Annotated in this window: 107 protein-coding genes, 1 tRNA gene and 2 pseudogenes (2 of these 110 cut by a window edge); 62 read left to right on the forward strand and 48 right to left on the reverse strand. The window is 62.1% G+C overall.

Annotated features, from left to right (window positions below; genetic code table 11):
• Positions 1-908 carry the 5' portion of a LysR family transcriptional regulator ArgP gene (locus tag QZ648_RS06130; protein ID WP_291996423.1) on the reverse strand. It extends 7 nt beyond the left edge of the window, so only the first 908 of its 915 coding nucleotides appear in the window; its start codon is at positions 906-908; its stop codon lies off the left edge, out of view.
• A gap of 95 nt (positions 909-1,003) precedes the next feature.
• Here QZ648_RS06130 and QZ648_RS06135 point away from each other — a divergent pair, with 95 nt between their 5' ends.
• The 10 genes from QZ648_RS06135 to QZ648_RS06180 all read left to right on the forward strand — a co-directional run bounded on the left by QZ648_RS06135 (position 1,004) and on the right by QZ648_RS06180 (position 12,899).
• A complete protein-coding gene (locus tag QZ648_RS06135; protein ID WP_291996424.1) occupies positions 1,004-1,603 on the forward strand; it encodes a LysE/ArgO family amino acid transporter in 600 nt (199 codons plus the stop codon).
• A 159-nt stretch (positions 1,604-1,762) separates the two neighbouring features.
• Positions 1,763-2,380 (forward strand): transcriptional repressor LexA, encoded by a 618-nt coding sequence (gene lexA, locus QZ648_RS06140; protein ID WP_291996425.1) that lies wholly within the window; start codon positions 1,763-1,765, stop codon positions 2,378-2,380.
• A gap of 45 nt (positions 2,381-2,425) precedes the next feature.
• The gene (gene imuA, locus QZ648_RS06145; RefSeq protein ID WP_291996426.1) at positions 2,426-3,133 is read left to right on the forward strand and encodes a translesion DNA synthesis-associated protein ImuA; all 708 of its coding nucleotides are present in this window, start codon (positions 2,426-2,428) and stop codon (positions 3,131-3,133) included.
• Complete coding sequence (locus QZ648_RS06150; RefSeq protein ID WP_291996427.1) at positions 3,066-4,550, forward strand: DNA polymerase Y family protein; 1,485 nt, start codon at positions 3,066-3,068, stop codon at positions 4,548-4,550. The genes imuA and QZ648_RS06150 overlap by 68 nt, the downstream gene beginning before the upstream one ends.
• 88 nt (positions 4,551-4,638) lie before the next feature.
• Positions 4,639-5,040: a hemerythrin family protein gene (locus QZ648_RS06155; protein ID WP_291996428.1), complete on the forward strand. Its 402-nt coding sequence runs from the start codon at positions 4,639-4,641 to the stop codon at positions 5,038-5,040.
• A gap of 274 nt (positions 5,041-5,314) precedes the next feature.
• Positions 5,315-6,949, forward strand: coding sequence for a glucose-6-phosphate isomerase (gene pgi, locus QZ648_RS06160; RefSeq protein WP_291996429.1), 1,635 nt, complete (start codon positions 5,315-5,317; stop codon positions 6,947-6,949).
• A gap of 54 nt (positions 6,950-7,003) precedes the next feature.
• Complete coding sequence (locus QZ648_RS06165; RefSeq protein WP_169067217.1) at positions 7,004-8,647, forward strand: alpha-D-glucose phosphate-specific phosphoglucomutase; 1,644 nt, start codon at positions 7,004-7,006, stop codon at positions 8,645-8,647.
• A gap of 61 nt (positions 8,648-8,708) precedes the next feature.
• The gene (glgC, locus tag QZ648_RS06170; protein ID WP_169067218.1) at positions 8,709-9,977 is read left to right on the forward strand and encodes a glucose-1-phosphate adenylyltransferase; all 1,269 of its coding nucleotides are present in this window, start codon (positions 8,709-8,711) and stop codon (positions 9,975-9,977) included.
• A 20-nt stretch (positions 9,978-9,997) separates the two neighbouring features.
• Complete coding sequence (gene glgA / locus QZ648_RS06175) at positions 9,998-11,440, forward strand: glycogen synthase GlgA (protein ID WP_291996430.1); 1,443 nt, start codon at positions 9,998-10,000, stop codon at positions 11,438-11,440.
• Between the two features lie 214 nt (positions 11,441-11,654).
• Positions 11,655-12,899 carry a DUF1015 family protein gene (locus tag QZ648_RS06180; RefSeq protein ID WP_291996431.1) on the forward strand — a complete coding sequence of 415 codons (1,245 nt, stop codon included), beginning with the start codon at positions 11,655-11,657 and terminating at the stop codon, positions 12,897-12,899.
• Positions 12,900-12,964: 65 nt separating this feature from the next.
• Here the strand turns inward: QZ648_RS06180 and selD are convergent, their stop codons facing one another.
• From selD to hemN, 5 genes are all read right to left on the reverse strand, one after another.
• Positions 12,965-14,086, reverse strand: a complete 1,122-nt coding sequence (gene selD, locus QZ648_RS06185) for a selenide, water dikinase SelD (RefSeq protein WP_291996432.1) — start codon at positions 14,084-14,086, stop codon at positions 12,965-12,967.
• 68 nt (positions 14,087-14,154) lie between these two features.
• A complete protein-coding gene (locus tag QZ648_RS06190) occupies positions 14,155-14,361 on the reverse strand; it encodes a heavy-metal-associated domain-containing protein (RefSeq protein ID WP_169067220.1) in 207 nt (68 codons plus the stop codon).
• 86 nt (positions 14,362-14,447) lie between these two features.
• Complete coding sequence (locus QZ648_RS06195; RefSeq protein WP_291996433.1) at positions 14,448-16,886, reverse strand: heavy metal translocating P-type ATPase; 2,439 nt, start codon at positions 16,884-16,886, stop codon at positions 14,448-14,450.
• A 20-nt stretch (positions 16,887-16,906) separates the two neighbouring features.
• Entirely contained in the window at positions 16,907-17,593 is a 687-nt protein-coding gene (locus QZ648_RS06200) for a sulfite exporter TauE/SafE family protein (RefSeq protein ID WP_169067274.1), read from the reverse strand.
• A 199-nt stretch (positions 17,594-17,792) separates the two neighbouring features.
• Positions 17,793-19,190: an oxygen-independent coproporphyrinogen III oxidase gene (gene hemN, locus QZ648_RS06205; protein ID WP_291996434.1), complete on the reverse strand. Its 1,398-nt coding sequence runs from the start codon at positions 19,188-19,190 to the stop codon at positions 17,793-17,795.
• A 96-nt stretch (positions 19,191-19,286) separates the two neighbouring features.
• Here hemN and fnr point away from each other — a divergent pair, with 96 nt between their 5' ends.
• On the forward strand, positions 19,287-20,030 hold the full coding sequence (fnr, locus tag QZ648_RS06210) for a fumarate/nitrate reduction transcriptional regulator Fnr (protein ID WP_169067223.1): 744 nt from the start codon (positions 19,287-19,289) through the stop codon (positions 20,028-20,030).
• 35 nt (positions 20,031-20,065) lie between these two features.
• On the opposite strand, the gene QZ648_RS06215 is transcribed toward fnr, so the two are convergent.
• The 4 genes from QZ648_RS06215 to QZ648_RS06230 are packed head-to-tail and all read right to left on the reverse strand — an operon-like array spanning position 20,066 to position 22,490.
• Positions 20,066-20,458 (reverse strand): SirB2 family protein, encoded by a 393-nt coding sequence (locus tag QZ648_RS06215; RefSeq protein WP_291996435.1) that lies wholly within the window; start codon positions 20,456-20,458, stop codon positions 20,066-20,068.
• Positions 20,458-21,780: a hypothetical protein gene (locus QZ648_RS06220; protein WP_291996436.1), complete on the reverse strand. Its 1,323-nt coding sequence runs from the start codon at positions 21,778-21,780 to the stop codon at positions 20,458-20,460. Before QZ648_RS06220 ends, QZ648_RS06215 begins: the two co-directional genes overlap by 1 nt.
• Positions 21,780-22,007 carry a DUF2249 domain-containing protein gene (locus QZ648_RS06225; protein ID WP_169067225.1) on the reverse strand — a complete coding sequence of 76 codons (228 nt, stop codon included), beginning with the start codon at positions 22,005-22,007 and terminating at the stop codon, positions 21,780-21,782. The genes QZ648_RS06220 and QZ648_RS06225 overlap by 1 nt, the downstream gene beginning before the upstream one ends.
• A 21-nt stretch (positions 22,008-22,028) precedes the next feature.
• Complete coding sequence (locus tag QZ648_RS06230; RefSeq protein ID WP_291996437.1) at positions 22,029-22,490, reverse strand: hemerythrin domain-containing protein; 462 nt, start codon at positions 22,488-22,490, stop codon at positions 22,029-22,031.
• Positions 22,491-22,881: 391 nt separating this feature from the next.
• Between QZ648_RS06230 and QZ648_RS06235 the strand changes: the two genes are divergently transcribed.
• The 4 genes from QZ648_RS06235 to QZ648_RS06250 all read left to right on the forward strand — a co-directional run bounded on the left by QZ648_RS06235 (position 22,882) and on the right by QZ648_RS06250 (position 25,087).
• Positions 22,882-23,325, forward strand: a complete 444-nt coding sequence (locus tag QZ648_RS06235; RefSeq protein ID WP_169067227.1) for a universal stress protein — start codon at positions 22,882-22,884, stop codon at positions 23,323-23,325.
• Positions 23,326-23,481: 156 nt separating this feature from the next.
• On the forward strand, positions 23,482-24,156 hold the full coding sequence (locus tag QZ648_RS06240) for a TIGR02281 family clan AA aspartic protease (RefSeq protein ID WP_291996438.1): 675 nt from the start codon (positions 23,482-23,484) through the stop codon (positions 24,154-24,156).
• A gap of 12 nt (positions 24,157-24,168) precedes the next feature.
• Positions 24,169-24,459, forward strand: a complete 291-nt coding sequence (locus QZ648_RS06245; RefSeq protein WP_169067229.1) for a hypothetical protein — start codon at positions 24,169-24,171, stop codon at positions 24,457-24,459.
• Positions 24,443-25,087: a CoA pyrophosphatase gene (locus QZ648_RS06250; protein ID WP_291996439.1), complete on the forward strand. Its 645-nt coding sequence runs from the start codon at positions 24,443-24,445 to the stop codon at positions 25,085-25,087. The genes QZ648_RS06245 and QZ648_RS06250 overlap by 17 nt, the downstream gene beginning before the upstream one ends.
• Here QZ648_RS06250 and QZ648_RS06255 read toward each other — a convergent pair.
• Positions 25,084-25,458 carry a hypothetical protein gene (locus QZ648_RS06255; RefSeq protein WP_169067230.1) on the reverse strand — a complete coding sequence of 125 codons (375 nt, stop codon included), beginning with the start codon at positions 25,456-25,458 and terminating at the stop codon, positions 25,084-25,086. The two genes, QZ648_RS06250 and QZ648_RS06255, sit on opposite strands and share 4 nt — an antisense overlap.
• Before the next feature lie 333 nt (positions 25,459-25,791).
• On the opposite strand from QZ648_RS06255, the gene QZ648_RS06260 reads away from it, so the two are divergent.
• From QZ648_RS06260 to QZ648_RS06270, 3 genes are all read left to right on the forward strand, one after another.
• A complete protein-coding gene (locus QZ648_RS06260) occupies positions 25,792-26,028 on the forward strand; it encodes a hypothetical protein (RefSeq protein ID WP_291996440.1) in 237 nt (78 codons plus the stop codon).
• Positions 26,029-26,204: 176 nt separating this feature from the next.
• On the forward strand, positions 26,205-26,402 hold the full coding sequence (locus tag QZ648_RS06265) for a hypothetical protein (RefSeq protein WP_169067231.1): 198 nt from the start codon (positions 26,205-26,207) through the stop codon (positions 26,400-26,402).
• A 24-nt stretch (positions 26,403-26,426) separates the two neighbouring features.
• The gene (locus QZ648_RS06270) at positions 26,427-27,608 is read left to right on the forward strand and encodes an acetyl-CoA C-acyltransferase family protein (protein ID WP_169067232.1); all 1,182 of its coding nucleotides are present in this window, start codon (positions 26,427-26,429) and stop codon (positions 27,606-27,608) included.
• A 91-nt stretch (positions 27,609-27,699) separates the two neighbouring features.
• Here QZ648_RS06270 and bioD read toward each other — a convergent pair whose 3' ends face one another.
• The 10 genes from bioD to queA all read right to left on the reverse strand — a co-directional run bounded on the left by bioD (position 27,700) and on the right by queA (position 40,267).
• The gene (bioD, locus tag QZ648_RS06275; RefSeq protein ID WP_291996441.1) at positions 27,700-28,386 is read right to left on the reverse strand and encodes a dethiobiotin synthase; all 687 of its coding nucleotides are present in this window, start codon (positions 28,384-28,386) and stop codon (positions 27,700-27,702) included.
• An 8-nt stretch (positions 28,387-28,394) separates the two neighbouring features.
• The gene (gene bioC, locus QZ648_RS06280) at positions 28,395-29,168 is read right to left on the reverse strand and encodes a malonyl-ACP O-methyltransferase BioC (RefSeq protein ID WP_169067234.1); all 774 of its coding nucleotides are present in this window, start codon (positions 29,166-29,168) and stop codon (positions 28,395-28,397) included.
• Positions 29,146-29,931: an alpha/beta fold hydrolase gene (locus tag QZ648_RS06285; protein WP_291996442.1), complete on the reverse strand. Its 786-nt coding sequence runs from the start codon at positions 29,929-29,931 to the stop codon at positions 29,146-29,148. Before QZ648_RS06285 ends, bioC begins: the two co-directional genes overlap by 23 nt.
• A complete protein-coding gene (gene bioF / locus QZ648_RS06290; RefSeq protein ID WP_291996443.1) occupies positions 29,928-31,082 on the reverse strand; it encodes an 8-amino-7-oxononanoate synthase in 1,155 nt (384 codons plus the stop codon). Before bioF ends, QZ648_RS06285 begins: the two co-directional genes overlap by 4 nt.
• Positions 31,079-32,410, reverse strand: coding sequence for an adenosylmethionine--8-amino-7-oxononanoate transaminase (locus tag QZ648_RS06295; RefSeq protein ID WP_291996444.1), 1,332 nt, complete (start codon positions 32,408-32,410; stop codon positions 31,079-31,081). Before QZ648_RS06295 ends, bioF begins: the two co-directional genes overlap by 4 nt.
• Before the next feature lie 20 nt (positions 32,411-32,430).
• Positions 32,431-33,606, reverse strand: coding sequence for a DUF2863 family protein (locus tag QZ648_RS06300; RefSeq protein WP_169067238.1), 1,176 nt, complete (start codon positions 33,604-33,606; stop codon positions 32,431-32,433).
• A gap of 155 nt (positions 33,607-33,761) precedes the next feature.
• Entirely contained in the window at positions 33,762-34,235 is a 474-nt protein-coding gene (locus QZ648_RS06305) for a carbohydrate-binding protein (protein ID WP_291996445.1), read from the reverse strand.
• A 78-nt stretch (positions 34,236-34,313) separates the two neighbouring features.
• Complete coding sequence (locus QZ648_RS06310; RefSeq protein ID WP_169067240.1) at positions 34,314-34,718, reverse strand: DUF2934 domain-containing protein; 405 nt, start codon at positions 34,716-34,718, stop codon at positions 34,314-34,316.
• A 199-nt stretch (positions 34,719-34,917) separates the two neighbouring features.
• Entirely contained in the window at positions 34,918-39,126 is a 4,209-nt protein-coding gene (locus QZ648_RS06315) for an SNF2-related protein (RefSeq protein ID WP_291996446.1), read from the reverse strand.
• Positions 39,127-39,208: 82 nt separating this feature from the next.
• Positions 39,209-40,267 (reverse strand): tRNA preQ1(34) S-adenosylmethionine ribosyltransferase-isomerase QueA, encoded by a 1,059-nt coding sequence (gene queA, locus QZ648_RS06320; RefSeq protein ID WP_169067241.1) that lies wholly within the window; start codon positions 40,265-40,267, stop codon positions 39,209-39,211.
• A gap of 182 nt (positions 40,268-40,449) precedes the next feature.
• Here queA and QZ648_RS06325 point away from each other — a divergent pair.
• A tRNA-Leu gene (locus QZ648_RS06325) sits at positions 40,450-40,536 on the forward strand.
• 206 nt (positions 40,537-40,742) lie between these two features.
• Positions 40,743-41,648 carry a 1,4-dihydroxy-2-naphthoate polyprenyltransferase gene (locus tag QZ648_RS06330; RefSeq protein ID WP_169067242.1) on the forward strand — a complete coding sequence of 302 codons (906 nt, stop codon included), beginning with the start codon at positions 40,743-40,745 and terminating at the stop codon, positions 41,646-41,648.
• 41 nt (positions 41,649-41,689) lie between these two features.
• On the opposite strand, the gene cobA is transcribed toward QZ648_RS06330, so the two are convergent.
• A complete protein-coding gene (gene cobA / locus QZ648_RS06335) occupies positions 41,690-42,472 on the reverse strand; it encodes a uroporphyrinogen-III C-methyltransferase (RefSeq protein ID WP_169067243.1) in 783 nt (260 codons plus the stop codon).
• 260 nt (positions 42,473-42,732) lie between these two features.
• Between cobA and QZ648_RS06340 the strand changes: the two genes are divergently transcribed.
• Together QZ648_RS06340 and QZ648_RS06345 are read left to right on the forward strand one after the other, a co-directional pair.
• Positions 42,733-44,346, forward strand: a complete 1,614-nt coding sequence (locus QZ648_RS06340) for a nitrite reductase (protein ID WP_248595458.1) — start codon at positions 42,733-42,735, stop codon at positions 44,344-44,346.
• A gap of 109 nt (positions 44,347-44,455) precedes the next feature.
• Positions 44,456-44,788 carry a c-type cytochrome gene (locus QZ648_RS06345; protein ID WP_169067245.1) on the forward strand — a complete coding sequence of 111 codons (333 nt, stop codon included), beginning with the start codon at positions 44,456-44,458 and terminating at the stop codon, positions 44,786-44,788.
• A 94-nt stretch (positions 44,789-44,882) separates the two neighbouring features.
• Here QZ648_RS06345 and QZ648_RS06350 read toward each other — a convergent pair whose 3' ends face one another.
• Both QZ648_RS06350 and QZ648_RS06355 read right to left on the reverse strand, forming a co-directional pair.
• Entirely contained in the window at positions 44,883-45,704 is an 822-nt protein-coding gene (locus tag QZ648_RS06350; protein WP_169067246.1) for a pyruvate, water dikinase regulatory protein, read from the reverse strand.
• A gap of 71 nt (positions 45,705-45,775) precedes the next feature.
• Positions 45,776-46,528 carry an SDR family NAD(P)-dependent oxidoreductase gene (locus tag QZ648_RS06355; protein WP_169067247.1) on the reverse strand — a complete coding sequence of 251 codons (753 nt, stop codon included), beginning with the start codon at positions 46,526-46,528 and terminating at the stop codon, positions 45,776-45,778.
• Between the two features lie 265 nt (positions 46,529-46,793).
• On the opposite strand from QZ648_RS06355, the gene QZ648_RS06360 reads away from it, so the two are divergent.
• From QZ648_RS06360 to QZ648_RS06370, 4 genes and pseudogenes are all read left to right on the forward strand, one after another.
• The gene (locus QZ648_RS06360; protein WP_169067248.1) at positions 46,794-47,129 is read left to right on the forward strand and encodes a cytochrome c; all 336 of its coding nucleotides are present in this window, start codon (positions 46,794-46,796) and stop codon (positions 47,127-47,129) included.
• A gap of 204 nt (positions 47,130-47,333) precedes the next feature.
• Positions 47,334-47,879 (forward strand): hypothetical protein, encoded by a 546-nt coding sequence (locus QZ648_RS06365; RefSeq protein WP_169067249.1) that lies wholly within the window; start codon positions 47,334-47,336, stop codon positions 47,877-47,879.
• A gap of 135 nt (positions 47,880-48,014) precedes the next feature.
• Positions 48,015-48,269: pseudogene (locus tag QZ648_RS24835) on the forward strand (cadherin-like domain-containing protein); the annotation flags it as partial.
• Positions 48,270-48,313: 44 nt separating this feature from the next.
• A complete protein-coding gene (locus QZ648_RS06370) occupies positions 48,314-48,469 on the forward strand; it encodes a hypothetical protein (protein WP_248595451.1) in 156 nt (51 codons plus the stop codon).
• 293 nt (positions 48,470-48,762) lie between these two features.
• Here the strand turns inward: QZ648_RS06370 and QZ648_RS06375 are convergent, their stop codons facing one another.
• On the reverse strand, positions 48,763-48,987 hold the full coding sequence (locus QZ648_RS06375; RefSeq protein WP_169067251.1) for a hypothetical protein: 225 nt from the start codon (positions 48,985-48,987) through the stop codon (positions 48,763-48,765).
• Positions 48,980-49,156, reverse strand: a complete 177-nt coding sequence (locus QZ648_RS06380; protein WP_169067252.1) for a hypothetical protein — start codon at positions 49,154-49,156, stop codon at positions 48,980-48,982. The genes QZ648_RS06375 and QZ648_RS06380 overlap by 8 nt, the downstream gene beginning before the upstream one ends.
• Positions 49,157-49,181: 25 nt before the next feature.
• Here QZ648_RS06380 and QZ648_RS06385 point away from each other — a divergent pair, with 25 nt between their 5' ends.
• Complete coding sequence (locus QZ648_RS06385; protein WP_366144077.1) at positions 49,182-49,568, forward strand: SUMF1/EgtB/PvdO family nonheme iron enzyme; 387 nt, start codon at positions 49,182-49,184, stop codon at positions 49,566-49,568.
• Here the strand turns inward: QZ648_RS06385 and QZ648_RS24840 are convergent.
• The 5 genes and pseudogenes from QZ648_RS24840 to QZ648_RS06405 all read right to left on the reverse strand — a co-directional run.
• Positions 49,517-49,840, reverse strand: a pseudogene (locus tag QZ648_RS24840) (SUMF1/EgtB/PvdO family nonheme iron enzyme); the annotation flags it as partial. The gene QZ648_RS06385 and the pseudogene QZ648_RS24840 sit on opposite strands and share 52 nt — an antisense overlap.
• 98 nt (positions 49,841-49,938) lie before the next feature.
• Positions 49,939-52,146 (reverse strand): SulP family inorganic anion transporter, encoded by a 2,208-nt coding sequence (locus QZ648_RS06390; RefSeq protein ID WP_291996447.1) that lies wholly within the window; start codon positions 52,144-52,146, stop codon positions 49,939-49,941.
• A 519-nt stretch (positions 52,147-52,665) separates the two neighbouring features.
• Positions 52,666-53,322, reverse strand: coding sequence for a DUF47 family protein (locus QZ648_RS06395; RefSeq protein WP_169067254.1), 657 nt, complete (start codon positions 53,320-53,322; stop codon positions 52,666-52,668).
• Between the two features lie 343 nt (positions 53,323-53,665).
• Positions 53,666-55,096 (reverse strand): sigma-54 dependent transcriptional regulator, encoded by a 1,431-nt coding sequence (locus tag QZ648_RS06400; protein ID WP_291996448.1) that lies wholly within the window; start codon positions 55,094-55,096, stop codon positions 53,666-53,668.
• Complete coding sequence (locus tag QZ648_RS06405) at positions 55,097-57,700, reverse strand: ATP-binding protein (protein WP_291996449.1); 2,604 nt, start codon at positions 57,698-57,700, stop codon at positions 55,097-55,099.
• 782 nt (positions 57,701-58,482) lie between these two features.
• On the opposite strand from QZ648_RS06405, the gene QZ648_RS06410 reads away from it, so the two are divergent.
• The 3 genes from QZ648_RS06410 (at position 58,483) to QZ648_RS06420 (ending at position 61,606) form a co-directional block, all read left to right on the forward strand.
• On the forward strand, positions 58,483-59,142 hold the full coding sequence (locus QZ648_RS06410; RefSeq protein WP_291996450.1) for a DUF47 family protein: 660 nt from the start codon (positions 58,483-58,485) through the stop codon (positions 59,140-59,142).
• Positions 59,143-59,285: 143 nt separating this feature from the next.
• Positions 59,286-60,773, forward strand: a complete 1,488-nt coding sequence (locus tag QZ648_RS06415; protein ID WP_291996451.1) for an inorganic phosphate transporter — start codon at positions 59,286-59,288, stop codon at positions 60,771-60,773.
• A 23-nt stretch (positions 60,774-60,796) separates the two neighbouring features.
• Positions 60,797-61,606 (forward strand): transposase, encoded by an 810-nt coding sequence (locus tag QZ648_RS06420; protein WP_291996452.1) that lies wholly within the window; start codon positions 60,797-60,799, stop codon positions 61,604-61,606.
• 180 nt (positions 61,607-61,786) lie between these two features.
• Here the strand turns inward: QZ648_RS06420 and QZ648_RS06425 are convergent, their stop codons facing one another.
• Together QZ648_RS06425 and QZ648_RS06430 are read right to left on the reverse strand one after the other, a co-directional pair.
• Complete coding sequence (locus QZ648_RS06425; protein WP_291996453.1) at positions 61,787-62,335, reverse strand: hemerythrin domain-containing protein; 549 nt, start codon at positions 62,333-62,335, stop codon at positions 61,787-61,789.
• 235 nt (positions 62,336-62,570) lie between these two features.
• Complete coding sequence (locus QZ648_RS06430; protein WP_169067259.1) at positions 62,571-62,867, reverse strand: hypothetical protein; 297 nt, start codon at positions 62,865-62,867, stop codon at positions 62,571-62,573.
• 476 nt (positions 62,868-63,343) lie between these two features.
• Between QZ648_RS06430 and QZ648_RS06435 the strand changes: the two genes are divergently transcribed.
• The 4 genes from QZ648_RS06435 (at position 63,344) to gabT (ending at position 68,277) form a co-directional block, all read left to right on the forward strand.
• Entirely contained in the window at positions 63,344-64,372 is a 1,029-nt protein-coding gene (locus QZ648_RS06435; protein ID WP_169067260.1) for a hypothetical protein, read from the forward strand.
• 302 nt (positions 64,373-64,674) lie between these two features.
• Entirely contained in the window at positions 64,675-65,118 is a 444-nt protein-coding gene (locus QZ648_RS06440; protein ID WP_169067261.1) for a universal stress protein, read from the forward strand.
• Positions 65,119-65,482: 364 nt separating this feature from the next.
• Positions 65,483-66,937: an NAD-dependent succinate-semialdehyde dehydrogenase gene (locus tag QZ648_RS06445; RefSeq protein ID WP_169067262.1), complete on the forward strand. Its 1,455-nt coding sequence runs from the start codon at positions 65,483-65,485 to the stop codon at positions 66,935-66,937.
• Positions 66,938-66,969: 32 nt separating this feature from the next.
• The gene (gene gabT, locus QZ648_RS06450) at positions 66,970-68,277 is read left to right on the forward strand and encodes a 4-aminobutyrate--2-oxoglutarate transaminase (RefSeq protein WP_291996454.1); all 1,308 of its coding nucleotides are present in this window, start codon (positions 66,970-66,972) and stop codon (positions 68,275-68,277) included.
• A 234-nt stretch (positions 68,278-68,511) separates the two neighbouring features.
• Here gabT and QZ648_RS06455 read toward each other — a convergent pair whose 3' ends face one another.
• From QZ648_RS06455 to QZ648_RS06480, 6 genes are all read right to left on the reverse strand, one after another.
• Entirely contained in the window at positions 68,512-69,420 is a 909-nt protein-coding gene (locus QZ648_RS06455) for a glutamate/aspartate ABC transporter substrate-binding protein (RefSeq protein WP_291996455.1), read from the reverse strand.
• Positions 69,421-69,465: 45 nt separating this feature from the next.
• A complete protein-coding gene (locus QZ648_RS06460) occupies positions 69,466-70,476 on the reverse strand; it encodes a C45 family peptidase (protein WP_291996456.1) in 1,011 nt (336 codons plus the stop codon).
• Positions 70,477-70,481: 5 nt separating this feature from the next.
• Positions 70,482-71,939 carry a biotin carboxylase gene (locus QZ648_RS06465; protein ID WP_291996457.1) on the reverse strand — a complete coding sequence of 486 codons (1,458 nt, stop codon included), beginning with the start codon at positions 71,937-71,939 and terminating at the stop codon, positions 70,482-70,484.
• Between the two features lie 63 nt (positions 71,940-72,002).
• Positions 72,003-74,822, reverse strand: a complete 2,820-nt coding sequence (locus QZ648_RS06470) for an aminotransferase class I/II-fold pyridoxal phosphate-dependent enzyme (protein WP_291996458.1) — start codon at positions 74,820-74,822, stop codon at positions 72,003-72,005.
• Between the two features lie 106 nt (positions 74,823-74,928).
• Entirely contained in the window at positions 74,929-76,341 is a 1,413-nt protein-coding gene (locus QZ648_RS06475; RefSeq protein ID WP_169067267.1) for a DASS family sodium-coupled anion symporter, read from the reverse strand.
• Positions 76,338-76,943 (reverse strand): hypothetical protein, encoded by a 606-nt coding sequence (locus tag QZ648_RS06480; protein WP_291996459.1) that lies wholly within the window; start codon positions 76,941-76,943, stop codon positions 76,338-76,340. The genes QZ648_RS06475 and QZ648_RS06480 overlap by 4 nt, the downstream gene beginning before the upstream one ends.
• Before the next feature lie 291 nt (positions 76,944-77,234).
• Here QZ648_RS06480 and QZ648_RS06485 point away from each other — a divergent pair, with 291 nt between their 5' ends.
• Complete coding sequence (locus QZ648_RS06485) at positions 77,235-77,390, forward strand: hypothetical protein (RefSeq protein WP_169067005.1); 156 nt, start codon at positions 77,235-77,237, stop codon at positions 77,388-77,390.
• A gap of 12 nt (positions 77,391-77,402) precedes the next feature.
• A complete protein-coding gene (locus QZ648_RS06490; protein WP_169067006.1) occupies positions 77,403-77,582 on the forward strand; it encodes a hypothetical protein in 180 nt (59 codons plus the stop codon).
• Between the two features lie 149 nt (positions 77,583-77,731).
• Here the strand turns inward: QZ648_RS06490 and ppk2 (QZ648_RS06495) are convergent, their stop codons facing one another.
• The 6 genes from ppk2 (QZ648_RS06495) to QZ648_RS06520 form a co-directional block, all read right to left on the reverse strand.
• Positions 77,732-78,565: a polyphosphate kinase 2 gene (ppk2, locus tag QZ648_RS06495; protein WP_248595429.1), complete on the reverse strand. Its 834-nt coding sequence runs from the start codon at positions 78,563-78,565 to the stop codon at positions 77,732-77,734.
• A 176-nt stretch (positions 78,566-78,741) separates the two neighbouring features.
• Positions 78,742-79,572: a polyphosphate kinase 2 gene (gene ppk2 / locus QZ648_RS06500; RefSeq protein WP_248595430.1), complete on the reverse strand. Its 831-nt coding sequence runs from the start codon at positions 79,570-79,572 to the stop codon at positions 78,742-78,744.
• Between the two features lie 244 nt (positions 79,573-79,816).
• Positions 79,817-81,226: an efflux transporter outer membrane subunit gene (locus tag QZ648_RS06505; protein WP_169067009.1), complete on the reverse strand. Its 1,410-nt coding sequence runs from the start codon at positions 81,224-81,226 to the stop codon at positions 79,817-79,819.
• Positions 81,219-84,458, reverse strand: a complete 3,240-nt coding sequence (locus QZ648_RS06510; RefSeq protein WP_291996460.1) for a multidrug efflux RND transporter permease subunit — start codon at positions 84,456-84,458, stop codon at positions 81,219-81,221. The genes QZ648_RS06505 and QZ648_RS06510 overlap by 8 nt, the downstream gene beginning before the upstream one ends.
• A 6-nt stretch (positions 84,459-84,464) precedes the next feature.
• Complete coding sequence (locus tag QZ648_RS06515) at positions 84,465-85,694, reverse strand: efflux RND transporter periplasmic adaptor subunit (RefSeq protein WP_169067010.1); 1,230 nt, start codon at positions 85,692-85,694, stop codon at positions 84,465-84,467.
• A 555-nt stretch (positions 85,695-86,249) separates the two neighbouring features.
• The gene (locus tag QZ648_RS06520; protein ID WP_291996461.1) at positions 86,250-89,192 is read right to left on the reverse strand and encodes an Rne/Rng family ribonuclease; all 2,943 of its coding nucleotides are present in this window, start codon (positions 89,190-89,192) and stop codon (positions 86,250-86,252) included.
• A 405-nt stretch (positions 89,193-89,597) separates the two neighbouring features.
• Here QZ648_RS06520 and QZ648_RS06525 point away from each other — a divergent pair, with 405 nt between their 5' ends.
• Genes QZ648_RS06525 through QZ648_RS06540 form a run of 4 tightly spaced genes read left to right on the forward strand, consistent with a single transcriptional unit; the run spans position 89,598 to position 92,521 of the window.
• Entirely contained in the window at positions 89,598-90,590 is a 993-nt protein-coding gene (locus QZ648_RS06525) for an RluA family pseudouridine synthase (protein WP_291996462.1), read from the forward strand.
• Positions 90,574-91,230 (forward strand): HAD-IIIA family hydrolase, encoded by a 657-nt coding sequence (locus tag QZ648_RS06530; protein WP_291996463.1) that lies wholly within the window; start codon positions 90,574-90,576, stop codon positions 91,228-91,230. Before QZ648_RS06525 ends, QZ648_RS06530 begins: the two co-directional genes overlap by 17 nt.
• A complete protein-coding gene (locus tag QZ648_RS06535) occupies positions 91,209-91,568 on the forward strand; it encodes a Rieske 2Fe-2S domain-containing protein (RefSeq protein ID WP_291996464.1) in 360 nt (119 codons plus the stop codon). Before QZ648_RS06530 ends, QZ648_RS06535 begins: the two co-directional genes overlap by 22 nt.
• A gap of 59 nt (positions 91,569-91,627) precedes the next feature.
• Positions 91,628-92,521: a S49 family peptidase gene (locus QZ648_RS06540; protein WP_169067037.1), complete on the forward strand. Its 894-nt coding sequence runs from the start codon at positions 91,628-91,630 to the stop codon at positions 92,519-92,521.
• Positions 92,522-92,541: 20 nt separating this feature from the next.
• Here QZ648_RS06540 and QZ648_RS06545 read toward each other — a convergent pair whose 3' ends face one another.
• Positions 92,542-93,252 carry an SAM-dependent methyltransferase gene (locus QZ648_RS06545; RefSeq protein WP_291996465.1) on the reverse strand — a complete coding sequence of 237 codons (711 nt, stop codon included), beginning with the start codon at positions 93,250-93,252 and terminating at the stop codon, positions 92,542-92,544.
• Positions 93,253-93,285: 33 nt separating this feature from the next.
• Positions 93,286-93,870: a Maf family nucleotide pyrophosphatase gene (locus QZ648_RS06550; RefSeq protein WP_169067015.1), complete on the reverse strand. Its 585-nt coding sequence runs from the start codon at positions 93,868-93,870 to the stop codon at positions 93,286-93,288.
• A 130-nt stretch (positions 93,871-94,000) separates the two neighbouring features.
• Between QZ648_RS06550 and QZ648_RS06555 the strand changes: the two genes are divergently transcribed.
• The 9 genes from QZ648_RS06555 (at position 94,001) to QZ648_RS06595 (ending at position 100,634) form a co-directional block, all read left to right on the forward strand.
• Positions 94,001-94,480 (forward strand): YceD family protein, encoded by a 480-nt coding sequence (locus tag QZ648_RS06555; protein ID WP_291996466.1) that lies wholly within the window; start codon positions 94,001-94,003, stop codon positions 94,478-94,480.
• 24 nt (positions 94,481-94,504) lie between these two features.
• Positions 94,505-94,684, forward strand: coding sequence for a 50S ribosomal protein L32 (gene rpmF, locus QZ648_RS06560; protein ID WP_291996467.1), 180 nt, complete (start codon positions 94,505-94,507; stop codon positions 94,682-94,684).
• A gap of 69 nt (positions 94,685-94,753) precedes the next feature.
• Positions 94,754-95,770, forward strand: a complete 1,017-nt coding sequence (gene plsX, locus QZ648_RS06565; RefSeq protein WP_169067018.1) for a phosphate acyltransferase PlsX — start codon at positions 94,754-94,756, stop codon at positions 95,768-95,770.
• A 1-nt stretch (position 95,771) separates the two neighbouring features.
• Positions 95,772-96,731 (forward strand): beta-ketoacyl-ACP synthase III, encoded by a 960-nt coding sequence (locus tag QZ648_RS06570; RefSeq protein WP_169067019.1) that lies wholly within the window; start codon positions 95,772-95,774, stop codon positions 96,729-96,731.
• A gap of 17 nt (positions 96,732-96,748) precedes the next feature.
• Positions 96,749-97,699: an ACP S-malonyltransferase gene (gene fabD, locus QZ648_RS06575; protein WP_291996468.1), complete on the forward strand. Its 951-nt coding sequence runs from the start codon at positions 96,749-96,751 to the stop codon at positions 97,697-97,699.
• A gap of 17 nt (positions 97,700-97,716) precedes the next feature.
• Complete coding sequence (gene fabG, locus QZ648_RS06580) at positions 97,717-98,457, forward strand: 3-oxoacyl-ACP reductase FabG (RefSeq protein ID WP_291996469.1); 741 nt, start codon at positions 97,717-97,719, stop codon at positions 98,455-98,457.
• Between the two features lie 119 nt (positions 98,458-98,576).
• A complete protein-coding gene (gene acpP / locus QZ648_RS06585) occupies positions 98,577-98,813 on the forward strand; it encodes an acyl carrier protein (protein ID WP_169067022.1) in 237 nt (78 codons plus the stop codon).
• A 116-nt stretch (positions 98,814-98,929) separates the two neighbouring features.
• On the forward strand, positions 98,930-100,168 hold the full coding sequence (gene fabF, locus QZ648_RS06590; protein WP_291996470.1) for a beta-ketoacyl-ACP synthase II: 1,239 nt from the start codon (positions 98,930-98,932) through the stop codon (positions 100,166-100,168).
• 31 nt (positions 100,169-100,199) lie between these two features.
• Positions 100,200-100,634, forward strand: coding sequence for a protein YgfX (locus tag QZ648_RS06595; RefSeq protein WP_291996471.1), 435 nt, complete (start codon positions 100,200-100,202; stop codon positions 100,632-100,634).
• Here QZ648_RS06595 and nadB read toward each other — a convergent pair.
• On the reverse strand, positions 100,618-102,189 hold the full coding sequence (nadB, locus tag QZ648_RS06600) for an L-aspartate oxidase (protein ID WP_291996472.1): 1,572 nt from the start codon (positions 102,187-102,189) through the stop codon (positions 100,618-100,620). The two genes, QZ648_RS06595 and nadB, sit on opposite strands and share 17 nt — an antisense overlap.
• A gap of 194 nt (positions 102,190-102,383) precedes the next feature.
• Here nadB and rpoE point away from each other — a divergent pair, with 194 nt between their 5' ends.
• The 13 genes from rpoE to nagZ all read left to right on the forward strand — a co-directional run.
• Entirely contained in the window at positions 102,384-102,983 is a 600-nt protein-coding gene (gene rpoE / locus QZ648_RS06605; RefSeq protein ID WP_169067026.1) for an RNA polymerase sigma factor RpoE, read from the forward strand.
• A gap of 2 nt (positions 102,984-102,985) precedes the next feature.
• The gene (locus tag QZ648_RS06610; RefSeq protein WP_248595427.1) at positions 102,986-103,423 is read left to right on the forward strand and encodes a SoxR reducing system RseC family protein; all 438 of its coding nucleotides are present in this window, start codon (positions 102,986-102,988) and stop codon (positions 103,421-103,423) included.
• Positions 103,424-103,501: 78 nt separating this feature from the next.
• Complete coding sequence (locus QZ648_RS06615) at positions 103,502-104,953, forward strand: DegQ family serine endoprotease (protein WP_291996473.1); 1,452 nt, start codon at positions 103,502-103,504, stop codon at positions 104,951-104,953.
• A complete protein-coding gene (locus QZ648_RS06620; protein WP_169067028.1) occupies positions 104,950-105,201 on the forward strand; it encodes a glutaredoxin family protein in 252 nt (83 codons plus the stop codon). The genes QZ648_RS06615 and QZ648_RS06620 overlap by 4 nt, the downstream gene beginning before the upstream one ends.
• 93 nt (positions 105,202-105,294) lie before the next feature.
• Positions 105,295-107,085 carry a translation elongation factor 4 gene (lepA, locus tag QZ648_RS06625; RefSeq protein ID WP_291996474.1) on the forward strand — a complete coding sequence of 597 codons (1,791 nt, stop codon included), beginning with the start codon at positions 105,295-105,297 and terminating at the stop codon, positions 107,083-107,085.
• 14 nt (positions 107,086-107,099) lie between these two features.
• A complete protein-coding gene (gene lepB / locus QZ648_RS06630) occupies positions 107,100-107,888 on the forward strand; it encodes a signal peptidase I (protein WP_169067029.1) in 789 nt (262 codons plus the stop codon).
• 9 nt (positions 107,889-107,897) lie between these two features.
• Positions 107,898-108,269, forward strand: a complete 372-nt coding sequence (locus QZ648_RS06635; protein ID WP_291996475.1) for a DUF4845 domain-containing protein — start codon at positions 107,898-107,900, stop codon at positions 108,267-108,269.
• Positions 108,266-108,937, forward strand: coding sequence for a ribonuclease III (gene rnc / locus QZ648_RS06640; RefSeq protein WP_169067030.1), 672 nt, complete (start codon positions 108,266-108,268; stop codon positions 108,935-108,937). Before QZ648_RS06635 ends, rnc begins: the two co-directional genes overlap by 4 nt.
• The gene (gene era / locus QZ648_RS06645) at positions 108,934-109,818 is read left to right on the forward strand and encodes a GTPase Era (RefSeq protein ID WP_291996476.1); all 885 of its coding nucleotides are present in this window, start codon (positions 108,934-108,936) and stop codon (positions 109,816-109,818) included. The genes rnc and era overlap by 4 nt, the downstream gene beginning before the upstream one ends.
• 74 nt (positions 109,819-109,892) lie before the next feature.
• Positions 109,893-110,609: a DNA repair protein RecO gene (gene recO, locus QZ648_RS06650; RefSeq protein ID WP_291996477.1), complete on the forward strand. Its 717-nt coding sequence runs from the start codon at positions 109,893-109,895 to the stop codon at positions 110,607-110,609.
• Positions 110,606-111,373, forward strand: a complete 768-nt coding sequence (locus QZ648_RS06655) for a pyridoxine 5'-phosphate synthase (RefSeq protein ID WP_169067032.1) — start codon at positions 110,606-110,608, stop codon at positions 111,371-111,373. The genes recO and QZ648_RS06655 overlap by 4 nt, the downstream gene beginning before the upstream one ends.
• Positions 111,370-111,747 (forward strand): holo-ACP synthase, encoded by a 378-nt coding sequence (gene acpS / locus QZ648_RS06660; protein WP_169067033.1) that lies wholly within the window; start codon positions 111,370-111,372, stop codon positions 111,745-111,747. The genes QZ648_RS06655 and acpS overlap by 4 nt, the downstream gene beginning before the upstream one ends.
• A gap of 98 nt (positions 111,748-111,845) precedes the next feature.
• On the forward strand, positions 111,846-112,694 hold the 5' portion of the coding sequence (nagZ, locus tag QZ648_RS06665; protein ID WP_211203752.1) for a beta-N-acetylhexosaminidase. 144 nt of this gene lie beyond the right edge of the window; the window shows 849 of its 993 coding nt (coding positions 1-849); its start codon is at positions 111,846-111,848; its stop codon lies beyond the right edge, outside the window.

Genomic DNA, 112,694 nt, shown 5'->3' on the forward strand with positions numbered 1-112,694 from the left:
GCTTGTGCTTGGCGTAGCGCCTTTCCTGCCGCCTTATGCACCAGTCGGCTTAGCGACTCTAGCGCCGACGAAGTAATCCGCCAGCGATGCCAGAACAGTGGAACGTCCAGGCAACGCGGCGCAGCGAGCTCGATCAGTTGCCCCGCTTGCAGCTGCGCCTCGGCCAGTTGTTCCGGGATCATTCCCCAGGTCATGCCGCGCAACACCGCTTCGCCAAAAGATCGGGTGGTCGGTAGGTAGTGCGTCGGCGGCTTGATGACGGCATCGGTCAGCTGCGCCAGAAAAGCCTGTTGCAGGGCATCCTTCTTGTTGAACATCAACATCGGTGCAGCGTTCAGCGACTCGGCATTGACTCCCGCGGAGAAGTGCTGCTCGACATATGACGGTGAGGCCAGAGCCAGATAGCGCATCACGCCGAGCGCTTCGACCCGGCAACCCTGAATCGGTTTGGGGCTGGCGCTGACACCCGCCATCACCGTGCCTTCGCGCAGCAAGAGCAGCGAGTGATCCTGATCTTCGACCCGGAGATCAAGCGTAATGGCCGTGCTGGTGGCCAGATCATCGAACACCTCCAGGAACCAGCTATCGAGAGAATCGGCGTTGATCACCATCGGGATGCGCACGCTGGATGGGGCTCCGGCGCCGGCATCGACCACGCCCAGTGCCGAGAGCGCCTCGGATTCCAGCAGGGCAAGTTCTTCCGCGTAGCGTAGCAGGGGGCGTCCGGCGGCTGTCGCCTGGCAGGGCGTGGAGCGCTGGATCAGGACCTGCCCCATGCGCTCCTCCAGCAACTTGATCCGCTGACTGATTGCCGATGGGGTCACGTTCAATTTCCGCGCAGCCAAGTCGAAACTACCTTCGCGGAGGGTTTCGGCGAAGGCAGCCAATTGCGCATTGTCGATCTTCATAAGTTAACAAATCTAATGAATGGTTAATAAGTTTAACTGTATTTGCTTCGTGACGAACCATAAGCTGATGCCTTGACCAACTTCACTGACAAATCATGCCCACTGACCTGATTGCCGGATTCCTGTCCGGTGCTGTCCTCATCGTCGCCATTGGTGCTCAGAACTCCTACCTGCTTCGCCAGGGTCTCCGACGCGAACACGTCCTGCCACTGGTGCTTTTCTGCGCCAGCGCCGACGCCCTGCTGATCGTGGCCGGCATTGCTGGATTGGGGGTGGCGATCGAAAGCCAGCCAGCGTTCCTCAGCATCGCTCGCTACGGCGGTGCGGCATTCTTGCTCGTTTACGGACTGCTGTCGGCGCGGCGTGCCTGCAAACCAGAACAACTGATCCTCGACGCCGGGACCCGCTTACCGCTTGGTGTTGCCATGGCCACCTGTCTCGGCTTTACCTTTCTGAATCCGCATGTCTATCTGGATACGGTGATTCTTCTCGGCTCGCTGGCCAGCCAGAGAGAAGAAGGACGCTGGAGTTTTGGCGCGGGAGCTGTTGGTGCGAGCTTTGTTTGGTTCTTTGCGCTCGGTTACGGGGCGCGTTTTCTGGCCCCGCTGTTCGCCAAACCCCTCTCCTGGCGCATCCTCGACTCAATGATCAGCATGACGATGCTTGGCCTCGGTAGTCTGTTGATTCTGGAGTAGCCAACCTGCTAGTACTGCTTGATGGATCATTGCTGCACGGGGCTTCTGCGTGCGCCAGAGCTCGGGCAAGTGCTCGGCAAAAATTTTCCTTGTCGGGTTTTTGGGGCTTGCCTTTTTGCCGAAAGCTGTATAAAACTACAGTCTTGACGACAGGAGCTCATGACCATGGCCAGAGGTGCATCGCTTACCCCGCGACAACAGGAAATTCTCGACTTCATCCGTAACACGCTGGAGATTCTTGGTGCGCCCCCGACCCGGGCCGAAATCGCCAACGCCTTCGGATTCGCCTCGCACAATGCCGCTGAGGAGCACCTCAAGGCGCTGGCCAAGAAAGGCATCATCATTCTCGAACCAGGTTCGGCGCGCGGCATTCGCCTGGTCGAACAGCTCGGTTTGCCGCTGATCGGCAGCGTTGCTGCCGGTAGTCCGATTCTGGCGGTGGAAAACGTACAGCGCCGTTATACGGTCGATCCCAGTCTGTTCAAGCCGCGTGCCGACTTTCTCTTGCGCGTGCGCGGCCTGTCGATGATCAACGCCGGCATTCTGGACGGGGATCTGCTCGCCGTGCACCGCAGCAGCGAAGCGCGCAACGGCCAGATTGTCGTTGCTCGGCTCGATGACGAGGTGACGGTCAAGCGTTTTCGCCAGCAGGGAGGGACGGTCGAGCTGATCGCCGAAAACCCCGATTTCGAACCGATCGTCGTCGATTCTGAAGCGCAAACACTGGCTATCGAAGGCATCGCTGTCGGCGTGATCCGCGGCAGCGAAACGATGTGAGAGCCCGTTGGCCTCTCCCAGTCTTTCATACCTTCGAGCCCCGCCATGCCTTCATCGCTGACGCTTGCGCATGTTCTTGATCGCCCGGATGTCTGGCGCGGCGATACGCTGGCCAGAACACCCTTACCCGGTGTGCCGACGGGCTTTGCCGAACTTGACCGCGAGCTGCCCGGCGGCGGCTGGCCGCGTGGCGGCTTGACCGAAATTCTGCCCTTGCGTCGGGGCATTGGCGAACTGAGTTTGCTACTGCCAGCGCTGGCGCGACTGTCGAGCGACGAACTTGCCTGGCTCGTTTGTGTCGCCTCGCCGCATCCGCTGCATGCGCCAGCACTGCATGAATCCGGTATTGATTTGTCGCGTCTGCTGGTGGCCAGCGCGCCCGGTCGGGACACTGCCTGGGTCTGCGAACGCTCACTCGCTACCGATGGTGTTGGCGCAGTGGTCGCCTGGCTACCGGAAGTTCAGAGCAGCACACTGCGTCGGCTGCAGCTTGCTGCCGAGAGTAGTCGCACACTTCTGTTCGTTTTTCGTCCGGCAGCCTGTGCCAGCCAATCCTCGCCGGCGCCGCTGCGGCTGGCGCTCGAAGGCGAGGGGGAGAAGCTGATCGTTCGTCTTCTCAAACGCCGTGGCGGTGCGCTGTCAGCGTCCCTGCCGATTAGCATTCAACGCCCGCTGTGCCGGCATCATGCTCTGGCTTGCCCTGTACCTGTCACGCCTGCCGCTCGAAGTCTTTCCCAGCCTGCCGTCGCCTAAAGCCATCGTCGGCCGTGAACGTATTGTCGTCGCCGACCAGGCGGCGACTTTGGCTGGCGTACTGCCTGGGTTGCGCTTGGCCGAGGCGTGGGCTTTTGTGCCCACGCTGGCTGTGCAGCAGCGTGACTTCGCGCGTGAGCAGCAAGCCTTGACCCGGCTCGCCTGCTGGGCAGGCGGCTTCACCTCGGAAATCTGCTGCCTTCCCCCCCAGACACTGCTGCTGGAAGTGGCAGGATCCTTGCGTCTTTTCGGCGGCGCCACGGCGCTCTTCGAAGGCGTTGTCAGTGGCTGCGCCGAGCAGGGCTTTGCTCCGCAAGCGGCACTGGCGCCGACGCCGCTCGCTGCGCAGTGGCTGGCGCTTGCCGGTGACCATGAGCCCTGTCTCGACATCGGCGAATTGCCGCTGCGCCTTGGCAGACTGCCGCTGGCGGCTCTCGACTTCTCGCCGCAAAACCAGGCTCGCCTCGGCAGTTTTGGTGCGCGCCTGCTCGCTGATGTGCTGGCTCTGCCGCGCGCAGGCCTGGCACGCCGACTCGGTGCCGGTTTTGTCGCTGATCTGGCGCGTGCGCTCGGCGATTTGCCGGATCCGCGGGCGCGCTTTGTTTTTCCGGAGCGTTTTGCCGAGCGACTGGAACTGCCGACGCGGACAGACAATGCGCTTGCTCTCGGTTTTGCCGGGGGTCGCTTGATCGCCAGTTTATGTGGTTGGCTTGCGGCACGTGCTGAGGGGGTCAGTGAATGCCATTTCGAGTTTGCGCACGAGCACTCTGCGAGGCGGCGATCGAGCACTGTTCTGAGCCTCGGCTTGAGCACTGCCACGCGCGACCGCGAACGCATCTCCCGGCTACTTATCGAGCGCCTGCAACGACTCCAACTGACCGCCGCTGTCGAGTCGATCAGCTTGCGAGCCGAGGCGCCGGAGGCACTACCCGGACGTACAAACAGCCTTTTCGGCGAGCGCGGCGAGGGCGCTGGCGGTGAGTCGTTGGCCGCCTTGGTCGAGCGCCTGCAGGCGCGTCTTGGCAGCGCTAGCGTGCATGCGCTTGCGGCGGTGGACGAGCACCGCCCGGAAAACGCCTCGCGACCAGTCAAGCCTGCTCTGCCGGCCGGAGAGAAAACGGCAGCGAAGTTGTCTGCTGCTCCAGATCTATCGGAGAAAGCGTCTGGCCCCCGTCCCTTGTGGCTTCTGGCCAGACCCCTGGCCTTGCGCGAAATGGCCGGTCGGCCGCAGTGTGGAGGCTCCTTGCGCCTGCTTGCCGGGCCGGAGCGTATCGAAAGTGGCTGGTGGGATGCCAGCGAGCCTGCTGCGCTTGGCGATGTGCGTCGCGACTACTTTGTTGCCATTTCGATGCGAAACGAGTGGCTATGGATTTTTCGTTGCCGGGCAGGGTGGTTTCTGCACGGCGTGTTTGCCTGAAAACGCGCGATTTAACTGGTGCTTTTCGATCACCCTTTTTATACTGTGATTATTCTTGCAATCGACCGTCCACTCGCGGAGCCTGAGCATGGAGTACCCCCTTACTGGCTTGTTACCGACGGCACTTCTGATCGATCTGCCCGAAATCGATGTCCAGCACGAGGAGATCTTTCGCCGTATCGAGTCCCTCAAGAACTCATCCTTTGGCAGCGGACCCGTATCCCTCGACGAGTTTCACAGCCTGCTCGACTATCTGGAGTGGCACTTCGCCAGCGAGGAGCGCCTTGCGCGCCAACTCGGCGTCGACTTTGCCGATCATGCCAGCGCCCATGACGAGAACCTGCGTATGCTACGCAAGGCACTCGCCGCCGTGCATGACGGTTTGCAGGATGTTCACTCCTTCCTGCGTTATGCGGAATACTGGTTCGAGCGTCATATCACCGACGAAGACAAGCCTTTCGCCGCCAGACTACGGGAGCGTATTGCCTGAGGCCTTGAGCTGCTCGCGGCTTGTCGTCGCCGGCCTGCGGAATGACGCTCCACTACGATCGAATATGCCTTGCGAGACTTCCCGGAAACGCTCCTGTGGAGTGCCCCTGGAAGTCGCTTTCGAAGCTCTCGCCGCGCATTCTTTTTTGCGTTCTTTCGAGCATTCTGGCAAGCTGATAAGCGGAACAGCATATGTTGTCATATTTGATTGCAGGCCCCTTTTAATCGGCCATTTGTAGATGGCCTGACCACTTCTTGATGAGCCCGTACCGACCATGAACATTACCTCTTCAGCTGCCTGGAAGGCCCTTGAAGCGCACCGGCAATCGCTCTCGCCGGTGCATCTCAGACAACTCTTCGCCAGCAACCCGGATCGCGTCGCTGCACTCTCGCTAAGCTTTGCTGACATCCTTTATGATTTCTCGAAGCAGCGCATGGATTCGGCGACGCTACCCCTGCTGGTCGAGCTGACCAAGGAAGTTGGACTTGCCGAGGCAACGGCACGAATGTTCAGCGGCGAGAAGATCAATGTCAGCGAAGATCGCTCGGTGCTGCACGTCGCCTTGCGGCGATCGGACGCGCCGTTTCCCAGTGCCGACTTCGACGTCATGGCCGAGGTCTTGCCGACGCGCCAGCGCATGGCCGCCTTCGCCGAGCGTATTCGTGCTGGCCAGGCGCTTGGCTTTACCGGCATGCCGATTCGTACGGTCGTCAATATCGGCATCGGGGGCTCTGACCTCGGACCGAAAATGCTCGCTTACGCCCTGCGTTCAATTTCGCATCCGGCACTTGCGGTGCATTATGTCTCCAACCTCGATAGCGCCCAGCTGGCGCCGCTCCTGCAAACGCTTGACCCGCGCACGACGCTTTTCCTGCTTGCCAGCAAGACCTTCACCACTCAGGAAACGATGCTCAATGCGCAAACCGCGCGCAGCTGGCTGGTCGCCAACCTCGGTGATGCCGCCGCCGTTGCCCTGCATTTTGCGGCCTTGACGGCCAAACCCGAGCGGGCGGTCGACTTCGGGATCAACGAGGGCTCGGTCTTTCCTCTCTGGGACTGGGTCGGTGGCCGTTTTTCGCTGTGGTCGGCAGTTGGCCTGGCCTTGATGATCGCCATCGGTCCGCAGGCCTATGACGAGCTGCTGGCCGGCGCCGAGCGCATGGACGAGCATTTCCGCAGCACGCCCTGCGAGCGCAACCTGCCTGTGGTGATGGCCTTGATCGGGATCTGGAACACCAACTTCCTGGGCGCGACGACCAACGCCGTGTTGCCCTACAACGAGTCACTGCGCTACTTCCCGTCCTTCCTGCAGCAACTCGAAATGGAGAGCAACGGCAAGTCCGTCGGGATTGATGGCCAGCCGCTCGCGCATGCTTCGAATCCCATCGTCTGGGGGGAGCTCGGCAACAACGGCCAGCACGCGTTCTTCCAGCTTCTCCACCAGGGTGGACGATTGGTACCCTGCGATTTCATCGCCGCCGTGCGCTCGGACTACCCCTTGCCAGGACATCAGGAGGCGCTGCTCGCCAACTGCTTCGCACAGAGCGCGGCCCTGGCGTTCGGCAAGACCGAGGATGAGGCACGCAGTGAGCTGAGTGGCACCCTGTCGCCCGAGAAACTCGCGGAACTCCTGCCGCACAAGGTCTTTGCCGGCAATCAGCCGTCGTCCACGCTGCTTATGTCGCGGCTTGACCCGCAAACGCTCGGTGCCCTGGTGGCACTTTACGAACACAAGGTATTCGTGCAGGGCGCTATCTGGGGACTCAATTCCTTCGACCAGTGGGGTGTCGAGCTTGGCAAGGCGGTGGCCAACAGCATTCTGCCTGCGCTGAGCGATGAACAGCTGGCGAAAAAACTCGATGCATCGACGCAAGGGCTGCTGGCCTTCACCCGGCAGCATATTGCCTGAACCGATTTTGCTCCGGTCGCCGGCCGGGGCGCTCAATTTGCCATGAGGCATGACATGACTACGAAGGTGATCAGCGTTCCCAGCACGCCGTTCTCGGGCCAGAAGCCGGGGACATCCGGGCTGCGCAAGAAAGTGACGGTATTTCAGCAAGAGCGGTATCTCGAGAATTTCGTGCAGGCCATTTTCGACAGCTTGAGCGGCCAGCAAGGCAAAACGCTGGTCGTTGGTGGCGACGGCCGCTATTACAACGATGTCGCTATTCAGACCATTCTACGCATGGCGGCAGCGGCCGGCTTTGGCCGCGCCATGGTCGGTCGTGACGGTATTCTGTCCACTCCGGCAGCCAGCGCCGTGATCCGCAAATGGCAGGCCTTTGGTGGCCTTATCCTGTCCGCAAGTCACAACCCGGGTGGTCCCGATGGCGACTTCGGCATCAAGTACAACCTCGGCAATGGCGGACCGGCGAACGAAACTTTTACCGACGCGGTGTATCAGCGCACGCAGGAGATCAGTGCCTATCGCATTATCGAGGCGGCAGATATCGACCTCGGGCAGCTGGGCGAGTTTCAAGTGGGCGACATGGCCGTCAGCATCATCGATCCGGTCGCCGATCATGCCGAACTCCTGGAGTCCCTGTTTGACTTCGATCGCATCGCTGCTCTACTTGCACGTCCGGATTTCCGCATGCGTTTCGACGCCATGCACGCGGTCAACGGCCCCTACGCGAAGGCCATTCTCGAAGACCGTCTCGGCGCTCCAGCGGGTACGGTGGTGAACGGCACGCCGCTGCCGGATTTTGGCGGCGGCCATCCCGATCCGAACCCCGTCTATGCGGCCGAACTGGTCGCTGCGCTGGCCGACAGCCGCTCGGGTCTGTCCTTCGGTGCGGCCTCGGACGGCGATGGTGATCGCAACATGATCGTCGGTCGCGGTTTCGTCGTCAGTCCGAGTGACAGTCTGGCAGTGATCGCCGCGAACCATGCGCTGGTACCCGCTTACGCGGCCGGCCTGGCGGGCGTGGCGCGCTCGATGCCGACCAGTTGTGCCGTGGACCGCGTTGCCAAAGCCCTGGGTATTCCCTGTTACGAAACACCGACCGGCTGGAAATACTTCGGTTCGCTACTCGATGCCGGCAAGGCCACCATCTGCGGCGAAGAGAGCGCGGGCACCGGTTCCAGTCACGTGCGCGAGAAGGATGGCCTGTGGGCGGTGCTCTATTGGCTCAACATTCTGGCGGTGCGCGATATGCCGGCCGATGTCATCGTGCGTGAGCACTGGCAGCGTTTCGGGCGCAACGTCTACTCGCGCCACGACTACGAGGGCATCGAGACCGCCGCGGCCGATCGCCTGATGGATGGCTTGCGCGCGCGCCTGCCGCAACTGGCGGGCTCGCTGTGCAATGAACTGCGTATCGAGGCCGCCGATGATTTTGCCTATACCGACCCGGTCGATGGCTCACGCTCTGAACGCCAGGGCATCCGCATCATGCTCGACGACGGCTCGCGGGTGGTTTTCCGGCTCTCCGGCACGGGTACGGAAGGGGCGACGTTGCGCGTCTATCTCGAACGTTTCGTGGCCGACCCAAGTCTCCACGAGGTGCCGACGCAGGAGGCGCTCGCCCCGCTCGTGCAACTTGCCGAGACGGTCGCACAGATTGCCGTGATCACCGGGAGAAAAGGCCCGGACGTGATCAGCTAGAAAGGGTGATGGCTATTGGCCACCAAATGCAGTGAATGCAGTATGAAAAGGGGTAGAGAAAATGGTTGAAAGGAGAACATTCCAGTTGTCGCGCAAGGCGATCGCCTTGGTGCTCGCTGGCGGGCGCGGCAGTCGCTTGCACGAACTCACTGATCGCCGCGCCAAACCGGCGGTGCACTTTGGCGGCAAGTTCCGGATCATCGATTTCGCCTTGTCGAACTGCGTCAATTCGCAGTTTCGACGCGTTGGCGTGGTGACCCAGTACAAATCACACAGCCTTTTGCGTCACCTGCAGCGCGGCTGGAGTTTCCTGCACGGCGAAGTCAACGAGTTCGTCGACCTGTTGCCGGCGCAACAGCGGATTGACGAGGAGTCCTGGTATCGTGGCACGGCCGACGCCGTTTACCAGAACATCGACATCCTCGAAACCTATAATCCGGCGCCCGAGTACGTCGTGATCCTGGCCGGCGACCATGTCTACAAGATGAACTACGGCATTATGCTTGTCGATCACGTCGAGAGCGGTGCCGAATGCACCGTCGCCTGCATCGAGGTGCCGCGCAAGGAAGCCAGTGGTTTCGGTATCGTCGACGTCGATGAGAACGGCATGATTACCGACTTCATCGAGAAGCCGGCCGATCCACCGGCGATGCCGGGCAATCCGGAGATGTCCTTGTGCAGCATGGGCGTCTACGTCTTCAATGCCAAGTACCTGTATGCCGAACTGGCCCGTGATATTGCCGACGAGACCTCCAATCACGACTTCGGCAAGGACATCATTCCACGCGCCGTGGCCAACCGCTGCGCGGTCGCACACTCGTTTTCGCGCAGCTGTGTCATGGCTCCCGATGAACCCTTCAGGGAGCACTACTGGCGTGACGCGGGGACGATTGATGCCTACTGGGACGCCAACATCGATCTGACTGGCACGGTACCGGCGCTGAATCTCTATGACAGCAACTGGCCGGTGTGGACCTATCAAGAGCAGTTGCCACCGGCCAAATTCGTCCATAACCATCTCGACCGGCGCGGCACGGCCATCGAGTCCACGGTTTCCGGCGGCTGTATCGTTTCTGGCGAAATCAATCGTTCGCTGTTGTTTTCCAGTTCTCGCGTCCATTCCTACGCCAGGGTGAACCTGTCGGTCCTGCTTCCCGGTACGGTCATCGGGTCGCGAGCTCGTCTGAGTCGCTGCGTCGTGGACAGTGGCTGTCAGATTCCGCCGGGCATGGTCGTTGGCGAAGACCCGGAAGACGATGCGCGTCGTTTCCGGCATACCGAGAACGGCGTTACGCTGATTACGCAGAAAATGATCGAGCGACTCACCTGACGCGGCAGGCTCGATAGTCCGTGCGCATTCTGCACGTTGCCGCGGAGATCTACCCGCTGGTCAAGACCGGCGGCCTCGCTGACGTCGTGGCCGCCTTGCCGGCTGCCCTGGCCGCGCGCGGACTCGACGTTCGCATCCTGTTGCCAGGGATGCCGGCGATGCTCAAGGGCGTGACCGATCTCGAGCGAGTGATTCACATCGGTCCGGCCTTTGGCGCTGCGCTCATTACCCTGCGCCTTGGCCGCCTGCCCGACAGCGGCTTGCTGGCTTACATCATCGACGCGCCTTTTCTTTACCGGCGCGACGGTAATCCTTACCTTGGCCCGGACGCTTGCGACTGGCGCGACAACCATCGCCGCTTTGCGCTCCTCGGCTGGGTTGCGGCACACCTCGCTGCCGGAGAGCTTGATCAATACTGGCAGCCCGAAGTCGTGCACGCGCACGATTGGCACGCTGGACTGGCGCCCGCCTATATCGCGCAGAATCCGGCCCTGTCCACAGCCACCGTGTTCACCATCCACAATCTCTCCTTCCGCGGCCTTTTCCCTCTCGACTACCACCACGACCTGGGTTTGCAGATTTCTGGTGCCAATCAGAGTGGCATCGAGTTTCACGGACAGTTGTCGTTCATGAAGGCTGCGCTGGTGCATGCGAAACGGGTCAACGCCGTCAGCCCGACCTATGCGCGGGAAATCTGCACGCAGGAATTCGGCTGGGGGCTGGACGGCGTACTGCGTGGTCGGGGCGACGATCTTTCTGGCATCCTCAATGGTGTTGACTATTCCGTCTGGGACGCCAGCAGCAACCCCGCCCTGAGCATGAACTACCGTCCCGAACGCCTGCGCGGCAAGCTGATCTGCAAGCTCAGGCTGCAAAAAGATCTCAATTTCGTTCCCCGTGCCAAGGCGCCGCTGTTCGCGATCATCAGTCGATTGACCTCGCAAAAGGGCATGGATCTGGTCCTTGGTGCCTTGCCGACGCTGTTGGCCGAGGGGGCGCAGCTGGTGGTCATTGGCAGCGGCGAGGCTGACATCGAAGCCGCTTTCAGGGCCGCCGCGACGGCTCATCCCGCCGCTGTGTCGGTCCATCTCGGCTACGACGAGGCCTTGTCACACCGTATCATGGCCGCCGCCGACATCTTGCTCGTTCCTTCGCGTTTCGAGCCCTGCGGCCTGACGCAGCTCTACGCCCTGCGCTATGGCACCGTGCCACTGGTGCGGCGAGTCGGCGGCCTGGCCGATACGGTGATCGATGCGACGGTGGAAAACCTCAAAGCAGGTACGGCCAACGGTTTCTCGTTTGACGATGCCAGCAGCCGTCAGCTGGCCGCAAGGATAAGCAAGGCCTGCGTGCTCTACCGCGACGCCGCGACCTGGCACCGCCTGCAGCAGCACGGCATGGCGCAGGATTTTTCCTGGGATGACTCGGCAAGGCGCTACGAGGCCCTGTACCGAAGCATCTGAAGGGTCGAAGAGTCGTCCCACGCGTTTTTCCCTGGCGGGCCTACGGTTAATCCCTCCGTAAGCAGCGCTGGCTGTGCCAGGCAGTATCAAGTGCGGCTCCTGTCAGCGCAGCCGAGTGAGCACTATAATCGCGGCTGCAGTGGCAACATCGCCGTCGCAAGGGTGAGAATTTGCGACCGTAATTTCCAGAATCAAACTCCCACAGGAGAGCTCATTGTCTTTTGATCATTGCCTTATTCGGCCGTTTGCCGGTCTCCGTCCGCGTCGCCAGGATGCCGCGGCAGTTGCCGCGCCGCCTTATGATGTCCTCTCCAGCGATGAGGCTCGCGCGGCGGCGAGCGGCAAGCCCTTGTCTTTCCTGCATGTGTCCAAGGCCGAGATCGACCTGCCGCCGGAGATCGATCACTTCGCGCCCGAGGTCTATGCTCAGTCGGCGGAAAATTTTCAGCGTCTGATCGACGACGGCGTGCTCTGCCGTGACCCGCATGCGTGCTATTACGCCTATCGACTGGTGATGGGCGAACATGTCCAGACAGGACTCGTGGCCGCTGCTTCGATAGCCGCCTACGACAGCAACCGTATCCGCAAGCATGAGTTCACCCGCCCGGACAAGGAAGACGACCGTGTTCGGCAGATTGAAGCACTGAATGCACAAACCGGTCCCGTGCTGCTGGTCAATGGCGACGACGAGACCCTTGAGCGCCTGCTCCGGGAGGCCGCCGAAAGTGTGCCAGTCGCTGATGTGACGGGCGACAACGGCATCCGGCATACCCTGTGGATGATCGACGACGAGGAGAGTGTTGCGCGTATCAGTGCGCTCGTCGAAGCCATGCCTGCGCTGTATATCGCCGACGGTCATCATCGCTCGGCAGCGGCCTCGCGAGTAGCCGCGGCGCGGCGAGGCCAGGCGGGTGCAGCGGCTAGCGCCGAGTTTTTCCTGGCGGTGATCTTCCCCGCTTCACAGATGCGCATCCTCGACTACAACCGTGTCGCTCGCGACCTCAATGGCTTGAGCGAGGAAGCTTTCCTGGCGGCGGTTGGCGAGCGCTATCACGTTCTGCCGTCGACCAGCCCGGTGAAGCCGGAGCGTAGCGGCGTCTGCGGCATGTATCTTGGCGCTCGCTGGTATCGCCTGGAACTGCGGCCTGGTTTGCTTCCGGCGGCCGATCCGGTACGGCGCGTCGACGTTTCCGTGCTCGCCGAGCAGATCCTTGCTCCGGTGCTGGGAATCACCGACCTGCGCCGCGATACGCGCATCGATTTTGTTGGCGGCATGCGCGGCTTGGGCGAACTCGAACGACGGGTGAATAGTGGCGAGATGGCGGTTGCCTTTGCGCTCTATCCGACGCAGATGGCCGACCTGATGGCGGTTGCCGATGCCGGCGAGGTGATGCCGCCCAAGTCGACGTGGTTCGAACCCAAACTCGCCGACGGCCTGGTGTCGCACGTCCTGGATTGAGCTTCGCAACCGGGTGAGCCGACGAAGCAAGCAGGGGGTCGGTAGCTGGCGTCCGTGCGTCGGCTTCAGCCCGTCCCGGTCTCGCTCTTGAGGACGGAAACCTGCGTTTTCCCGGCGCTCAACTCACCGATCACCGTCGCCTGATCGAAGCCTTCCTGCAGGAAAACCGACAGGACTTCGGTGACCACTTCCGGCGCACAGGCGATCAACAAGCCGCCGCTGGTCTGCGGATCGGTCAGCAGGGCCTGTTCAAGCCCAGTCAGGTGCTTCGTCGTCGCTTCGGCCACGTAGTCTCCGTAGCTCGCCCAGTTGCGATCCGAGGCACCGGTAATGCAGCCTTTTTCGGCATAATCGAGGGCGTCGGCCAATAGCGGCAAGGCCGCGTAATCGATGACTGCCGAGACTCGCGATGCCTTGCAGATTTCCACCAGATGACCGAGCAGGCCGAAGCCTGTGACGTCAGTCATCGCATGTACGCCGGCCAGGCAGGCGAGCGCCCGTCCGGGCGTGTTGAGCTGCGTCGTCGAAGCGATCATTGCTGTGTAGTGGCTGGTCGAAAGCAGTCCCTTCTTGAGCGCTGCGCTGTAAAAGCCAACGCCCAATCCCTTGCCGAGAATCAGCTTGTCGCCGGGGCGGGCGCCGGAGTTGCGCTTGAGGTTGTCGGGATGCACCAGACCAATGGCGACGAGACCGTAAATCGGTTCGAGGGAGTCGATGGTGTGGCCACCGGCAATTGGAATACCCGCCTTCGCACAGATCGACTCGCCCCCTTCGAGAATGCGTTTGATCGTCGCGAGCGGCAGTTTGTTGACCGGCATGCCGACGATGGCCAGCGCCAGCAGCGGTACGCCACCCATGGCATAGACGTCGGACAGGGCGTTGGTCGCTGCGATGCAGCCGAAATCGAAGGGGTCATCGACAATTGGCATGAAGAAATCGGTGGTCGCTACCAGCGCCTGATCGGTGTTGAGCTGGTAGACGGCTGCGTCATCACTGGTCTCGATGCCGACCAGCAATTGCTTGGGGACGATGGCGGGAACGGTCTTGGCGAGGATCTGTTCGAGTACATTCGGAGCGATCTTGCATCCGCAGCCGCCGCCGTGTGCAAACTGGGTCAGTTTGAGCGGCTCGCTGTGGACGTTTTCCGGAGTTGCGGGCGCGTTGGTCCGGGATTTTTTTTTGGTCATGATAAGTCCGCTAGGGGGCTGGGGCGTCAAGGTGGTGGTGTGGCCGGGGTCTCTACCGGCGAGGCTTTTCAGCTGCTTTCGAAGCCCGCCTCATCGATCGCCGCCGTGAAGTCGGCGATGCTCGCCAACTTCGGGTCGTAGCTGATTCTGGCCTGGCCGGCGTCCAGCGACACCTCGACCCGGGCAACTCCGGGCAAGCTCTCGAGGAGCATGCTGACGCTTTTTACACAGGACTGGCAGTGCATTCCGACAACGCCAATGGCGATGGTCTCCATTTCGCTTCCCTTTCATGTTGTCGGCGCCCTTGCTCGCCGGCGCGCGCCGCAGTCAGTCCCGTTTCCATTGCCGGCACCGCCGGCCATCAGCTGCGGCCCGCATGCCAGCGCTTGAGGAGCAGCGAGTTGGTGACCACCGAAACCGAGCTCATCGCCATCGCCGCGCCGGCAATGACCGGATTGAGCATGCCGAGTGCGGCCAGCGGTATGCCGAGAACATTGTAGATGAAGGCAGAGAAGAGATTCTGCCTGATTTTCCGTAGCGTCGCACGCGAAAGAAGGATGGCGTCGGCAATTCCATTCAGGTCCCCACGCACCAGCGTCACGTCGGCGGCCTCGATGGCTGCGTCCGATCCGGCGCCGATGGCGAAGCTGACATCAGCCGCCGCCAGCGCCGGGGCGTCGTTGATTCCGTCGCCGACCATGGCGACGACAGTGCCGCCCGACTTCAGCGTATTGACTGCCGCGGCTTTGTCGCCGGGGAGTATGCCGGCCCGGAACTCTTCGATTCCCGCTTCGTTGGCGATCGCTGCTGCTGTCGCAGCGTGGTCGCCGGTCAGCATCACCACCCGGATACCCATGCCTTTGAGCCGGGTCACGGCGGCGCGAGAGGTGCTGCGCAAGGGGTCGGCGATGGCCAGCAGCGCCAGGGCCCGCTCGCTGTCTGCCTGATTGCTTTCGGCGTTACTGCCGCCCGGGCCTCGTTCAGCGAGGATCACCACGGTCTTGCCCGTGCGCTGCAGCTTGGCAATCTGGTCGCGCGGCAAACTCATGGCGACAAACTCGCTGGGGGCAGCGAGGCGCAGCAGACGTTCGCCAACCCGACCCTCCACCCCGCGACCGGGAAGGGCGCGGAACTGGGTCAGCGCCGGTAGCGTCAGCTGGCTGGCTTGCGCATGCTGCAGGATGGCCTTGGCCAGGGGATGTTCGGAACCCTGTTCGAGAGCGGCTGCCAGGGTCAGTGCTTCGTCCGCCGACACAGCGAGCGGCAGCAGATCGGTGAGCACCGGCTCGCCACGGGTCAGTGTGCCGGTCTTGTCGACGGCCAGCACGCTGATTTTCTCGGCACGTTCCAGCGCTTCGGCATTTTTGATCAGGATACCCGCCGTGGCACCCTGTCCGGTGGCGACCATGATCGCCGTCGGCGTTGCCAGCCCGAGGGCGCAAGGACAGGCAATCACCAGCACCGCCACGGCATTGATCAGGGCGACGCTGAAGTCGCCGCCAAACGCCCACCAGCCAAGCAGGGTGCACAGGGCAATGGCACAGACGATGGGTACGAAAATTGCCGAGATGCGGTCGGCGAGGCGCTGCACGGGCGCTTTTGAGCCCTGTGCTTCGGCGACCATGCGGATGATTCCGGCGAGCAGGGTGTGTTCCCCGACGCCGCTGGCTCGACAGCGCAGCATTCCCTCGCCGTTGGCCGTGGCCGCGAAGACGCGTGCTCCCGGCTCCTTGGCCACCGGCATGCTCTCGCCGGTGAGCATCGCTTCATTGACCGTCGACGCACCATCAATGACTTCGCCATCGACCGGCAGGTTTTCGCCCGCGCGGACGACAAAGATATCGCCGGGGATGAGCAGCGCGGCGTCGAGTTCTATCAGCCTGCCGTCACGTTCGACGCGTGCTGTTTTCGGCTGCAGGCGGACGAGTGCTTCGATCGCGTCGGTGGTTCTGGCCTTGGCCCGTGCTTCGAGCAATTTGCCCAACAGGACCAGGGTGATCACGGCCGCCGAGGCTTCGAAATAGACATGCAGATGGGCAGCGCCGGAGACGGTGACGAAGAGGCTGAAGCCATAAGCCATGCTGGTTCCCAGGGCGACCAGCAGGTCCATGTTCGCCCCGCCACCACGCAAGGCCTTCCACGCACCAGCGTAGAAACGCCAGCCGAGCCAGAACTGCACCGGCGTCGCCAGTGCGAGTTGCAGCCAGCGCGGCAGCAGGTCCGGGTGAGCTTGCCCGCCGCCCACATCGAACATGGTCAGCATCTGCGCGGCCAAAGGCAGAGTTAGCGCGGCCGCCATCCAGAAGCGGCGCAGTTCAGCCTGTTCGGCGGCTATTTTTTTGGCCTTCTCCTCGTTGCGGCAGCGATTATCGGCGAGGCGCCCAACAAAGCCGGCACGTTCGACGGTGGCGAGCAGCAGCGCTGGATCGACCATGCCCGGCGTATGGCGGAGCGTCGCCCGCTCGGTCGCCAGGTTGACGACCGCCTCGACCCCTGGTAGCCGGTTGAGGAGCTTTTCAAGGCGCGTCGAGCAGGCGGCGCAAGTCATTCCTTCGATGGCCAGTTCTGTGGTCTGTTGCGGGACGCTGAAACCCGCTTTCGCGATCGCCGCGACGACCTCTTGCGGCGAGCTGGTGCCCGGCGAAAGGGCGACCTGGGCGCGTTCGCTGGCCAGGTTGACGCTAGCCATGACGCCGGGCAAGCGGTTGAGGACTTTCTCGATGCGCGTTGCGCAGGCCGCGCAAGTCATGCCCGCGATCGGCAGGTCGAGGCGTGGCGAGTTTTTTTTCTGTTCGCTCATCGTTTGAGAAGTCGCCTTAATCATGGGGTGTATGCTGACGTCACGATAAGCATGCGCGCCAGCCCGATCATGCCCCAGACGCCAAAGCCGAGAATCAGCAATCCGGATGCCAGGCGTAGCCTTGAATTGCGTGCATAGGCCTGCAAGCGTGACGCAAGCAGGCCGGCGAGCAGCAGATTCGGCAGGGTGCCAGCGCCGAAGGCGAGCATCAGTCCGGCGCCGTGCACGGCGGAACCACTGGTCAATGCTGTGGCGAGCGCACTGTAGACCAGTCCACAGGGCAACCAGCCCCAGAGCAGGCCGAGTGGAAAAGCCTGCGCCATGCTGCGTGCGGGCAGGAAATGCCGGGTCAGTGGTTGCAGATGCCGCCACAGCTTCTGGCCGAAGCGCTCGGTGAACGCCAGCGCCCTGGTCAGGCCCATGAGATACAGGCCGAGGGCGATAAGCATCAGGTTGGCAAGCAGGAAGAGGGCGCTGCGTAGTGGCAACTGCCCGGACAAGGCGAGGCTTGCTTCGCCGAGCGCACCGGCGACGGCGCCGGCTGCCGCGTAGCTGAGGATTCGTCCGGCGTTGTAAGCGAGGAGCAGCGAGGCGCGCGCGGGACCGCCCATCGACAGCGCGCTGACGATTCCGCCGCACATGACGACGCAGTGCGTCCCCCCGAGCAGACCGATCAACAGCAGGGCGAGATAAGACGATTCTGGCATGACCATGAAAGTCGCGTCTGCGCCTGACGAATCTCCCTTCTCCCCTGCGCGGGAGAAGGGTTGGGAAAGAGGGGGGCGGTCATGCTCTTCATGTCGGGGAGAACCTATATGACATGACTCTTGGGGATGAGTGCGAACGCCGAGCTGAATGAGCCGGGATTTTACTCCTTCCTCCTCGGCGCCCGGCTGCGCCTTGGTTTCAGATCACCTTCGAGTAGCGGGTACGCTGTCGGTCGGCGCGCAGGTAGCGGTCGAAAACCATCGAAATTGCGCGTACCAGCATCCGTCCTTTCGGGAGAATGGTGATCCAGCGGTCGTCGATGCGCACCAGTCCGGCATCGACCATCTCGTGCAGATCTTCGAGCTCGGTGGCGAAATGCCTCTTGAAGTCGATCAGGTGAGCAATTTCAATCGACTCGATGGACAACTCGAAGTGACACATCAGTGACTGAATGATCGACCGCCGCAGCAGGTCGTCGGCGTTCAGTTCGATCCCGCGATAGACGGGTAGGGTGCCGCTGTCAAGCAGGTCATAGTACTCGTCGAGGGTCTTCACGTTCTGACTGTAGGTCGGTCCGACCTTGCCGATCGACGAGATGCCGAAGGCCAGCAGGTCACAGTCCGAATGCGTCGAATAGCCCTGGAAGTTGCGATGCAGGCGCCCCTGCCGCTGAGCCGTTGCCAGTTCATCGTCGGGCTTGGCGAAATGGTCCATGCCGATATAGACATAGCCGGCTTCCGTCATCTTGCGGATGGCCAGGGAAAGAATCTGCAGGCGTGCATCGGCGCTCGGCATATCCACGTCGAGGATGCGCCGTTGCGGCTTGAACAGGCTCGGCAAATGCGCGTAGTTGTAGATCGATACGCGGTCCGGGCTGGCGGCAATGACTCGGTCCAGCGTGCGGCTGAAGCCGATCACCGTCTGTTTGGGAAGACCGTAGATCAGGTCGACACTGATCGACTTGAAGCCGCTGGCGCGCGCTGCGTCCATTACCGCCAGCGTTTCTTCCTCGCTCTGAACACGATTTACGGCCTGCTGGACTGCCGGGTCGAAATCCTGGACGCCGACACTCATGCGGTTGAAGCCCAATTCTGCCAGTAGTTCGACGGTTGCGCGATCGACCTTGCGGGGGTCGACTTCGATCGAGTATTCGCCGTCTTCGATCAACTTGAAGTGCTGGCGTGTGGCCGCCATCAGTTGGCGCATTTCATCGTGCGCGAGGAAGGTCGGCGTACCGCCACCCCAGTGCAGTTGCGCCACTTCCTGATCGCCCCCTTCGAGATGGCTGCTCTGCAGCGCTAGTTCGCGGGCCAGATACTTCAGGTACTTGGCTGAACGACCATGGTCTTTGGTAATGATCTTGTTGCAGGCGCAGTAGTAACAGATGGTGTTGCAGAAGGGAATGTGGAAGTACAATGACAACTGCCGGCTGACGGCACCAATGTTGCGCTTGCCGAGCCATAGTTGGTATGCATCCGGGCCAAAGGCCTCAACGAAGCGATCCGCTGTCGGGTAGGACGTGTAGCGGGGGCCGTTGATGTCGAAGCGGCGGATGATCTGCGGATCAAACACGAGGTTTTCAGCGCCAGCGTTCATGTTTCCACTTCATTGTTGGTTGCGTGCATTATCGGATTGCCCTGAAGTAAGCGGGTTGACGTGGATCAAACGCAGAGTTTAGTGAAAAGGATGTCGATGTCGACCAGAGATGCGACCGCGAGACTCGCGTTTGAGGTGGTGAAGACCGCCTGTTCGAACTGTAACCTGCGCGAGCTCTGTCTGCCTATCGGCCTCGAGGCGGACGAACTGAAGAAACTCGACGAGTTGGTTTCGACGCGCAGGCGCCTCAAGCGTGGCGACTACCTGTACCGTGCGGGTCAAGGCTTCGAGTCGATCTACGCGGTGCGCAGCGGTTTCTTCAAGACCGACGTGCTGATCGAGGACGGTCGCGATCAGGTCACCGGCTTCCAGATGACCGGCGAGTTGCTCGGCCTGGACGGGATCAGCAGCGAAATGCATACCTGTAACGCCATCGCTCTCGAAGATAGCGAAGTCTGCGCCATTCCCTTTTCGCATCTCGAAGGTTTGTCGCGGCAAATCCATACCCTGCAGCACCACTTTCACCAGGTGATGAGCCGCGAGATCGTTCGTGATCACGGGGTGATGATGTTGCTCGGCACCATGCGCGCCGAGGAACGCCTGGCGGCCTTCCTGCTCAACCTTTCGCAGCGCTTCAAGGCGCGTGGCTACTCGCCGGCCGAATTCAACCTGCGCATGTCGCGTGACGAAATCGGCAGCTATCTCGGCCTCAAACTGGAAACCGTCAGCCGCGCGTTCTCGCGCTTTCAGGACGAAGGCCTGTTGTCCGTTCACCAGAGAAAGATCCGTATTCTCAACACGTCACGCTTGAAGCAACTGATGTCTCACCAGCGCCTTTGATGCTGCGCAAGAAGACGCTTGTGTTGCTTGCTGTTTCAAGCGATCCACGCCAGCGGGCCGAGCGCGCTGCGGCTGACGGCGACGGTGACGATGTAGGCAAAGGCCAGTAGCGCGGCGACGAAGAAAAACGCCCGCTGCCCTTCGCTGCGCCCGCGCTTCAAGGCCATCGTCCCGCAGCCGATGTAGATCAGCAGGCCGATCAGTTTCGCGGTCAGCCAGCCGACGGCGAAGGGGTATTGAGCGCTGATCACGGCCATGGCCACGGCACTGGCCAGCAGGACGGTATCGACGATGTGGGGCAGGACTCGTGCCAGCGGTTGCTGCAGCCGCGGCGACTTGCCGAGCATCCAGAGTCCACGCACGAAGAAGCCGCTACCGCTCAGCACGACGCAGCCGACATGCAGGTATTTCAGCGTCAGATAGGTCATTACCGGGTCTCCGCAGGCGCAGCCGAAACGAGCGTCAGGGTTTCTTCGATAGTCAGTCGCTGTTGGCGGTAGAAGGCGACGGCGGCCAGCAGGTTGCGCAGCAGCCAGGCATTGGCCACCAACAGCGCCAGTCCCGCCGGATAAGTGAACCACTCAGGCCAGAGCACGGCTGCCAGCAGTAGCGCCAGGGCGACGAAGTGCGCGCGCATCTGCCGGTTGAGCTGTTGCCCGGCGATGACCTTGTTCATGTTCGGAGGAAGCACTCGCCCGCGGCCGAGATTCTGCAAGTGTGACCAGACCAGAAAAGGCACGATCTTGTAGAGCATGCCGATCATTACCGACATGAAGCCGCCGAACAGCGCCAGGATGCCGCACAGCAGGGGCCACTCGCTGCGCTCGCCCAGGGTTGGCCAGCTGCTTGCCGCAAGCCAAAGCGCGCAAGCGGCGAGAGTGCTCAGCATCGCCAGGCGCCAAAAGTGTTGCGTGGCATCGAAACGGGTTCGCTTGCTGCGGCTTTGCAGCTGCAGCGTCAGCGCTGCAAAAGCGGCGACCGCGAGCACCGCCGTTGCCGCGAGCCAGGGCGACAGCCATTGCCAGCCAGCGCTATCGGCGACACTCCACAAGATCAGCAGCGCGAGCAGCGTCCACGAAAAACGGCCTGCGAACCACTCCGGGTAGGCTGGCGTCATCTGGAACATCGGGACGACCACGAAAGCGACGGCAGCCAGCAGGACAACGCTCCAGCCGACGAAGCCCCAACCGAGATGGATCGATGTCAGCTGCAGCAGCGGCAGTGCCAGCGATCCGTCGATGGCCACGGCCAGGAGCACGCCGAGGCAGACCGTCACCGTCAAGCCGAGCAAGGACAGCTTCAGGCCGCGAATGGTCGCGTTCGTCGAAGGCACGCCATACAAGGCGTGCCCAGCGCCAGCAATGAACAGCGCGACACCGCCGCCGATCAATACGGCGGCCAGTTCGAACAGCAGCGGCTGGTAGCTCAGGAAGCCGCTCGCCAAGAGCAGCGCGCCAGTGGCGACTGCCGCGTTAACCAGGGTGGCTAGCAGCTGTGGTCGCGAGATGTTCGCTCCGGCGACCACCGGAAGAATCTGGAGCATCGCCCCGAGCATCACCTGCAGCATGAAGCCAACGGTGATCAGGTGCGTCAGTGCCAGGGCTGCGCCGGTCCAGCGTGAGGCGAACAGATCCGGACCACTCCACAGCAGGAGCAGGGCGGCGAGGATGGCAAACAGCGGTGCAGTCAGAAAAAAACGAAGCGGTGCGGCAAGCGGGGGGGCCTGGTCGAACGACAGCAGCGCCTGCATCAGGGCTCTTGATGTTGGATCAGGACTTCCACCGTGCCGTCGGCTTGGCGCTTGGTCTGCCAGGTGAACCCGTTGAGTTCGAGCGCCCTGTACAGCGGGTAAGGCTCTCGCGGCAGGAGTACCAACAGTTTCTCCGACATCGCGAGCTTGTCGAGCGCTTCCATGGTGCGCACCATCGGTTCCGGTGGCTCCAGGTCGCGGGCATCAAGAACAATAGAGGGTTTCATGGGCGATCGGCTTTATCGGTATCAGGCTGGCGCTTGCACGTCGCCAGCAAGTTGCTGTTGCAGTTCCGGCAGCAGAGCATCGACTTGGTCAGCCAATTGCTGGTCACACATCGGATACAGGATGTTCTCTTCCTTGACATTGTGCTGTTGCATCATGATCAACAGGGTCTCGGCGTTGCCGTTGTAGTCGTCGACATCGCGCTCGGCCAGGGCGGCTTCGGCCGCGGCCAACAGCTGCCGCATCTGCACATGCTCGCCGCGCATGACCTGCGTTGGCCCCTGGTACATGCCGGTGCGCTTTTCAAAGAGCGGAAAGAGAATGCTTTCTTCGGCCTCGAAATGATTCAGTAGAGCGCCTCGCAAGCGCGGAAATGCGGTTTGCGCCAGTTGCCAGTTCTGGTCGGTCACGGCCTTCTCGACGACCGCCAGAAAGTCGTCGCAAGAGCGATGATCTTTGGTCATCAATTCGCTGATCTCGTGCATGAGGCGCCTCGTAGAGTTAAGCTTGCCATTGTCGGCGGCGGCGGCATCGCTAGCGTTGACCGACATCAAACAATAGTTTTGCAATAGTTTTGAACTGGTCGTGCATTGGCACACGAGCTGATTTTCCCGGGGGCCGGCAACGACGGGTGTCGGCTCGCAGCAGCAGATTTCCTGGCCGGCGCTTGGACGGCGATAGGGCGGAAAAGTTCTCGGTTTCCCTTGCTCTTGGCTGACTGTATCGCCGAAAGTCTGTTTCGATGCCAGGATGTTGACCGTGTCCGGGCATCGATCTGGGCGGAAAGCCGGCCCATCGTTTGACTTCCGTCAAAATTGGTGTGACCTTTGTTACCTATAGTCAATTGCCAATTGACGTCACTGTGGAGGAAGCGCCATGTTCAAGCACATCCTTGTTCCTGCGGATGGATCCGATCTTTCAAAGGCAACGGCCCGGCGCGCGGTTTCGTTCGCCAAGGAAGCAGGCGCGCGCATTACGGCATTCTTTGCCAAGCCGGAGTACCCTGTCAGCTACTACGGCGAAGGGGCTCTGATCGATCCGACGACACCAGAGAAATTCGATGAATTTGCCGAGCAGCAAGCACAACAGGTTCTCGACTTCGTCGTTGATTTGGGCAAGGAGGCTGGCGTCCCGGTTGAAAAGTTGTCGCTGACCAGTGACATTCCGTACGAGGCGATCATCGATGCGGCGACGCAAGCAGGCTGCGACCTGATCTTCATGGCGTCGCATGGCCGCCGCGGAATCAGCGCCTTGTTGCTCGGCAGCGAGACGCACAAGGTGCTCACGCACTCGACCATTCCCGTTCTCGTCTATCGCTGATCGCCGGGGGGCTTCCTGGCGTTGGGAGGGAGGCTCGCAGGCACGCCTGGCAGTGCTGCCCTGGTCCACGGCGAGCGCCGCTGGCGAAGTGTGGAAAAATGCCTTGGACGCTTGGGCGTCCGCTGGCTAAATATGGCTGGCGATGGAAAAGGTGTAATGCGCATGCAACGCTTCACGAAAGTTGTTGGCTGGCGTTGCCGGGAGACGCTTCTGGCGTTCGGCCTGGCCGCCAGTTGTACTGCTGTCGAGGCGGTTGATGTCGGCTTGGCCGGCGTATTTCCGGGCAAGGCACTACTGACCATCGGCGGCGGCGCCCCAAGAACGGTGGCTGTCGGCACGGAAACCAGCGAGGGCATTCGGGTACTGGCCGTTGACCGTGAAACGGCAACCATCGAGAGTGACGGAAAGAAGCGTATCCTGCGCGTTGGGCAGAACGTGGTGTCCAGCTCTTCGTCGCAGGGCGGTGACAGGGCGGTATTGACGGCTGACGGCAACGGCCATTTCCTGACCACGGGGAACATCAACGGAACGAGCGTTCGTTTTCTGGTCGATACCGGGGCCACGATGGTCTCGCTCGGTGCCAGTGACGCGCGGCGGATCGGCATTGACGCCAGCAAGGGCCAGTCGGCGATGGTGAGTACGGCCAATGGCGAAGCCCGAGTTTCTCGTGTTCAGCTGGATAGTGTACGTGTTGGCGAGATCGTCCTGCACGGTATCGACGCACTGGTACATCAACAGGACATGCCGTTCGTGTTGCTCGGCATGACTTTCTTGAACCGTATGGAAATGCAGCGTGACGGTCAGACGATGACCCTCAGAAAGCGCTATTAAGAGGAGTCGATGATGGGTCAGCACGAGGACGAAGCAAGCATGTTGAGCGGTGAGCTCGATATTCTGATGGGCGAGCGGCAAACGCTGCTGGAAGTCGTCGGTGCCGCCGCAGCGCTGATCGCTTCGCTCGACAGCCGGGCGCTGCCGCCGACTGCCGTCAAGTCGGCAGATCTGGTGGCAAGGACAATAAACGCTTTGTCGGAAGAGACTTTGCGCGACGCCCTTGCCGCCGTGCGCGCAGAAATCGAGGAAGAGAACGATGCGGGCGGTGCACGAGAAGGCGAGCGTGTCGGCAGCCATTGAGGTCTTGCCGGGTTCTACGACAGAGGCCAACGGCAACGCCGTCGACCTGGATCAATTGCGGCAGGTCTTGTCTGTCGAGCCTGCGAGCTCTCCCTGTGTTCTTGAAGACGGCGTTGGCGACGAAGAACTGCTGCCGGCAGCCGTACTGTTTCCGATTGTTCGACGTAATGGCGAGCCGACGGTTTTGCTGACTCAGCGCACGGCCCATTTGCGCGATCATCCGGGGCAGGTCAGCTTTCCGGGGGGGCGTTGCGAAGCGAGCGATCCATCGCCGGCCGATACCGCGCTGCGCGAGACCAGCGAGGAAATTGGTTTGTCGTCGGCCCATGTCGAAATCATTGGCTATCTACCCGAGTACCGCACTGCGACGGGTTTCCGTGTCACGCCGGTGGTGGCGATGGTGACGCCACCTTTCGATTTGCAGCTCGATGCCTTCGAGGTGGCGGAAGCCTTCGAAGTGCCTTTGTCATTCCTGATGGATCCCGCCAATCACCAGCGGCATTCGCTTCACTACCGGGGCAAGCTGCGCCACTACTACGCGATGCCCTTTGGCGATTACTTCATTTGGGGCGCTACGGCAGGGATCATCATGTCCCTCTACCGGGCCCTTGAGGTCGCTGGACGCTAATCCAGAACCAGGGCGACTTTCTCGAGGAATTGCTCCACCTTCCGCCGGTCAGGGACCATGCCGAGCGCCAGATGGAGTTGACCGAAGTGGCGCCGCAGTTCGTCCAGGGTTTCCGTTTTCTCGATTTCTGCTGCCAGAACGAGCGCATCCTTACCCAGCAATTCGTGCAAGGTGCGAATGACGTAGCTCTTGGCGAGGCTGATGTCCTCGTCGGGCAGTGCCGCCGAAAGGGGGGCGCCGGTGGTCGCTGACAGTTGCTGCACGAAGCCACCGTTCAGCAATTGTGCGAGGTGCCGCTGGCCCTCCGCGGATGAGGTGCACAGGGCCAGCAACTGCTGTCCCGTACGTTGCCCGTCGATCATGATCAGCATTGCTCGTACTCGTGACGGCAAGCGATGAGCGCGGGTGGATATCTCATCCTGGCCCTTCGCTGTCTTGCTGAATACAGACGATAGTTCCATCCTGAAAAGCCTTTTGGAAGCGCTGGAGCGATTTTGCGAGAAGGGCCGCGCTTCTGCAAGCCCTCCCATACCTGTGGTAGTGTCCTCGTTTGACTACTCCGTCGTCGCCAGCTGGCTGGCGTACGTGATGCCGCTCACGCAATCTATCGGCACGAGCCTCCCGGGCTGAGCCTCGTGCGCAATGTGACGATGGGATTTTGGCAGTCCGCGCACTATTATACGGGCATTCGGCAGGCGCTTGGCATGGGTAAGCTGGTGCTGGCGCGCACGCGGCTTGTCGAGTGGCGCGACGCCCAGCGCTCGCTTGTTGGCCATCGAGATCGCCCGGCAGGCCAGCGAAGAGGCAAGAAGATGCGATTTGCGCGCTACAGCGGTCGTTTTTCGCTTGCTTCGTTCTTTCCCGCCGCTCAGCGCTCCCTGGAGGGCGATCCGCGAGCGGGCGAGCGCTTTCTTTTCCGTTGCCGCGGCGAGGAGCCGTGATCGAGAAATCGGCGACTTAGAAAGCTTCGCACGGCGAAGCTTTGCTATTATTGACTGGCTAGGCTTTGCGGGGCACTGCTGTTGCTTTCGCCATTGTCGGCAATTTCGAGCCTGCGTTATCCTGTTGGCGAGCGCAGGCCAAGCAGAAAGCCGATGCTGATTTGGTGGGGTTCCTGATGGCCAGCGCTGCGGGTGTACTCAGGCTGCGTCTTGGCCTGCCGCTCGGCGAATGCGGCGATGCTGCCGGCCAGGCCGACAGCGGCGTCGGTGACGAAGCAGAGGTGGATTTCATGGAGAGTGGCGTCGGTCTGATTTGGCGTGCACTGCCACTGTGGCTGTTGTTGTTTGGGCTTGCCAATCCGGTAGGCGGTTGATCGATTATTTACAGGAGTTTCTTCATGAGCAGAGAAGTCGTTGTACTAAGCGCGGTCCGTTCGGCCATTGGCACTTTCGGCGGTTCCCTGGCCAACATGGAGCCGCATGAGCTGGCTGGCACGGTAATGAAAGAGTCAATCGTCCGTTCGGGTGTTGATCCGCAGCAGATCAACTACGTGGCGGTTGGCAACGTCATTCCGACCGATGCGCGCTTCGCCTATGTTGCTCGGGTGGCGGCGATTCAGGCCGGACTGCCGATGGATTCAGTGGCCATGGCGGTTAACCGTCTGTGCGCATCGGGTCTGCAGGGCATCGTGAGCAGCGCGCAGAACATCTTGCTCGGTGACTCCGATTATGGCGTCGGCGGTGGTGTCGAGGTCATGTCGCGTGGTTCCTATATGCTGCCGGCGATGCGCTCGGGCGCACGCATGGGTGACGTCAAGGCGATCGACATGATGGTGGCAACCCTCAACGATCCCTTCGGTGTCGGTCACATGGGGGTCACTGCCGAGAATCTCGCCAAGAAGTGGGATATCAGCCGTGACGAGCAGGATGCGCTTGCTGTCGAGTCGCATCGCCGCGCCGCGGCGGCCGTCGCCGAGGGGCGTTTCAAGTCTCAGATCGTGCCGATCGTGATGAAGACCCGCAAGGGCGACGTGATTTTCGATACCGACGAGCACATCAAGCCGGCGACCAGCATGGAGTCGCTGGCCAAGATGAAGCCCGCTTTCATCAAGGACGGCACGGTGACTGCCGGCAACGCATCGGGTATCAACGATGGCGCCGCATTCATGGTGCTCGCCGCTGCCGATGTCGCCGCTGCCGCCGGGCAGAAGCCGATTGCACGTCTGGTTGCCTACGCCGTTGCCGGTGTGCCGAACGAGATCATGGGTGAAGGCCCGATCCCGGCGAGCAAGCTGGTCCTCAAGAAGGCGGGCCTGACGCTCGATCAGATGGACGTCGTCGAGTCCAACGAAGCCTTTGCGGCACAGGCCATCGCGGTCAACAAGGGGCTTGGCCTTGACCCGGTCAAGACCAACCCGAATGGCGGCGCCATTGCCCTCGGCCACCCGGTCGGCTGCTCGGGCGCTTTCATCGCCACCAAGGCGATCTACGAGTTGCAGCGCACCGGTGGCAAGTACGCGCTGGTCACCATGTGTATCGGTGGCGGCCAGGGCATCGCGGTTATTTTCGAGCGTGCCTGATGGTTGTGTGATGTAGCGCTTCCGAAAACAGAAAAGCCCGACCGTTTTGCGGTCGGGCTTTTTTTCTTGCATTCGGGGCGATTCTCGCCCCTTACTCCGAGTGACCTGGCAGCCGCAGCCCCAGGGCCGCCTTTTCCGGTGTCGTGCCGTGTTCGACGACGCCGAGCAGGGGCGCTGCGAGTCGCTCTTGCAGGGCCGCCAGATTTTCGCTGAAGCGCGACATGGCCGGGTCGATGCGGTTCGCTACCCAGCCGGCGAGAGTCAGACCACGGGCGGCGATCGCCTGTTGGGTGAGCAGCGCGTGATTGATGCAGCCAAGGCGCATGCCGACGACCAGGATCACAGGTAGCTGCAGTGCGGCCGCCAGATCGGCGGCGTCACATGTGCGCCCCAGCGGAACGCAGAAACCACCTACACCCTCGACCAGCACCGCGTCGGCGAGCGCCTGCAGTTGCGCAAAAGTGGCCATGATGTGCGGCAATTGGATGCGCCGGCCTTCCTCCTCGGCGGCAATGTGCGGTGCGATTGCCGCCTTGAAACCGTAAGGATTGACCAGTTCCAGCGGCGGCTGCAGCGACGATGCAGCGAGCAGGCGGTCGACGTCGTCGTTGCGTCCCTTATCGTCGAAACCGGCAGCAACCGGTTTCATTGCTACCGCGCTCAAGCCGGCACGGCGCAGTGCATGCAACAGGGCGCAGGAGACGAAGGTCTTGCCAATTTCCGTGTCGGTACCGGTGATGAACCAGGCGGGCTTGTGCTGCGTGGAATCAGCTTGCATGTTCTCTCTCACTTCCTGGCGTAGGCAAGAATGACGTCGTAACGCGCCGGCAGGCCGGCGGCTGTGCGGTATTGCTCGTAGGCGGCTTGTACCCTCTGCCAGGCACTACGGCCGAGCAAGCCGCTGCGCGCGCCTTCACCGACCGAGTTGGCACCGATTTCCTTGACCGCGCGCAGCAGGGTTTTCAGATCCGGGTAGTGCATGTTGATTGTCTGGCGTTGCAGTCTGACTTCGGCGAAGCCGGCAAGCGTCAGCGCCGCAGCAATGGCGTCTGGTTCGCTGAAGCTCAGGGTGTGGCGGTGGCGGTCGATGCCGATGAAGGCCGCGCGCAGTTCGGCAAAGGTCTGTGGTCCGAGCGTGCTCAGCGCCAGTTGTCCGCCGGGACGCAGAACGCGCCGCGCTTCAGCAAACACCTTGCCGCTATCGCACCATTGCACGGTCAGGTTGGACCACCAGGTCGAGTAGCGCTCGTCGCTACAGGGCAGCGCTTCGATGTCTGCGGCCAGGCAGTGATCGGCAGCGCTGCGCGCGACGGCGAGCATGCTTGTCGCGAAGTCGACCGCCGTGATGTGCGCGCTCGGCCAGCGTGCGCGTAGCAGGCGGCAACCATGGCCCGTGCCACAGCCGGCATCGATGATCGTGCCTGGTTCTGGAAGCGGTGAAAAATCGGCCAGCAGGCGCTCACCGACCTGGCGCTGCAAGACTGCGGCGTCGTCGTAGGAGGCGGCGGCACGCGCGAAGGATTCACGAACGCGCGGCTTAGCGGGTAGTAACAGGGGCATGACAGAAGTCGTCCAGCAGTCGCGCGAAGCGATCCGGGTTGGCCAGGAAGGGGGCATGCCCGGTATTGTCGAAAATATCCAGTTGCGCGTTCGCCAGTTGTCCCGCCAGGTAGGTTGCCGCCGCGGCCGGGTTGAGCGGGTCCTCGCGGCCATGGATTATCAGGCTGCGCGTGGCAATGCCTGGCAGTGAGGGCCGCAGATCAAGCTCGCGTAGCCACTCCAGGCCACCACGCAGTGTGCTGCTGTCGGGCTGGGGCGCTGCGCGCAGACCGGCGAGGAGCATACGGGTGATTGCTCGCGCCTTGGCGTCGCCCTGGCTGAGGACGGTGACGAAACGCTGCAGGGTCTGCTGTGGCTGCACCTCGACGCCGGCCGAAAAGTGGTCGACCAGTGCCGGCGTTTGTGCTGTCGGCCAGTCGGCGCGCTGCAGGAAACTGGGCGTGCTGCCGACCAGTACCAGCCCGGAGACTCGTTCGGGTGCCAGCAGCGCGGCGCGCATGGCGAGCAGGCCGCCGAGTGACCAGCCACACAGGGTGACCCGCTCCGGCAGCGCGTCGAGCAGCGCCTGCGCCGTCGCCGAAAAATCAGGGAAATTGGTGTGCGCATCGCCGTCAGCGGCGCTTTGGCCGTAGCCGGGCAAGTCGATCAGGTGTATGCGGCAGTTGCGCGACAAGCGATCGAGCACTGGCTGCCAGACCCAGCTGCCCAGCCCCCAGCCGTGGATCAGGGCCAGATCCGGGCCGCTGCCGCTGGCAGTGTTCATGCCAGCTCACGCAGCGCGTCGACCAGTTGCGCGAGCTGTTCCTCAGTGTGGCTTGCGGTCAGTGATACGCGCAGGCGTGCCGTTCCCTTGGCCACCGTCGGCGGCCGGATCGCCGGCACCCACAGGCCGCGGTCGTAGAGCGCGCTGGCGATGCGCAGGGTCTCGTGGTTGTCGCCGATGATCACCGGCTGGATGGCTGTCGGCGAGGGCAACAGGTGCCAGCGCGTGCCGGCCAGCCCGTCGCGCAACTGCGCAATGAGCTGCCATAGCCGGCTGCGCCGGGCGTCACCGTCGGCGATCAAATCCAGACTGGCGATTAGCGCACAGGCGGTGGCCGGGCTGCCGGCCGTGGTGAAGAGGTAGGTGCGCGCGCGCTGCTCCAGCCAGTCGATGACCGTCCTGTCGCCAGCCACGAAAGCGCCGGCCGCCCCCGCTGCCTTGCCGAGGGTACCCATGTACAGCAGGCGTTTGGCGGCGGGTAGCTGGAAATGCGCGAGACTGCCGCGGCCTTGCGCGCCGAGGACGCCGAAACCATGCGCGTCGTCGATCACCAGCCAGGCGTCGAAGCGTTCGGCGAGTTCCAGCAGCCCCGGCAAGGGTGCCAGATCACCGTCCATGCTGAATACCGCATCGCTGAGGATCAGCTTGCGGGGTGCCGGGCTGGCGGCGAGCAGGCGCTCGAGTGCCGCCAGATCAGCGTGCGGGTAGCGCTGGCTGTCGGCACGTGAGAGCTGCACAGCGTCGATCAGCGAAGCGTGGTTGAGGCGGTCGGCGAAGACCGCGTCCTTGCGCCCGACCAGCGCCGGAATGATTCCCAGATTGGCCATGTAGCCGGTGGAGAAGAGCAGGGCGCGGGCAAAGCCCGTGAAATCGGCCAACTTCTGTTCGAGGGTGGCGTGCGGCGTCAGGTGGCCGCTGACCAGGTGCGAGGCGCCGCTGCCGACGCCCCAGCTCCTGGCACCGAGGCAGGCCGCCTCGATCAGCACCGGGTCCTTGGCCAGGCCCAGGTAATCGTTGCTGCAGAAGCTGATCAGCGAGCGCCCATCGACGCGCGCCTGCGGACCGCAGGGAAGGTCCAGGGTGCGACGCGTGCGTCTGAGCCCGGCTGCCTGCAGGGCGTCGAGTTCGCTGTGCAGTTCTTCCCAGATCATGAGTGCAGCGCGGCGTCCAGTGCGGCGATGGCGCGCGCGACGAGAAAGTCGCACTCCTCCTGGCTGATCACATACGGCGGCATGAAATAAATCGTGTTGCCGATCGGTCGCAGCAGGATTTCCCTGGCCAGCGCCTGGCGGTAGAAGCGCTCGGAGAACTGCGTGTCGTCGCTGCGCACGTCGAACGCAGCGATCATGCCGCACTGGCGGAGATGACGCACGTGCGGGTGATCGGCTAGCGGCTTCAGGCAGTTGCCGAGATGCGCGCTGAGTGCTCGATTGGTGTCGATGACCCGGTCTTCGGCAAAGATGTCGAGCGTCGCCAGAGCGGCTCGGCAGGCCAGAGCGTTGCCGGTGTAGGAGTGCGAATGCAGAAAGCCACGGCTGACGCGGTCGTCGTAGAAGGCGGCATAGACGGTGTCAGTGGTGAGCACCATCGACAGCGGCAGGTAGCCGCCGGAAATGCCTTTCGACAAACACAGGAAGTCCGGCCGGATGCCGGCCTGCTCGTGGGCGAAGAAAGTGCCGCTGCGGCCACAGCCGACGGCAATCTCGTCACAGATCAGGTGCACCTGATAGCGGTCACAGAGGGCGCGGGCCAGGCGTAGGTATTCGGGGTCGTACATGGCCATGCCGCTGGCGCACTGGATGAGCGGCTCGACGATCAGGGCTGCGATGCGCGAGTGATGCTCGTCAAGATGGCGCTCGAGCGCCGCGGCGGCACGGCGGGCGACATCAAGCGCCGACTCTCCCTCTTGCGCCAGGCGTGCGTCAGGTGTCGGCACGGTGCTCGCCGGACGAATCAGCGGTGCGTAGGCGTCTTTGAACAAGGCGACGTCGGTCACCGCCAGCGCGCCGACGGTTTCACCGTGGTAACTGCCGCGCAGGCAAAGGAATTCCTGTTTGTCGCCCTGGCCGCGGTTACGCCACGAATGAAATGACATCTTGAGCGCGATTTCAGTCGCCGAAGCGCCGTCGGAAGCGTAGAAGCAATGGCCGAGCGCGCCGCCGGTAAGTGCTGACAGGCGCTCGGAAAGCTCGACCACCGGCTGGTGCGTGCAGCCGGCCAGAAGCACGTGTTCGAGTTGCTCGAGCTGCGCGTGCAGCGCGGCGTTGATGCGCGGATTACAGTGGCCGAAGAGATTGACCCACCACGAGCTGATCCCGTCCAGGTAGCGTCGGCCATCGAAATCGTGCAGCCAGACGCCCTTGCCGCTGGCGATGGGAATCATCGGCAGGGCGCTATCGCCTTCCGCATGCTGTTTCATCTGGGTGCACGGGTGCCAGACGGCCGCCAGGCTGCGCTGCAGCAGATCGCTATTGGTCATCAGAGTTTGCCCGCCGCCGCTCAGTGCAGCGTCTGCGAGGGCGAGTCGTCCTGCTCGGGCATTTCGGCATGGACCGTCTCACCCTCGATATTGGGATACAGCGGTGCGCCGCAGTCGTCGCAGAACTCATAGGGGAACTGCTGGTCAAGGACGGTGACTTCCTTGAGACCGGTCTTGCGCAGCACGCCCTCGATTTCTCCAGCCACGTCGGTCGTTTCGTCTTCAATGCCCAGCAAAGGCCAGACCACGCCGTGGTAAATGACATCGTCGTCGCATGGGCCAAAGCCGATGCGGTATTCTTCCAGCCGCTTGTCGTGAAAGCCGCCGACGATGGCGCGCAGATTGTCGGCTGACTCACCAAGTGTCGCCTGCAGGAAGGCCACCGAGGCGTTCAGCGAGTAGGGGCGCGAGGCGCTGTCGGCGGCGCGACAGGCGGCATGGTAGGCGTCGGCGAGCAGCGGTTGATAGGCACAGCCGGTCAGCAGCGGTTCGAAGCAGGGGGCGCCCTGGCGCAGCCACTCCTTGAGCGCCGTCTCACGGGTGCTCTTGTCTTCCTCGTTCCAGCGGAAAAGGGGCAGGCCACGCGGCACCGCCAGCGCCCCGATCACGTAGCGGGTGTCGGAGAGGAAGCGGTTTGTTTCCGGCATGCTGGCGGCGTCTACGCTGAGATCACAGCCGGCGAGCGCCGCTGCACCGAGTTTCTGCAGCAGTTGCCAGGTGTCGACAAAACTGTGCGGGAGCTGGTCCGGGCTATAGAGGTAATCGGCCAGCGCGACGCGGGCACCGGCGGCAAACACGTGCGCCCCAAGCTGGACCTTCAAGGTCTGCAGGAGGCCCTGCGGAATCGCCGTCGCGGGAATCGAGAAGCGCGACCAGCCGAGTACCGGAACCGCAATCAGCAGGACGTCGAAATCCTGGCCGCGATCGAGCATGATGCACGATTCGGCCTGTGACTCGACGATGTCGGCGAGATCGTCATGGGCCATCGCGTGCGTGTCGAAGAGGCGGTCCAGCGAGGCGTTCAAGTCCTCCTCGGCGCCATCGTGCAGCAGTTGGTCGACGAGTTCGGCCAGACGTTTCTGCCAGAACAAATCCTCGAGCTTGCTGCCCGACTCGGCCAAGCCGATGGCCAGACGGCCGAGTTCGGTGGCGTCAGCAGAAATACGCTTGCGGGAGGAGAAGCGGTTGCGTTTCATCGTCGGGAGCCTGCAGCAGAGTCAATCCGCCATTGTAGCAAGCTGGCGCGCCCGGCGTCCGCGCGCGTGCATCTTCGTGTGTTTTCGTGCCTGTTCGTACATCTGCCTGGCGGGCATGGCGACGGTCGCCAGCCGGCGCGCGAGAACGCGGCCCCTCAGGCGATGCGCAGCTGTGCCAGCGATGCGAACGCCGCCTGCTCGCCGATGTCGGGGGTAATGATCAGTTCGAGGATGTTGACCGCAGCCAGCTCGACGCGATGGTCTTCGCTCTGGCTGGTGGCCCCGTCCGGGCTGAAGTTCCATTGCTGCCTGACGATGTCCCGGAACGATTGTCCGCCATCGGCAGAGCAGCGCAGAACGTACTCCTGGGTACGCTGCACCGAGGTTTCGACGAAGGACAGCCAGATCCTGCGCAACGTCTGCGGCTGTGCAAAGAGCAGGCGGATGGTCTGCTTGCCCGAAACTGCGGCACGCCAGCCGCTGCCGCCGTCTGGCACCAGGGCAGACTCGATGGGGTGAGCCGCGTCTTCCGAACTGATTTCTACCTCAGCCAGGTCTTCGAGATTGAGCCAGTCCCCGTGCGGCGAAACGCCGGCCTGCTGGACATCGGAGATTACTCGCTTGCGCATGGCTACAAACCCCTCATCAGTAAGCGGCGCTCCGCGACGCGGAGGCCGTAAAGCGAGATCTTTGCCGCTACGCGGGTCTTACATTTCCCCGAGTCGTGCGGCCACATCACGTTCGGCCTCAATCCAGTATTGCGTCGAAGAGCCTTGAAAACCGTCATTTTCAGCAATGAAGTAGGCCGCCGACTGGACCATGGAATAGCGTTCTTCAGCGCTCGGCTTTTCTGCGCCTGGCGTGGCAGCGGGGGTCGGCGCAGCGGCCACGGGCTGTGGGCTGCTCGCTGCAGGGATGGTGGTGGCCGCAGGCGCTGCGGGCTTCTTCACCGCCGGCTTCTTCACCGCAGCGGGAGCGGCTTTCGTCGCCACCGGTGGCTTGGCTGCGGACGGCTTGGTGGCTGCCGCAGCGGCTAATGTCGTTGGTTTGGTCGCCGACTTGCTGGCGGCTGGTTTCTTCTTGGTCGTGCTGGTCGTGGTTTCTTCAGCCATGATCTATCCCTTTTTTCTTTCGATGTCAGTATGGTTGGTGCACAGAGCGGGCACGTGGGCGGCTGCGCCGCCCCGCGCGTACCTCGGCAGGATAGAAAAATCGGCGCTTCCGGTCAAGGCAAATAGCTATTTTCCGGGAGTGGTCACCGCCTGCGTCGCGAATCAGCCCGCGCCGCGAATTTGGTCCAGGCGTCGCGAATCAGCCCGCGCCGCGAATCAGCGCCACCAGATCCTCGGTAGAGGGCAGGGCGCTGGCTTCGCCTTCTTCCAGGATGCTTTCGGCCAGCGCGCGTTTCTCGTGGTGCAATTCGACGATGCGTTCCTCGACGCTGCCCTTGGTCACCAGGCGATAGACGGTCACCGGCCGCAGTTGGCCGATGCGATGCGCACGACCCATGGCCTGGTCTTCAGTGGCCGGGTTCCACCATGGATCGGTGATGACCACGTAATCAGCGGCGGTCAGGTTGAGCCCGAAGCCACCGGCTTTGAGGCTGATCAGGAAGAGATCGCCTTCACCGGCCTGGAAAGCGGCGACGCGCCGCGTACGCTCGGCGGCGGGAGTGCTGCCATCGAGGTACTGATAAGCGATTCCGGCCGCATCCATCTGTTCGCGTAACATTGAAAGAAAATCCACGAACTGACTGAAAACAAGCGCTTTGTGTCCGTTCGCAACGAGTTCGGCGGCGAGTTCGGCGAAAGCCTGCACCTTGGCGCCGACGATACCGAGTTCGGGGCTGCAAAGGCGTGGGTCACAGGCGGCGCGACGCAGGCGCGTCAGCTGGGCGAGGATGTTGAAGCGCGCTTGTGCCTGCGGCGCAGTGTCGAGGCTGGCGTCGATTTCGTTCGCGGCTTCGCGGCGCAGCGCTTCGTAGTGTGCCGCTTCCGCCGCTTCCGGAGTCACCGTCAGAATCAGCTCGGTGCGCGCGGGCAGCTCTTGCAGGACTTCCGACTTGGTGCGCCGCAGAACGAAGGGGCCGACCAGACGTTTGAGCACGTGCTGTGCCTCGCGGTCGCGGTTACGTTCGATCGGGCCGGCGAAGCGCTCGTCGAAGCGGCTGCTGCTGCCGAGCAGGCCGGGGTTGGCGAAGCGCATGATCGACCAGAGGTCGGAGAGGCGGTTTTCGACCGGCGTGCCGGTCAATGCCAAACGAAAGTCGGCGTCGAGGGCGAAGACCGCCTGCGAACGCTTGGCGGCGGCGTTCTTGATGGCCTGCGCCTCGTCGGCGATCAGAGTGTGCCAGTGGCGCCCGGCGAAGCGCTCCTGGGCCAGTTGCAGCAGCGTGTAGGAGACGATCAGCAGGTCCTGCGGTCCGGCCGTGGTGACCAGTTCCTCGCGTTCGCTGTCGCTCGCCTCGCTGTAGATCCGGACGTTGATGCTGGGCGCAAAGCGCAACGTTTCTGCCAGCCAGTTGCCGCATACGGAGGTCGGCGCGATGACCAATGCGGCGCCGCCAGCGGCGCGTTCGAGAAGCACGGCGAGCGCCTGCAGGGTCTTGCCGAGGCCCATGTCGTCGGCCAGGCAGCCGCCGACGCCAGCAGTCGCCAGGCGGATCGCCCACTGATAGCCGTCTTCCTGATACGGTCGCAGGCTGGCCTGCAGCAGGCTGGGGAGTTTCGGAACCAGGGCCTGCGCCTGGCGCAGGCGGTCGATGGCCTGGCGGAAGTCCTTGCTGGCGTCGAGTTCGGTGCCGTCGAGAATCTCGTCGAGCCAGGCGGCGGCGATGGTCGGCACCTTGCCACCGTTCTTGTCGCTTTCCAGCACCGCTGCCAGATCGCTCAGTTTTTGCTTCAGCGAGCGGGTCAGAGCCGCGTACACGCCGTTGCCCATGGGCACGAAACGGCTCTTGGCGCGGGCCGCACTGAGCAGAGTTTCCAGCTGCAGGACCAGGCCCTCGTCGAGGGTCGCCTGTCCGGCGAGCCGGAACCAGTCGCGTTCGCGGCTGATTTTTACGCCGAGCTGGCGGCTGTCGAGGGTGAGTACACGCACGCTCTTGCCCTTCGGCCAGTCGACCGCAGCAATCGCCGACAAACTCGGCAGTGCTTCGACCACCGCCAGTGCTTCCTCCGGGTCTTCGATCAGCCATTCGCTGCCGCAGCCATCGCGCTCGCCGCCGTCGAGAAAGGGCAGGGCGTCGAGTACCGAGTCCAGATGCTGGCGCTCCTCGTTCAGGTCGCGCTCGGTGCCGACTGTTTCGCTGCCGAGTACCGCCATCAAGCGTACTCTGCCCGCCGCGGCCGGTAGGCGCGGTCCGTCCGGACCGAGCGGCGCGACCACCAGGCGTAGCGAGAGATCGTCCCCGAGCGGTGAAAGTTCGGCGCGCAGCCGGGAGTCACTGCTCACTTGCCGCGTCGCCTGGGTCGAGTCGGCATGAACGTGGAAATGAAGCGCCAGCGCGTGCAGGGTCTTGGTGAGTTCGTTTTGCGCATTCGGTGCCTCGGCGGGCACCGAAAAACGACCCGAGACGAGCTGTGCAGCCTGCTGCTGCGCACTCGAAAAACGAACCAGACGCAGGCGCTGAGGAGCATCGACGACGAGCGTGATCAGACGCAGTGCTTCCGCTTCACGACGTTCGTCGGCGTCCTGCGCAAAGTAGGAAGTGGCCGCAAGCGGTGCGCGTAGTGGCGGCTCGACGCGCATCACGAAGCGCCCCTTTTCGCGGACTACTTCAAGTTCCGGCGCCGCTTCACTGAGGTCGACGAACTGCTCTGGCGCACCTGGCAGGACGATGTACGGGTGCCCGGGCAGTGCCACAATCGCCGCCGCCAGATCGATGTGGTAGCGATTGCGGTAGCCGTGTTCGAGGCGCACGGCGCGCGCGACTTTCGCATCCGCGCTTGCCAGCTGCTGGTTGCCGGCGATCCTCGCCAGGCTCATGGGGCGCGGCCGGCCCCAGCTGCGTTGGCCGCGCTTCTGTTCGAAGGGCTTGATGGCGAGCAGATCACCCTGGCCGCCGATTTCGAGTTCCCAGAGTACGCGCGTCGCTTCGCCGTTGCCGCTGGCCGGCTGACTGCCGCCCAGCGATTGCAGCGCCAGCAGGATCTCCTGCCATTGCTGGCCACTACCGGCAATGAAGAAATGTTCGGGCGGATCGCGTCCTTCGAGTACCGCCTGGCTGCCGTCGAGCATCGGCATCAGCGCGGTCAGGCGGCAGCTGTTCAATGCCTGGCGGAGGGTGTCGATCAGCGCTCGCCACTCGCTCAGGGCGGCCTGCGGGTTGTTTTCGGCGATCGTCTCGTGACCCAGCCAGGCGGCGAGCAAGACCGCCCATAGCGAGTCGAGTGCCCAGCGCGTCTGCAGGTCGTGAGTCGGCCTGAACGCTGCCTGCTCGAGCGGTATCCTGCCGAGGCGGACGTCGATGGCGTGCACCCAGCGCCCCCAGCCACCGTAGGGGCTGGGGGCACGCTTGCCGGACTCGCCGACGCAGAACTTGCGCGCCAGTTCGAGGTGCCTGGGCGTCGCCTGCGCGAGTAGTGAAAGCGGATAGAACCAGGCGAGGCTGCCGGGCAGGAGGTTTTTGCTGCCGCCAATTTCGCTCTTGCACAGCTTGAGCGCCGCTTCGAATGTTGCCTGGCCGGCGCCCCACTGCCCATCGATGACCAGCGCCGCGGCACGAATCGCCGTGCTCAGGCCCTCGTCAACTCCATCCAGCGCTGTTTCCAGCATGGCGCTGTCGCCGCGCTGCATGGCCAGTTCGCCGAGGGTGAGCCGCAGGTCGGTGGACAAGGCCTGGGGATCGTTGGCCAGCTGCTCGACCGCCCAATCGGCGAGCGGCAAGAAGCGCTGCGCACAGAAGACGCAGACGCTGGCGGTCGCCTGGCAAGCGAGCTGCGAACGCCAGAGCGGTTCGATGCGCTGGAAACTCGGTCCGTCGAAAGGCTGCAGGACGGCCTCGCCGAGGATTACGCTCCAGTCCATCGAGCGGGACAGGATCATGCGCATGTGCGACAGCTCTTCGCTGGCTGCGCCGGAGAGAAACTTGGCGCGTACGTAGGCGACGGTCGTCGGAACACTGGCCGTGGGCCAGTAGTAAGCCGTTCTGGCGGGGTTAAAGCGGTCGGCGTCAGCGATCAGGCGTGCCAGCGAGTCACCGTGACTGGTTTCCAGTAGCTGCCGATAGAGAGTTGTACGCAATGCGTCGACGAGATGAAAAGTAGTCGCCCGCGAGGGCTCGTCGACCAGCAGCTCGCTTTCCCGGAGCTTCTGGGTGGCGGCCCTGACCTCGCTGGCGCTAAAGGTCTTTCCCGCGGCATTCTGCAGCCCACTCAGCGAAAGCAGGCGGTGCACGTCGGTATTGGTGCGAAAAGTCCACAGCAGCGCGCTGGCCAGTGCGACCTTGTGAATGTCGGGCGGCAGCCCTTGGCGGTCGAGTTTCTCGATGGCGGCGGCGTTCAGAGCGGGAGTGTTCATTGGCGCGTGAGTGTGAAAATGGAGGGTGGCAGGTGCGTGGCAGGCGGAGGGTGAAAGTGGGTGAGTGTGAAAAGTGTCAGAGTCAGGAGCGGCGGGTCAGCAGCATCGCGTCGCCGTAGCTGAAGAAGCGGTAGCGTTCGGCGATCGCGTGTCGATACGCGCAACGAATGGCGTCGCGGCCGGCGAACGCCGAAACCAGCATCAGCAGGGTCGATTTCGGCAGGTGAAAATTGGTGATCAAACGGTCCACCACCCGAAACCTGTAGCCGGGGGTGATGAAGATATCCGTCTCGGCGGGGCCGGCCTGCAGGTCACCGCACTGTGCAGCCGCTTCGAGGGCGCGCAGACTGGTCGTTCCGACGGCGACGACTTGGCCGCCGCGGGCGCGGGTGCGGGCGATGGCGGCGATGGTTGCCGACGGAATCTCGAAGCGCTCGGCGTGCATGCGGTGTGCGGCGATCTGATGTACGCGCACCGGCTGAAAGGTGCCGGCGCCGACGTGCAGCGTCAAGTACGCCACTTCGACGCCGCGCTGCGCAAGTTCCGCCAGCAGCGCGTCGTCGAAATGCAGGCCGGCCGTCGGCGCCGCGACGGCGCCCGGGTGGCGCGCGAAAACGGTCTGATAGCGAGCTTCATCGTCGGCGTTGGCGGGGTGCGTAATGTAGGGCGGTAGCGGCAAGCGGCCGTGTTTTTCGAGCAGGTTCCATAGGTCGCCTTCGTCTGCCCCGCCCTTGGCCTGCTCGTCTGCCAGGCGCACGTCGAAGAATTCGCCCTGTTCGCCGCTACGGCCGTCGACGATCAGGATGATCGCGTCTTCGAGAATGATCCGACTGCCGGTTTTCGGCGACTTGCTGGCGCGGATCTGCGCCACCGCGTGGCGAGCGTCGACGATGCGCTCGACCAGCACTTCAATGTGGCCACCACTCTCCTTGTGGCCGAGGAGGCGGGCGCGGATCACGCGCGTATCGTTGAACACCAGCAGATCGCCGGCAGCCAGCAGGTCCGGGAGTGCTGTGAAGCGCTGATCGGCAAGCGCGCCGTCGCCGAGTTGCAGCAGTCGGCTGGCGCTGCGTTCGCCAGTCGGGTGCTGGGCGATCAGTTCGCCCGGCAGGTCGAAGTCAAAGTCATCAAGGGTGAGCATGGGTGTGTAGCGTACTTGGAGTGCTTGGGGACTAAGGGGCTAAGGGGGGCTGTCCAGCGGCGGGCAGGCTAGGGATGGCTGGCTGCGTGCCTTATTGCTGGCCTGGCCATTTTGTAGCTTGTCGGCTGCCGGAGAATCAGCGATAATTCGCAGCTCTTCTGGCTCGCGAACTTCGGGCCGAAGCCGAGATGGCGGAATCGGTAGACGCAGCGGACTCAAAATCCGCCGATGGTGACATCGTGGGGGTTCGATTCCCCCTCTCGGCACCACCTATAACCCGCAGAAATGCGGGTTTTTGTTTGGTTTCAAGCATTTGCGGCGCTGCCTTGTTGGTCATTTGGGCGCATGTTACCGCAAAAAACCACCTTTCCCGGTTTGTTTTACGCCAGAATTGCGCCTGGATTTATGCTGGGGGGTGGGCGGCAAGCCCGGAACTCCTCAAATCCCAAAACCCCCGGACGACTTACTCCGCGCAATGCTTGAACCTGCCGTGCAGCCCTCGCCTCTCGGCGCCTGGTGGCTTGCCATCCGACCCAAGACGCTGACGGTGTCCGTCGCGCCGCTGCTCGTTGGCCATGCCGTCGCCTGGGCGCAGACCGGCAAGTTCCTCTGGCAGCCTGCGCTGGTCGCTCTGCTGGCCGCCTTGCTGATCCAGATCGGCACCAATTTGCACAACGACGTGGGTGATTTCGAACGCGGCAGCGATACGCCCGATCGTCTCGGGCCGCCGCGAGTGACGGCAATGGGCTGGTTGCCGCCTGCCGCCGTACGGCGCGCGGCGTGGCTCGCCTTGGCGCTGGCGTTCAACTTCGGCATTTATCTCGCCTACCACGGTGGTTGGCCGATCGTCGTCATCGGGCTGGCGTCGCTGCTCGCCGCCTGGGCTTACACCGGCGGCCCATGGCCGATCGCCTATACCCCGCTCGGCGAATTGTTCGTGGTGCTCTTTTTCGGCCTGGCGGCCGTGGGTGGCAGCTACTACCTGCAGACCTTGTCGATCAGCCCGGCCGCTCTGCTGGCCGGAGCAATGCTCGGGCTGTTCGCTGCGGCGGTGATCACGGTCAACAACTACCGCGATCTGGCGACCGATGCGCGGGCCGGCAGGCGAACCCTGGCCGTCGTCGTCGGCCGGCAGGCGACGCAATGGGTCTATGCGGCGGAACTGTTGCTGCCCTTGCTGTTGTTGCCCTGCCTGGCGCTGGCGATGGGGCGCGGGCTCTGGCTAGTAGTCCTGCCGCTGCTACTACTGCCGCCAGCGTTGCGGCTGCTGCAGCGCTTTCGGCGTGCGCCCGCGGGTCCGGTCTTCAACCAGATACTGGCTAGCACTGCCCGCTTGCAGTTCGTCTACGCGCTTCTCCTGGCGCTGGCGATCGTTGTCTGAGCGAGGAGGGGCAAGGGCTCGCCGGGCGGCCAGTGCTAGCATCAGGTCGAGTTGCCTGACGGCGGCTGGAACCAGGCCAACTTGTCGTGCAGGCGAACCACCGTACCGACGATGATCAGTGCTGGCGAGCCGATTCCCGCCGCTTCGACACGCGCCGGCAGGCTTCCCAGATCGGCAGTCAACACCCGTTGCCGGCGAGTCGTGCCATGTTGCACGACGGCTGCCGGGTGGCTGGCCGGTAGACCGTGGGCGATCATCTGGCGGCAGATTTCGGCGAGGCCGCCGACGCCCATGTAGAAGACCACGGTCAGCTTCGGGCGGGCCAAAGCCGGCCAGTCGAGATTGATCGTGCCGTCCTTGAGGTGGCCGGTCGCGAAGGCTACCGCCTGGGCATGATCGCGATGCGTCAGCGGGATGCCGCAGTAGGCCGCGCAGCCGGCGGCGGCGGTCACTCCGGGAACGACCTCGAAAGGGATGCCGGACTCGACGAGAGTTTCGATTTCCTCGCCGCCTCGTCCAAAAATGAAGGGGTCGCCCCCCTTGAGGCGGACGACTTTCCTACCGGCAAGCGCGAGGCGAACCAGCAGTTGATTGAGTTGCTCCTGCGGGACGGTGTGATTGGAGCTTTTCTTGCCGACGTAGATCTTCTCGGCGTTCGCACGCGCCAGTTCGAGGACCCCTTCGGCAATCAGATGATCATAGACGATGGCGTCCGCTTCGCCGATCAGCCGCGCGGCGCGCAGGGTGAGCAGATCGAGGTCACCGGGCCCGCTGCCGACGATGTAGACGGTTCCGACTAACGGCGAGGAGGGTGTTTGCATCATTCCTTTTTTTCCGGTTTTTGGCTGAGGTGCAAGCATAAGCGCCCGTCGCCTTGCTTTTCAACTCGGACGCGACCATAGGCTTTCTGCGATCCCTGATATTTGATGGAGGTCAAGGAATGGACCCGCACAGGCATGTCATCCTGCGCCGAGTCTGACACGGATGTTAACCGGGCGACAGTCGAGAAATTTCAAGAGGAGAGGAAACAAGCATGCAGAAGGTAATTCGTAACGTATTGATGCTGGCAGCGTTGCCGTTCGCGATGAACATGGCATTTGCGGCCAAGGCCGAGAAGGCCGCCGCGCCGGCTGCCGACGCACCGACGCTGTCGGCCGAGGACAAGGCGGCTTCCGGCAAGACCTATTTCGAACGTTGCGCTGGCTGCCATGGCATGCTGCGCAAGGGGGCGACCGGTAAGAATCTCGAGCCGCAGAACACCACCAAGCTCGGTTCCTCGCGTCTTGAAAAAATCATGACTTACGGTACCGAGGGCGGCATGCCCAACTTCGACGACATTCTGTCGAAGAAGGAGCTTGCCGACATGGCCAAGTATGTCCAGATGCCGGCCGACGTGCCGCCGGAATGGGGCATGAAAGACATGAAGGAAAGCTGGAAGCTGGTTGTGCCGGTCGCCGAGCGCCCGACCAAGCAGATGAACGACGTCAACCTCAAGAACGTCTTCGCGGTGACCCTGCGTGACTCGGGTGAGGTTGCCCTGATCAATGGCGATACCAAGGAAATCTGGGGTATCGTCAAGACCGGTTACGCGGTGCATATCTCGCGTATTTCGGCTTCCGGGCGTTACGTTCACGTCATTGGCCGTGACGGCCGTTACGATCTGATCGACATGTGGTACAAAGAGCCGAAGATCGTGGCCACGATGAAGGCCGGCTACGAAGCGCGTTCGGTCGACACCTCGAAGTACAAAGGCTACGAGGACAAGTACGCCGTCGTCGGCGCCTACTGGCCTCCCCAGTACGCGATTCTTGATGGCGAAACCCTCGAGCCGCTGAAGCTGGTTTCGACGCGCGGCGTCACGGTCGATGGCGAGTATCACCCGGAGCCGCGGGTGGCTTCGATCGTCTCTTCGCACGACAAGCCGGAGTGGGTGATCAACATCAAGGAAACCGGCATGATCAAGCTGGTTGACTACTCCGACATCGCCAACCTCAAGGAAGTGACCATCAACTCCGCCAAGTTCCTGCATGACGGCGGTTTTGACTCGACCAAGCGCTACTTCCTCGTTGCGGCCAACGCGTCCAACAAGATCGCCGTGGTCGACACCAAGGAAGGCAAGCTGGCTGCTCTGGTCGACACTGCCAAGATCCCGCACCCGGGTCGTGGCGCCAACTTCACTCATCCGAAGTATGGTCCGGTCTGGGCAACGTCGCACCTTGGCGCTGACGTGATCACCCTGATCGGTACGGATCCCAAAGGCCATCCGGAGCAAGCCTGGAAAGTCGTTCAGGAACTCAAGAACCACGGTGCCAACTCACTGTTCGTGAAGACGCATCCGAATTCGAAGAACCTGTGGTCCGATGCGCCGCTGAACCCAGATCCTGAACTGGCCGGTTCGGTCTCCGTCTATAACATCGACGAACTGGGTAATCCGGACGCCAAGTCGCAGGTTATCAACCTCGCTGCTGCTGCCGATCTCGGCAAGACCAAGGGTCTGCAGCGCGTGGTGCATGGCGAGTACAACGAAAAAGGTGACGAGGTCTGGTTCTCCGTCTGGACCGGCAACAAGACCGAGCCGTCGGCAATCGTCGTCGTTGATGACAAGACGCGTACGGTCAAGAAAGTGATCAAGGACAAGCGTCTGGTCACGCCGACCGGCAAGTTCAACGTCTACAACACCCAGCACGACGTCTACTGATCTCTGCTGAGCGTCTGTTCTGAGCCGGGGGGCCATGGCCCCCCGGTTTTTTTTTTGGCTCGATTGCCGGCATAATCGTCAGCACCTCAACTGCCGCAAGGAATCAACGATGAAAGTGCCCGTCTTTTTGCTATCGGCCGCCATGTGTTCGCAGTTGGCCATCGCCGCGCCACCGCCGGTTGACCCTGCCATGCTTGAACTGGCCGACGAGAGTCGTTGCCTGGGCTGCCACGATGTCGAGATAAAAGTACGCGGCCCCGCCTGGCGCGATGTCGCAAAACGCTATCGCGGCAAACCGGAAGTCGAGGAAGTGCTGGTGGAAAAAGTCTATAAGGGCGGTGGTGGCGTCTGGGGTGACGACTACATGTCGGCCAACAAGCGCGCCGGCAAGGACAACATCCGCATCCTGGTCAAGTGGATTCTCACCCTGCCGGATTCCTGATTTCAAGCCTGGCGGCAGCAAGCCGGACCGACAGGCCGACCGGCGGCAAGAAAAGGCTCTCACAGGCGCATCGGAACGCCCGCGATGCCTCGCTCTATATGGGCGCGTCGCTGGCGCGTGCCCTGAGCAGATCGATGATCATTGCCGACACTTGCTCGATCGAGCGGTGAGTGACGTCGATCACCGGCCAGTTGCGTGCGACGAACAGGCGACGGGCGTCCTGCACCTCCTTGCGCAAGGCGTTGAAGTCGTTGTACTGGCTGTCTTCGTTGTCCCATGACCGCAAGCGCGCGGAGCGGACGCGCGCCAGCCGTGTCGGGTCCACCGTCAGCCCGACGATCAGCGGTCCATTTGCTTTCAGCAGTCCCATCGGCGGCGGCGAGAACGGCACCAGTGGTACGTTGGCGGCCTTGATGCCGCGTGAGGCCAGGTACATGCAGGTTGGTGTCTTGGTGGCCCGCGAGACGCCGACGACGATCACGTCGGCGCCATCGAGATCTTCGCTGGCAATGCCGTCATCGTGGGCCAGGGTATATTTCATGGCCTCGATGCGGCGGTAGTAGTCTTCGTCGAAAGCGTCGCCTGAACTGCTGTGGAACTGAACAGTCGTGTTGGAGTACTCGGCGAGGTTCGCGATCAGCGGTTCGAGGGCAAACTGGCAGGGGACGAGCAGACGGCCGCAACCCTCTTCGAGCGCCTGTCGGACGTCGGCGTGGCTGATGCTGTGCAGGACGTAACCCGGCCTCTGCGCCACCTCGCCAAGAATCTCGGGCACCTGGCCGAGGTGACGGACCATCTTCCATAGTCGGCGCTCGACTTCCAGCCCTGCGAACTGAGCGATGGCGTTACGCGCCAGCAACTCGACCAGTTCTCCCGAGGCATGCGAGACGAGGTGCAATACGAGTGTCTTGCTCACAAGCATCCTTTACCAGCCAAAGCTGACGAATGAGTGGTGGCGGTTATCGCTGGCTACGCCGTGGCGCGTGTTCAGCGGTGGTGACCACCGTCGAGGCGCAGCACGGTGCCGTTGATCATCACGTTTTTCAACACGTGCAGGACCAGCATCGCGAACTCGGAGGGGTCGCCGAAGCGATGCGGAAACGGGATCTGGTGTGCCAGCCGCGAATCGAGGTTCTTTTCCATGGCAAACAGTGTCGGCGTGCCGAACAGCCCGGGGGCGATACCGACGACGCGGATGCCCAGCGGGCCGAGTTCGCGCGCCGCCGGCAGGATCATGCTCACCACGCCGCCTTTCGACGCCGCATAGGCCGCTTCGCCGCTCTGCCCATCGTAGGCGGCGACCGAAGCGGTCGACAGGATGACGCCGCGTTCGCCGTTTGAGCGCGGCTGCAGCCGCGCCATATCGGCGGCGGCGAGACGCATCATGTTGAAGGTCGAGATCAGGTTCACTTCAACCAGTTGGCGGAAGTCCTCGAGCGGCATCGGCCCATTGACACCCACGGTCGGTTCCGAGTGCCCGCGGCCGACGCAGTGCACCAGCACGCGCGCCGCTCCGTGCGCATCGCGCGCCGTCGCCAGGGCCTCCTCCGCAGCGAGTGAATTGGCGACATCGCAGGGAATGGCCAGGCCGCCGATTTCGTCGGCAACTTTTTGTACGCCGACCGCATCGATGTCGATGACCGTCACCTTGGCTCCCGCCTCGGCGAGATAACGCGCCGTTTCCGCACCCAGGCCCGATGCTGCCCCGGTGACCACTGCCGGGCATGTCCAAAGATCCATTGCTTGTCTCCCGCTGTTGTCGCGTCGTTATCGCGTTATCGATTCCCGCCGCCATTTGCCGGCGACGCAAGCGCGCATTATGGGCCGTGGGGGACGAGCGCGCAAACTGCCGCTGCTGTGTCACCGATGGACAGCGATCGGGCGCCGTGCGAGCCGTTTTCAAGGCCGTCTTCGGATAAAATGCCGGCTCGCTGCCTTCTTCTCGTTAGCGCGGAAGAGGGCGAGCCAAGGCGCCACAGAGCCCAACCCTACCGACTCGCCGACCATGCCCATCGTTCTTGTTCTCGCCCTGTTGCTGGTTTCTCCCGGCGCCTTTGCCGAGGCTGCTCCTCAGCCTGAGGCACCGACGCCCGAACGCCAGAAGCAACTCGTGCACCTCGTTCGTCAGGACTGCGGTTCCTGCCACGGCATGACCTTGCACGGTGGCCTGGGTCCGGCCCTGACGCCCGAGGCCTTGCGCGACAAGCCCGTCGACTCACTGGTGGCCACCATCTACGGCGGTCGTCCGGGGACAGCAATGCCACCTTGGCATCGCTTTCTTACGGAAGCCGAGGCGACCTGGATCGTGCAGCAGTTGATGGTGAGATTCCCCGAGGAATAGGTCCGGGAAGCGCGCGAAGGGATCACCTGCGATGTTGCAAGCTTCGGCCGTTCGCTGTCCGCCCGGGGTCGCTGCAAAGGCTTTCGCGGCGATACAATCGGTAACTGGGCCGCTGGGCAGGTTTGCAGCCAGGGCGGCGATGCTCTCCTTAGTGGCTGCGACGTTTCGACTGCCACCCACCAAGTCCCGCAAAGAGGCTCCAGAATGAATTTCTCCGATGTGCTCAAAGCGCTCAATCAGGCTTCCGCCTTCGAGCTGTACCGGATGCGGGCGGGGATCGACCGCGTACTCGAACAGCCGCAGTGGCTTGATTCGATTCGTTCGCGGCTGCGCGTCGGGCAGACGATTTCCTATTTCGAGCCGAGGGAAAACGCGAGCTCCAGCGGACTAATCATCGAGCTGCGTCGCAAGCGCGTGCTGGTCCTGGAGATTGCGACGCAAAAGCGCTGGCTGATTGAGTATGCGGCGATCAACGTCGATGGTGCCGACGTCGAGATTCGCGAGCAGCCACGCCAGGGGCTGGGTCGCAATGAGGTCGCTGTCGGCGAGATGGTCGGCTTCGTCGGCCGCGACCAGCAGGAAAGAAGTGGCAAGGTCATTCGTCTCAACGACAAGACCGTGACTCTGCTCTGCGGGCGCGTGCAATGGCGGGTGGCCTATCAGTTCCTGCATCGGGTGGTCGACTCGCAGGCGATCGACGGTGAGGTGCTCGAAATCAGCGTCGTGGATAGCGACGGCGACCATCGGTAGGCGTCTGCCGGTCCACGGATGCGGCGCTTGGTAGGTGAGCAACGACGCCTCTGGCGCTACCCTTGGCGCCGGAAGCGGGAGCAGGGTGGTTCTGATGGAACTCGTCGGTAGCGCTCGACTCTTGGCGCCAGCTTTATCGTCAGCGCACGCAACGACGTGCCGACGCTGACACCCGCCGTGCCTATGGTGTTGAATGAAGGTGGCACGGCGACGATCACCCACACGGAGCTGCCGGTCGTCGATCAGGACAACCAGAACGACCAGCTCACCGACCGCGTCGACTCCCTGCCCGGGAAGTGGACGTTGCTCAAGAACGGAATTCCGCTCAGCGTTGGCAGCGTGTTCAGCCAGGACGACATACTGGCCGGCAAGATCACCTATCGGCATACGAGGGCGAGCTCTCGGCGGATGCCAGCGACAGCGTCACGTTCTTTTTGCGTGACGGCGCCGGAAGCGAGATCGACCCGCTCGTCCAGCCGATCACCCTACGCGACGTCAACGCGCAGATCGCCATCACCGGGACGACGCAGGCGCTACCCGAGCGTATCGGTAGCGAGGCGGCGACTTTTCGGTGCTCAACCTTGGCTTGACTGACGCGGACGGCGACGCGAACCTCAGACGTCGGTCGGCGGCGGTCAGCGACTCCGCGGCAAAACCGCATCGAAAGCCAGCTTGTCTCGGCTACATGGGAGACATCCCGAAGGTCTGGTCTGGTGACAGCGCCGCGATCGCATCGGCGATGCTCTTCCCGTTGCTGGCCATGGTTCCGCAATACCTGGTTTCTGGGAGGCTTGAACCGGGGCGTTACGCACCGTGCCAATGCGGTCGATGGCGCTCAGAGGCCTTCCAGCTCGCCGTGCCTGGGCATTGCCGTTTCGCGCTATCATCCGAATCGCATTTCCATCGCTTGACGACTGTCCATGTCCCCCTTGCTTCCCGGCGCGAACACCAAGAACACCGTCGAATGAACATCATCGACCGAGCCGCCGATCTGCTCAGACCGTTCATGGGCTGTTAACGGTGTCGCTTTTCCGTAGAAATCTGGCGTCGACGGCCTGACGAGGCGAGAAAGCCAGTCGGTTTGCTTTCGCTTTTGACTTTCAGCCAAGCATGTATATGCCGGGGACGCCGATAGGCACGGCGATACCGCGACGACAGTCGCCAGGGCGGAGGCGGCCAGATTTCTCGACAGCCAGCTCTTGCACCGGGCGACAGCCGCCAGCCTGTTGGCTGTCGGCGAGCGCGAGGTAAGGTTCACCCTCGTGGTTCGAGGCCATGGCCTTCTGCCGCTGGCTGAGCCAGATGCTCGGCCATGAGGTCCGGCTACCGACCGAGCAGGAATGGGAAAAGGCCGCTCGCGGCGCTGATGGCCGGGAATTCCCCTGGGGCGAATTCGAGTCGGGGCAGGCCAACATCAACGAGACATGGGAAGCGGAGGGACCGCACTACCTCGCGCAGACCTCGGCGGCAGGCATCTATCCGCAAGGAACCTCCCCCTGGGGTTGCCACGACATGGCCGGGAACGTCTGGGAGTGGTGCCTGAACCAGTACGACGAGCCAGGCGATACCGATCCGGGCGGCGATGTCCGGCGCGTGGTGCGCGGCGACTGTCGAACCACGAGCCACCGCGCACCACGCGCCGGCCTTTCGCCATCGTCGGGATTCTCGCGGCCATCGCCGGCCTCGTAGCGATACGCGCGGTAGAGGCTGCCGGTCCATTCAAAGACGTTGCCGCATATGTCCGCAAGACCTTGCGGGGTATCTCGCCCGGGAAACACGCCCACCGGCGTGGGGCCCCGGACATGGGTTTCGAAGCTGTTGCAGCGGCTGGGGTCGAAGGCTTCTCCCCAGGCGTAGCGCCGCCCCTCCCGGCCACGTGCGGCGGGCCCAGTCCCTCGATGCTCAGCAGGTCCAGAAGCTGCTTGCCGCGATCGGCGAGGGGCATGGCTTCCTCTTTCCACTTCGACCCCGCCGCGTAGCCGAGGGTCCAGATGGCCAGGCCCGCGACATCCTCCGCGGGTAGGAGGGTGCTCCGTCAGTCGCTTGCGCGACTTGCACCTCAATCCTGCATGGCCATCAGTTCCTTGTCGGAATAGCGCAGGCGCATGGCCAGCACTTTGGCGACCGCCTCGATCAGCTCGAAGGCCAGCCGCTTGTGTTCCTCGCGCAGTTTCTCCAACTGGTGACGTGGCAGCACAAAGAGTTCGGTATCCTCGACGGCGGTGGCGTCGTTGAAGCGCGCCTTTTCGGAAAGGAAGGCCATCCCGCCGAAGAAGTCGCCGCGGCCGTGGGTCAGGGCGTGATGGCCGGGGAGTTCGCCAGCACTCGGCAGCGTGATGCGAACGGCGCCCTTGCGAATCAGGAACAGCTCGTCGCCCTGATCGCCGAAGGAGTACACCTTGCCATGCTTGGCCACCGAGCGTCGCTCGAAGGACGCTTCGAGGTCAATCAGCGTCTCGACCTTGTGGTCGCTGAAAATCTCGAGATCGGCGAGTTCCAGCGGTCCGATATCGGCCTCCTGTTGCAGATTCTTGCCCAGGATCTGGTCTTCAACCCATTCGATGGCGTCGTCGAGTTCAGGGAAGATCTTGACCTGCTCGCTGGTCGTCGTCAGCGCCATCTGCTCGAAGAGCTCGCCTATGTTGCGGCCATTGGGCAGCGTCTTCGAGACACTGCAGAAGATCAGAAAAGCGTCACGTTCGATCAGCGAGTCCCTGATCTGCTCCAGCAGATGCACGGCCGTGACGTCCACCGACTGGACGCGCCGCATGTCGAGCACCAGGTACTTACGCGTACCGACTTCCTGTTCGAGCGCCAGATATAACTGATCCTTGGTGCCGAAGAAAAGGCTGCCCTGCAGCTCCAGAATGGCCGTCTGCTTTCCCTCTTTCTCGAGCAATTCCATGTCCTCACGCAAGCGCACGCGCTTCGAAAAGCGGCTGCCACCGTCAATCTTGTTGCGGATCACGGTACTGCTCAGTTGCTCGCGGATGAAAAGCAGCATGGCCAGAACGATGCCCACGCCCGACGCCGCGATCAGGCTGTAGCCAAGGGCCACGGCAACCACCGTCAGGACCACGAAAAAGTCGAAGCGCGTCCATGGCGAGTCCAGCAGATGCAGGCTGCTGCGGTCGATCATGCGCACGCCGACGATGATCAGGATGGCCGCCAGGGAGGCGACCGGAATCCAGGCAATGAGGCTTCCCAGGGCGAGGAAAGTGATCAGTGACAGCACCCCTTCGATGACGCCGGAAATCCGCGTCTGGCCACCGCTTGTGAGATTGACCAGGGTTGCTCCCATCTGGCCGGCGCCCGGCATGCCACCCACGCAGGCCGAGGCGATGTTTCCGGAGCCCTGGGCGATCAGTTCACGGTTCGAATCGTGGCGGCTGCGGGTCATGGTATCGAGCACCACGCAGGTCTTCAGCGTATCGATCGACAGCAGAACGCCCAGGGTCAGCGCCGTGCCAAGCAGCGCACCGATCTGACTGAGCTTGAGCTCGCCTATTTCGTGCCAGCGGCCGGTGATCGCGTTCAGCATGCTCGAAGCCGTGCCACCCAGCGGGCCAATGATCAGCGCGTTGCCTTCCATGACCAGCAAGGAGTCGTCGACCGTGTAAGCGATCGCGAAATAGGTGATCACGCCAGCCAGCAAACCGAGAATCGCGGCCGGCACGAGGCGCGTGAAGCGCGGCGCACCGAGCATCACGGCGATGGTTACCGCGCCAATCAGCGCCGTTTGCCAGTGCCACAGATGGGGCGCAATCACCACTCGCCACCAGGATGAGCCATCCATTACGCCCATGAACTTGGGGATCTGGCTGCCGATGATGATCAGGCCGACGCCACTGAGGTAGCCACTGACGACCGGAAACGGGATGTACTTGATCAGTCCGCCGACGCCGAGAAAGCCGAGCAGCAGCTGCACGATCCCGCAGACCAGACCGAGGGCGGTTAACATCAGCACGATGAAGGTCGCCGGAACGCCGTTTTGTACCAGTTCAATGGCAAAGGCCGAGCACACCGCCGCCGCCGGCGCACAAGGTGCCGTGATCAGGCGGTCAGTGCCACCGAGTGTCGGTGCGATCAGGCCAAGAGCGGTGGTCCCGAGAATGCCGGCCAGCGCCCCCAGGCCGGCGTACTCGGGGCCGATGGCGGCGTAGATGGTGACGCCGAAAGCGATTGCCGACGGCAGGGCGACCAGCATCGACGCCAAACCGCCCCAGAAATCACCGACGAGTTTGTCGTTCTTGAGATTCAATGCCATTTCCATGCCTTGAGGCCTCCCGCCATAACGGCAGAAATCGCCCTGCTGTGGACCATTGGTCTGCTGCAGGGCCAAAAATAAAACGCATTCCTGGAGATCTTGTCCAGGCTGCGTCGGGTGTGCTCGGAAGTATAGCGGCTCAACGCCCTGGCTGTGCGAACGGGGCGCGCTGCTGACTGTTTTTTTGGCATGACAATAAAGCATGCATCACGCTATGGACAAACTCCGCGCCGTTCGCGCAAAGGATCAGGTTCCTGGCCGTTGACTACGGGGCCGCCACGGGCTGCAATAAAACCCCTATACGGCAGCGGTCAGCAGCGCTAAATAGGCAGGGCTTCCATTGCATGCAGTGCTTTGAGTGATTGTTGGGAGCGCTGTGCGCAAGGGCACAAAGTGACCCCAGCGCACGGCGGGGGCGCCAACCAGCAGGGGCATTCTCGATCCCTGCCTTCACCCGACACGCGGCCAGGAGCAATCGGGACGCTCGTGTTCCCCGCCTCCGCAAGACACGGCGGGTGTTCAGCAGAGCTTCACGACAATATCCAGTAGTGTGCTGTTACAGATGTTGAGACGGTCGCCGGCCCGGCTCAGTTGGGTGTAGATCTCCTTGCGCCGGAAAATATTCTGGAAGTCGTTGTCCTGAAATAATTCGGCCAGGGCGCGCCGGAGGGTGCGGGTCAGGCTCTTCACCGCTTGATCGGCTTTCTCGGCGTCGGCCCGGCCTGCTTGCGGTTCCTTCGCCAGGCGGCCATAGCCCGCGGCCACCGCTTCCACCCCGGCCTTGAGGTAAACAGCCATTTCCAGGCAGGCCTTGTCAGGCTTCAGGGCGAGAAGCTCGCTATCCATTTCGACGACGATTGATTGGCAGCTGTTGATGATCTCATCGAGATTGATGAACGCCCGATGCAGGTCTTCACGGTCGATTGGCGTCGAGAAAGCTTCGTTCAGCAGGGTCAGGTTGCGAATCTTCTGTCGATCGCCCTCGCGCCCGGCATCGCCGATTTTCTTGGTCGCCTGGGAGCTGTCGCTGCCCATGTATTCGACGAGCAGGCCGGCGGCGCCATTCACATGAGCACTTTGTTCGGCGAGTAGGGCGAAAAAATCGGTGGTCGTCGGGAAGACCCGCTGCAGGAGCCGGCGGGTGAAAGAAGATGCTTCCGTGCTAACGTCTGACATGTTTAAGCCTTTCCCATATAGAAAATGACGAGGGCAAAAGTCTGAACGCGACCACTACGCGGCCGACCGACTCGACAAAAGCATTTTCTATGCCAGCCCCCTCAGATGTGCAGGAAAGCGGAAATGCAAGTGGGGGCAGGGGTTGGCGATCATGATGCCTGTTGCCATTTACGCTCCAGGGGGTGAAACAAAGCGCAGTAGCGCTTAGGGCAACGTCATTTCCGGTGGCAGTAAACGCTTTCCGACAGGCGCACACGCAGTTTCGGAATGCCGGCGTTGTGATAGCAAAATGTTACATCGGCCGCGGATCGACCGGGATTTGCGGCTCGTCGCATTCCGCGGCTCAGGATCTGGCTTGAATCACTCGCCGCGCCAAACGCCTGTTGAGAGCCGGACGCGACAGTCCGAGCAGCGTGGCGGCGACGCCCTGGTTGCCTTTGGCGCGGCGGAGTGCTTCCGCGACCATCGCCTCCTCGACCTCGTCAAGGGTCGGAAAGCGTCCCGGGATGACGATCGGCAGTCCGTCGGATGGTTCGGCCACGGGGTAGTCGGCACGTAGCTGCTGTTGCTTTTGAATGGCTTGGCGGAAGCTGTCCATGGCCAGTACCGAACCGCCTCGATGCAAGGCCATGGCGTTGAAGACCATTGCCCGCAGCTCGCGCACGTTACCCGGGAAGTGGTAGTTCGAGAGCAGCGTGATCAACTCGTTCGATGGTTCGGGAGCCGGTTTCCTGATCGCCGCGGCTGCCTCGTCGAGAAAGTGCTGCAGGAGCAGTGTGAGGTCCTCGGTGTGCTGGCGTAGGGGGGGCACTTCGACCTGATGCACCGAGAGCCTAAAAAAAAGATCGGAGCGAAACTGGTTCTGGCGCATCCGCTGGGCGAGATTGTGGTTGGTCGCACAGACGACGCGGGCGTCGCTTGGTCGCGCCACGTCGGATCCCAGGGGGAAATACATGTGCTCCTGCAGCAGGCGCAGGAGCTTGACCTGCGAGGCCATCGACAAATCGCCGATCTCGTCGAGAAACAGGGTACCGCCGCTGGCTTGTGCGATCAGGCCGGCGCGGTTTTCGTCGGCACCGGTGAAGGCGCCTTTGCGGTGGCCGAAGAGGGTGTCCGAAAACAGGGTGTCGTCGAGGCCGGCGACATTGACCTGCACGAACGGCCCGGGCAGAGCACTGAGTTTGTGCAGGGCATGGGCGAACATTTCCTTGCCGGCCCCGGTCTCCCCGGAGATCAACACCGGCTCTGCCGATACCGCCACTGCTTCGATGTACTGGAAGAGCGCGCGCATCTTGCGGCTATTGGTCACGATGCCGGCAAATGCCTCGCCGTGCTGCAGGCAGTCCGATAACAGATAGTGCTTGAGGACGCCCATCTCACGGCGCAGCGACTGTACCTCCAGCGCGTGCCGGACACTTGCCACCAGCCGGCTTTCCTCGACCGGCTTGACGAGATAGTCGAAAGCGCCTTCTTTCATGCTCAGCACCGCGGTCTCGACATCCTGAGCGGCAGTCATGACGATGATCGGCAGCTGCGGGTAGAGGCGGACGATCTCGGGTAGCAGTTCGTTGCCGCTGACATGCGGCATGAAGAGATCAAGAAGGATGGTGCTGGCTGGCTGCCGTTCAAGCGCCGGCAGCAGCTTCCGACTGTCGTCGATGCTCTCGATTCTGGCGACGCCGGCGCTGTGCAGCACCGCCGCCGTCGCGTGCAGGACCGACGGGTCGTCATCGACGAGGAAGACCGGCCAGCTGGCCGGCGACTGCTCTTTCATTCACGCCTCCTTGATAAGCGGCAAATCGATGCTCACCGTTGTTCCAGAGCCCTTGTTGGACGCGAAGCGCAAGCGCCCTCCGTGCTTCTCGACGATCGACGACGAGATGGACAGACCCAGCCCGGTGCCACCACTTTCTGCCTTGGTGGTGAAAAACGGCTCACTGATCTGGGCCATGACCTCGTCGCTCATGCCTGTGCCCTGATCCTCGACGCGGACGATGATCCGGCTGCCGGAGCGGTCCAGCCCGGCGGTAATTCTCACCGAGCAGCTCCGATTCGGCAGCGACTCGAGGGCATTGACGATAACGTTGATGAACACCTGCTCCAGTTGCTGGACGTTGCCTCTGACGGGTGGCAAGCCCTCCGGCAGAGCCAGGGTCAGGCAATCACTTTCCTTGCGGATGCGCGCATCGAGCAAAGTCAGGACGGCCTTGAGGATTTTCGCGATGTCGGCGAGTTCGTCCATATGCCCGTGATCCTGCTTACCCAGGTGCTTCAGATTGCCAATGATTTTCTGTATCCGCCTGGCGTTTTCGCCGACGTCAGCCATGCCGCGTGAAATGGTCTCGCGCGCCTGCGCAAAGCTCAAGCCAGCGAGCAGGAAATCCCCTTGCTCCTGTTCGTATTCGGCAAGGATGGGCAGGGCATCCTGCCAGATGCGGGCCAACAGGGGCGCGTTGGCCATGATGGCGTGATTGGGGTTGCTGATTTCGTGCGCAATGCCTGCCGACAGCACGCCAAGCGAGGCCAGGCGCGCACTGCGGATCGCCTGCCACTGCAGCTTCCGGTTCTCGGTGATGTCGGTAATCACCACCATCGCTGCGGTCATCGCTCTGCCCGTTTTGGCGGCATTGTCCGAACCGATCGGCACCATGCGAATTTCCCACCAGGTAGCGTCGTCGGCGGTGTACTGGCAGTGTTCGATCTGGCCGCCGGCGAATACCTGCCGCAACTTGTCCAGGTATGCGTCGCGAATATGGGCTGGCAAAGCCAGTTCGGAGCGCTTGTCGTCAGCGCCGGCAAGCGGGTGCGGCAGCGGCCGGTTTGCGAACAGGATCCGGGCCTGCTCATCGACAGTAAAGATCAGGTCGGGCGAATGATTGAACAAGGTCCGTAACTTCGTTTCCGAGTCGCGCAGCGCATCCTCGGCCAGCTTGTGCGCGGTGATGTCCTCGCAAAAGCCGACGATACGGCTCAAGCCGTGCTCCGGCGAACGGACCGGGAAGCCACAGACGCGCAGCCAGTGTAGATTTCGCTGGCCCCGGCAGTCAGGTGACACCGGCAGGATCAGCGAAAATCGCCCACCATCCGCCTGCAAGTCGGCAATCGCTGCGCTGAGCACTTGCCGGTCTTTCGGCGCGAAAACGTCGAGCAGCAGCGATGGTGCCGTACCGTCCAGTTCGACCTCGTCACCGGCCAGCTGCCGGAAAGCGGGTCCGATATACTCCAGGCGCGTTGCCTCGGCGTTGATCGCCCAGAAAGCGACATCGACCGTTTCGGCGAGCTGGCGAAGCAGTTCTTCGCGCTCGAAGATGGTTTTTGCGAGTCGGCTGCGATTGTCCATTTCGCGCCGACTGTGCACCAGGTAAAAACTGAGCAACGCCGTAAACAAGAGGCCGGCGACCATCACTGACCAATGCGCCTCGGTGAATGCCTCAGCGCTACGAAAGGTATGCGTGGCCACGCAGGTGACTGTCCAGCTGCGGTCGCCAACGCGAATCGTGGCCACCATCCGTGGCTGATTCTCGTCTTGCTCCGGAAGCCAGCCGGTGGCCGTCGCGGTGGCGCCGGGTTCCAGACGGCTGGCGTAGAAATGGAGGAACTGCGGGAGGAACTGCGCGTCGTCGCCCGTCGTCTCGTCGCGCACCAGTACCTCGACCCCGCGTGGTTCGAGGCGCTTGATGGCGAAGTGGAGCAGTTCCTCGATGTCATAGACGCCAAGCACGAAACCCTCGGGCGCCGGGCTACTTTGCGGGCTTGCAGGGGCATAGATCGGCAATGCGGCGTAGATGACAGACAGGCTGTTCCTGCCTGGGCGCGTCAGCGTCATGCGCCCGCTGACGGCAATCTTTCCGTTCTCGCGGGCCCGCGCGAACAATGCCGCGAGTTCGCTGCTGGTGTTCAGGTCGACGCCTTTGGCGAGTTCGGAGATTGCGCGTGACGCGGCGAGGACAACGGGGATTCGAGTGAGTTGCTCGCGCTCAGAGCCCAGTGGATCGTCGTTCACTGCCGCTGTCGTTGTTGGTGCGCCGCCGATGACAGCGGCTGATGGTTCTTGCCGCGGCGCGTTCAGCAGTGGGGCCCAGAGCAGGCTTGCGATGTACGGGCGACGCTGCAGGATAGGGTCGGCAAAGGCGCTGAAGGCGCTTTCGTCAAGTTCGTGGGCGGCGTAGAAAAGTCCGCGAATCTCCCGCAAGGCGTCGAGTCCCTGGTCGACCACCGCTCGCACCGACTCGATGCGATCGCTGGCCGCCCACTGAAATTCCCTGCGGTGGCTGCTTTGCAACTCCTCGCGCACATTCCACGACGACCAGCAGGTCAGCACCACCCCACCGATCGCCACGGCATAGGCGGCGGCATATTTTCGTAGCTGGTCGAACATTGACGATCATCAGAGCGGAGCTGTGAAGAATCCTGCGGCAGTAACTTGCGGCCCGCGACGGGCTATCGGCCGGGAGCTTAGCAGAAAGAGAAAGCGGTGCGGGTGCGCAGCAAAGCGGCGTTGCCAAAGCGGAGGGGTGACGGCGATTCCCGCGCCCGCCTGTGTGGCGGCCGTCGCACAGCCAGCAAGTTCCTGCGGCAGTCTCAAGCACGGGTCGCCGGAGACAGGGTGTAACGCCGCGTCTTTACGCGCGATTCCTGCGCACGGGACCCAAGGCACGGGGGTACCTACAAAATACTTTCCTTCAATGGTCGGTCCTGACCGTCAGTGTTCATTTTGTTGCACCCTCAAATGGCCGTCGCGTGGCCTCGGCTATTGCCGCCAGGTAGCTGATTTGGCGTGTGAAGTGTTGCTTGGATAGCGTATGGCACGATTCGTGCTTTATTGGTTGCGGAGCAACCGCTTGCCGCGCTCACCCGTGCCCGGCCAGCGGTGTTGTCAGCCGGATTTGCCGCGACCGATCCGGCCGTGTCGAGCATTCTGAAAGACTCGTCGACACGCGATAGGGAGGTAGGTCGTGGTCAAGCTTGCCATCGGCAAATAGTCCACACGACCGCAGCGTCACGTACTACAGCGACGCCGCCTGGCGGCCACGATTTCGCCATTTGCTTTCAGCGTCAAGGTGCCCGATGGGAGGTCACCTCGGCCGTGAGGCAAGGGCGACATCTCCGGCAGTAATTGCAATTACCGAGCATTTTCACACCGGCAAAAAGGAGAAGTTAATGGACAAGAGCAAGCTGCGCCTGTTCCACACCACGCGAGAAGTGGAAATGCACTTCGATTCCTTTCTCGACACCGTTTCCCAGGGCGGCATTGCCTTTCGCTCCGCGATTGGGGCGTACCTGGATTCCGCAGGCAATGGCGACCTGGTGGCCAAGCTGCAGCAGCTCAACGAACTGGAGAACAAAGGAGACGAGCTGCGTCGCCAGGTTGAGCACGAGCTCTATACCCTGGCACTGATCCCCGACTTTCGCGGCGATGTTCTGAGTCTGCTGGAAGATCTGGACTGCCTGCTCAATGTCATGGAAGAGACGATGGTGTCGTTCGACATAGAACGGCCCGCTTTCCCCCAGGAACTGCACGCCGACCTGCGGCAACTGGCCGAAAGCGTGGCCATGGCCGTGGAGAGCACCGTGCTGGCGTCGCGGGCTTTCCTGCGCGACATTCAATCGGTTCGCGATCACCTGCACAAGGTGATGTTCTATGAAAAGGACGCCGACCGCGCGGCCGACAAGCTGAAACGCGCGGTCTTCGCGTCTTCCCTGCCACTGGCCGAAAAATTGCACCTGCGTCGTTTCATCGATGCGATCGACCATATCGCGGATGAATCCGAGGACGTCGCCGACTGGCTGGCGATCTACACCATCAAGCGTTTGGACTAACGGTCATGACAATCGATACACCTCAGATCATGAAAGTCATGACCGTTTTCCCTCTTCCCCGACCCTTCTCCCGCGAGGGGAGAAGGGAGTTTCGTGAGTCGCTTGCGCGACTTTCACATTAAGCCCAGGGAGACGCCGAGACTATGGATCCTACGATATTCCTTTACCTCTCCAGCGGTTTGTTCCTGGGTTGGTCGCTGGGCGCCAACGATGCGGCCAACGTGTTCGGCACGGCGGTCGCCTCGCGGATGGTCAAGTTCCGGACCGCTGCGATCATCCTTACCCTGGGCGTGATTCTCGGCGCCATCGTCAGCGGTGCCGGGGCGGCTCACACCTTGTCGAAGCTCGGCTCGATCAACGCCTTGGGCGGCGCCTTCATGGTCGCTTTTTCTGCGGCGGCCGTCGTTGCCTGGATGACCATCGTCGGCCTGCCGGTGTCGACGACCCAGGCCGTTGTGGGAGCGATCATCGGCTGGAACCTGTTCACCGGTTCGGTCACCGATTACAGCGTCTTCAAGACCATTTGTGCGACCTGGATCGCCAGCCCGCTGCTCACCGGTTTCTTCAGCTATTTCATCTACAAGGGGGTCATGAGGCTGCTCGAGAAAACGCGGATCCACATCATTCGCCTGGATGCCCTGACCCGCATCGGTCTGGTCATCGCCGGCGCCTTGGGCTCCTACTCGCTGGGCGCCAACAACATCGCCAACGTGATGGGCGTGTTCATCGGCGCGAATCCGTTCCAGGACTTTCATGCGGGGGTGTTCGAGTTCTCCGGTCTGCAGCAGTTGTTCCTGCTCGGCGGTTTGGCCATCGCCGTTGGCGTCTTCAGCTATGCCAAAAGGGTGATGCTGACCGTGGGAACCTCCATTGCCCCGCTGACTCCGGTCGGTGCCTTTGTGGTGATCATCTCCACCTCGCTGGTGCTGTTCCTCTTTGCGTCGGAAGGTTTGGAGTACGCCCTGGCTTCCATCGGCCTGCCGACGATCCCGCTGGTCCCGGTTTCGAGCTCGCAAGCGGTCGTCGGCGGAGTCATCGGCATCGGCTTGATAAAAAACGCCAAGAACATCAAATGGAGCGTCGTCGGACGCATTGGGCTGGCCTGGATTCAGACTCCGGTCATCTCGGCGCTGGTCTGCTATGTCTTTCTTTTCTTCCTGCAAAACGTCTTTGGGCAGACGGTCTATAACCTGTCGGAATACCGCCTCTCCGAGCAGGTAGTTGCTCACCGTGGCGATGCGGTTGACGCCAAGGCACTCGCCGGGGTGGTCGGCAAGAGCTTTACCACGTCTGGCGCGCTCAAGAGCGCGATCGACAAGGCCCTGCCGGAGCTGGATTCAAAAACCGTGCTGAAGCTTGTCGACGACTCTCTGGTGGAGGAAATCACGGTCGATCCTGCCAAGTTCAAGGCTTTGGAAAAGCTGAATGTGATTGAACCCGTGCGCCTGGCGGCCCTGCGGACGCTGAGTGGCAAGACCTTCACTTACCGCTGGGAACTGGTTGAGGCCCTTGCCGACGCCACGCCCGAGTGGAAGCTCAAGGCGAAAACGGTCCTCAACAAGCCGTACAACAAGGAAATCCAGAAAGACCTCGATCTGGTCATCGATGCCTATGTTGCCAAGATGAAGTAGGCGGCCTTCGCGGAGAACAGGGAATGGGCAGCTTTGCATTGGTGCGTGCCATCACACACGCCGAAAGCCATACGGTGGCCGCAAATGAGGCTGCTGCCGGGGGGGCGGCCCTTGCGGCGTTGGCGCGAAAGAGCGTCGTGGCTTTGCTGGACTCCGAGCTGTCGCCGCTGCCCACCTGGAGTACCGCTGTCGCGTGCCTCAAGGTGGCCGAAGAGGCGGAAGTGGCCAAAGTGGCCGTGGCCACCCAGGCGCTCAGTCGCCGACGTGAAGTCGCCCTCGACGTCGTGCGGCGCTCCCGGCGGGACGGTTACCTCTTCTCCTTCCTTGCTGTCGATGGTGCTTGCGGTCACCTGCCATGGCTCCCCAGCGAACTGGATAGCGCGGGGGAGACTTTCCTGGTGGAGATTCACCCGGATAGGGCAGTCTATTTCGACGAGCCGTCGCCAGTTGTGGCGGCTGAGCGAACGCCATTGGTTCGCGCGTCACTACGCTTGCGCGAAAAGGCAGCGCCCACTTCCGTGATTGCCTGGATGTCTGCTCAGCCGACAAGCGAGTGGCGCCGGCTCTTGATCACGGGCGCGGAGAATCACAAGCGCAAGCTGCGTGCCGACTATCTGACCCAGCGGGTATGGGTCTGGGATGGCAGATCCGCGTCGGCTGACAACTGGCATCTCCTGGTACGCCGTGAAATGAATGGCGAGACCCTGAACTTCTGCTTGTCCAATGCCACGCCTGGCGCTTCCCTGCGCCATCTGGCGGAAATGCAGGAGCGCGCCATTTCGTCGAGAGCGCCTGCGAGGGCGAAAAAAGCACCGACGACATGGCTCTGGTGATCGCCGCAACAAGGTGCGAGGCTGGTTCACGTTCCGCTGGTGGGATTAAAGTGGTCGCGACGGCGCTCGATGTCGGGCATCGCGCCCAGGCGCAGGTGGCGCAACTATCGGGCAGCGAGCTGTAGCGGTTGGCTTGATCGCAGCGGACGGGAATAGCGCTGACGTGCCCGAGGCTACCGCCTAACTTTCGTCGATTCTCCGACGCGCCCGCATCGCGCGTCCGACTCGAGCCAGCTCCTCATCGCTCAACAAGCGCGCCGCCATTGGCAAGAGTTCCTTTTCCTCGCGCTCGATGTGGCGCTCATAGCGAACGGCCAGCGCTTCGACATCGTCAACGACCAGGGACACCTGCTCGCCGGCCGCGATCCGTTCGAGGGTGCCGCGCAGGTGTCGCCAACACGCTTCCAGTGCGCGGTGATCGGCTTTCAAACCGTCGATTATTTCGCGCAGGCAGATGGCGTCCGATCCGGCCATGGACTCGATCAAGGCCGGGAAGAGGTCGTCTTCCTCGTCTGCATGGTGTTGCCTGGCGGCGGTGTCGAAGTAGCGCATCACTCTGCTCGCCCCCGTGCGCGCCGCGTCGTCGACGCCATGGGAAAGCAGGTGTGGAAGCAGGCGCCGCAAGGTCGCGCATTGCGCTTCAATCCTGCCGTGGCAGGCGGAAAGCATCTCCAGAGGCGCCTCGCTTCCGACGCTCGGTGCGGAAAATCCGGGAATGCTGGTAGTCACTCGGCTTGCTCCGCGCAGCTCGGCGAAGATTGCGCGACCGCCTTGAGGTGGCGGGCGGAACCATCGCTGCCGCTGACCAGCGAAGCGACGATCATGCCGCCCGATAGAGATCGGAATCTGTATCCGCACACGCGGCAGTTGCCTGCATCCTGGAATTCCTTTCCACTTGGTCGCAAGAAACAAGCTCTGGCCGATGTTGCTATTCGCGGTCGAGCGTCGTCACGTCGGGCGGAGCCTATTTGCTTACCGCTTCCTTGGCTTTGTCGGCGGCATCACTGGTCGCGTCTGCGGCCTTGATGACCAACTCCTTGCTGGCTTCCTTGGCAGCCAGGGTGGCCTCGGCGGCGCTCGCTTTGACCACTACGGCGGCGTCACTTGCTGCCGCCTTGGTCGCCTCTGTGGCGGCGGCAATGGCGGTTTCCGCTTTTTTCGCAGACTCCTTCGCGGCCTTGACGGCGGCATCGTCTTGTTGACCACAGGCGGCGACAGTCATGGCCAGCAAAGCAGAGAGAACGAGCGAGCGAGCTTTCATGATGCAGTACTCCAGAGCGAAAGTTGTTGAGGCGGCGGAAACGCCGATAATCTTGGCAAGAAGGCGACCACTCCTGCGCATCACAACATAATTGCAAGTCGCAGTAAACTCTCGAGTCTCGACTGTGGCGGAAAGCCCTGCAGCAGGAACCCGCTGCACGGGAGCTGTCAGGGCGGCGGGCAGGAAACACCCGGGTGTGCGCTGGCCCGGCAAAGCAATCGGTCGCCTGTGTGCTGCCGCCGGTACAGTAAGATTGGAGTCGCCACAATTTCGGCAGCCCTGGAAAGACGCTGGGGCGAAGCTTGTTTCGGAATCATCGTGCACGCAACTGGCGAAGTCGCCGACGTAAATCGCCAAGCCGATTCCGGAGCGTACGAAACAGGAGCAGGCAGCCACTGCGCCGAGGTCTCAACACCCGCGGCTTGGTGCTGCTCGCGCTTTGATTTGCTCAGCCATTTCCGCAGGAGGAAGGTGCCATGGGTATTCTCGACTGGTTCAAGAACAGGCCGGGTCAATTCGATCCGGATCGGGTGTCTGACGAGATGGTTCGCGGGGCGGTCGACAAGGCGATTACGCTGACCAACCCACGCCTCAAGCTGTTGCCCAACTGCCACAGGCGCCTGACGCCCGCCGTCACGACGACGATCGAATTCCTGCGCACGCTGGTTCAGGCGCTGCCCGCCGCACGACCGCTTGCGTCGGCCATGTGGTCCTCCGATCCTGCTCTAAAGGCGTTCTTTGTCGCGTCCTCCGATATTCCGTCTGTTCTCGGCCGCTCGGACAATTTGCGCACCCTGTTCGACAAGTTTCCGGAACTCGATGAAGCTTGCCTGGTTCTGGGCATGGCGCTCAATGAAAAGCGGGTCTTGGGAATGGCGCTGCAAGGCGGCATGGTGCAGCGTGACGTTGCCCAGACCAGCGTCAGTTTCTCGGATCACGGGACGCGCATCTGCGGCAGCGACGAGGCGCGTTTGCGCCGCATCGTCGGTGTCGAGGCTTTCGAATACCTGCTTGGTCAGGCCTTGTCGGAGATTGGCCGGGAGCGTGTCGAAAGGCAGGAACTGCAAGGAAGTCGTGCGCTGATGCGGGCACGCCTGCGACTTCTTCAACAGCAGGGACCGGGCCTGGGGTCAATGTTCGGCGGAGCTCCGGCGGCAGCAAGCGAGCAGGCCAGACTGCAGGCGGAATTGCTGGAAAACGAGCGGCAACTGGGAGCCATCGGGGGCAGTGAATTGGTCCTCGATGCCGAACTCGAAAGCCTGACGACGGTGCTCGAAAACCCGCAGCGCTATCTGCACGTCGAGACAAAGTGCTTGCGCCTCAGCCCGATGAACGTGGTGATCGATGCAGCCAGCACGGACGCTGCCGCGGACGTCGATTTCGGCCTCGCAGAACTCAGGGGATCGCCGCCGATGCGCCGAGCTTTCGTGCTGGCACGCGTCGCGCGCAGCGAATTGCCGCCTCCGAAAAAGATCAATTTTGACGACGCGATGCGCTACCTTTGAGGCGTCGACCGCCACCGGTGTGTGCAAGGGTCGTTAACACTGCTGCACAGGCACTTCGTCCTTGAGATTGACCGCGATTCAGCTGAGCCCATATACTATTTTCCGCATCTTTGGCTTGGCCATCGTTTTGGGCAGGTGAGGTGGATGGCGGGGATGTCGGGAGGAGGGTGTGCCTGAGGGCGCCTGCCGGCCTTCGACTCGCGATCAGGAGAACTGGCGTTGCGGTAGCGTTTTCCTCGCGCCGGGAAAGAGCAGGGGCATGCCGCCTCGCAGCCAGGCAACAACTACCAGGAGAACTGCACATGTTCAAAAACATCCTTATCCCCACCGACGGTTCGGTCGTATCGCGCAAGGCCATCAAGGCCGGCATCCAGTTCGCGAAGTCGCTGGGAGCGAAAGTCACTGGCTACTCCGGCATCGTGATGCTGCCGTATTCCATGTTTGGCGACGGTGACATTATCGACAAGGGCATGGCGAGCAAGCTCGACCGGCTGCAGCGGGCCACCGCTGAGAAATACCTTGAGGAGATATCCACGGCCGCTGCTGCTGCCGGTGTAGAGTATGCTGGATTCACTACCAAGCCAGCGTCGGCGTTCGAGGGCATCATCGAAACGGCGCGGAAGAAGAAGTGCGACGCCATCTTCATCGCCTCGCGTGGTCGCAGCGAAATCAAGAAGCTGTTGCTTGGCAGTGTCACCCAGAAGGTGCTTTCACACTCCAAGGTGCCGGTGATCGTCTACCGCTAAGGGCGAGCGCTTTCCGTCGTATCCGGCAAGCCAGCGCTGCGGGCAGCGCTGGCGGCTAGCGCAAGCGCCTTGGCGGCGACGGCGGCAAGGCCGGGAATCATCCCCGTCAGATCACTCGCTGCGGCTCCGCTCGCGAGCCACGTTCGCTCGCCCCGCCTTCGTGGCGAGCTGGACCAGGTCTGCGAAAAGCGAACTGTCGATCAGTGACTTCGCTAAATTGGTAGCAGCATTATCTCAATAAGTGGTTCGTTATTGCACCGATCGCCCATGTAAAGTGGCGCCACTTCGGGGTGCGCAGTTCGCGGCCGGCTTCGGCCCTGATGACCGTTTCTGCAGATTGACCCGGCCAACAGGAGATAAGTCTTTGGAGCTTGCCGACAAATCACTGCTCAGGCAGTTGTGCTACATCGATGGACAATGGGTTGGCGCCGATGGTGGGCTGACCTTCGCCGTGACCAACCCGGCTACCGGGAGGCACCTGGCGGACGTGCCCGACGCGGGCGCGGCGGAGACCCGTCGCGCCATCGAGGCGGCGCGGCTTGCACAGCGCACCTGGAGTGCCAGGACTGCAGGTGAGAGGGCGAAGGTGCTCCGCCGTTGGTGTGAGTTGCTGCTTGCCAATCAGGAGGACCTCGCTCGAATCATGACTGCGGAGCAGGGCAAGCCACTTGCCGAATCGCGTGGCGAGATCACCTACGCCGCCTCGTTCATCGAGTGGTTTGCCGAGGAAGGAAAGCGCATCTACGGCGACATGATTCCCCCTCATCACGCCGACAAACGTATCCTGGTAAGCAAGGAAGCGATTGGCGTCTGTGCCGCGATCACGCCATGGAATTTCCCGGCCGCGATGATTACCCGCAAGGTTGGTCCGGCGCTGGCGGCGGGCTGCTCGGTAGTGCTCAAGCCCGCTGAAGCGACGCCACTGTCGGCGCTTGCGCTGGCCGAGCTGGCGGAGCGCGCCGGAGTCCCCAAAGGGGTCTTTAATGTGCTCACCGGAGACCCGATCGCTATTGGTGGCGAGCTGTGCGCCAATCCAACGGTCCGCAAGCTCAGCTTTACCGGGTCTACGGAGGTCGGTCGGATTCTCATGCAGCAGTGTGCGCCGACGATCAAGAAGCTGTCGCTCGAGTTGGGCGGCAATGCCCCGTTCATTGTCTTCGACGATGCCGATCTGGATGCCGCCGTGCAGGGAGCGATGCTCTCAAAGTATCGCAACACGGGCCAGACCTGCGTCTGTGCGAACCGCTTGCTGGTCCAGGAAGGCGTCCTCGATCAATTTGTCGAAAAACTCGCTGCCGCAGTTGGCACTCTGCGTGTCGGTAATGGGGCGGAAGAGGGGGTCACGCAAGGTCCGCTGATCGATGACGCGGCGATCGCCAAGGTGGAGGAGCTGGTTGCCGATGCGCTTGGCAAGGGGGCTCGTATCGTTTGTGGCGGCAAGCCCCACAGCCTCGGCAAGACCTATTACGAGCCAACGATACTGGCGGGGGTGACGGCGCAGATGCGCATCGCTCGCGAAGAGGTTTTCGGGCCAGTGGCGCCGGTGTTCGCTTTCAAGACCGAAGCCGATGCGGTGGCGATGGCCAACGATACCGAGTACGGCCTGGCGTCCTATTTCTACACCGAGAATCTGGCGCGCAGCTTGCGGGTAGCCAGCGCCCTCGAATACGGCATGGTCGGCATCAACACCGGTCTGATCTCGACCGAGCTTGCGCCGTTCGGCGGCATGAAGTCGTCCGGGCTGGGTCGCGAAGGTTCCAAGTACGGGATTGAGGACTACCTGGAAATCAAATACATCTGTATCGGCGGTATTGTTTGAGCCGCCAAGTCAAGTTTGCAAAGGAAATGAACATGAATGCACCGAGCGAAAAACTGAACCTCAAAACCAATTCCGAGCTGATGGCCCGGCGCACGGCAGCGCTGCCCAAAGGTGTCGGCCAGGGGCACGCGCTGTTTGCCGAAACTGCCAGAAATGCCGAAATCTGGGACGTCGAAGGTCGTCGCTGGATCGACTTCTGCGCGGGTATTGCGGTGGTCAATACCGGGCATTGCCACCCCCGGGTCGTTGAGGCAGCGCGCCAGCAACTGGCGGCCTTCACCCATACCTGCTTCCAGGTAGTGGCCTACGAATCCTACGTCGAACTGTGTGAGCGGCTAAATGCGGCTGCCCCGGGGAGCACGCCGAAGAAGTCGTTTCTGGTCAACACCGGCGCCGAAGCCGTCGAGAATGCGGTCAAGATCGCCCGTGCGGCTACTGGGCGTTCGGGCATGATTGCCTTCGGTGGCGGCTTCCATGGTCGCACCATGTTCGGTCTCGCACTGACCGGCAAGGTGGCTCCCTACAAGATCAAGTTCGGGCCATTCCCGGGCGAGATCTTCCACGTTCCCTTCCCGAATGCCCTGCAGGGTGTCTCGGAGGACGATTCGATCGCGGCTATCGAGCGGCTTTTCACGACCAGTATCGAAGCTTCGCGCGTTGCGGCAATCTTCATTGAACCGGTGCAGGGAGAAGGTGGCTATGTCCCGGCGCCGCTCGGCTTCCTGCGCCGCCTGCGGGCCCTATGCGACACGCACGGAATTCTTCTCGTTGCCGACGAAGTGCAGACCGGCATTGGCCGCTGCGGCAAGCTGTTTGCCAGCGAGCACTATGCTGTCGAGCCCGACATCATCACCTTGGCCAAAGGCCTCGGCGGTGGCTTGCCAATCGCCGCGGTAGTCGGCAAGGCGGCGATCATGGACGCTGCAGAGGTCGGCGGTCTGGGTTCCACCTACGCCGGAAATCCGATGGCCGTTGCCGGCGCCCTGGCGGTACTCGACGTGGTCGAGGAAGAACAACTCTGCGCGCGCTCGATCGCTCTTGGCGAACACATGCGCGAGCGATTTATCGCCATGCAGGAGAAATTCTCGACGATCATCGAGGTGCGCGGACTGGGGGCGATGACGGCGGTTGAGTTCTGCCGCAACGGCGATGCAAAGCAGCCGGCAGCGGACATCGCTGTCGCCCTGAAGAATGAAGCGGCGCAACGCGGCTTGCTGCTGCTCTTGTGCGGGCCGCATGGCAATGTCTTGCGGGTAATGGTGCCGCTGACCATTTCGGATGCCGTGCTCAACGAAGGCCTGGATATCATCGAGGCATCGCTGCGGGCGGTGGGCGCCTGAACTGACCGTCCGCGACTGCCCGCGCGACAGAACTTGCAAGGGTCGAGGCCACTGAGCTGTAGCGGATGCGGGCAGTCCGGCCATCTGCGCGGGCCTCAGGCTGGTCAGCGGAGGCGGGTGCCCGCAGCGGTTTACTCCGGTGCGGGAAAGTAAGAAAGGCCAGGCAGCGACGCTGCCTGGCCTTTCTTCAGTACACGAAAGGTCGGTGCCGAATGCGTGCTTGCCCTTGCTGCCCTAATCGTAGGCCTTGTCGTTGGGCGATTTGTACAGCTCCTTGAGCGCGTACGAGAGGGCAAAGTTGAGGTTCAAGCCCTTCGGCGGGATCGGCTGCAGGAACCACTTGGCGTAGAGCTTGTCGGCTTCGCCTGAGGTCATCACTTTGGCCAGCGCCGCATCGACGACCTTCTTGAACGCCGGGTCGTCCTTGCGCATCATGCAGCCATAGGCTTCATACGATTGCGGCGTACCGACCACGCTCCATTCGCGGGCGTTCTTGGCTTTGGCCATTTCCCCAAAGAGCAACACCTCGTCCAAGACGAAAGCCGCCGCGCGGCCGCTTTCCAGGATCAGGAACGCTTCCCCGTGATCCTTGGCGCTGATGATCTTCATCTTCATATTGTTGTCGTCGTTCATTTTGCGCAGCAGACGCTCGGAGGTGGTGCCGGCGGTGGTCACGACGTTCTTGCCAGCCAGATCGGGAAAATCCTTGATCCCGGAGCTGGTCTTGGTCATTAGCCGGGTGCCGGCGACGAAGATGCTGTACGAGAAACTGACCTGTTCCCGACGTTCGGCGGTGTTGGTCGTCGAGCCGCATTCGAGGTCGACGCTTCCATTCTGGACGAGCGTGATGCGATTCTCCGAGGTTACCGGCAGCAGCTTGATATCGAGCTTGGCAAGCTGCAAGTCGGCCTTGATTGCCTCCACCGCCTTGAGCATCATGTCCTGCGAGTAGCCGACCACCTGCCGCTTGTCGTCGTAGTACGAGAACGGAATCGACGATTCGCGATGGCCCAACGTGATCAACCCGGTCTCCTTGATCTTCTTGAGCGTACCGGTCAATTCCTGAGCCAAGACCGGAGCCGACAGCAGGGTAGCAGTGGCAAGCGTTACAGCAATGGCGAGGCGCCGCGAAATAGTGAACATCGTCTTTGTCTCCTCTTCAAACGAATAATTGGTCACCGGTCGGCTTCAGTTCGGGCCGCTCGGGAACACGATGTCGCGCTCGCCGGCATGCGGCGCGAGCACGGACTGCTGCCAACGCTGGTCTTGCCACAGCAACTCGACACGGCGGTCTGTCGGTTGGTACACGGCACCGTACAGCGTGCCGTAACCGCGTCGGTAACTGGTCTGGAACAGCGGCGGCTGCAGCAGTGCTGTCGTGAGTTCCAGCAAGGAATGCTTTTTGTCGACCAGCTGTTCCAGGGCGGCGAAGCGCTCGACGGCACAAGTTGCCTTGGCGTGCTGCGGCCAATCGACCTTGTGCTGGAAGTTGGTGACCGCCCGCCGGCGACTGACATAGGGGGCTTCGTCGGGTCCGACGAACACGGTGGCCCAATTTCCGGAAGTGTCGAGCAGCGTGATGCTGTACGACATGTGTACGGGGAGGCGTTTGAGGATCGCGCAGGCATCCTGTACCGTGCTCGATACCTCCAGCAGGTAGCGCATCACCAGCGGGATGCCGAAGCCCGTGCCGGTTTGCGTTCTGCCGCCGAAGCTCAGTGAAGCGGCCAGGCCCGCCTCGTTCATGCCATCCAGCGCTCCCCATAGACAATCACCCATGGCCAGCACCCGCTGGCCGCACCAGCGGGTGGCCAGCCAGTTGCCTTCCAGCAAGGCCGGGGCGTAGTCGTAGTTGCGCACCAGCGCCGGGTCTTGGGCGCCGCAAGGGTCGATCCACACTGCTTGCGAGCAACCGGCAATATAAGCTGGCGGGCACCACAAGGAAAGCGCGCGCGCCTCAATGTCGCCACCGCCGGCCAACTCGACCAGTTGCTCCCAGGTGGGTACCAGCTCCGGCATGTGCTGGCGCAGCGCGCGCCGGCTTTCAAGGTAGCTGGGGCGATCGAAGACGCCGCTGCGCAGGTACCAGTCGCGGTAACCCGGCCAGCAGCGTTCGAAAAGCGCCTGCCACAATGGGCCGGGAGTGTCCTCCACCAGCGCCGTAAATCGCTGGTGGATAGGCAGGTCCGCGTGCGGCACGGCGGTCAAAGGATCTTGAACGCGCCGGGCTCCGGTGCCGCCTCGTGCTCGGTGGTAACGATTGGTTTGCCGGCATAGTACTGCTTGATGCCGCGAATCCAGTCACGGGCGCGCAGGTTGAGCTTGAAGTTATCGTCCATCGAACGGCCACGCGTAATCAGGATACCGAGGTCGGCGCCCTCATAGCGATAGTCACCCGAACCGGTGATGCGCAGGAAGAAGGCCTCGCGTTCGCTGTCGATCGCCTGGCGGTTATAGTCGAAGCGCTGGAAGCTGACGCTGCCGTCTTCGCTCATGCGGTAAATGCCGGTGCCCGGCGCGTGCGTGACCTGATCGACGTTCTTGTCAGTGTACTTCATCACCACCTGCGACCACGAATCGATGAAGTGCGGCTGCGCCCAGCGCTCGTTGATTTCGCTGACGTTGAGATCGAAGGGCACGCCCGAGAATTCCAGCAGGTGGAAGAGGAAGAGCGGGGCATCGGCATAGGCAAAGGCCGCGTGGTTGGTCATCGGGCTGGCGCCACAGACGCGTGGGTTCAGTTCGCCGAGATAGACGTCGCCGCTGTCCTGGTCGATCAGGAAATCGAGGTCGAAGTACCCTCGGTAACCTTCCTCGATCAACTGGTTGCCAAAACGCTCGGTCATGTCTCTGACCTGGGCGCGCACGGCTTCCGAGAAGGAACCGGGGAAAACCTCGTTGCCACACCAGCCGCCCTTGTAGGGCGTCAGTTCGCTGGCACCGACGACTTCGGTAAGCATCGGTCCGACCAGCGTTCCCGACTGCGTGGCGCAGGCTTCGAGCGTCGCCCCACGGCAGTTGATGCGCTTCATGATCTTGATTTCGGGATCCTTGCAGATATCTTCCTTGTGCTTGTTGAAATCGTCTTCGCAAGAGATGAAGAAAGTCGTGTGGCCGGAATCACCGAAGGCCGACTGCAGGACCAGGTGCTTGCCCAGTCCGTGGCGCTCGGCAATTTCCATAAGGTTGGCGAAGCTGCTCACCTTCTCGAGGGCGTTCGGTACCGACAACACGCCGGCCTTGTTGCCGATGCGTACCGTCTCCATCTTGTTGTCGCAACGCTGGCGCAGTTTGGCCGGCGGAAACCAGACTTCCATGCCCAGTTCCTTGGCCAGCTCCTCGGTCTTCTCGTCAAACATCAGGAAGGTTGCCGCCGGGCTGCCACCGCGGCGCTCGATGAAGTCGATCACGTCCTTGTGCTGCAACATGTGGTTGTTGATGTCTTCGATCGACGTGAACTCGTCGTGCGGCGTCTCCTGCGGGACGAAGACGTTCGGATGCCGGCCATCGAAGCAATCGATGTAGCTGATGAAGCGGAAGCGATTCACCCACTGGTCGATTCCCAGGAGATTGAAGTTGGTGGCGCTGATGAAATAGATCGGTCGCTCGTTGCGATGAAACATCAGCCGCAGGTCGGAAATTGTCTTTACTTTGAAAGTCATTATTTTCTCCTCTTCGTTGTCACCACAAAAAGACGGCTGGATTGACGCTCACCAGCGGTCATTTCACTCGCCTTCCGCCGCCTCGGCGCTGGCATTGACCTGCGCTTTCCAGACTGCGTTTGCCTGCCCTGCCAGTTCGAGTGCGGCTTCGGTAAAGATGCGAAAGCCCAGTTCAGGCCGGAAACCATGGATCTCTCGCACATCAAGCGCCTGCATGAACTGCAATATCTCGGCACTGATCACCTGTCCCGGCACGAGAATCGGGAAGCCCGGCGGGTAAGGGATGACGAACTGAGCAGAGACGCATTCGCGTGCGTTCCTGATCGCCTTGGCCGTATCGTCCATGGTCAGGTACTCGCAGTTGGCATCCTCGTAGCTAAGGAAGAAGGCGCTGCGGACGTCGCCATCGCGCGTCTCGCTCTGCCCGTCCAGGCTGCGGCCGCGGAAGGCCTGGTGGAAGCACGAGAAGTTGGGCAACGGGGGCAGTTCCAGGGTCAGGGAGCGCACGCGTTTTTCATGGATACGAAGTTCCGGAGTGCTCATGTCGCGCACCCTGTTGTCCACGTCGCGGGCGATCTTGACCAGCACGCCGAGCAGGTAGGCGATCGTCGAGCGGGTGGTGCCGATGTTGGTCATGAACAGCACCGTATTGCGCGAGGTCTTGTTGATCTGGATATCGTACTTGTCCATCAGGTACTTGTTCTTGATCGTGTCACCGTCCATCCCGGTCAGGCCGATGGCCAGCGTGGCGCGGCTGGGGTCGAGCGCAAACTCGTCCGACTGCCAGGCTTTCAACAGGTTTTCCCAGCCGGTCTCCATGTTGTACAGCGATTCGACGTGCGACTCGCGAAACTCCTCCGGCACCATGTCGGTCACGGTCAGGAAACGGAAGTGGCTATTGAGCTGGGGATTCGCGGCCACCTGGTCGCGCAGGTTCATCGCCAGCTCGAGCTGGCGCTGCACCAGTTCGTAGCCTTCCATTTCCACTTGCCGCCGCCCGACATCGAGGGTGGCGAGGATCTGGTAGTTGGGCGAAGTCGAGGTATGCGTCATGTAGGCCTCATGGAAGGCTTCCTCGGCCTTGTCCTTGAAGTCCTGATCCCAGACGTGGATCATCGAGCCCTGGCGCAGGGCGGTCAGCGTCTTGTGCGTCGAATGGGTGGCGTAGACGCGGATTCGTGCCTTGCCGGGGTCCGGCAGCAGGCGAGTGTTCAGGACTTTCTCGTCGTCAGCCCAGGCCGCCTCGTCAAAACTGCTGGCGAATTCCGCGTAGCGTTTGGCATAGGCCTCGCTCTTGAACATCTCGGTCAGCTTGGCGGCGGCACCCATGGCCGTGCGTGGGCGGTAGACCGGGTGGAAACGCGCGAAGGCGAACCACGCCTCGTCCCACAGGAACACCAGGTCAGGCTTGATGGCCAGGCACTCGAGCATCAGCCGCTCGACGTTGTAGACGATGCCATCGAAGGTGCAGTTGGTCAGCAGCACCATGCGTACGCGGTTCAGCGTCCCGGCGCGGCGCAAGTCGAGCAGCGTTTCCTTGATGTGGCGGATCGGCACCGCACCGTACATTGAGTACTCGTGCAGCGGATAGGCCTCCAGGTAGGTGACCTGTGCGCCGGCCAGGACCATCCCGTAGTGGTGCGACTTGTGGCAATTGCGGTCAACCAGAACGATGTCGTCGGGCCGGACGATGGCCTGGACAACGACCTTGTTGGCCGTTGACGTGCCGTTGGTGACCAGGAAAGTGCGCCGTGAGCCGAAGGCCCGCGCGGCATACTCCTGAGCCAGTTTCAACGAGCCCGTGGGTTCGAGCAGCGAATCGAGCCCGCCCGAGGTGGCCGAGGTCTCGGCCATGAACAGGTTCATGCCATAGAATTGGCCGAGGTCGCCGATCCAGTTCGAATTCATGATCGACTTGCCACGCGCCAGCGGCAGGGCGTGGAAAACGCCGGTAGGCTGCTTCGCGTACTTGCACAAGGCGTCGAAGAACGGGGTGTGATAGCGCTCGGCAACCCCTTGCATGATCGAATGGTTGAGTTCGAGCTTGTCTTCTTCGCCGAAAAATATGCGGTTGAAAGTTTCCCCCGCCTTCGCCGCCACGTCTTCGACATTGACGTCGGTGACCAGATAGAGATCCAGCTCCGGACGCAACTTCGCGATCTGTCGACCGAGCAGCGGACCGCGCTCTGACTCGGGCAGCAACTCGCCGTCGACCTCAGCACCATCAATGTAGCGCCGCCCGACGAGTTCGCGGAAGTAGAGCGACCGGTAGGGAAAGCCGTAGCGGATCACCACTGCCTGCAGGTTGAAGTTCACCCATGATGCAACCAGTGCATCCTCGAAGGTCGGCACGACGACGACGTCGTAGACGAAATCGTCGTCAGGTCTGCGCTCGTTGCGCACCTGGCGATGCAGCGCTTCCTCTTCTTCGACCAGCATGTCGTCGACGACCAGAACCTCGAAGTATGGGCAGCGCAGCTGCGCCTGGTACTCCTGCTCGCTTTCGATCTGCGAGGGCAAATCGGCATCGTTTTTCGCCCCCGTACCCTCGTGGCGATAGGTCAGCGAGGCCAGCGTGCGATGAAAGCGGCGAGCGATGATTGCGGCATGCGCCAGGTTGCCGCGATCGATGTGGCTACAGAGCTCGGCGAAGGCGCGGCGGCCCGGATACGCCCAACAGGCTTCAATCGGCCGCAAGGCTTCTGTCAGGGCGCCGACCTTGGTCAAGCGCTCTTCCCGGCCGGGGTCATCCTGTGCCCGCTTGGCGAGCTGCGAGAGGACGTCGACCAGCCCGATCCAGCTTTCCGATCGTACGTCCCAAACGCTGCGGTGGCGACTCAATGAGGTCGAGTCCGGGCCAGCGGTGCCTGTATTTAGGTTCATGACTTGTCTCCAGAGGTGCTGGCGGTTCGTTGCCGCCGGCTATGTGGGCTGCTCGATCGCGCTACCCGTGGGGAGCGGGGTAGCGCCTCCGCGCGGTCTGTTCGGACTAGCCGACCCAGAGTATCCAGGGGGTGCCGATGACCAGAAACACCAGGGTGCAGAAGGCGGTTGTCGTCAGCCCCAGGCGGTACAGTTCGCTCTGCTTGAGATAGCCGCTGGCGACGAAGATGATGTTCTGGCTGCCGCCTTGTGGCGTAATGACCGAGAAGTAGCTACTGGCAAACAGCAGCGCGTAGGCCATCAAATGGACGGGAACGCCCGATTTCACGCCGACGTCGAGAAACACCCCGAGCAGCGCCAGAACCTGCGCGTTCTGACTGACGAACCCGAAGTGGAGCAACACATAAATGACCAGCAAGGCAACGTAGGCGACCGGCCAGGCGAGGCCTTCCAGCCCGACAGCCAGTCGCTCGCCGACGTAGCCCATGAAGCCCATTTCGTTGAGCTGCCCACTCATGCCAAAAAGTATGGCCAGCCAGATGAAAGTGACCAGCGTGCCGCCCTGCTTGTTGATGTCTTCAAGCGTTAAAACGCCGCTGATCATCAGCGTGGCGAGACCGGCCAGGGCAATTGCCGTCAGGTTGAGCTTGTAGGGAGCCGCCAGTATCCAGCCGGTGACCATGATCACGAAAGTCACCGCCGTGATCCACTCGTTGCGCGACATCGGCCCCATGGTCTGCAGCTCTTTGCGGGCGATGCCTGGAGCTTCCGGAGTGGCGGTGATTCCTGGCGGAAAAACACGATAGAGCAGAGCCGGGAGCAGGGCGATCACCACCAGACAGGGTACGCTGGAGGCAAGCAGCCAGGAGCCGAAATCAATGCTCATCCCGTGTTCGGCGGCGAGTGCTGCTCCGACCGGGTTGCCCGAGGTGGCGGTGAACCACAGTGCCGAGGTGATGGCCAGGCTGGCCATGCCGCAAAACATCAGGTAGCCGCCGAGGCGGCGCAGGTTCTCGTCGTCGGGTGTCGAGCCCCTGCTTTGCGCCAGGGCCAGGATCACCGGGAAGAGAACGCCACCGCGAGCGGTATTGCTCGGGAAACCGGGGGCAATCAGGGTGTCGGTAATGAAGATGCTGTACGCCAGGCCGAGCGTCGATTTCCCGAATAGCGAAATCACATAGAGACTGATGCGCTTGCCAAGTCCGCTCTTGACCACCGCCTGAGAGACCAGGAAAGCGGTCACCACCAGGAGCACGATGGCGTTGGCAAAGGCACCGTAGGCCTTCTCCGGAGTCAGTGTGCCGGTAAGCACGACGATCGCACAAGCCAACACCGCCGAAGTGAAGAGCGGGAAGACATTGAGGACCACGGAGGTGATTGCCGAGGCGAAGACGGCAAACAGATGCCAGGCCTCAACGGTCAGGCCCGCGGGAACCGGCGCGAACCAGAGGCCGAAAAACATGATCAGGAGGATCACCAGTTTCACGATCCTTCCCGTTCCGAAAGCGGCTGTACTCATTGTTGACCTCCTGCAGTGGTGGGAGCAACCGCACTGGGCGACCCGAGGCGAGCCCAGCCATTCAGATCGACGACCCGGCCGGTCAGTTCGCTGCCTTCGAAAGCGCCGATGCGCTTCCATTTGAAGCTGTATTCACCGCTAACGCCGGCGTAGCGACCGGTACCGCCAATAAGCTTGCCTTCGATCAGCAGGCCCGGGCCGAGCCCTTCACCGCTTAACTCGCTGAAGACCTTGTCGCCGTTCTCGTCGGTCCACACGCTGCGCCCCTGCAGGCCGGTGGTAGTGTCGGAAAAGCCGATGACCTGGGCTTGGAAACCGCGATTTATTCGTTGCTTGCCGTTCAGCAGCAGCGAACCGCCAAGTTGGAAAATGACGGCTTGCTGGCCAGGTCCGAGGTCGAGGACCTGGCGTGTGCCGATGGTCGTCCAGTCGCCGGTGAAGCCTTGCTTCTCGTCGGCCGCCACGGTGCCCTCGGTGCTTGCAGCGCTAACTTTTGTCGCCGGTGGCGTCGCTGGCTGGCCGCAGGCGGTCACCAGTAGCACGCCGAGCAGGGCAATGCTTCTCGCGCAATGGTGTTTGCATGATGCAGGTGGAAAACGCATAGTCTTGCCTCCCGTCGGAAAAAGAAGCGGCAAAACGCAAGCGGCCGGTTCGCTACAACCTCTGTAGGTGGCCCCCGCGTCCACTGCTTTGAAGACTAGCACTTTGCCCTTTGCCAAGCCAATATTTTTTTTGGCGCATCAACTGCCCCTATGATTGCCAATGTCTTAGTGGTTTGTCGTACCGTGGAATCCTGAATATGCCATACGCAGCATAGGGGTTGAATGCCGCCATTATCGGAAAGCTCGCCTGTTTGTTGTCGCCGAGGCACAGGAGTATGGCAGCGGTATGCTGTGCTATCGCATTCCCGCGGGGCTGTACTTCCCGCTGGCCAACACGCTTGCTTCGCCAGCGGGCAGGCCGTCATCGTCGGCGGCAGCTTCGGTGGTGGCAAGCTGACCTACAAGGGCGAAGTCCATGACTTCAAGATTGGTGGCCCCACCGCATGAGGAAACGTCGGCGTGTCGACGATGAGTGCCGCAGGCGAGGTCTACGACCTGACGGACGTGGCCAACTTTCCCGGCACCTACACGAAACTCGACGCAAGTGCGACGGTGGGCGGCGGGGTTGGGGTGCTTCACCTGAAGAACGAACACGGCGTAATCATGAAGCTGACGTCGCGTCCAAAGGCCTTCAGCTGAACGCGGGCTCGGCAACCGGCGTCACTGTCACGATGAAGTAGGTCGCCTCGGCGCTTTGCCTTACTGGCGACCCAGCGTTTCGCTCACCCCGGCATGAGCGAAGGTCCGCTTGCCGCGGCGGCCTCGGGAAGCCGCCGGCCAGCGATGCTTCAGAACATTTCCGGGATGTACTTCACGGGATGCTCGCTTTTCTGGTACTTGCCAGCGCTTTGCCGTTTGGGCAGCTTGATGTCCAGTGGCTTGGCCACTTCGTAGGGAATGCTGTTCAGGATGTGCTTGATGATGTTCAGCCGCACCCGCCTCTTGTCGTCGGATCGTGCCGCAAACCACGGCGCCCATTCAGAATCAGTGGCCTCGAACATGTCGTCCCGGCTTTGCGAGTAGTCGTACCAGCGGCTGTACGACTTGAGGTCCATCGGCGACAGCTTCCAGCGCTTGCGTGGGTCGGTGATGCGCGCTTCGAGGCGGCGCGTCTGCTCGTCCATGTCGACTTCCAGCCAGTACTTGAGCAGGATGATGCCGTTCTTGCTGACCATGAGTCTTTCGAACAGGGGCGCTCCCTTGAGGAAATCCTCGACCTGCTCGTCGCTGGCGAAACCCATGACGCGTTCGACGCCGGCGCGGTTGTACCAGCTACGGTCGAAGATGACCACTTCGCCGGCTGCCGGCAAGTGCGGCAGGTAGCGCTGCACATACATCTGCGTCTTCTCGCGCTCCGTTGGCGCGGGTAGCGCGACGACCCGGAAAACGCGCGGGCTGACGCGGCCGGTGATGGCCTTGATCGTGCCGCCCTTGCCGGCGCCGTCACGGCCTTCAAAAACGATGACCACCTTGAGGCCTTTCTTGATCACCCATTCCTGGAGGTGCACCAACTCGGCTTCGAGCTTTTCGAGCTCCTTCAGGTAGGCCTTGTTCGACAACTTTTTGTGCGTCGAGGCCGCGGCCGTTTCGGCCGCGTCGCCGTTCAACGCTGCCAAGGGCATGTCGGGACTGATGTTGCCCAGGATTTTGTCTTTCTTTTGTGCCTTCTTTTTCTTGCCCATCGTTCCGATCTCTCCAATCGCTGTTGTCAATAGAAAAATCATCTTGCCACCAGAAGCCGGGTCATGCCGCCGCGCAAGCACGTCGGCGGCAAGGCCCTGCCACCACGGTTCGCCGCCTAAAAGACTTCCGGAACGTACTTCAGAGACAGCTTGGGTTCCTTGTAGTCGCCCTTCTTCTGTCTTGCGGGCAGCTTGATCTTGGGAGTCTTGGGTACTTCGTAGGGGATGCTGCTCAGGATGTGCTGGATGATGTTCAGGCGAACGCGCTTCTTGTCGTTGGAGTTGGCGACGAACCAGGGTGCCCAATGGGTATCGGTTTCCCTGAACATTCGGTCGCGCGAGCGCGAATAGTCGTACCAGCGGCTGAAGGACTTGAGGTCCATCGGTGAGAGCTTCCACTGCTTGCGCGGGTCGGTGATGCGTGCCTCGAGGCGCCGCTCCTGCTCGTCCATGTCGACTTCCAGCCAGTACTTGAGCAGGATGATGCCGTTTTCCTCGACCGCTGCCTTCTCGAACATCGGCGCCATCTTGAGGAAATGCTGCACCTGATCCTCGGTGGCGAAGCCCATCACCGTTTCGACGCCTATCCGGTTGTACCAGCTGCGGTCGAAGATGGCCACTTCGCCGGCCGCCGGGAAGTGCTCGATGTAGCGCTGGACGTACATCTGGCTCTTCTGGCGATCGGTCGGCGCGGGCAGGGCGACGACGCGGAAAATGCGCGGGCTGACGCGCGCGGTGATCGCCTTGATCGTTCCGCCCTTGCCGGCGGCATCGCGGCCTTCGAAGACCAGGATGACTTTGAGACCCTCTCTGATGACCCAGGACTGGAGATGAACGAGTTCCGCCTCGAGTTTCTCGAGGGCCTTGAGGTAGGCCTTATTGGACAATTTCTTCTGCGCTTTCTTGGCCTTTCCAGTTCCTTCTGCGCTAACGATCACCTCGGGCATCGCGCCGATCTCTGCTTCTGGCGGCATGTCCGGATTGATGTTTTCCTCGACCGGGGCTGGCGTGCCCGGTTTTTGCTTCTGGCTCATTGTCTTCTCCTTTGGTTGTCTCTGAGAAACTTCCTTGCTGGAAAATCGCCGGCGATGAAGCCGGTCAAACGCTGCCGCGCCGTTCAGGGCACCGCAGATTGCCAATGCCAATGCCGATGCCGTCGTCAGCCGCGGCGCGCCGGAAGTTCAGCGGCGATCACTGCACTTTGCGCGTGGCGGTCAGCTTGTCGGCCTCGCCTATCCAGCCGCCGCCCATCGCCAGGTAGAGATTGATCATCGCCTGGAACTGCGTTTGCTGCGTCTGCGTGTACTGCAACTGAACGTTGAACAGGCTGCGCTCGGCATCGAGAACTTCGATGTAGCTGGTGTAGCCGTTGTCGTAGCGCAGCCGGGCGGTTGCTGAATACTGCTCCAGCGCCTTGACCTGCTGCTTCTGCGCGCGCAGCTGCTCGCGTGTGCGCTCCTGATTGATGAGTGCGTCATTGACTTCGCGGAATGCTTCCTGGATGCTTCTCTGGTAGGCGAACAGGGCTTGCTGCTGCTGTGCTTCCGCTTCCTGCACCTGGCTGGCGATGGCGCCAGCGGTGAAGATCGGCATGGTGATCGGTGCCGCGTATTGCCAGGCCTTCGATTGGCTGTTGAACAGCTCGCTCAGACCATTGCTGGCGTAGCCGAAGAGCCCGGTCAGGGATATCGTCGGGAAGTAGGCGGCTTTGGCCGCACCGATCAGCGCGTTGGCGGCGATCAGGTTTTGCTCGGCCAGCTGAATGTCTGGCCGGCGTTCGAGAAGATCGGAGGGCAGGCCGGCAGGGATCGTCGGCAAGCTCAGTTGATCAATGTTCTTGCCGCGGGCGATGGGCCCGGGATTGCGACCGAGCAGGACGCTGAGGCCGTTCTCCTGCTGGGCGATCGCTCTTTCAATCGGCGGGATGCTGGCCAGCGCTTCGTCGTACTGCGACTTGTTCTGGCTCAGTTCGAGCGTCGAGATAATGCCGCCGAGATAGCGTTCCTGGAATACGGAGTAGGACTCTCCTCGGCTCAGGGCGGTCGCCTGGGCGATCTCCAGCTGGCGATCGAGGTCGCGGAGGTTGATGTAGGCTCCGGAAACCCGGCCAACCAGCGACAGGATCACCGCTCGGCGGGCGTCTTCACTGCCCAGTAGCTGTGCCCGGGCGGCTTCGTTCAGGCGGCGAATTCGCCCCCAGATGTCAATTTCCCAACTCGCGCTGATCACCGCCTGATAGCTGTTGTAGGTGGAGGGACTGCTGGCGCCGGAAAGTATGCTGCGCTGCCGGCTCGCCTCGTAGCCGGCGCCAACTTGCGGGAAGAGTTCGGCACGAGAGATGCCGTAGCGGCCGGCGAACTCCTCGATGCGCGCGGTGGCGATCAGCAGGTCGTGGTTGTTGTGCAATGCCGTGCTGACCAGATCGTCGAGTACCGGATCGTCGAACTGCTTCCACCAGGCAGTGTTTGCGAGCTCATTGGCCGTCTGGGTGTCGAGGCGCCAGGCCGGCGGCGTCTCCACCTGCGGACGAAGGTAGTCCGGGCCGATCATGCAGCCACTGGCGAGCAGCGCCAGCAGGGCGGCGATCATGGTCTTACGCATGGCTCGGGCCCTCCTTTGCGGCGATCTGCGTTGGCAGCTCGTCGCTTGCGCCGGCCTTGGCATGGCCGTCGCCACCTCCACCGCCACTTCCACCGCCGTCAGGGTGTTGATAGGGTCCCGTATGGCCCTTGTGCGCGAGCTTCTCGACGACGTAGAAACAGACCGGGACGATGAAGATCGCCAGACAGGTCGCCGCCAGCATGCCGCCGATCACCGCGCCGCCCATCACCTGCCGTGAAATGGCGCCGGCGCCGGTGGACAGGGCGAGCGGGATCAGGCCGAAGATGAAGGCGAAGGAAGTCATCAGGATTGGCCGCAGGCGCAGCTGCGCGCCCTTGAGTGTCGCGTCGGCGAGCGAAAGCTCACCTTTTTCATACTCCATCTTGGCAAACTCGACGATCAGGATGGCGTTCTTGGCGGCCAGGCCGATCAGCATCACCAGGCCGATCTGGGCGTAGATGTTGTTCTCCTGGCCGCGCAGCAGCAGTGCGGCGAAGGCGCCGGCGACGGCGATCGGTGTTCCCAGAAGGACCGAGAACGGCAGCGACCAGCTTTCGTACTGGGCCGCCAGGATCAGGAAGACGCAAAGCAGCGAGAAGCCGAAGATGACTGTTGGCGAGACGCCCTGCTGCGCTCTTTTCTCCTGGTAGGACATGCCCATGTAGTCGTAGCCCATTTCGCCCGGCATGGTTTCGGCGAACACCTCCTCGAGCGCCGTCATGACCTGATCGGAACTGTAACCGGGGGCTGCCGAGGCATTAATCTGCGCGCTGCGGTAGAGGTTGTAGCGCATCGTGAACTCCGGGCCGGCGATGTGGCGTACCGAGGTCAGCGCTGACAGCGGCACTGTTTCTCCGTCCTTGTTGCGCACATAGAACTGGCCGATCCCGTCAATATCGGTGCGGTAATCGCCCTCGGCCTGCAGGTAGACCTGCCATTGACGGCCGAAGCGGTTGAAGTAGTTGATGAAGCCGCTACCCAGGAAGCTCTGCAGGGTCTTGTACACATCGTCGATGTTGACCCCTTGCTTGAGTACCTTGTCGCGGTCGACATCTACAAACAGCTGCGGGACCGTGGGTCGGAAAGTGGTCGACACACCGGCCAGTTCGGGACGCTTTCGGGCAGCGTCGACGAACTTGGTGGTGTTCTCGGCGAGGAAGGCAATGTCCTTGCCGGAGCGGTCCTGAAGGATGAAAGTCGCGCCACCCGAGGTGCCGACGCCGGGAATCGCCGGTGGCGGAAACGAGAAGCCGATGGCACCCGGGATGCTGCCCAGTCTCTTGGTCAGCGCGGCCTTGATCGCTTCGTATTGCAGTTCGGGCGCCTTGCGTTCGGCCCAGTCCTCGAGGGTGATGAAGAAGAAGGCGCTATAGGTGTTCTGTACCTGACTGAGCATGTTGTAGCCGATGACCGTCGTCGTGTACTTGACGCCTGGAACCTCCATCACCAGCGCTTCCGCTTCCTTGGCGATTTCCCGGGTGCGCTGCAGCGAGGCCGCGTCGGGGAGCTGGATGCCGGCATAGACAAAGCCCTGGTCTTCATCGGGAAGGAAGCCGACGGGAGTCATTTTGCCGAGAAAACCGGCAGCGACGGCGATGCCGAGCAGGAAAAGGAGGCTGATTGCGCTCTTGCGGATGGCCAGGCGGCAGGTTCCGACGTAGCCGCCGGTGAGGCGGTTGAAGCCCCTGTTGAACCAGTCGTAGAACTTCTGGACCGGGCCGGTCCCCCTGACCTTTGGTTTGAGGAGCAGGGCGCAGAGCGCCGGGCTGAGGGTCAGCGCATTGAACGCAGAAATGATCACCGATAGCGCAATGGTGACCGCAAACTGCTGATAGAGCTGCCCGGTGATGCCGGGGATCATCGCCGTCGGTACGAAGACCGCCGAGAGGATGACGGCGATGGCAATCACCGGTCCGGTGACTTCGTCCATCGCTTTCATCGTCGCTTCCTTGGGCGACAAGCCGTGCTCAATGTGATGTTCGACGGCTTCGACGACGACGATCGCGTCGTCGACGACCAGACCGATCGCCAGCACCAGACCGAACAGCGACAGGGTGTTGATCGAAAAACCGAACACCGGGAAAAGCATGAAGGTGCCGACCAGTGATACCGGCACGGCGAGCAGCGGGATCAGGGTCGCACGCCAGCCTTGCAGAAAAGCGAAGACGACGATGATTACCAGGACGATGGCCTCGAACAGCGTGTGCTGGATGGCCGTGATCCCTTCGGTGACCGAGAGGGTGGTATCGAGAGCGACGACGTAGTCGAGGTCAGGCGGGAAACTTTCCTTGATCGTTTTCATTAGCGCCTTGGCGCCGTCTGCTGCCTCGAGGGCATTGGCGCCCGGCATCTGGTAGAGGGCGATCAGTGTCGCTGCCTTGCCGTTGAGGCGGCCTTCCATGTTGTAGGTTTGGGCGCCGAGTTCGATGCGCGCCACGTCGCGAACGCGAACGATCGATCCGTCCGGGTTGGCGCGCAGCACGACTTTGCCGAACTCCTCGGCACTCTCCAGGCGTCCCTGCGCGCGTACCGCGTAGGTGAATTCCTGCCCCGGTGGAGCAGGCTCGGCGCCGACCGTACCGGCCGGGTTAACGGTGTTCTGCGCGTTGACCGCGTTGATGATCTCGGGAATGGTGATGTTCAGCTTGGCGAGCTGGTCGGGCTTGACCCACAGGCGCATCGCGTACTGGCCGGCGCCGAAGACGGTGACGCTGGCGATGCCCTTGACACGCGTCATCTGGTCGTTGATGTTGATGTACGCGTAGTTCGAGAGGAAGACGCCGTCGTAGGTGTTGTTCGGCGAGTAAAGCGCGAACATCACCAGCGGCGAGGCAGTCGACTTCTGTACCGTGACGCCGAAGTTGCGCACGTCGGCCGGCAGTTGCGAGTCGGCCTGGTTGGAGCGCATCTGGGTGAGAATCTGGTCGGTGTTGACGTCGGTGGCAATGTCGAAGTTGACCGTCAGCGTCGATTGGCCGTTGTTGGCGTTGATCGAATACATGTAGTTCATGTTGTCGACGCCCGACATCTGCTGTTCGATCGGGGTGGACACCGCCTGTTCGACGGTCAGCGCGTCGGCGCCGGTGTAGGTGGAGTTGACCTTGATTTCCGGCGGCACGATGTTCGGGAACTGGGCGATCGGAAGCCCGACCATGGCCACCACCCCGATCAGCGTCATCAGGATCGAGAGGACCATGGCGACGATCGGCCGATTGATGAAGAACTTGGCCATGGCCGCTTACCCCTTGCTTTCGGGCGCGGGCGCCGCTGGTTTTTCCCCGGGCGCGGCCGCTTTCCCGTCAGCCGGTGCGGCCGCCGCGAAGGGTTGTGGATTGACCGTGCTGCCGTCCTTGACCTTCTGGGTGCCTTCGGCGATGACTTTTTCGCCGGGCTTCAGGCCGCTGGCGATGATCCAGTCCGAACCGATGCGGTTGCCGACGGTCACCGGGCGGATGGCAACCTTGTTGTCTGCGCCGACGACGGCAAGCAGGTATTTGCCCTGTATTTCGGTGACCGCTCGCTGCGGCACCAGCAGTGCTCCCTTTTCGATCGCCATCGTCGCCCTGATGCGTCCGTATTGACCGGGGCGGAGCAGTCTATCGGGATTCGGGAAGAGGGCGGCACCTTTGAAGGTGCCGGTCGTGGTGTCGACCTGGCGGTCGAGTACCGAGAAACGACCCGCGTGCGGGTAGGTCGAGCCATCGACCAGGATCAGTTGGAGGGGTATCCGTTCCGGTCGCGTGCCTTCGGCCTGGATGGCCCTGGCGAGGACGAGATACTCGCGTTCGCTGATGTTGATATAGACCTTGATCGGGTCGACGGTTGACACGGTCGTCAGTTCGGTCGGCATGCTCGGGCTGAGCAGGTCGCCGATCTGCGCCTTGGCGATGCCGGCAATGCCCGCGATCGGAGAGGTGATGCGGGTGAAGCTGAGATTGAGTTTCGCAGTATCCAGCGAGGCTTCGGCGGCTTCAAGAGATGCCTTGGCCGACAGCTCGGCACCGGTGGTGTCGTCGAGATCCTTCTGACTGAGGGCGTTCTTGGCCGCCAGAGGCTTGACCCGCTTTAGATTTGCCTTGGCAGTCTGGTAGAGCGCGCCTTGCTGAGCACGCAATCCCTGCGCCTGGTCGACGGCTGCCTGGAAAGGGCGCGGGTCGATCTGGAACAGCAACTGTCCTTTCTTGACCCAGTCGCCTTCGGTGTACGTCTGCTTGATCAGGTAGCCGGTCACTTGCGGGCGGATGACGGCATTGACGTCGCCATCCAGAGAGCCAATCCACTCCTCGTAAATCGGCACGTCCTTCTGCGTCACGGTGACGACTTCGACAGTCGGAGGTGCCGGCGGCGCGGCCACTTCTTTCTTGCCACAGCCCGCCGTAAGCAGCAGCGCAACGCTGGCCAGGCTGGCAGCCGTATACCCGAGGGTACGACGACGCGCGGACGAGAAGAAGATTGGGGTAGAGGTCATGACGGCTCCTGCGTGGGGACAGTTGGACTGGCTTGTTGCTGCTCGGAAAATTCCCGAAGTCTATGAGAAGGGTCGATAGGGCAAGTCTCGTCTACTTTTCCTTCTTGCGACGGTAAGGCGCATTGGACGAGAAAAGCCGGATTATAAGAGAAATTGGGGAATCATTATGCTCTACGTAGGCATCGCAAATGCATGTCAGTCGGTCGCCTGGTCAGAAATCAACTGGGTGCGGCCGGGGCTCAGTAGGCGGGCCCAGGGGCAGCGCGGGGAAGCGTTTTCCAGTGGGTTGCTGCTGGGGAAATGTCCACCGGAGCACTTGCCTTTAATGTGAAAGTCGCGCAAGCGACTCACGAAACTCCCTTCTCCCCTTGCGGGAGAAGGGGCAGGGGAAGAGGGAAACGGTCATGACTTTCATGATTCGGGGTGTCTCGACATGTCATGACCGTTCGCTGCATGGCCGATATTTGCGGGAGGATCGGATCTCCTTGACCTGGAGGCTTGTGCGCCTTGGCGGAAAGTATCTCCGACCCTCGCTCACGCGAACAAACGCGCGACTTACTTTTGCGTTTCGACCATCACCAGCGGCTCGTCAGCAACGGCCACGGTGGCGGGCTTGCGACGTGGCTTGCGTGCCGTCGCCGCTGCAGTCACTTCCTCGGCTTGCCATGATTGCGCCTTGTCGGTGTTGGTTTCGATCATCACCAATTCACTGCGCACGTTCACCGCCGGGGTGGCGGTTGGCGGTGGAGCGGACTCGACCAGATCAAGGGCTGCCGGAACGTCTACCACCACCTCTTCTGCTGCTGTAGCTACGGGGCTTACCGGGACTTCTGCGCCGGAGCTCGCTTCGATGACGGGCGGCGTTGCGACTACGAGCGGTGGTTCGACGGCTGTTGGCGTTTCGGCAGCGGCAGCTGTGACGGGGGCGCCTGCCTCCGCCACGGCGGCGGCACTTGCTTCCGGCGCGTTCGCGGTAAGGACTTCGCTCGCCGCCTTGGCTGTTGTCGCCGCAGCGTCGGGGTTTGCCGCAGTGTTTTCCGCCTTGCCGGAGTTGACCGGCGCGGTCGTGTCGGCAAGCTCGGCCAGCAGCGCCGGCGCCGGCGCAGGGGGGGCGCCCGCGGCGGGGCGCTGGATGACGACCTTGGCAGGTTGCGGGTGGGGTTGCTCCGTGCTGATCGGCACCACCGGCACGCTTTCCGGCGCGGCGGTGGCCGGCGGGTTTGCGGCCTGCTGCGGCTCGGCTGTAGTGGGTGCAGTTCTTGCCGCTGGCGCGCTAGCTGGTGCGGCGCGACTGGCTGCCGTTTCGCTGTTCAGGAGGTCGACCTGGTTCTCGGTTTTCTCGCCGCGCTCGCGGCGACCACCGCGACGCCCACGACGGCGTGGGGCGCTACCGTTCTCGCTGGTCGCTTGTTCAGGAGCGGGGCTGTTCGGGCGCGGAGCGTGTTCTGGCTGCAGCGTGGCTGGTGCTTCAAGCTCTTGTGGCGGGGCAGATTGCTCCTTGCGCTCGCCACGTGGTTCGGAACGCCCGCGACGGGGTTCGCGGGGTTCGCGGGGCTCTCGCGGCTCACGAGTCCGCGACGGTTCCGGGCGTGCCTGCGGGGCGGTCTGTGGCGCTGCGGCCTCGTTTTGCTCACGATTGCCGCGTGGTGCAGGTGCTTCACGCGTCTCCTCGCGACGATTGTTGCGAGCGTTGCCGCGGCGGGGATCGCGCTGTGAGTCACGTGCCGAACTGCTGGCACGAGCGGGCCTTGCCGGTACCGGTGCCGGTTCGGCTGGCGCTGCCTCGGGCTTGTGCTGGAACCAGGAAATAATCCGGCTCACGAAGCCACTTGCCGCGCTGGCTGGCTTTTCGGCCGCGGGCGGGGGTTCTTGCGCGCGCATCGGTGCTGGTTGCGACGCGGTAACGCCCTTGATTGCCGCTTCGGGGCGCGACGCTTTGGCGTCAGCGACGGTCGTCGCACCGGCGACGTCTGCGGTGGGCATGTCGACCATGCGGTACGAGGGCTGCAGCTGTTCGTCGTGGACCAGTTCGTCCTGGCGAACGCGGACGATCGTGTGCTGTGGCGTTTCGAGGTGCATGTTGGGAATCAGCAGGATAGTCACTTTGTGTCGCTGCTCGATTTCCTGGACATCGGTTCGCTTTTCGTTGAGCAGGAAAGTGGCGACGTCGATCGGTACCTGGGTGTGCACCGCCGCCGTGTTGTCCTTCATGGCCTCTTCTTCGAGAATCCTCAGGATGTGCAGGGCGGCCGATTCGGTACTACGGATGTGACCAGTCCCCGAGCACCGCGGGCAGGCGATGTAACTGGTTTCCGCGAGCGCCGGGCGCAGGCGCTGGCGCGACAACTCGAGCAGGCCGAAGCGGCTGATCTTGCCGGTCTGCACGCGTGCACGGTCAAAGCGCAGTGCGTCGCGGACGCGATTCTCGACGTCACGCTGGCTGCGCTGGCTCTCCATATCGATGAAGTCGATGACGATCAGGCCACCGAGGTCGCGCAGGCGCAATTGACGGGCGACTTCTTCTGCCGCTTCGAGGTTGGTTTTCAGCGCTGTCTCTTCAATGTCGGCGCCGCGCGTCGAGCGGCCCGAGTTGACGTCGATAGACACCAGGGCTTCGGTATGGTCGATGACGATGGCGCCACCCGACGGCAGGCCGACCTGACGCGAATAGGCCGATTCGATCTGGTGCTCGATCTGGAAGCGAGAGAAGAGCGGCACATCGTCGTGATAGCGCTTGATGCGGTCGACCGTCGCTGGCATCACGTGCGCCATGAACTGACTTGCCTGTTCGAAGACGTCGTCGGTGTCGATCAGTATTTCGCCAATGTCGGGCTGAAAGTAGTCACGAATGGCACGGATCACCAGGCTACCTTCCTGGTAGATCAGGAAGGCTCCCTTCTGCTGATGGGCGGCGCCCTCGATGGCTTTCCACAGCTGCAACAGGTAGTTGAGATCCCATTGCAGCTCTTCGGCATTTCGGTCAATGGCCGCCGTCCGGGCGATCAGGCTCATGCCCTGCGGGACATCAAGCTGATCCATCACTTCGCGCAACTCGGCGCGCTCGTTGCCCTCGACACGGCGCGAGACACCGCCGCCGCGTGGGTTGTTCGGCATCAGTACCAGATAACGCCCGGCGAGGCTGATGAAGGTCGTCAGCGCCGCTCCCTTGTTGCCACGCTCGTCTTTGTCAACCTGGACAATCAGCTCCTGGCCTTCGCGAAGCGCTTCCTTGATTGTCGTGCGGCCGGCATCGACACCGGGCTGGAAGAAGGCGCGGGACACTTCCTTGAAGGAGAGAAAACCGTGCCGCTCGGAGCCGTAGTCGACAAATGCCGCTTCCAGACTGGGCTCGATGCGGGTAATGACTGCTTTATATATGTTGCTTTTTTTCTGTTCCTTGGCGGCCGATTCAATGTCCAGATCAATGAGTTTCTGACCGTCGACAATGGCGACACGCAGTTCCTCGGCCTGTGTCGCGTTAAAAAGCATGCGTTTCATAATAAATTGGGCTCCCACGCGCTCTCACGGGGGAATTGCCTGCTTCAGGCAGCGACGGATTAGCTGTTTGGTGGGGTGCTTGAGGGGCTCTCCGACAGGGCAACTAATAGGGCAATCTCGCCGACTTGTCAGTCGTCTGGCCTTTGAAATCAAGGACTCCGGAATCTGCCTGGGCCGTTCCGCAGGTGCTGGGCGCGCGCAGTTCAAGTAGTATCGCTACTTAGTGGTGAGCGTACTTAACCAGGTGCATCGCGTTGAGTGATCTTGCGCAGATTGGCGCAAGCGAGGCGGCTGAGGCCTGCCGGAAAGTGCGTCGCAATTGCTTTAGAATCGGCGCCGCTGGACGGTCTCACGGGTCAGCGCCTCTTTCAACTCAAGACGCAAAACGAGCGAAGTATATTCAAAATGGCCGAAGTTAGCAAAAGCTCCGTGATTCAGGAGCTGATCACCGAGAACGAACACGGACAGCGCCTGGACAACCTGTTGCTGAAGAAGTGCAAGGGAGTGCCCAAGAGCCACGTCTACAGCATCGTGCGCAGCGGTCAGGTGCGGGTGAACGGGCGCCGCACCGCGGTATCGTATCGCCTGCAAATTGGCGATGTGGTGCGCATTCCGCCGATGCGCACGGCGCAGGTCGAGCAGGAAGTCGTGGACGGGGCGGCCCTCAAGGCGCAGCTGCCGGTGGTCTATGAAGACGAGGGCTTGCTGGTCGTTGACAAGCCGGCAGGCCTTGCCGTGCATGGGGGCAGCGGGGAGAGCTTTGGGGTCATCGAGGCGCTGCGCCGGCAGCGGCCGCAGGCACGCTTTCTCGAACTCGCACATCGCCTGGATCGCGAGACTTCCGGCCTGCTGTTGATCGGCAAGAAGCGCTCGGTGTTGCTGGTCTTGCACGAGATGTTCCGTGCCGGTGCCCGCGGCGGTAGTGAGCGCGGCGCCGACAAACGTTATCAGGTCTTGGTCGCCGGGCGCTGGATGGACCCGGTACGCAAGGTCCGCTTGCCTTTGCTCAAGTATCTGTTGCCGTCCGGCGAGCGCCGGGTTCGTGTCGCAGACGACGGCAAGGTGGCCTATACCGTGTTTCGGCTGCTGGCGCGCTGGGAGCATTTCAGTCTTCTCGAAGCGGAACTGAAAACGGGGCGGACGCACCAGATTCGCGTGCATCTTGCACACCTTGGCTTTCCCATTGCCGGTGACGAGAAGTACGGCGATTTTGCCCTCAATCGGATCCTTACCAGGGACGGGCTGAAGCGCATGTTCCTGCACGCCACGAAAATGACGATGCCGCATCCGCAGGACGGTCACGAAATGATGCTGGAAGCCGCTTTGCCGAGCGCCCTGGCGCAGTTCCTGCGCAATGTTTCGAAAAAGGAGAGGCAGGACTATGGCGAGCCGGTTTAAATTGCTGGTATTCGACTGGGACGGCACCCTGCTTGATTCGGCGGGGGCGATTGTCGACGCCATCCAGGCGGCGTGCAGTGACCTCGGTTTGCCGATCCCGGCGGACGAGCGGGCTCGGCATGTGATCGGGCTCGGCCTGCACGATGCGTTACGCTTCGCGGTGCCGAATCTGCCCGCCGACAGCTATCCATTGATGGTCGAGCGCTACCGCCATCACTACCTGCAGCACGATCACGAACTGCAGTTGTTCGACGGTGCTGCAGCCATGATCGCCGAACTGGCCGCGGCCGGTTTTCTGCTCGCCGTGGCCACCGGTAAGAGCCGGATCGGACTCGATCGCGCCTTGCGCAGCAGTGGCCTGGGGCCGTATTTTCACGCCTCACGCTGTGCCGACGAGTGTTTTTCCAAGCCGCATCCGCAAATGCTTGAGGAGTTGATGGATGAATTGTCGGTCGACCCGGAACGGACGCTGATGATCGGTGATACAACGCATGACCTGCTGATGGGCAAGAACGCTGGCGTTGCCTGCCTGGCCGCCGGCTATGGCGCGCATCCAGCGGCCGCGCTGGATGCGCTGGCTCCCTTGGCCCGTCTCCAGGAGATTGATGAGGTGGCGCAATGGTTGCGAATCAACGCCTGATCTGCCTGTCTGCCGATTTGATCGACGGCGGCGCCGGCGTTCGTTTCACCGTCCCGGGGGGCGAGAGTGAAGAGCCGGCCTTCGCCGTGCGTTTTCGTGGTCGGGTGGCGGCCTATCTCAATCGCTGTGGTCACGTACCCGTTGAACTGGACTGGCAGCCCAATGAATTCTTCGATGATTCCAAGCTATACTTGATTTGCGCGACACATGGCGCCTTGTATTCCCCTCAAGACGGTCGCTGTCTGGGCGGCCGCTGTAACGGTAGAGGCCTGACGCCGCTAGCGATCGAAGAGCGCGATGGCGCCATCTACTACACCCCAAGCGAGCAAGAAGCGTGACTACTCCTGAAAACGAACCCCAATGGGAGCGGCAGTTGTTGGAAAAATTTGCCCTGGCGATGCTGCAGGAGCAGCGAGTGAAACGGCGCTGGGGAATTTTTTTCAAACTGATCGGCTTTTCCTACCTGCTCGCGATGCTGCTCCTGTTCATCGACTGGGGCGGCGGCTCGGAGAAGCTGGTCAATGGCAAGCACACGGCGCTTGTTCACCTCAATGGCACCATCGCCAGCGGTGGCGAAGGCAGTGCGGAGAGTATCAACGACGCCTTACGCTCCGCTTTTGACGATAAAGAGACTGCGGGCGTCGTCCTGCGGGTCAATAGCCCGGGTGGCAGCCCGGTACAGGCGGGTATCGTGCATGACGAAATCCGCCGCCTGCGCAGCAAGCATCCACAGATTTCACTTTACGTCGTGGTCGAGGATCTCTGCGCTTCCGGCGGCTATTACGTGGCTGTCGCCGCCGACAAAATCTTCGTCGACAAGGCCAGCATTGTCGGTTCGATCGGCGTACTGATGGATGGCTTCGGCTTTACCGGGACCATGGACAAGCTCGGGGTGGAGCGCCGGTTGCTGACCGCGGGAGTGAACAAGGGCTTCCTGGATCCGTTTTCGCCGCAGGATGCAGAGCAGAAGAAGCACGCACAGGTCTTGCTTGGCGAGATTCACCGGCAGTTCATCGAAGTCGTTCGCAAGGGGCGAGGTGAGCGTCTGAAGGAAACGCCCGAGATGTTCAGTGGCCTGATGTGGACCGGTACGCAGAGCATTCAGCTCGGGCTGGCCGACGACTTGGGTACCGTTGAGTCGGTGGCGCGCGAAGTGATCAAGGCCGAGCGGATCGTCGACTTCACGATCAAGGAAAATATCGCCGAGCGTTTCGCCAAGCGCCTGCGTGCCGACGCCGCGCAAGGTGCGGGTTCTCTGCTTGGCGCCATCGACTGGTCCGCCTTGCGCTGACTTTCGTTGACCGGCGGTCGCTAGGCCTGCAGCAGGAATACCGTCGGCCGGCGATTGATATTTGGTAGCGATTGGCGCAGCCACGCGGCAACCCGGCGCGTGGCGATCTGCTCGCTGTCGAGAGTGAGGTCGGTCGCGACGCAGACTCTGGTGTCGCGGGCGCAGGTCTTGAGCACGGATTCGAGCATTTGTTGGTTGCGGTACGGCGTTTCGATGAAAATTTGCGTTTGCTGTCCCAGCCGCGACTCCCTCTCCAGTTCACGCAGGCGCTTTTCGCGTTCGCCAGGGGCGCTTGGCAGGTAGCCGTGGAAGGCGAAGCACTGGCCGCTCAGTCCCGAGCCCATCAAGGCCAGGAGAATCGATGACGGACCGACCATGGGTACGACCTGGATGCCTTCCTGTTGCGCCAGAGCGACCAGCGCGGCGCCCGGGTCGGCGACCGCCGGACATCCGGCTTCGGAGATCAAGCCGACATCGTTGCCGGTCAGCAGGGGTGCCAGCAGTGCCGGCAGCTCGCTGGCTGGCGTGTGTTGGTTGAGCTCCTGAATCCGGATCTCTTGCACGGGCAGGTCGGCGGGCAGCAACTTGAGGAAGGCGCGCGCCGACTTGGCATTTTCGGCAACGAAGTGACCGAGTCCGCGCGCGCAGGCAAGCACGGCTTGTGGCAGGACCACGGCGACGGCGGTCGGGCCGAGCGGAACGGGGATCAAATAAAGCCGTCCCTTGTTCATAAATTACCCTATGTTTAACGTTTATGGCATTGATTATAATACAGATATGTTCTCTGTGCGCAGTAGGTCGCAAAGGGCTATCAGGGGTAGCCCGATGAGCGCGTTGGGGTCTTCGCCATCGATCCTGGCAATCAAGGCGATTCCCAATCCTTCTGATTTGGCGCTGCCCGCGCAATTGTAGGGCTGCTCCCTGCGCAGGTAGTTTTCGATTTCGATGTCTGTCAGGTCACGAAAGTGGACCCGTGTCGGTACGCCGCGCAGCTGTGCTCGGCCGCTTGCGGCGTCGAGGAGGCAGAGGCCGGTAAAGAAATTGACGCTGCGCCCACGCATGGTCTGCAACTGGCGCACGGCCTTGCCGTGATCACCGGGTTTGCCGAAGACCTGACCGTCAAGGCAGGCGACCTGGTCGCTACCAATGATCAGCGCGTCCGGAAAAAGGGCGCTAACCGCTCGTGCCTTGGCTTCGGACAGGCGCAAGGCACTGGCTTCGGGTGTTTCGCCTGGTAGCGGCGTTTCATCGACGGCGGGATCAGCGCTCTCGAAGGGCAGGCCGAGCCGAGCCAGGAGTTGGCGTCGGAATGGCGAGGTCGAGGCCAGGATGAGCTGTTTTCTGGGCATAGGGTGTGGCCGATCAGGGAAGGAAATTGCGGCCGCCGCCGAAGTAATCGAGAAATAGCTTGTTTTGCGGCGCCACAGCTTTGACTTCAAAAGCCGAAAATAATATCATGCCGCCCTTATGTCGAGACGCGTGCTCATTGATGGTCTGGCTTTCGGGCGCGAGGGAGGTTCGCTGCAAGGCGAAGTGCCGCTGGCGGCGCTGACTCGTTTGGCTGACTTGCTGTTGGACTCAACGGCTTGTCTGACGTATCGCGTCGAAGGGGGTATGGGCTCTGGCGACCGCGCGCAGCTACTGCTGCAGGTGGACGGCGTGCTGACGCTGTGCTGTCAGCGTTGCCTGGAGCCGCTGGCGTACGCGTTGGAGTTGCGTAGTTTGCTCGAATTTGTGGCGAGTGACAGTGATCTGACGCAGGAGGATCTGGAGGACGACTCCAGGGACTTTCTTCCGGCCGAGAAGGAGCTTGATGTGCTGGCTCTGGTCGAGGATGAAATCCTTCTGGCGCTTCCGACGGTGCCTCGTCACGACGATTGTGCGCTGCCCGGTGCCGCAGGCGAATCGACGAAAGAGTCGCCATTTTCAGTTTTGGCCGGCCTCAAGGGCAGGGCTTAGTAAGTTTGATTTTAGGAGTTTGACATGGCTGTTCAACAGAACAAGAAATCCCCGTCCAAGCGCGGCATGCATCGCGCACACGACTCCCTGGGCAGCCCGCCGCTGGCCGTCGAGCCAAGCACCGGCGAAGTGCATTTGCGCCACCACATCAGCCCCTCGGGCCACTATCGCGGAAAAAAAGTCGGCAAGGGCGCGAGCGAGTGATTCCCTTGGATGGGGCAGGCGGCTTCCCATGATGGGGGCCTTCCTGCCTTTTCTTTGGTCTGCCTTCCGATGACTATTACCGTCGCCATTGACTGCATGGGTGGGGATCATGGTCCCCAAGTGACAATTCCGGCGGCGCTTGAGTTCGTCCGTGATCAGCCTGACGTGCGCGTGATCCTGGTCGGCATCGCCGATAGTATCGTCTCCATGGTCGGCGACGTGGCCATTGGGCGTGTCGTTATTCATCATGCCAGTGAGGTCGTCGCCATGGACGAGGCGCCGTCGGTAGCGCTGCGCACCAAGAAGGATTCGTCGATGCGCGTGGCGGTCAATCTGGTCAAGAGCGGCGAGGCCGATGCCTGTGTCTCGGCGGGAAATACCGGCGCCTTGATGGGTATTTCCCGTTTCGTGCTCAAGATGCTGCCCGGTATCGATCGCCCGGCGATCTGCGGTATTCTGCCGACGATCAAAGGGCACACGCACGTGCTGGACCTTGGCGCCAACGTCGATTGTAGCCCTGAAAACCTGCTGCAGTTCGGAATCATGGGTGCTGCCTTGGTTTCGGCGGTCGAGCATCGCGATCGGCCAACGGTCGGGATTCTGAATATCGGGCAGGAAGAAATCAAGGGTAACGATGTCGTCAAGCGCGCTGCTGAACTGCTTTGGGATTCCGGCCTGAATTTCGTTGGCAACATCGAAGGCGATGGTGTCTACAAGGGGCAGGCTGATGTCGTGGTCTGTGATGGCTTTGTAGGCAATGTCGCTTTGAAATCCTCGGAGGGCCTGGCGCAGCTGCTGGCGACCTTTCTGCGTGAGGAATTCAGGCGCAATTTGTTGACCAAGCTAGCCGCGGTAATCTGCTTGCCGGTGGTCAATCGCTTCAAGAGCCGCGTCGACCATCGCAAGTACAACGGCGCCACCTTGCTTGGCTTGAAGGGCATTGTCGTCAAGAGTCACGGCTCGGCAGATGTCTTCAGCTTCGGGCAGGCGCTGCGGCGTGCTGCGGAAGAGGCGCGCAGTGGCGTCCTGGCACGGATCAGTGAGCGCGTCGCGCAACAACAACAACCGCTTCTGGAGATCGCATAGCATGTTCTCCCGCATCACCGGTATCGGCAGTTATCTGCCCGGACCGCCGGTCAGCAATGACGATCTCGCGAGTCGCGGGATCGACACCAGCGATGAGTGGATCGTCAGCCGAACCGGCATCAAGTCTCGTCATCTTGTGGCGAACGGCGAGAACGCCAGCGATCTGGCCCTCGAAGCAAGCAAGCGAGCGCTACTTGCTGCCGGTCTGGATGCCACCGACCTGGACTTGATCATTGTCGCCACTTCGACCCCGGACTTTATCTTTCCGAGCACCGCGTGCTTGCTGCAGGGCAAGCTGGGCAATCGTGGCGCGACCGCCTTCGATGTGCAGGCGGTGTGCAGCGGTTTCGTCTATGGCTTGACGATTGCCGAGAAATTCATCCGCTCGGGTAGCCATCGCCGGGCTCTGGTCGTCGGCGCCGAAGTCTTTTCACGCATTCTCGACTGGTCTGATCGGGGCACCTGCGTGCTCTTCGGTGATGGGGCGGGTGCGGTCGTTCTCGAGGCTTCCGACAAGCCGGGAATTCTGGCCACTGCCTTGCATGCCGACGGTGCCCACCACGGTATCCTGTCGGTTCCCGGTAGCGTCTGCGGGGGTAAGGTCACTGGCGATCCTTTCCTGCGCATGGACGGACAGGCGGTCTTCAAATTTGCCGTGCGCGTGCTCGCGGAAGTGGCGGACGAGTGTTGTCAGGCCGCCGGCATCGCGTCGTCAGACATCGACTGGTTGATTCCGCATCAGGCCAATGTTCGCATCCTCGAAGCAACGGCGAAACGCGTCAAGATGCCGATGGACAAAGTGGTGGTGACCGTCGATCGACATGGCAATACGTCAGCGGCGTCCGTGCCATTGGCCCTCGACGAGGCGGTTCGCGACGGGCGCATCAAGGCCGGTCAGAAAATCATGCTCGAAGGCGTCGGTGGTGGTTTCACCTGGGGCGCCGTGCTGCTCGAACTATAGAAGGGAAGCAATACAAGATGGCTTTCGCATTCGTTTTTCCGGGTCAAGGTTCGCAATCGGTCGGGATGATGGCCGCCTATGGCGATTCGCCTGTGCTGCGGGCGACCTTCGACGAGGCCTCGGCGGCGCTGTCGCAGGATCTCTGGCAATTGTTGATCGATGGTCCGGCCGAAGCCTTGGCGCAGACCGTCAACACGCAACCGCTGATGCTCACCGCCGGCGTTGCGGTCTATCGTCTGTGGCTGGACCGCGGTGGCAAGTTGCCGGCCGTCGTCGCCGGCCACAGTCTTGGCGAGTACTCGGCACTGGTTGCTGCCGGAGTCATCCGCTTCCGGGACGCAGTACCGCTGGTTCGGCTGCGTGCCACCGCGATGCAGGAAGCCGTGCCGGCGGGCGCGGGCGCGATGGCGGCCATTCTTGGTCTCGATGACGAGAAGATTGCCGAGGCCTGCATCGAGGCAGCCGCTGCGGCTGGCGATGGCGAGGTCGTCGAAGCGGTCAATTTCAACGGCCCGGGGCAGACGGTGATCGCCGGCAGCAAGGCGGCGGTGGAACTGGCCTGTGCCGGCTGCAAGGCGCGTGGTGCGAAGCGCGCGTTGTTGTTGCCGGTCTCGGCGCCTTTTCACTCGTCGCTGATCCGACCGGCAGCCGACAAGCTGGCTGCACGCCTCGCCGAGCTTGATTTCGCGGCGGCGCAGATTCCGGTGATCAACAACGCCGATGTGGCGATCGAGTCGGACAGTAACCGGATCAAGGACGCCTTGATTCGACAGGCATACTCGCCGGTGCGCTGGGTGGAGACGATCCAGAAGATCGCGGGAATGAATGTGACGACGGTGGCCGAATGTGGGCCGGGCAAGGTGCTGGCAGGCTTGACCAAACGTTGCGCAGCTAGCTTGACAGGCCTTGCGCTGGTTGATCTGGCGGCGCTGGAAGCCGCGCTCGAAACTCTCGGATCGGCACGCTAGAGGCGATGGGGACGGGAATGCTCAACGGACAAGTGGCCTTGGTCACCGGTGCCTCGCGCGGCATCGGTGCGGCGATCGCGCTCGAACTGGGTCGCCTTGGCGCCACGGTGATCGGTACGGCAACGACAGGCGAAGGCGCGGCAACAATTTCTGCGGCTCTGCTGGCTGCGGGCAGCGCGGGTGAGGGCGTTGTTCTGGAAGTTCGCGATGCTGAGCAAATCAATTCGTTGATCAGCCACATCGAGAAGACGCACGGTGCGCTGTCGGTGCTGGTCAATAACGCCGGAATCACGCGCGACAACCTGTCGATGCGTCTCAAGGACGAGGAGTGGGAAAACGTGCTCGATACCAACCTGAAAGCGGTTTTCCGCCTTTGCCGGGCGGTGATGCGCGGCATGATGAAGGCACGCTACGGTCGCATCATCAACGTCACCTCGGTTGTCGGTCACGCCGGCAATCCGGGTCAGGCCAATTACTGCGCTGCCAAGGCCGGCGTTGCCGGCATGAGTCGGGCACTGGCTCGGGAACTGGGCAGTCGCAACATCACCGTGAATTGCGTGGCGCCCGGTCTAATCGACACTGATATGACGCGTGCACTCGACGACAAACAGAAAGCAGCGCTGCTGCTTGGCGTCCCGCTTGCGCGGCTCGGATCTCCTCAGGAAGTGGCGGCGGCGGTTGCTTTCCTGGCGTCGGCCGGGGCTGCTTACGTTACTGGCACGACGATTCACGTCAACGGCGGCATGTTCACTGGCTGAAATCGGTTCTGGACGAAAAAGCGTCCGGGTCGCATGGACTGATGTTTGGTAAGTTTGGGCCATTTTGCTAGAATGGCGCATTTCTGTTTTACCTATGAACTCTGAGAAGGAGCACTTTGATGGAAAATATTGAGCAACGTGTCAAGAAGATCGTCGCCGAACAACTCGGGGTCAACGAAGCGGACATCAAGAATGAATCGTCGTTCGTCGACGATCTCGGCGCTGATTCGCTCGATACAGTTGAACTGGTAATGGCTCTCGAGGAAGAGTTCGAGTGCGAGATTCCGGATGACGAAGCCGAGAAAATTACCACCGTGCAGCAGGCCATCGACTACGTCAGTTCGCACAAGAAGTAAGTTTTCCCGTAGACGCTATCCACGATCCCTGCGGTCAGGCTCTGCAAGGGGCCGTCCTCGGTGGGGAGTGATGGCAAGCTTTTCCGCTTCAGCATCTTCTACTCCCGGAGCACAAGTTGGCACGTCGCAGAGTCGTTATCACTGGCCTTGGTATCGTTTCTCCGGTTGGCAATTCCGTTGAAACGGCCTGGCAGAACATCATTGCCGGACGTTCCGGCATTGAACGGATCACTCGTTTTGATGTTTCCAGCTTTCCAGTGCAGATCGCTGGTGAAGTGCGGGACTTCAACATTGGCCAGTACCTCTCGGTAAAGGAAGCGCGCCGCATGGATGTCTTCATCCATTACGGCATGGCGGCAGGCATTCAGGCGATCCGCGATGCCGGGCTCGAAGCGCACCCGGCGCAGGCCGAGCGAGTCGGCGTATCGATCGGTTCCGGCATCGGCGGTCTGCCGATGATCGAGAACACCTGCGACGATTTTTCTGCAGGTGGGGTGCGCAAAGTGTCGCCGTTCTTCGTTCCCGGTTCGATCATCAACATGATCTCAGGCAACCTGTCGATCATGTATGGCTACAAGGGCCCCAACATCTCACTGGTCAGCGCTTGTTCGACGGGGACGCACAGCATCGGTGATGCGGGCCGCCTAATTGAATACGGCGATGCCGACGTGATGATTGCCGGTGGCGCTGAAGGCTGCCTGTCGAACCTGGGCCTGGGAGGTTTTTGCGCTCCACGTGCCCTATCCACGCGCAACGACGACCCGCAGACCGCGAGTCGTCCGTGGGACAGAGATCGCGACGGCTTCGTACTCAGTGAGGGCGCCGGCGTCGTAGTTCTGGAAGAATACGAACATGCCAAGGCACGCGGCGCGCGCATCTATTGCGAGTTGGCGGGTTTCGGTATGAGTGCCGACGCCAACCACATCACCGCACCGTGCGACGACGGTGAGGGGGCGGCGCGTTGCATGGGCAATGCCTTGCGTAACGCACAGCTGAATCCGGAGGACGTGCAGTACGTCAATGCACATGGTACTTCGACGCCCCTGGGCGACAAGGCGGAAACAGTTGCCGTCAAGCGCGCTTTCGGCGCTCACGCAAGCAAGCTGGTGGTCAGTTCCACCAAGTCGATGACCGGCCATCTCCTCGGTGCTGCGGGGGGCGTCGAGGCGCTGTTCTCGGCGCTGGCGATCTACCATCAGATATCGCCGCCGACCATCAACCTCGTCAATGCCGGAGAAGGCTGCGATCTCGATTATTGCGCCAATGAGGCGCGTCAGCTCAAGATCGATGTCGCCATTTCAAACTCCTTCGGCTTCGGCGGTACCAACGCCACCGTGGTCTTGAAGCGGATCTAGTTCCTGGCGTCCTGACGGGCGCGCGCATGGCATGCAGTTTCCGATCGACATTGCTCTGCGCCGCTCGCGTCTGCTCTTTGTCCTGACGGCCTTGCTGCATGGGCTGGCTGCGGCCAGCCTCTTCGTTTTGCCCTGGCCTCTGAGCATCCGCTTGCTGCTGCTGGCGATCGTTGCCTTGTCGCTGTGGCAGCAGATTTGGCGGCCGTCGAGAGTCGTCGCCCTGCGCCTGGCGGCAAGCGGCGAACTGAGCTGCCACTTCGCCAATGGCGACCAGGTTTTCGCGCGGGTCCAGCCAGACAGCGTCGTTTTCAGCCAGTTTCTGGTCTTGCGCGTCCGTGCTGGCGAGTCAGGGCGGCTGGAGGCCCTTGCGCTTTTTCCCGACAGCATGTCCACAGAGCAGTTCCGTTTGCTTCGCCTGTGGCTACGTTGGCGGGTAGATTCCCGTCAGCTCAAAGGCGGCGTCTGAGCACCGTGTTGCGGGCACGTTCCAGCGTTTCTGGATAATTGCGGCTGGAGTGCAAGCCGCGGCTTTCATGGCGGCGCAGTGCGCAGCGGATGATCAGGTCGGCAGTCACCACCAGGTTGCGTAGCTCGATCAAGTCGTGGCTGACTCGGAAAAGCGAGTAGAAATCGTCAATTTCGCGGAGCAGCAGGCGAATTCGGTTCTGCGCGCGCTGCAGGCGCTTGGTGGTGCGTACGATGCCGACGTAGTCCCACATGAAGCGTCGCAACTCATACCAGTTGTGGGCGATGACGATTTCTTCATCGGGATCGCTGACGCGGCTGTCGTCCCAGGGCGGTAGCTCCGGCAGTTCGCTTTCGTTTTGTTGGAGAATGTCATTGGCGGCCGCCTCGGCGAACACCAGGCATTCGAGCAGCGAGTTGCTGGCCAGACGATTGGCGCCGTGCAGGCCGGTGCAGGAAGCTTCGCCGGCGACGTAGAGGCCAGCGAGGTTGGTGCGTGCGCGCAGGTCAGTAATGACGCCGCCGCAAGTGTAATGCGCTGCGGGCACAACCGGGATTGGCTGGCGGCTGATGTCGATTCCCAACTCGCTACAGCGGGCCATGATGTTCGGGAAGTGCTCAGCGAGAAAGGCCGCTGGCTTGTGCGAGATGTCGAGGTAGACACAGTCCAGGCCGCGTTTCTTCATTTCGAAGTCGATGGCCCGGGCGACGACGTCGCGGGGCGCGAGTTCGGCGCGTGCATCGTGCCGGGGCATGAAGCGCCTGCCGTCAGGCAGTAAGAGGCGTCCTCCTTCGCCACGAACCGCTTCCGAAATCAGGAAGGACTTGGCCTGCGGATGGTAGAGGCAGGTCGGATGAAACTGGATGAACTCCATGTTCGCCACCCGGCAACCGGCACGCCAGGCCATGGCGATACCGTCGCCGGTGGAAGTGTCTGGATTGGTCGTATAGAGATAGACTTTGCCGGCGCCGCCGGTGGCGATCAGAGTGTGTCGAGCGCCGAGGGTCAGCACCTCTCCGGTGGTGTTATCCAGTACATAGGCACCGTAGCAACGGCGCTCGGCCAGCCCCAGTTTTTCGCCGGTAATCAGGTCGACGGCGATGTGCTGTTCGAGGATGGTGATATTGGGATGCTGGCGAACCTTGTGCGTCAGTGTCGTCTGAACGGCCAGACCGGTCGCGTCCGCGACGTGGATGACGCGCCGGGCACTGTGGCCGCCTTCCTGAGCCAGATGGTAGCCGTCCTGATCGCGGGTGAAGGGGACCCCCTGTTCAATCAGCCAGTCGACTGCCCGGCGACCGTTCTCGATCACGAAGCGCGTCGCCCGCGGGTCGTTGAGCAGCGCGCCAGCGTTAATCGTGTCGCGGATGTGCGCTTCGATCGAGTCGCGATTGTCGAGAACTGCCGCGATGCCGCCCTGTGCCCAACTCGAGGCGCTGTCTTCCAGTGTGCGCTTGCTGATCAGCGTGACCTTGCGCGATGCTGCCAGCCGTAGTGCGGCCGCTTGCCCAGCCAGGCCGCTGCCAATGATGAGAACGTCGGAGCAAAGCGGCACGCTGGAGATCCTGCCAGTAAGGGGCTGCAACTATAGCATGTGCATGGCGCCGCAATAGCTCTTCATCGCGCGGCCATTTCCAGGCCGAGCAGGGCCAGCGTCGCTGCGCACGCTCTGTTACGATGAGCGTTGAAGGCTTGCGCTATACTTTTGCGCAAATAACGATATCGTCTTCAACAGGATAAGCAGAGAGCATGAGTGAACGCGAGATTGACCAGCTACTGGTTGAACGCGCACAGGCCGGGGACAAGCACGCTTTCGAGCTCTTGGTCGCAAAATACCAGCGCAAGCTCGCGCGCTTGTTGTCGCGTTTCATACGCGACGCGGCTGAAGTCGACGATGTCGCGCAGGAGGCTTTCATCAAGGCTTATCGGGCGCTGCCATCGTTTCGGGGCGACAGTGCGTTTTATACCTGGCTGTATCGAATTGGCATCAATACGGCGAAGAACTATCTGGTTGCCCAGGGGCGGCGCGCACCGACATCGACGGAATTCGATGCCCAGGAGGCCGAGGGTTTCGAGGATGCCGACCAGTTGCGCGACATCAACACGCCGGAAAGCCTCTTGCAGTCCAAGCAGATCGGCGAAACCATCAATGCCGCGATGGACGGGCTGCCGGACGAGTTGCGTAGCGCAATTGTCCTGCGCGAGATTGATGGCTTGAGCTACGAGGAAATTGCCGAGGCCATGAGTTGTCCGATCGGGACCGTGCGCTCACGCATTTTCCGTGCTCGTGAGGCGGTAGCCGAGAAATTGAGGCCGCTGCTCGATACGGCTGCCGATCGCCGGTGGTAGGCATGGGCGATCAGCAACCGACAATGACGGGTGCGTGGGGAAGCGTGGCCTCGCTTGACGGTGAGTACGCCTTGATCCGTATGGAGGAGAGCGGTTGCGGGCGCTGCCGGGAAGTTGGTGGCTGCGGCGGCAACAACCTTGCCAAGCTGTTGTGCAGCACGCCGCGTACGTTCCGAGTGCCCAACCCTGAGCGGCGCTCGGTGGGTGAGCGCGTACGCGTACGCGTTGGCGAGGGCTCGGTTCGCCGCAGTGCGCTTGCCGCCTATGCCTTTCCGTGGCTGGCGCTGTTACTCGGGGCGCTGGCCGGTTCGGCTGCTGCAGGCGAAGCAGGGGCTATCTGCGGCGCCATTGTCGGTTTGCTGGTCGGCTGGCTGGGTTTGCGGCGTGCGCAACGGCGCGATGCCGCCGATCCGCGTTGCCAGCCGTCGATCACGTCTTGACACTCTTCTCGGCCATCCCCAAATTCGTTGCAATCTGCCGCTCTGATCGGTAGTGACACTCAGGAGGTATTTGGTGCCATGAAACAGTTGCTTGCAGCTTTGTTGTTGACCCTTTTTTCGCTACTCGCGCAAGCCCAGAGTCGCGGCTTGCCTGACTTCACCGAGTTGGTGGAGAAGCAGGGGCCGGCGGTGGTGAATATCAGTACCACCCAGAGCGCGCGCGCCAATGGGCGCGGCGCGCATCCGTTTCCCTTCGATGAAGACGATCCGATGTTCGAGTTTTTTCGGCGCTTCATTCCCCGCCAACCAGGAGTGCCCGGGATGCCGGGCATCCCGGATGAGCCGCGCGAGTTCCAGAGCCGTTCTCTTGGTTCAGGGTTCATCGTCAGCGCCGACGGCTACATCCTGACCAATGCGCACGTGGTCGACGCTGCCGACGAGATTCTCGTTCGCCTGACCGACAAACGTGAGCTGAAAGCGAGAGTGATTGGCGCTGACAAGCGCAGCGATGTGGCGCTGATCAAGATCGAGGCGACGTCTTTGCCAACGGTGCGCTTTGGTGACCCCAGCGTACTCAAGGTCGGCGAGTGGGTGGTGGCCATTGGTTCGCCGTTCGGCTTTGACAACAGCGTGACGGCCGGAATCGTCAGCGCCAAGGGGCGCTCGCTGCCGCAGGAAAACTACGTCCCCTTCATTCAGACCGACGTGGCGGTCAATCCTGGAAACTCCGGAGGGCCGCTGTTCAATCTCCAGGGCGAGGTGGTGGGTATCAACTCTCAGATCTACAGCCGTTCTGGAGGCTTCATGGGTATTTCCTTTGCCATTCCGATCGACGTGGCGATGGACGTGCAGGCACAGCTACGCGCCGCTGGCAAGGTCAGCCGTGGTCGCATTGGGGTGGTGATCCAGGAGTTGAGCAAGGAATTGGCTGAGTCCTTCGGCTTGAGCCAGGCGACGGGAGCCGTGGTCAACGCGGTCGAGAGCGGCGGCCCGGCCGACAAGGCGGGTGTCGAGGCCGGTGATGTGATCCTGAAATTCGACGGTAAAACAGTTAACAGCTCCAGCGATCTGCCACGCCTGGTTGCCGCGACCAGGCCGGGAAGCAAGGCGACGATGCAGTTGTGGCGCAAGGGAGCAAGCCGCGAGGTGAGCGTGGTGGTCGGCGAAATCCCTGAAGAAAAACTTGCCAGCCGCCTCAGCGGCGGTGGCAGGCCGGCCGAGCGTGCCGCCAATCGACTCGGTCTGGTGGTCGCGGAGCTGACTGCGGAGCAGAAGCGCGAACTCAAGCTCAAGCAGGGTTTGTTGATCGAGGATGTGCGCGGCAATACGGCGCGCGCCGAGCTGCGGCCCGGCGACGTGCTCCTGGCGATTATCTCGCGTGGCACGAGTACCGAGTTGAGCAGCGCCGAGCAGTTCAACAAGCTGTTGCTGGCGCTCGACAAGTCGGCCAACGTGACGCTGCTGGTGCGGCGCGGCGAACTGCAGACTTTTGTCACCATCAAGGGTTTCCCCGACAGGCGCGGCGAGTGAAGCAGGCGACCCGGCTGACGCTGATTTCGCGGCGCTACTGTCATCTTTGTCAGGACATGGAAGTGGCACTGGCGGGCCTGGCCGAGGAGTTGGCTTTCGAAATCGAGGTGCTCGATGTCGACGCCGATGCGGCGCTGGAACAGCGCTACGACGAATTGGTGCCGGTGCTCCTGCACAATGGCCACGAGCTTTGCCACTACTTCCTCGAGGTCAGCAAAGTCCGTGATTATTTGAGCAAAATCGGCTAGAATCCGCGCCTTCAGGCAGTTCGACCAAGGGTGCCCACCGGCACCTTTTTTTTTCAGGGGCGGCGCGGCCGAAACGGCGCCGACACGAGGTCCATGCAACACATTCGCAATTTCTCCATCATCGCCCACATCGATCATGGCAAGTCGACACTCGCCGATCGCATCATTCATCTTTGCGGCGGCCTTTCCGATCGCGAGATGGAGGCGCAGGTGCTGGACTCGATGGCCATCGAGCGCGAGCGCGGGATCACCATCAAGGCACAGACCGCGTCACTGCAGTATCGGGCGCGCGGTGGTGAGATCTACAATCTGAACCTCATCGATACTCCCGGGCACGTTGATTTTTCCTATGAGGTATCGCGCTCGCTTTCGGCCTGTGAAGGGGCCTTGCTGGTTGTCGATGCCTCACAAGGCGTCGAAGCGCAGACCGTCGCCAACTGTTATACGGCGATCGAGTTGGGTGTCGACGTCATGCCGGTGCTGAACAAGGTCGATCTGCCGTCGGCGACGCCTGACAAGGCGCGCCAGGAAATCGAGGATGTGATCGGCATCGACGCCAGCGAGGCGGTGTTGGCCTCGGCGAAGACCGGTCTCGGTGTCGAGGACGTTCTGGAAGCGATCATCGAACGCATTCCCGCACCCAAGGGTGACCCGGATGCGCCGCTCAAGGCCCTGCTGATCGACGCCTGGTTCGACAACTACGTGGGCGTGGTGATGCTGGTGCGTGTCTTCGACGGCACGCTGCGGCCGAAGGAAAAGATACACTTGATGGCCACCGGGTCGACCCACCTCTGCGATCAGGTCGGCGTGTTCACCCCGAAAGCGGTGCCCCGTGACGCTCTGCGTGCTGGCGAGGTCGGTTACATCATCTCCGGGATCAAGGAACTGCAGGCCGCCAAGGTTGGCGATACGGTGACCCTGTTTGACCGGCCGACGGCGCAGGCCTTCCCGGGCTTCAAGGAAATCAAGTCGCAGGTCTTCGCCGGCCTCTATCCGGTCGAGTCCAATCAGTACGACTCGCTACGCGACGCACTCGAGAAGCTGACGCTCAACGACGCGTCCTTGCGTTACGAACCCGAGGTCTCGCAGGCGCTTGGCTTCGGTTTTCGTTGCGGCTTTCTCGGCCTGCTGCACATGGAGATCGTCCAGGAACGTCTCGAGCGCGAGTTCGACCAGGACCTCATCACTACCGCGCCAACGGTGGTCTATGAAGTCCTGCTGCGCGATGGCAGCGTCGTTCAGGTGGAAAACCCGGCCAAGCTGCCGGAACTGTCAAAGACCGAGGAAATCCGCGAACCGATCATCACCATTACCGTTTTCGTTCCGCAGGACTACCTGGGCAACGTCATCACGCTGTGCAACCAGAAACGCGGCAACCAGGTCGACATGACCTACCACGGTCGTCAGGTGCAACTGGTCTACGAAATGCCGATGGCCGAAGTGGTGATGGACTTCTTCGACCGCCTGAAATCCGTTTCGCGTGGCTACGCTTCTCTCGATTACGAATTCAAGGAATACCGGGCGGCGGACGTCGTCAAGCTCGATATCCTGATCAACGGTGAAAAAGTCGATGCGCTGTCCGTCATTCTGCATCGTAGCAGTTCCATCTATCGCGGGCGCGAACTGGCGGCCAAGATGCGCGAGCTGATCCCGCGCCAGATGTACGATGTCGCCATCCAGGCGACCATCGGCGCCAACATCATTGCTCGCGAGAACGTCAAGGCAATGCGCAAGGATGTCACCGCCAAGTGTTATGGCGGTGACATCTCGCGCAAGAGGAAGCTGCTCGAGAAGCAGAAGGCAGGCAAGAAGCGCATGAAGCAGGTCGGGTCAGTCGAGATTCCACAGGAGGCTTTCCTTGCTGTGTTGCGTGTCGGCAAGTAGAGGGGAGTGAGCCAGTGAATTTTGCATTGATCCTGCTGATCCTGTTGTTGGTCAGTGCTGCGGTATGGGCGGCGGACGTTTTTGTTTTCCGGAAGCGTCGCGCCGTCGGCGCCAAGGAGCCGTGGTGGGTCGAGTATGGCGCAAGTTTTTTCCCGGTCATTCTGGCCGTCTTCGTCCTGCGCTCGTTCATCGTCGAGCCTTTCAAGATCCCATCGGGCTCGATGATCCCGACGCTGCTGGTCGGTGACTTCATTCTCGTCAACAAATATACCTACGGAATCCGCCTGCCCGTCGCCAACCTGAAGATCATCGACATCAACAGTCCGCAGCGCGGTGATGTGATGGTCTTTCGTTATCCCGAGGATCCCTCGCTCGACTACATCAAGCGCGTGGTCGGCCTTCCCGGTGACAAAGTGGCTTACCGGAACAAGCGCCTGACGATTAATGGTCTCCCGATAGCGGTGGAGGAGGTTGAGGACTATCTGCATCCGGAACGGCTGTACTATTCCGAGCAATTCGTCGAGAAACTCGGTGAGGAGGGGCATCGAATGCTCAATGATCGCGATGCGCCGGCCTACATTTCCCATCCGGCGCAGTTCCCGAATCGCGAGAACTGCTCCTACAATAGCGCTGGCGTGATCTGCACCGTGCCGCCGGGCGAGTATTTCGTAATGGGCGACAATCGCGACAACAGTCGCGACAGCCGCTTCTGGGGCTTCGTTCCCGAAGAGAATATTGTCGGCAAGGCTTTCTTCATCTGGTTGAATTTCAGTGATTTCAAGCGCATCGGCCCGTTCGGTTAAGGAGCTCACATGACTATCAAGCGTCAGCGTGGTTTGGCACTTTCCGCCCTGCTGCTGTGGGGCGTCGGCATTGCCATGGTGGCTATTCTTGTCATCCGGGTCCTTCCCGATGTCATCGAGTATTCCAAGATCAAGCACGCGGTAAAAGCCGTGGCCAGCGAGTCCGCCGGAAAAACGGTTGCCGAGATTCGCCATGCCTTTGGGCAGTACGCCGAAGTCGAGCATATCAAGGGCTTCGGACCGGCTGATCTGGAAATCTTCAAAGAGGAGAATCAGGTGGTCGTTGCCTTCGCCTATGAGAAGCGTGTTCCACTGCTGGGCAATGTCAGTCTGCTGATCGACTTCTCGGGATCGTCGTCGGCCCGCGACAGCGGGCAATGACCCAGCGCGGATTCGAAAAGGCGTTCGGCTACACGTTCCGCGATCGCGAACTCCTGCAGACGGCGCTGACGCACCGCAGCTACTCCTCTCCCCATAACGAGCGCTTCGAATTTATCGGTGACGCCGTTCTCAATGCGGTTATCGCGCGGCGCTTGTTCGAGCAATTTCCGACGCTTCCGGAAGGTGATCTGTCGCGACTGCGAGCCAACCTGGTACGCCAGGACAGCCTGCACCAGCGAGCGCTGGCGCTCTCCTTGGGCGACTATCTGCTGCTTGGTGAGGGTGAGCAGAAAAGCGGCGGGCATCGACGCCCGTCAATCCTGGCCGATGCCCTCGAAGCGCTGTTTGGCGCAGTATGGTTGGACGCGGGCTTTGACGCTGCCAGCGAAGTCGTCCTTCGCCTGTACCAGGGTGTGCTCGTGCAACTGGCTCCAGGACAGGAGATCAAGGACGCCAAGACGCGCTTGCAGGAGTACCTGCAGGGCCGACGCCTGGCCTTGCCGCTGTACGCGCTGATCAATACCGCGGGTGAGGCACATGAACAACATTTCACGGTTAGCTGCAGCATCGACGCGCTGCGCATCCGCAGCGAGGGTAGCGGCAGCACTCGCCGGGCGGCCGAACAGGTGGCCGCCGAACACGCTCTCGAAGAGGTGGCCAACTCATGAGTGAAATCCGTTCCGGTCGCATCGCTATCGTTGGTCGCCCCAATGTCGGCAAGTCGACACTGCTCAACGCTTTGATCGGTGAAAAAGTCAGCATCGTCTCGCGGCGCGCCCAGACCACCCGTCATCGCATCACGGGCATTCTCACCGAGGCCGATGCGCAGTATGTTTTTGTCGATACACCAGGCTTTCAAACCAAGCACCTCAATGCCCTCAATCAGGTGATGAACCGCGGCGTCAGGCAGGCGCTGGCGGAAGTCGATGTGATCCTGTTTGTCGTCGAGGCCTGCCGCTTCGACGAACGCGATCGCGCGGTGCGCAAGCTGCTGCCGGAAGGCTGTCCGGTGATTATCGTGGTTAACAAGATCGACCAGATCAAGAACAAGGTCGATTTGCTGCCGTATCTCACACAACTCGCCGGTGAGGGTGAGTTTGCGGCCATCGTGCCGGTCAGCGCGACGCGTCGCGCGCAACTCGATGCACTGCTTGGCGAAACGCGCAAGCACTTGCCAAACGACGAGTTGCTTTTCGGCGAAGACGAGATCACCGACCGCAGCGAAAAATTCCTTGCCGCCGAGTACATTCGTGAAAAGCTTTTTCGCTTGATTGGCGACGAGTTGCCTTACGGTGCGGCCGTCGAAATCGAGCGCTTCGTCGTTGACGGTCCGCTGCGCCGGATCAGCGCGGCGATTGTCGTCGAGCGCGCCGGACACAAGTCGATAGTCATTGGCACGGGGGGCGAAGTGGTCAAGCGAATTGCCTCCGAGGCGAGGCAGGACATGGAGCGAATGTTTGGCGGACCGGTCTTTCTGGAAGTCTTTGTCAAGGTCAACTCGGGTTGGGCCGATGATGCGCAGTTGCTCAAGAGCCTGGGTTACGAATAGTGCGAGTCGTACGAAGAGGCTAGAAGTGCGCATGCGCTTGTTGATTGCCGGCGAACCGGTCGGGAAGTGACTCAGTGAATCAGCGGCACAAGGTCGATGGACAGCCGGCGTTTGTGCTGCATGCCTATCCTTACAGCGAAACCAGCCTCATCATCGACGTCTTTTCGCGCGACTTCGGGCGGGTTGCTCTGCTCGCGCGTGGTGCGCGGCGGCCCAGATCGGTGTTGCGTGGCGTACTGCTCGCCTTCCAGCCGCTCGAGGTCGGCTGGGCGGGCAGGGGGGAGGTGCAGACCCTGATGAAGGCCGAGTGGCGCGGCGGACAGCCCCTGCTGGCAGGCAAGTCGCTGTTTTGTGGCTATTACCTCAATGAGTTGCTGATGCATCTGCTGCCGCGTGAGGATGCGCATGCGCGGCTATTTTCGGTCTATGCGGAAACGCTGCGCCGCTTTGCCGATGGCGCGCAGGAAGCCGACCTGCGCTGCTTCGAGCGCGCTCTGCTGCAGGAGCTGGGCTACGGGCTGATGCTCGAAACCGATACTGACGGCGTCAGCGTCGAGGGCAACGCACGCTACGGCTACGAGATCGAGCGCGGTCCGGTACGTCTCGCCGCGCCAGACGCCTCGGCGCTGGCGGTGAGCGGCAGAACGCTGCTCGACCTGGCGCGCGAGGATTTCTCCGATCCGCGCTCGCTGGCCGAAGCCAAGCAGCTGATGCGCACGCTGATCGGCCACTATACTGGCGGCAGGCACCTGGCAAGCCGCAGGATTTTCAGGGAGCTACAGGAACTATGATCGAACTGGGCGTCAATATCGACCATGTGGCGACGATCCGACAGGCGCGCTGCACCTACGAACCCGATCCGGTCTGGGCAGCGGTCGAAGCGCATCTCGGCGGTGCCGACGGCATCACCATCCACCTGCGCGAAGATCGGCGACACATTCAGGACGCCGACGTCGAGAAGCTCCGCGAACTGGCGCAGATCAAGCTCAACCTGGAACTGGCAGCGACCGAGGAAATGATTGCCATCGCTTGTCGCGTCAAGCCGCAGATGGCGATGCTGGTGCCGGAAGGGCGGCACGAAGTGACCACCGAAGGCGGGCTCGACGTGCTGGCGCAGGAGAGGGCGCTGCGTCAGTCGGTGGCTCGCCTGACTGACGCCGGCATCATCAGCAGTGTCTTCATCGACGCCGATCCGGCGCAGGTTGAAGCGGCCGCACGCATCGGGGCGCGCGTCTGCGAGATCCACACCGGCCCTTACGCGCATGCTTTCTACACGCAGGGGCGTGATCCCGAAAGTCCCGCGGTCGTGGCCGAGATCGACAAGATCCGCGTCGCTGGCGCCGCCGCCCGCCAACTCGGCATGCGCTTCAACGCCGGGCACGCGCTCAATTACTTCAACGTCCAGCCGATCGCGCAGTTGCTTGGCATCCGCGAGCTGCACATTGGCCACGCGATCATCAGTCGAGCGATCTTCGTCGGCTTGCGCGAGGCGGTCCGGGAAATGAAACGCTTGCTGCGTGAGGCGCAGGCGCTGCCGCCAGCGACGCCGACATGATCGCCGGTATTGGCACCGACATCGTCGCCGTTGCCCGCCTCGGCGGGCTCTATGAGCGCCACGGTCAGCGCGCGCTGGCGAAGCTGCTGTCAGCGCGCGAATGTACGGAATTTGCCGCTGCGCACCAGCCGGCGCGCTTTCTCGCCAAGCGTTTCGCCGCCAAGGAAGCGTTCGGCAAGGCGCTCGGGATCGGTCTGAGCGCTCCGGCGACCCTGCCGAATATCAGTGTGGCGCATGATTCGCTGGGCCGACCGCTGTTCGAGTACGCGGCACCGCTGGCGAAGCTTCTTGCCCAGCGGGGGCTGGTTGCTCACCTCTCGATCAGCGATGAGGACGACTATGCTGTGGCGTTCGTCATCATGGAGCAGGCATGAACGCGATGAACGCGATGAACGCCATCAACGTCGTGAACGTCGTGAACGTCGTGACTTCGCCCTCCACGTCGCCGCTCAAGCTGCCGCTCGGCCCGCTGATGATCGACCTGGCCGGGCTCAGCCTGTCCGATGTCGAACGTCAGCGCCTGTGCCATCCGCTGGTCGGGGGCCTGATTCTTTTTGCACGCAACTACCAGTCGCCGGAGCAGCTCGAGCGCTTGACGAGCGAGGTGCATGGGCTGCGTTCACCGGCCCTGCCGATCGCCATCGACCACGAAGGAGGCCGGGTGCAGCGCTGCCGCGACGGCTTCACGCAGCTGCCGGCGATGCGCCGTCTCGGCGAGTGCTGGGACCGTGATCCGCAGGCTGCGCTGACTGCCGCCCGCGAGCTGGCTTACGTTCTCGCCACCGAGTTGCGCGTGCGCGGTGTCGATCTGTCCTTTACGCCGGTGCTCGATCTCGACTGGGGGCGCAGCAGCGTCATCGGTGATCGTTCCCTGCATCGCGACCCCGCCGTCGTTATCGAGCTTGCGGCGGCGTTCATCGAAGGATTGCGCAGCGCCGGCATGGCCGCCTGTGGCAAGCACTTCCCAGGTCACGGCTGGGTCGAGGCCGATTCGCACGTCGACCTGCCGGTCGACACGCGTCGGCTTGACGAACTGGCGCCTGACCTCGAACCATACCGGCACTTGCCTCTCGACGCGGTCATGCCGGCGCACGTCATCTATCCGCAGGTAGATTGGCGACCGGCGGGTTTCTCGCCGGTCTGGATACGGCTGTTACGAGAGGAGCTGGGTTTCGACGGCGTGATCTTCAGTGACGATCTGTCGATGGCCGGGGCGAGTGTCGCTGGCGACATTGTCGCGCGCTGCACGGCAGCCTGGGAGGCCGGCTGTGACATGCTGCTGGTGTGCAATACGCCGGAATCGGTTGCCGACCTGCTGGCG

This window comes from Candidatus Accumulibacter sp. ACC012 (assembly GCF_907163155.1).
Taxonomy (GTDB): Bacteria; Pseudomonadota; Gammaproteobacteria; order Burkholderiales; family Rhodocyclaceae; genus Accumulibacter; species Accumulibacter delftensis.

Excerpts from the sequence above, each read along its gene's own strand:
- QZ648_RS06135 (WP_291996424.1), top strand. The coding sequence starts at position 1,004 with ATGCCCACTGACCTGATTGCCGGATTCCTGTCCGGTGCTGTCCTCATC.
- lexA (WP_291996425.1), top strand. The coding sequence starts at position 1,763 with ATGACCATGGCCAGAGGTGCATCGCTTACCCCGCGACAACAGGAAATT.
- imuA (WP_291996426.1), top strand. The coding sequence starts at position 2,426 with ATGCCTTCATCGCTGACGCTTGCGCATGTTCTTGATCGCCCGGATGTC.
- QZ648_RS06150 (WP_291996427.1), top strand. The coding sequence starts at position 3,066 with ATGCTCTGGCTTGCCCTGTACCTGTCACGCCTGCCGCTCGAAGTCTTT.
- QZ648_RS06155 (WP_291996428.1), top strand. The coding sequence starts at position 4,639 with ATGGAGTACCCCCTTACTGGCTTGTTACCGACGGCACTTCTGATCGAT.
- pgi (WP_291996429.1), top strand. The coding sequence starts at position 5,315 with ATGAACATTACCTCTTCAGCTGCCTGGAAGGCCCTTGAAGCGCACCGG.
- QZ648_RS06165 (WP_169067217.1), top strand. The coding sequence starts at position 7,004 with ATGACTACGAAGGTGATCAGCGTTCCCAGCACGCCGTTCTCGGGCCAG.
- glgC (WP_169067218.1), top strand. The coding sequence starts at position 8,709 with ATGGTTGAAAGGAGAACATTCCAGTTGTCGCGCAAGGCGATCGCCTTG.
- selD (WP_291996432.1), bottom strand. The coding sequence starts at position 14,086 with ATGACCAAAAAAAAATCCCGGACCAACGCGCCCGCAACTCCGGAAAAC.
- QZ648_RS06190 (WP_169067220.1), bottom strand. The coding sequence starts at position 14,361 with ATGGAGACCATCGCCATTGGCGTTGTCGGAATGCACTGCCAGTCCTGT.
- QZ648_RS06195 (WP_291996433.1), bottom strand. The coding sequence starts at position 16,886 with ATGAGCGAACAGAAAAAAAACTCGCCACGCCTCGACCTGCCGATCGCG.
- QZ648_RS06200 (WP_169067274.1), bottom strand. The coding sequence starts at position 17,593 with ATGCCAGAATCGTCTTATCTCGCCCTGCTGTTGATCGGTCTGCTCGGG.
- hemN (WP_291996434.1), bottom strand. The coding sequence starts at position 19,190 with ATGAACGCTGGCGCTGAAAACCTCGTGTTTGATCCGCAGATCATCCGC.
- fnr (WP_169067223.1), top strand. The coding sequence starts at position 19,287 with ATGTCGACCAGAGATGCGACCGCGAGACTCGCGTTTGAGGTGGTGAAG.
- QZ648_RS06215 (WP_291996435.1), bottom strand. The coding sequence starts at position 20,458 with ATGACCTATCTGACGCTGAAATACCTGCATGTCGGCTGCGTCGTGCTG.
- QZ648_RS06220 (WP_291996436.1), bottom strand. The coding sequence starts at position 21,780 with ATGCAGGCGCTGCTGTCGTTCGACCAGGCCCCCCCGCTTGCCGCACCG.
- QZ648_RS06225 (WP_169067225.1), bottom strand. The coding sequence starts at position 22,007 with ATGAAACCCTCTATTGTTCTTGATGCCCGCGACCTGGAGCCACCGGAA.
- QZ648_RS06230 (WP_291996437.1), bottom strand. The coding sequence starts at position 22,490 with ATGCACGAGATCAGCGAATTGATGACCAAAGATCATCGCTCTTGCGAC.
- QZ648_RS06235 (WP_169067227.1), top strand. The coding sequence starts at position 22,882 with ATGTTCAAGCACATCCTTGTTCCTGCGGATGGATCCGATCTTTCAAAG.
- QZ648_RS06240 (WP_291996438.1), top strand. The coding sequence starts at position 23,482 with ATGCGCATGCAACGCTTCACGAAAGTTGTTGGCTGGCGTTGCCGGGAG.
- QZ648_RS06245 (WP_169067229.1), top strand. The coding sequence starts at position 24,169 with ATGGGTCAGCACGAGGACGAAGCAAGCATGTTGAGCGGTGAGCTCGAT.
- QZ648_RS06255 (WP_169067230.1), bottom strand. The coding sequence starts at position 25,458 with ATGCTGATCATGATCGACGGGCAACGTACGGGACAGCAGTTGCTGGCC.
- QZ648_RS06260 (WP_291996440.1), top strand. The coding sequence starts at position 25,792 with ATGGGTAAGCTGGTGCTGGCGCGCACGCGGCTTGTCGAGTGGCGCGAC.
- QZ648_RS06265 (WP_169067231.1), top strand. The coding sequence starts at position 26,205 with ATGGCCAGCGCTGCGGGTGTACTCAGGCTGCGTCTTGGCCTGCCGCTC.
- QZ648_RS06270 (WP_169067232.1), top strand. The coding sequence starts at position 26,427 with ATGAGCAGAGAAGTCGTTGTACTAAGCGCGGTCCGTTCGGCCATTGGC.
- bioD (WP_291996441.1), bottom strand. The coding sequence starts at position 28,386 with ATGCAAGCTGATTCCACGCAGCACAAGCCCGCCTGGTTCATCACCGGT.
- bioC (WP_169067234.1), bottom strand. The coding sequence starts at position 29,168 with ATGCCCCTGTTACTACCCGCTAAGCCGCGCGTTCGTGAATCCTTCGCG.
- QZ648_RS06285 (WP_291996442.1), bottom strand. The coding sequence starts at position 29,931 with ATGAACACTGCCAGCGGCAGCGGCCCGGATCTGGCCCTGATCCACGGC.
- bioF (WP_291996443.1), bottom strand. The coding sequence starts at position 31,082 with ATGATCTGGGAAGAACTGCACAGCGAACTCGACGCCCTGCAGGCAGCC.
- QZ648_RS06295 (WP_291996444.1), bottom strand. The coding sequence starts at position 32,410 with ATGACCAATAGCGATCTGCTGCAGCGCAGCCTGGCGGCCGTCTGGCAC.
- QZ648_RS06300 (WP_169067238.1), bottom strand. The coding sequence starts at position 33,606 with ATGAAACGCAACCGCTTCTCCTCCCGCAAGCGTATTTCTGCTGACGCC.
- QZ648_RS06305 (WP_291996445.1), bottom strand. The coding sequence starts at position 34,235 with ATGCGCAAGCGAGTAATCTCCGATGTCCAGCAGGCCGGCGTTTCGCCG.
- QZ648_RS06310 (WP_169067240.1), bottom strand. The coding sequence starts at position 34,718 with ATGGCTGAAGAAACCACGACCAGCACGACCAAGAAGAAACCAGCCGCC.
- QZ648_RS06315 (WP_291996446.1), bottom strand. The coding sequence starts at position 39,126 with ATGAACACTCCCGCTCTGAACGCCGCCGCCATCGAGAAACTCGACCGC.
- queA (WP_169067241.1), bottom strand. The coding sequence starts at position 40,267 with ATGCTCACCCTTGATGACTTTGACTTCGACCTGCCGGGCGAACTGATC.
- QZ648_RS06330 (WP_169067242.1), top strand. The coding sequence starts at position 40,743 with ATGCTTGAACCTGCCGTGCAGCCCTCGCCTCTCGGCGCCTGGTGGCTT.
- cobA (WP_169067243.1), bottom strand. The coding sequence starts at position 42,472 with ATGATGCAAACACCCTCCTCGCCGTTAGTCGGAACCGTCTACATCGTC.
- QZ648_RS06340 (WP_248595458.1), top strand. The coding sequence starts at position 42,733 with ATGAACATGGCATTTGCGGCCAAGGCCGAGAAGGCCGCCGCGCCGGCT.
- QZ648_RS06345 (WP_169067245.1), top strand. The coding sequence starts at position 44,456 with ATGAAAGTGCCCGTCTTTTTGCTATCGGCCGCCATGTGTTCGCAGTTG.
- QZ648_RS06355 (WP_169067247.1), bottom strand. The coding sequence starts at position 46,528 with ATGGATCTTTGGACATGCCCGGCAGTGGTCACCGGGGCAGCATCGGGC.
- QZ648_RS06360 (WP_169067248.1), top strand. The coding sequence starts at position 46,794 with ATGCCCATCGTTCTTGTTCTCGCCCTGTTGCTGGTTTCTCCCGGCGCC.
- QZ648_RS06365 (WP_169067249.1), top strand. The coding sequence starts at position 47,334 with ATGAATTTCTCCGATGTGCTCAAAGCGCTCAATCAGGCTTCCGCCTTC.
- QZ648_RS06380 (WP_169067252.1), bottom strand. The coding sequence starts at position 49,156 with ATGGCCTCGAACCACGAGGGTGAACCTTACCTCGCGCTCGCCGACAGC.
- QZ648_RS06385 (WP_366144077.1), top strand. The coding sequence starts at position 49,182 with ATGCTCGGCCATGAGGTCCGGCTACCGACCGAGCAGGAATGGGAAAAG.
- QZ648_RS06390 (WP_291996447.1), bottom strand. The coding sequence starts at position 52,146 with ATGGCATTGAATCTCAAGAACGACAAACTCGTCGGTGATTTCTGGGGC.
- QZ648_RS06395 (WP_169067254.1), bottom strand. The coding sequence starts at position 53,322 with ATGTCAGACGTTAGCACGGAAGCATCTTCTTTCACCCGCCGGCTCCTG.
- QZ648_RS06400 (WP_291996448.1), bottom strand. The coding sequence starts at position 55,096 with ATGAAAGAGCAGTCGCCGGCCAGCTGGCCGGTCTTCCTCGTCGATGAC.
- QZ648_RS06405 (WP_291996449.1), bottom strand. The coding sequence starts at position 57,700 with ATGTTCGACCAGCTACGAAAATATGCCGCCGCCTATGCCGTGGCGATC.
- QZ648_RS06410 (WP_291996450.1), top strand. The coding sequence starts at position 58,483 with ATGGACAAGAGCAAGCTGCGCCTGTTCCACACCACGCGAGAAGTGGAA.
- QZ648_RS06415 (WP_291996451.1), top strand. The coding sequence starts at position 59,286 with ATGGATCCTACGATATTCCTTTACCTCTCCAGCGGTTTGTTCCTGGGT.
- QZ648_RS06420 (WP_291996452.1), top strand. The coding sequence starts at position 60,797 with ATGGGCAGCTTTGCATTGGTGCGTGCCATCACACACGCCGAAAGCCAT.
- QZ648_RS06430 (WP_169067259.1), bottom strand. The coding sequence starts at position 62,867 with ATGAAAGCTCGCTCGCTCGTTCTCTCTGCTTTGCTGGCCATGACTGTC.
- QZ648_RS06435 (WP_169067260.1), top strand. The coding sequence starts at position 63,344 with ATGGGTATTCTCGACTGGTTCAAGAACAGGCCGGGTCAATTCGATCCG.
- QZ648_RS06440 (WP_169067261.1), top strand. The coding sequence starts at position 64,675 with ATGTTCAAAAACATCCTTATCCCCACCGACGGTTCGGTCGTATCGCGC.
- gabT (WP_291996454.1), top strand. The coding sequence starts at position 66,970 with ATGAATGCACCGAGCGAAAAACTGAACCTCAAAACCAATTCCGAGCTG.
- QZ648_RS06455 (WP_291996455.1), bottom strand. The coding sequence starts at position 69,420 with ATGTTCACTATTTCGCGGCGCCTCGCCATTGCTGTAACGCTTGCCACT.
- QZ648_RS06465 (WP_291996457.1), bottom strand. The coding sequence starts at position 71,939 with ATGACTTTCAAAGTAAAGACAATTTCCGACCTGCGGCTGATGTTTCAT.
- QZ648_RS06470 (WP_291996458.1), bottom strand. The coding sequence starts at position 74,822 with ATGAACCTAAATACAGGCACCGCTGGCCCGGACTCGACCTCATTGAGT.
- QZ648_RS06475 (WP_169067267.1), bottom strand. The coding sequence starts at position 76,341 with ATGAGTACAGCCGCTTTCGGAACGGGAAGGATCGTGAAACTGGTGATC.
- QZ648_RS06480 (WP_291996459.1), bottom strand. The coding sequence starts at position 76,943 with ATGCGTTTTCCACCTGCATCATGCAAACACCATTGCGCGAGAAGCATT.
- ppk2 (WP_248595429.1), bottom strand. The coding sequence starts at position 78,565 with ATGCCCTTGGCAGCGTTGAACGGCGACGCGGCCGAAACGGCCGCGGCC.
- ppk2 (WP_248595430.1), bottom strand. The coding sequence starts at position 79,572 with ATGCCCGAGGTGATCGTTAGCGCAGAAGGAACTGGAAAGGCCAAGAAA.
- QZ648_RS06505 (WP_169067009.1), bottom strand. The coding sequence starts at position 81,226 with ATGCGTAAGACCATGATCGCCGCCCTGCTGGCGCTGCTCGCCAGTGGC.
- QZ648_RS06510 (WP_291996460.1), bottom strand. The coding sequence starts at position 84,458 with ATGGCCAAGTTCTTCATCAATCGGCCGATCGTCGCCATGGTCCTCTCG.
- QZ648_RS06515 (WP_169067010.1), bottom strand. The coding sequence starts at position 85,694 with ATGACCTCTACCCCAATCTTCTTCTCGTCCGCGCGTCGTCGTACCCTC.
- QZ648_RS06520 (WP_291996461.1), bottom strand. The coding sequence starts at position 89,192 with ATGAAACGCATGCTTTTTAACGCGACACAGGCCGAGGAACTGCGTGTC.
- QZ648_RS06525 (WP_291996462.1), top strand. The coding sequence starts at position 89,598 with ATGGCCGAAGTTAGCAAAAGCTCCGTGATTCAGGAGCTGATCACCGAG.
- QZ648_RS06530 (WP_291996463.1), top strand. The coding sequence starts at position 90,574 with ATGGCGAGCCGGTTTAAATTGCTGGTATTCGACTGGGACGGCACCCTG.
- QZ648_RS06535 (WP_291996464.1), top strand. The coding sequence starts at position 91,209 with ATGGTTGCGAATCAACGCCTGATCTGCCTGTCTGCCGATTTGATCGAC.
- QZ648_RS06540 (WP_169067037.1), top strand. The coding sequence starts at position 91,628 with ATGCTGCAGGAGCAGCGAGTGAAACGGCGCTGGGGAATTTTTTTCAAA.
- QZ648_RS06545 (WP_291996465.1), bottom strand. The coding sequence starts at position 93,252 with ATGAACAAGGGACGGCTTTATTTGATCCCCGTTCCGCTCGGCCCGACC.
- QZ648_RS06550 (WP_169067015.1), bottom strand. The coding sequence starts at position 93,870 with ATGCCCAGAAAACAGCTCATCCTGGCCTCGACCTCGCCATTCCGACGC.
- rpmF (WP_291996467.1), top strand. The coding sequence starts at position 94,505 with ATGGCTGTTCAACAGAACAAGAAATCCCCGTCCAAGCGCGGCATGCAT.
- plsX (WP_169067018.1), top strand. The coding sequence starts at position 94,754 with ATGACTATTACCGTCGCCATTGACTGCATGGGTGGGGATCATGGTCCC.
- QZ648_RS06570 (WP_169067019.1), top strand. The coding sequence starts at position 95,772 with ATGTTCTCCCGCATCACCGGTATCGGCAGTTATCTGCCCGGACCGCCG.
- fabD (WP_291996468.1), top strand. The coding sequence starts at position 96,749 with ATGGCTTTCGCATTCGTTTTTCCGGGTCAAGGTTCGCAATCGGTCGGG.
- fabG (WP_291996469.1), top strand. The coding sequence starts at position 97,717 with ATGCTCAACGGACAAGTGGCCTTGGTCACCGGTGCCTCGCGCGGCATC.
- acpP (WP_169067022.1), top strand. The coding sequence starts at position 98,577 with ATGGAAAATATTGAGCAACGTGTCAAGAAGATCGTCGCCGAACAACTC.
- QZ648_RS06595 (WP_291996471.1), top strand. The coding sequence starts at position 100,200 with ATGCAGTTTCCGATCGACATTGCTCTGCGCCGCTCGCGTCTGCTCTTT.
- rpoE (WP_169067026.1), top strand. The coding sequence starts at position 102,384 with ATGAGTGAACGCGAGATTGACCAGCTACTGGTTGAACGCGCACAGGCC.
- QZ648_RS06610 (WP_248595427.1), top strand. The coding sequence starts at position 102,986 with ATGGGCGATCAGCAACCGACAATGACGGGTGCGTGGGGAAGCGTGGCC.
- QZ648_RS06615 (WP_291996473.1), top strand. The coding sequence starts at position 103,502 with ATGAAACAGTTGCTTGCAGCTTTGTTGTTGACCCTTTTTTCGCTACTC.
- lepA (WP_291996474.1), top strand. The coding sequence starts at position 105,295 with ATGCAACACATTCGCAATTTCTCCATCATCGCCCACATCGATCATGGC.
- QZ648_RS06635 (WP_291996475.1), top strand. The coding sequence starts at position 107,898 with ATGACTATCAAGCGTCAGCGTGGTTTGGCACTTTCCGCCCTGCTGCTG.
- rnc (WP_169067030.1), top strand. The coding sequence starts at position 108,266 with ATGACCCAGCGCGGATTCGAAAAGGCGTTCGGCTACACGTTCCGCGAT.
- era (WP_291996476.1), top strand. The coding sequence starts at position 108,934 with ATGAGTGAAATCCGTTCCGGTCGCATCGCTATCGTTGGTCGCCCCAAT.
- QZ648_RS06655 (WP_169067032.1), top strand. The coding sequence starts at position 110,606 with ATGATCGAACTGGGCGTCAATATCGACCATGTGGCGACGATCCGACAG.
- acpS (WP_169067033.1), top strand. The coding sequence starts at position 111,370 with ATGATCGCCGGTATTGGCACCGACATCGTCGCCGTTGCCCGCCTCGGC.